This window comes from Paenibacillus sp. AGC31 (assembly GCF_057334655.1).
Window position 1 is genome coordinate 1 of record NZ_JBHFJH010000036.1, and the last position, 115,343, is coordinate 115,343.

Here is a 115,343-nt window from a genome sequence, read left to right on the forward strand (position 1 = left end):
GCCAAAAGTGCAGGCATGCGCTGTATCGGATATCGCAATCCGGGATCAGGCAACCAGGACTTGTCCAAAGCCGATCTTCAGATTTCCAGTTACGATGAGTTATGGACATTGAAGAATACACTGCCCTTTGAAGGCCGATTGCCAAGCTTGTCAAAGCTTCGCTGAGAAGATCGTAATAAAAAGATCGTAATTTCGGAATGAATATTCAGAAAAAAAACGACCCAAACGGCTTCAATTCATTCGAATTGGAGCTGTTTGGGTTTTGCTTGCTGCAATGGGTGTTACATGAGGACACATGCTGTAATTTCAACTAAACCGAAAGATCGAGACTTCCACCCAGATTGGGGTGAGGAGCAGGCACTGACTTCAACATTTCCGCCATCTGCTGGCCTTGCTGCTGTGCCATGTCTTTTGTAATCGACATCACTTGCAAGCTTGCCGACTGCACTACTGAAGCTTGGCTCATCGCCATTGATAATGCTGCAATATCCATGTTCTACACTCCTTTCACTTTCTGGTTACATAGATGTACTTATTATATATCGGTTAGAAGGGAGCAAATGTTAAAAGGTCGATCAAAATGAATAGGGGAATCCATTCCATTCACTCATAACCGCCCTCAGCTTGGGGTAGTTCTTTGTAGACTTCTGCCGTTTCCACGATCTGTTGAATGAACATCCGCAATTTCAATAGCTGATATGCAACGTTGGTGACATCACAATGTTGATCCGACCACGTAGAAAGCTTTTTTCTCCATCTACAGTAATTTTCCAGCTATCATCATTAACGGAGCATAAAAAAGGGATGCCTTAAGTCATTAGCATGACTGAGGACACCCCTTATTAAGGTTTATTTTAATCTAATGAACCTGCACACGTTATTCGCTCTGATTTGCACAGGTCTGTGGTGTAACGAATCACAGAGTCGTTATTTCGTCGATTGGGTCGTTTTTTAGGTTCTGACACCCTGATATGATGAAATAACGTTACTGAGGTTTGTTTAAGTTTGCCATTCACGTCGATCTACCTCTTAAGACGCGTAGATTCGTTAGCGCTTTGAGTGAGGAGGAAACTCACTTCTGGAGCGGCCCCTTACTTGTGCATTAATAACTGTTCGACGTACTCAACGCAAGTTCGTTTATTTTAACTTCCGGGTTACTTACCACCTGTTGAATCATGGAAATAAAGTGTTTTTGAATCTGTTCAACGGTAGATGGGTCATACACATTGGCATTGTACATCAATATGATCTTCATATTTTCATGGGGTTTGACGATCAAAGTAAAATCAAAACTATTGTGTTCTGTACCCCCAACATTCATAATCTCAAGCGGTGTTTCACCTTTCTGACCCAGACTCTCCATTCGGTTCTCTACCGGGAAGTTCTGATACACAACAACATGGTTAATCAGAGATTGTTTTTGCTTGGTCAGATTTTGAATATCATATAACGAATACGTATCATATGCATGTGACTCTACAGCTTGTGCCTGATTCCTTTTCATTAGAGATATAAATGACTCATCAGCCTGAGCCTGGATCCGAACAGGAATTGCATTAATAAATAACCCAATCATGCTTTCGATCCCAGGAATGACAGGTGGTCTGCCCGATACAACACTTCCGAATACAACATCGTTGCTTTCATTGTATTGCTGCAACAATACGCCCCAGACCGTCTGCACTAACGTATGGAGAGTAACATGCTGCTGTTCCGCAATCTGTTTCATTTGCTCGATTAGTACATCATCCAAATAACAGTTTAGCGTTCTGGAATCTTGTCTTTCATGCTTCGATTTGATTTTTTCTCCAGGCAATTTCGTTTGTCCTTCATAACCATCCAAGTAATGAGTCCAATAGGTTATTGCACCTTGATGATCTTGCTGTTCCAGCCATTCAATGAATTGACTATAAGGTGTTAATAGAGTCACTTGAGGCTTTCTATTCTCCCGAATCGCAAAATAATTCTCAAATATCTCTTTGCTTACCAGAGACATACACCAGCCGTCCATCAAAATATGGTGAAAACTCCATATGACGCGGTATTCCTCATGGTTTGTTCGTAAAACAGACATACGTATTAGCGAATCTCGTTGTAAGTCAAATCCTCTTGCCTTGTCCTGCTCGATATACTCGTCAACATACGTTTTACGTTGCAGCTCACTTGTGCCAGCTACAACTTCATAGTTAAATTCAAATTTCTTCTCTTGATACACAATTTGAAGAGGGATGTCCACGAAATCACTGTAAAAATTAGTTCTTAATATCGCATGCCTTTGCATTAATTGATCCAAACTTTGCGCAAAAGAGGTAACATCCAAATCTCCACGCATATCAAACATGATTTGTACAAAGTAAGCGCCAGAAATTGGATTCCGTTCACTTTCGTACAGCATTTCCTTCTGTAATGGTGTAAGTGGGTACACATTTTCGATTCGACCGATGTGCCCCGTTTGTTCCACGATTTGATCCAATTGATCAATGGTTAATGACTTGCATGAAATATCACTTGGCGTCAGCTCGGTTTGTTCCTTCGTTACACAATGTTCAACGACTCTATTAAGACCTTCCTTATAGAGACAAGCCAATTGCTCCATCGTTTCCCGGCGATATTGTTTTGAACTATAGTTGATGGACAGCGACAACCGCCCCTCTGTAACAATGCCATTGATATTCAGCACAAATGGTCTCTTGTTGTTTTCACTTACGGATGGCCCGCTGGAATAAGACGAGAATTTAATGCCATCTTGGCCCGAATCCTGATTCACCTGTCCCATATAGTTGAAACTAATTTCGGGATTTTTCTCTAACTTGAATTCTTCATCTCCATGTGACAAATACCTCGAAATCCCGTAACCAATGCCCTTGGTTGGGATCTGGCGCAGTCCTTCCTTGACGGTCTTAATCTTCCTTGATAAGTCAGCCCCGGACTCCATCGTAATCATAACGGGGTACATGCTCGTAAACCATCCCACTGTACGCGTAATGTCCAGCTCTGACAGGATGTCTTCTCTACCATGCCCTTCCAGATTTACGAGGATTTCTCCCATGCCTGTCCAATCATGAACAGCCATTCCCAATGCCGTTAGCAATATATCATTAATTTCCGTATGGTACGCATGATGTGTTTGCTTTAATAATTGCTCGGTTTCCGCTGCGGTCCAATGAATGGTGATCGTTTCACTATCTTTGCCAATCGTCTCATCACAATCCATATCTTTAGGCAGCGGGCTTAGCTGGGCCCGCTCCACACGACTCCAGTATGGATTCTCTTGCTTCATCGCCGAGCTGTCTACAAACGTCGACAATTGTTCTGCCCATTGTTTAAACGAGGTCGTTTTTTGAGGAAGCCGGATTTCTTCACCTCTTAAGAACTGGTCTTGCCCTGTCTGAATATCTTCATATAAAATACGCCATGAAACCCCGTCTACCAACAAGTGATGGATGGCAATAAGCAGGTGATCCCCTTCAGCACATTGGAACAACCCAAGTTTGATCAAAGGTCCGTGAGACAGATTCATACCACTCTGAATTTCTTTTGCTTTATTTTCAATGAACAATGCAGGATCTGCTTCTGTTTTGAGGTCAACGATTTCAAGGCTGTATAATCCATCTTCGTCTGCCCCTCGATTCCACGCTTCATATCCACCTTCAGGCGCTTGTCGATAAAGGATACGGAGAGCATCATGCTGTTTAACGATCTTATCCATGATGCTGTGAATAAAGCGGATATCAAACCCTTTTTCACGAAAGAACATCATTTCCTGATTGTAATGATGTGCGTCCACCATATTTTGATCAAAGAACCAGCGCTGAACAGGTGTCAGCATCACTTGTCCCGTAACTTCCCCTTGGTCAGAAATAGTGCTCACGGAAGTAACGTGTTCACTCAACTCCGCTACTGTAGGATAGGTGAAGAAATGCTTCATTTCCACTTTATACCCTGCTTGGAGCAGTCGTGAGGAAACTTGAATACATTTAATCGAATCGCCCCCGAGTTCAAAGAAATGATCTGATGTGCTAACCTTTTGCACACCAAGCACAGCTTCCCAGGCAGAGACGATCGCTTGTTCTACAGCGTTTTGCGGCGCCCTATACTCGGTCCCTTTTGGCATATGTTCTTGTGGAGATGGCAATGCCTTACGGTCAACCTTCCCATTGGAAGTTAATGGTATATGCTCTAATTGAACAAAATAAGATGGAATCATGTAATCTGGGATTTCATGAGATAACGCCATTCTGATTTTCTTCGCTGTCAGTGAGCTGTCGCCTTTCCAATACGCACACAACTGCTTCGAACCATCCTCATGCTCACGGGCAATAACGACGGCTTCCTGAATGGAGTCTATTTGCAAAAGCGCAGTTTCCACTTCGCCAAGCTCAATTCGGTAACCGCGAATTTTCACTTGATGATCGATTCGTCCCAGATACTCCATATTTCCATCCGGCAGCCATCTTGCGGCATCTCCTGTGCGATACATTTTCCCTTTTGTAATCCAGGGATGATCAACAAATTTCTCTGCAGTTAAATCAGGCCGGTTCAGATAACCTCTGGCAAGGCCCTCACCTGCTACAACTAATTCTCCCTGAACACCGATCGGTTGAATGCGTTGGTGTTTATCCAGAATATAGGTCTGCAACGTCGGGATTGGTTTTCCAATATTGCTCTTTCCAGCATGTATTTCAATGTCGGTTATTTCCTTATACGTTACATGAACCGTTGTTTCGGTTATCCCATACATATTAATTAACTGGGTAAATGGATATTTCAGCTTCCAATCCTTCAATAACACGGGATTGAGGGCTTCTCCGCCAAAAATCACTTTTCTTAATTTCAGATCTGCTGCATGACCTGCCAGTTCTTCCTGAAGAAGATGATAGAAATACGTTGGCGTTTGATTTAATATCGTCACTTGCTCGTTTTTTAACAATTGTAGAAATTGTTCCGGACTTTTTGCCGTCATTTGAGGTACGATAACCAGTTTTCCGCCATAGAGCAATGCTCCGTACATTTCCCATACCGAAAAATCAAAACAAAAAGAATGGAATAAGGTCCATGTATCTGATGCATTAAAATCAAACAAATTTTTACTGTTGAACAACAATCGCACCACATTTTTATGTTCAATACATGTCCCTTTTGGTTTACCTGTCGTTCCTGAGGTATAAATTACATATGCCAGGCCTTTTGGTGCAGCAGTAATTCCCAAATTGGAATGATCTTCATGATAGGACTCAGGTAGATCCAGGCAAACGACCACTCCTGCAAAAGAGATGCGTTCTTGCAAATGACTTTGCATTAATAATACATGTACACCCGAATCCTCAAGCATGTAGTTTATACGATCCTCCGGATATTCAGGATCAATCGGCACGTATGCGCCACCCGCTTTCAAAATCGCCAGGATTCCTACAACCATGTCTAGCGAACGATCAGCGATGATCCCGATTAACTGATCATTTTGAATGCCTGTAGCCTTCAACGTTCTTGCCAATTGGTTGGCTTTCTTGTTCAGCGCTTGATAGGTCACATGTTGATCCTCAAATACAACCGCAACGTGTTCAGGAGTCCTTGCCGCCTGTTCCTCAAACAGTCCATGAATCGTCTTGTTCATTGGATATTCAGCCATGGAATCATTAAACTGTTCCAAAATTTGTGTTTTCTCCTGTGTTGTCGTCAAGTCAATGTCATGGATAGGGATAAGCGGATTGTTGACCACTTGCTTCAACATCTGAATCAAGTGACCTTGAATGCGTTCTACGCTTGCCCGATCATAGACGTTAGCATTGTAATAGAACATACATTTCATGGATTGGCCTGGTTTAATAATCAGGTTAAAGTCATAGTTCGTTTGTTCATCTGCTTCTACATTCGTAATCCGAAGAGCTGTCTCCTCCTGATCCCCAAACTGTTCCATAATGCCCTGTACAGGATAATTCTCGAATATCAGGATATGATCAATCAAATTTTGCTTTTGCGATGTTTCCGCTTGAATCTCGTATAACGGATACGTGTCATGTGGATGCGAAGCGACAGCATGTTCCTGATTCCGCTTCATAATCGCTGCAAATGTCTCATTACCTTGAGTCTGAATGCGTACAGGAATGGTATTGATGAATAAACCAATGATTCGCTCAACTCCAACAATCGCCGCAGGTCTGCCCGACACCACGCTTCCGAATACAACATCCTCACTGCCGTTATATATCTGTAGCAACATTCCCCAGGCTGTCTGCATGAACGTATTCAGCGTTACCTGATTCTGACTGGCCACATGTGCGATTTGTCCGGTTAATTCCTGACTAAGTGTACAAATCATATGCTCTGAATGATATTCATCACTCTTCGTAATTGAATGTTCTTTTGGCAAAGTGGTCTGCTCATCGTAACCTTGCAAATAGTCACGCCAGTATTTCAGGGACTCTTCATGATCTTGGTTGTCCAGCCATTCAATATAGTGTTTGTATGGAATCGTACTCTTTGCCTCCAGTTTTCGTTGTTCCTGAATAGCAAAGTATCCATCAAACAACTCCTGGATTACAAGCGACAGGCACCAGCCATCCATCAAAATATGATGATAATTCCAAATGAAACGATAGGTTTGGTCATGCGTTTGCAATATCGAAATACGCATTAACACATCCTGAGACAGGTCGAAACCTTTTATTTTATCTGCTCTTGTATATTCTGCCACGTATGCTTCACGATCTTTTTCATTCATCTCACGCAAATCTTCGTATATTAGCCCATTCCGTTTATGACGGTATACCACTTGCAGAGGTCCATTCTTCCATTTGCTATGAAAATTTGTTCTGAGAATCGAATTACGCTGCATCAACTGATCCAGACTTTTCGTAAAAGCTTCCACGTCTAACGAACCATGAAGATCCAGCGTGGTTTGAAGGAAATACGCTTCCGATTTTGAATGAAGCAAATGATGAAAGAACATTCCATTTTGCATCGGGGACAAAGTATATATATCTTCGATTTCACCAATGTGTTCCGATTCTTGAACAAATCCTTCTAATTCTTCAATGGTAATTCCTTTTAACGTTAGATCACTTGGTGTACATTCCGGCTTCTCTTTTGTCACACAATGCATCACGATTTCTTGCAGATGATCTCTAAAATATGTTACCACTCGCTCCATCGTTTCTTTTTGATATTGGGTGCGACTATACCGAAGGGACAACGTCAATTTGCCTTCCACAATTAAGGCATTCATATCGATAAGAACATTTCTTCTGTGATTGTCGCTTGCTGTTGCTCCGCCTGGATAGGGAGAGATCTGCATCCCGCTATTCTGAAGATCCTGATCAAATTGACCCAAATAGTTAAAGCTAATTTCAGGATTCAAGGTAAAGAGCCTTTCTTGCTGATGTGCACTTAAATATCGTAAAATTCCATAACCAATCCCTTTTTTAGGGATTTGACGAATCATTTCTTTGTTTGTTTTGATGAAAAGAGACATATTTGAACTTGCTTCCATATCAAGTACAACCGGATACTGGCTCGTAAACCATCCGATCGTTCGTGTAATATCGAGATCCGGTAAAATTTGTTCTCTTCCATGTCCCTCCAGATTGACCAGCACTTTATCCATGCCCGTCCATTGGTGAATAGACATGCCTAATGCATGGAGCAGCAAATCGCTAATCTCCGTTTTATACGCACGATTCGCTTGTTTTAATAATTGCTCCGTTTCTGCCGCTGACCATTCCATCGTGATTTCTTCACTGTCTTTTTCCAGTGCATGATCCGCTTCGAAATCTGTAGGTAACAGCTTATAGGTTGCTTTTTCAATTTCATTCCAATATGCAATTTCTTTCGTTATCGCATCACTGTTCGCATACAACTGAAGCTGTTCTGCCCATAATTGGAATGAAGCCGTTTTTTGCGGTAGTTGAATCGATTCTCCATCACTTAATTGTTCATATCCCCTTGATAGGTCTTCAATCAAAATTCGCCATGAAACCCCGTCGATGACGAGGTGATGAATAACGATTAATAGATGATCTCCATCTGCACATTGAAATATGCCCAGCTTCATCAAGGGTCCACGTTCCAAAGTGAACGTGCTTTGCATTTCATTTGCCTTCTTCTCGATTTCTTGAGACGGATCTGCTAATGACTTGAAGTCCATCACTTCAAGTGTATATAAGGATTCCCTTGCCAACCCTTCATTCCACGCTTCATAACCCTGTTCTGTAAGGCGATATACTGTACGAAGTGCATCATGATGCTCACTCAATTTATCGAATACACAGCGAAGTGTGACTTCATGAAAACCTTCTTTCCGATACAACATCACGGACTGATTATAATGTTGGGCGTCCACCTTGTATTTCTCAAAAAACCAATGCTGGATTGGAGTCAGCATTACTTTTCCAGTGATGATTCCCTGTTCTGACAGGGTACTTATGGGTTGAACATAGGGAATCAAGCTTGCTATGGTTGGATTTTTAAACAGATGATCCATCTGTACCTGGTAACCTGCTTGATATAATCTTGAAGAGACTTGAATGGATTTAATCGAATCTCCTCCAAGCTCGAAGAAATTATCCAAAACCCCAATGTTCTCTACCCCAAGTACCTCTTCCCAGATCGATACAAGTTGTTGTTCCACCATCGTTCGGGGTGCTTCGTACTCCATGCCCTTCAACATATGTTCTTTGGGAGCAGGCAAAGCTTTGCGATCGATTTTCCCGTTAGACGTGAGTGGCATCTGATCCAGCTGTACAAAATAGGACGGAATCATGTAGTTTGGCAGCTGCTGGGACAGCACCTCCCGCAGTTCCCCGATCGTGATTGCATCCTCTCCTACCAGGTACGCACATAATTGTTTGGTTCCCGTTTCATCTTCTCTGGTTATGACGATGGCCTCTTTTATCTGGGTACTATTTAGAAGAGCCGTCTCCACTTCACCAAGTTCAATCCGGTGTCCACGAATTTTCTCTTGATGATCTACCCTTCCTATATACTCTATGTTCCCATCGGGCAGCCATCTTGCGAAGTCACCTGTCTTGTACATTTTTGCTCCCGAAACAAATGGATCATCCACGAATTTCTCCGCAGTCAGATCTGGACGGTTCAAGTAACCTCTGGATAGCCCTGCTCCGGCTACACATAATTCTCCCTGCACTCCAATAGGCTGCAATTCATTCCGTTCTCCTAAAATGTAGACTCTATTGTTCGCAATAGGCTTCCCGATTGAGATATTTTGATCTGCCGACTTGATCGACAGAACTGTGGATACAACACTATTTTCGGTTGGACCGTATTCATTACACACTTCGATGCGTGGATTGATGCGCTGCAATTTGTGTATTAAGGCAGGAACAATCTTCTCTCCCGCAGCCACCACATTTTTCATGGTTGCCCAATCTTCCGCGCTTACTTGTTCCAATAGGGTCATCAAGAAACTGGGTGGACTTTGGATGTGCGTGATTTGCTGTTTTTTGACCATTGTATTGATGGCTATAGCATCTTTACACTGTTGCTGGTTTAACAAATACACTGTCGAGCCAGATATCATCGGACCAAAGAAATGGGTAATAAACGAATCAAAAACGAATGGATTCAGCATTAATACCCGATCATCTCCGGTAAAATGATAAAAATCCGATTTCCATTGCAGGGAGTTCACAATGCTGGCATGTTCAATCATTACGCCTTTGGGATGACCTGTTGTTCCAGACGTGTAGATCATGTATGCCAAATCACTGGAGATCGCTCCATCTACCCAATTTAAATGATCATCATAGTGATTTATTTCAGAATCCAGAATGACACATGTCCCTGCATAATGTTCAGGTTCCTGTATATGACTTTGATGCAGCAACCAAGCCACTTTTGAATCCTCAAGGATGTAATGAATACGATCTGCCGGATATTCCGGATCGATTGGGACATATGCTCCGCCTGCTTTTAGAATACCGAATAAACCTATGATCATCTCAAGTGAGCGCTCTGCCATAATGCCAACGAACTGACCCGCCTGCACCCCCTTAGCTTGAAGCAATCGGGCCAATTGGTTGGATTTTTGATTTAACTCTCTGTACGTTAACTGTCTATTCTCAAATACGACTGCCGGATGGTCCGGTGTTCGTTCCACCTGTTCTTCAAATAATTGATGCATCGTCTTGTTCTGTGGATACCCCACGCTTGTATCGTTAAAGTCATATAACAGCTTGTTTCGATGAAACTCTGATAACATATCAACTTGACTTAACTCCAAATCAGGTTGGTTCAGCACAACGGATAACAATTGGTCAAGATGCTCTACAATTTGAACCATATAATCGCGATCATAACGATCATCATCATAAACTAATCTTAACTGAATGGAGTCGTTCTCCAGATCAAAGTGGAACATCGTCGCCGCTTTTACGTTATTTTCATCAAGAGCAGGATGAATTTCATTCAACGAAACCAAGGTATGAATCAGAGGTACATGGTTCGAATCATACTGAACATTTAAACGTTCAACCATTTTTCTGAAAGGGATTCGTTGATGCTGAATGGCTTCGGTTAAACAGGTCTTCACTTGATTAAATAAGGATTTGAATGACATCACATGATTGATATTATTTTTTAAGACAAGAACCTTATTCGAGAGTGATAGATCATTATTCTTTTCTTCCATCGTTGGTATGCCAATAATCATCTTGGTTTCATTCGTGTATTTATATAACAGACACTGAACTCCCGTTAATAAGATCGTATATATCGCCATAGGAGCATTTCGTGACATGGACTTGATTTTATATGAAACATCGGCTGACAAAGACTTATATATATCATTCTGGTGCTGCGTATCGTCTGGGTGTTTGGAGGTTGTCTTGCAATAAGGCAAATGAACAAGATGGTCATCATCTTCAAATCGGCTTGCCCAATACGATTCCTGTTTCTTAAAAATAGACATACGGCACCCCGATCACTTTATATTTTTAGGTTAGCTTAGAAGAAATCTACTTCAATTAGATCAGCCAGCGTATCCCCATCTATTAATTCTTCAACCAATTGAATCTTCTTGATTTCAATATGAGGGTCGTTGGCAATGGTTGTTAATATGACCAACAGATTTTGTGACATCGCTTCAATCGTTGTTTTCTCAAATAAAATCGTACTGTATTCAAAGGCCACTTCTAACTTGTGTTGCAATTCGGCAACATACAGCGTTAAATCGAATTTGGATACTCTCGTATTTGGAGCATAAGGCTTGCAGGTTACTCCATCCATCTGAATCTCTGAAGCATCTGTATTCTGCAATACAAACATGGTGTCAAACAACGGATTCCGCCGAGCATCTTTGGTTATATTTACTTTCTCAATCAATTCTTCAAACGGATAATCCTGATTCTCATAAGCGTTCAACATATTTTCTTTCACTTCCAGCAGATACTCCGTGAATGTTTTATCCGCGGCAGGATAATTTCGAATAGCCAGTGTATTCACAAACATCCCCATGACCGGCTCCAGCTCAGCATGTGTCCTGCCTGCAATCGGCGTGCCTACAATGATATCTTCTTGCCCGCTGTATTTAGATAATAGAATCGTATAGGTGGCTAATAGAATCATATATAACGTTGTTCCTGTCCGTGCTTCCATGTTCCTTAAGCCTGGAAGGATGTCTTCCTGCAAAACAATGTCCAATACATCTCCCGCATAGCTTAGCGTTTCAGGTCTTTCGTAGTCTGTTGGCAGATCCAATAGCGGGATACTCTCACCAAACACAGTAAGCCAATACTTCTCCTGCTTTTTCATCCGCTCACTATGAAGCTGCATTTGCTGCCATTCAGCATAGTCCTTATACTGAATTCGAAGAGGAGATAGCTCCTCTCCCTTATAGAACTGGCTAAGTTCAGTCATCAGAAGATGCACGGATAGTCCGTCTGCAATGATATGGTGGAGATCTACCAGCAATACATGACGCTCCTGCTGAAGTTCAATAAGTCCCACCCTCATAAGGGGTGCTTGCCCGAGATCAAATGTGTGAACAAACTGTTCAATTCGATCTTCGATCTCTTCTTCCGTTGAATCGATCAATTCAATTCCAAAGTTCACTTTAGGGTATACGATCTGTTTCGGTTCTCCGTGTATGACTTTGAATCCAGTCCGAAGCGATTCATGACGATGAATCAATTGTTGGAATGCTTCTTCCAATCGGATCCGATCGAGCGATCCTTCCAACATAAACATACCTGACATGTTGTACATGAGTTCCTTGCCGGCTTTGATGCTCATAATGTACATTCTCATTTGCGCCGAAGAAATAGGATAATATTCTTTTTCCTCCACTTGAGGAATGGACACTGATACTTCCTGTTCCATTTGTTCAATAGATTGAGCCATCTGTTCAATGGTCTGCCATTCAAAAACGTTTCTTACCGATATGTGGATATTCAGCTTTTGATTGATTTTGGCGGCCAGCTTGGTCGCACGTAAAGAGTTGCCTCCTACATCAAAAAAACTGTCTTTCACACTGATTTTTTTCACGGCAAGCACATCCTGCCAAATTGGCAGCAACTGTTTTTCCACCCCAGTTTGGGGTTCTATATATTCACTTCCCGTTTGTATGTTTTCTTCTGGACTCGGAAGCGATTTGCGATCGATTTTCCGGTTCGATGTCAGAGGCATGTGATCCAATTGTATAAAGTAGGCTGGAACCATGTAATTCGGCAACACCTTAGAGAGGTTTTGTTTTAACTCTCCCACCGTCAGCGTGGAATCCGCTGTAAAGTATGCACATAACGATTTGTCCCCGTGGTCATCCTTATGTGCAATGACGATAACTTCTTTCACATTCTCTATATCTAACAGTGCTGCTTCGACTTCTCCTACTTCGATCCGGTATCCGCGAATTTTAATCTGGTGATCCATTCTTCCCAAATACTCGATATGGCCATCGGGAAGCCATTTCACCAAATCTCCCGTTTTGTACATTGTCGCTCCCTGGACATACGGATCACGCACAAATTTTTCTGCTGTCAGCTCAGGTAAATTCAAGTATCCCCTACCAACCCCATCGCCAGAGATACATAATTCCCCTACGACGCCTACAGGCTGAACTTTGCCATGTTTGTTTAATACATACAGGCGATTATTTCCTAATGTTCGACCAATCGGTAGGTGAGCTCGTTGATTCGCTGTATCCAGGTGTTCTGGAAGTACACGGTATGTCGCAACATCCACACAACATTCTGTTGGACCGTACACATTAACTATGGCTGGCGGCGTGATCTGATTGAGAGCAAATAATGATGTGATTTCATTTACACTTTGCTGAGAAAGAGCTTCACCGCCAATGAGCATATATTTTAGCGATATGCCTTGAACGTTTTTTGCCTTCGATAGTAATTTCAGGTGTGCAGGCGTACCGTCTGTCAAATCAATTTGGTGGTGCTGATAATAATTCATTAAATCTTGTCCATCCAGTACCGTGTCCTTGTCTACAATAAACAAGGCATGTCCTGACAGCAGTGCGCCAAAAATCTGCTTCACAGATGCATCGAAATAGTAAGGCGCAAGTAAAGCGACATGCAAACCGCTATGCTGATCATCTATAACTTGACTGTACAACGCTTTAACCAAGTGATGAACCTGACGATGTTCGATCATCACACCTTTTGGCATGCCTGTTGTGCCTGAAGTATAGATCACATAAGCCAACTGCTCGGAATTCCCTGCGGGTTCCAGATTCGACAGATTAGCTGCATAGGTTTCTTCATCGTTCAAATCCATCATTTGGCCATTGAATGATATCAACTGCTTGAGATGGGTTTGCGTGACTAATAGTGTTGCCCCCGAATCATGCAGGATGTACCGGATACGCTCTTCAGGAGAATCCGTATCAATCGGTACATACGCCCCACCTGCTTTTAGAATGCCAAAGATGCCAACGATCATATCAATCGAACGATCTGTCAGAATACCTACAAATTGATCCTGCTGCACTCCCTCAGCTCTAAGCGTATATGCCAACTGATTCGCCCGTTCATTCAATTGACGATACGTCCATTGCTCATCTCCAAAAGCGACGGCTAATTGATCGGGTGTCCGTTCCACCTGTGCTTCGAATAACTCCTGAATGGTCTGTTCCCGGGAATATTCTATGTTGGTATCATTAAAGTCATATAAAAGAACGTTCTGCTCATGTTCAGACAGCATTTGAATATCGGACAAGGCAATATCAGGTTCGATCACAATGTCTCTGAGGATGTTGAACAGATGTGATTTCATTCTGTCGATGGTATCCCGTTCAAACAGCTCCGTCTTATAATTAAAGTGCATTTCCAGACACTCATTATCATCCTCAACGATGAACATCAGATCATATAACGATACACCGACATTTAATTCTCTAACTTTAAAGCTGCAATCCTGTTCTTGCCGTTGATTCAACGCGGTATTTAAGAAGATATACATCGTATTAAAAAGTGCTGTCCCGGTTGTATCCCGATGCGTGTTTAAATTCTCTACAAGGTTGTCAAAAAGATAGTCCTGGTTATCCAATGCATCCAGGGATTGTTTTTTAATTTCTTCGAGATAGGATCGAAACGACTTATTCCCCACCGGCTGTGAGCGAATCGCTACCGTCTGGATAAAGACACCTATCATATTCTCGACATCCGGATGGTTTCTTCCTGATGTTGGCGTGCCTACAATCATGTCTTCTTGTTCCGTATATTGATGAAGCAGCACATTATACGCTGCCAATAACACCATAAACATCGTAGTTCCCGTTTGTTTCGCAAGCTTCTCCAGCGACTGCTTCAAGTGTGCGTCCAACACAAATGACAATCTAGAACCTGCCGAAGTCAAATGAGGTGTCCGAACAAAATCAGTAGGCAGATTAAGGTTCGGGAGTTCTCCTTTGAATTGATCCAGCCAATATTTTTCTTGCTGCTTATAAGACTCCCCCGCCAGAAATCCTTTCTGCCAAGCTGCAAAGTCTTTGTATTCAATCTCAATTTCCGGCATGTTTCTTCCGTCATACACATCGATCAGTTCATTCGCAAGAATGCCAACGGAATATCCGTCCGATATAATATGATGCATCTCGATGAGAATCTCTGCATGATCATCGTTTAAACGAATGAATTCGGCACGTATTAATGGCGCTTTGGAGCAATCAAATGGTTTGGCAAACGTCTTAACATGTTGTTCGAATGAAGCAGAGCTTTCCTGAGATCGTTTCACTTCAAAATCAATCGTTGGAGCAATACGCTGGTAAAGCTCTCCATCTATCAGATGGAAACTGGTGTGAAATGCTTCGTGACGGTGCACGATTTGTTCCAATGACGAAATTAGTTTAGCTTCATCGATTTTTCCCGTGACCGTAATATGACCGCACATGTTCTGAAACACACTATTCGGCTCAAATTGATCCAGAAAGTAGATTCGCTGTTGTGCAGATGACGTCTCATAAAATTCCTTGACGTCCAATGCCTTAATCGGAATGAATGTTTCCTCGTTCTCGCCTGTAATCAGACTGGCAAGCTGCTTCATACGTTGGTTTTGGAAGAACTGAACGATTGAAATTTTATGGTTAAGCTGCTCATGTACCTTGGAAAGCATGACTGTCGCCTTGAGCGAGTTTCCTCCGAGATCAAAGAAGTGATCATTTCTCCATACTTGATCGAGGGATAATACGTCCTCCCAGATCAAGGCCAGCTTTTTCTCCACGTCATTGACTGGAGACTCGAATATGGCTGCATGATTAACGTGAGGAAGACGCTCCGTAACATACCGATTGTACATCTCTTGTAATTGATCCTGTTGCTCGGATGAGAACAACGTCAAAGACGAGATTTCAGCCTCTGGATGACTCACCATATGTTGCAGCAAACCTTTAAATCCTTCAGACCACAGTTTCATCATCTCAGGTCCAATGAGATCGGTATTGTAATCAAAATCCAGGTACAATTCATGGCTAACATCCGTAATATTAAGAAACAAATCGTAAGAAATATGTTTGATCGGATACGACATGAATTCAGTCTTGATATTTTCAAATTGAAGATGATGAATCGTTCTGTCCATATTGAATAAAATCCGGGTATCCGGTGCAGTCATATGAGCAAGCTGTTCGGATACGAGGGTCAATGGAACATGCTGATGCTTCATGACAAGAGCCAGCGTTTCCTTGAGCTGAAGAACATGCTCTACAACGGACTGCTTCGTTAACAAGGCATGATGAACAGGTACAATGTTGACACAGTTGCCAATCAGCGCATTTTTTCGCATGTGAGACTGACCCGCTGTAGGCACGCCGATGACAAGGTGACACTGCCCTGTTAGTTGATGCAAATATAAATGAAACGCTGCAAACATCGTTACAAACAAACTGCTCTTATTATTGATGCTTAACGTTCGCAAAGACTCTGTTAATTGATGATCCAGCTTGATGGAATATCTTTCACCGTCATATCCCTTGGGCACATCATCGGACGGTGCCGTTGGAAGTGTAATGTTGGGATAGGATAAGGAAAATTGTTCTTTCCAGAACTGGACTCCTTCGGTAAATGACCCTTTTTCATGTTCAAGTCGTTGCCAGCTTAAATACTCACGGAATGGAGTGGCTTCAGGTAATTGAACCGGAACTCCTCGGACCAGAGCAGAATAGGTATGTTCCAACTCTTGAATGAATACAGCAATCGACCAGCCATCTACAACAATATGATGAAATGTCAGCACCATAAGGTATTGATCAGTTGCCTTTTTAAGCAAGGTGATTCTAAATAGAGGTTCCCCAGACTGTAAATTGAAGGCTTCATTTGCATCGGCAGATAACCAATTGGAAATTTCCCGTTCTTGATCCTCACCCGCATATGCCGAGAAATCCAACCATGTACATTGAAATTCCATTACGGATCTGATTTGTTGTGTTTCACGATCGGCATGAATGACTGTTCTCAGGGCTTCATGACGCTGTGCGATTTGATTCACGGCCTGATCTAGTGCAGAAAGCTTTATGTCGCCTGTCATTTTTAAAATAACACTCTGGTTTAATGCAGCATTCGCATCTTTCCCATGTAATGAAGTTAACAATAATTGTTTTTGCTCTAAAGAGAGCGGATATTCCGACATGGGCGATTCACCAGGGATAAAACCCCACTCGCGAAGTTCATGGATCGTCTCTTTCACAATTCTGATTATCGTATCCATGTCACCCATGGAATGCACCGTTGATATAAAACAGTTACGGCCTTCCCAAATATATAAACCTTTATAGATTAAATGGTAGAAGAATAATTCCATATCTCCAAATGATATAAATCGAAATAAAGATCCATAGTTCACCATTTGCATCGGTACATTCGCTGTTTTGAAAAACGTATTTAATTCTTTTACAAGATAATCTGTTTTTTCATTTAATTCCTTATATAAGGTTTCTGCTTCAGATTGAAGATACTGTAGTACCGTTAACATCACTCTCATCGTAAGAGGGTGTGTACAGAAGGTTCCACCGACAAACGTTTTCTTATCTGCATCGGAAGGGTAAGAATCATCACCAAAGTTCCAGGTTCCACCATCTACCGGATTCATAAATTCAGCTTTACCCGCGACTATGCCAATAGGCAACCCGCCACCGACCACTTTTCCATACGTAACCAAATCTGCTTGAACCCCAAACCAATCCTGTGCTCCACCCAGACCAATTCTAAATCCAGTGATGACTTCATCGAAAATAAGTGCAGTCCCAGTTTGATTTGTTATTTCTCTAAGTTCCCGTAAGAATTGTGTTGGCTGCATATCAGGTCTTCGACTTTGCACCGGCTCTACAAGCACAGCAGCCAATTCATCACCTAGGTTCTGAATCATATCCAGTGATTGCGGATGGTTATAATTAAGAATAATCAAATCATCCATAGCGCTATTTACAATACCAGGAGCCATAGGCAGCGCAGACGATAAAGCATCCCCAGGATTCGCTACACCCAACACCCCATCATGTGTACCATGGTATGATCCAGAAAATAATACAACTTTGGAACGCCCTGTTGCTGCCCTCGCTAAACGAAGTGCAACCATAACAGCTTCTGTTCCTGAATTATAAAATGCGACACGCTCTACACCTGTCAGCTCGGAAATTTTAGCTGCGACATCTCCTGCCAAGTCTGACATAGGGCCCAATGGGGGCATCTGTTCCTGAAGACTTTGTGCCATTACATTTCGAATAAAAGCGGGATTATGTCCAAATAGATTTACACCAAATCCCATCGTCAGATCCAAATACTCATTCCCATCCATATCCCATATCTTAGATCCCTCTGCACGCGTTGAAATAATGGGATACACCATTTCCTTCCAATACGAACGAAATCCGGATACATTGCGATTATTCGCATGAACCAAACGTGTTTGGCCTGTTTTTAATTTGGAGCCTTTGGTTCTTGCGGTATACTTGGCTATAAATTGTTCAACATACTGGTTCTGAAGCGGTGATAATCCGCTCTCTTCATGAATCTTCAACGATTGATACGGTATAAAAGGTTTTTTTTCTTCCTTCGATTCCGAATGGGGTTGGATCTCTTGGGTTGGTTTGGTTTCATGATGTTTCATCTCCAAAAGAGGCGATTGAACAGTATTCATTTGCTCGCCTAACAGCACATTCAAACTTTTTAATTGGGACTCCATAAGCTGAATTGCAGACATCACAATTTGTTCCGACACATTCCCTGAGGATTTTGCCGTGTTTATATTGTTCACAGATGCCAGATTTTGTTGTTCAGCATGCTCCTGAACTGTTTGATTATTTATATTTTCAGATACATCATGATGCTTTATATTCTCTGACACATATTTAACTAAGGAATTAATATTAGTAAGGGTTTCAAAAAACATTTCCATCGGGATATCCAAACGGAACAGCTCTGAGATCTCCTTCTGAATTTGCACAAGAATGATGGAATCCAATCCCATCTGGAGAAAATGAGCTTGATGATCCAGCTCTTCCAACTTCAAACCAGATGCACGACTGATGCTTGTTTTAATCTTTAATTCAATATCGTTTGTATTCATCTCCATTTGAACCTCATTCCTCTCTGAACTATGTCCCGCTGGTATCGTATGTTTGACTTCAATCCAACACCGCTTCTGCTCAAATGGATATAGAGGCAATGGAATTTTCCGAATGACTTCATGATTATAAAATCTTTCCCAATCCATCACTGCCCCCAGTGTGTATAACTGACCGAGTTCATTTAAAGATTCTGCCTTTCCCTGAACATAGAGATGATCGGTATCCAGCGTCTTGTCCTTCTTGGCGTAACCAAAATAGACATTGGGCAGCTTGTCCTTTCCCATTGCAATGTGATGCAATTTATCATGTAATTCTTGTGTACTCGTTATTACAATCGCAAGTCGATAATCCAGATTAGCCCTTCCCGTACTGGCTGTATAACAGATTTGTTGAATGGGAACATCCATGTGATCGGTTAGATATTCATGGTACATTCTGACCAATTCATTCAGCGCCCGTTCCGTAGCAGCAGACAGAACAAATAGATTAGGTTCATGGGACACCCTTTTATCTACTTTTTTGGCAGGAACATATTCTTCGAGAACCACATGCGCATTCGTACCACTGAAACCAAAAGAACTAACCCCGCATCGTAAGGGACTCTCTTTTTCACCAAAAGCCATTAGTTCCTGATTCACATAAAAAGGTGAATCTTCAAACTTAAGCAGGGGATTAGGCTTGTCAAAGTGAACCAATGGTGGAATCTTTCTATGTTGAAACATTAGAATAGATTTAATTAATCCAGCGATCCCCGCCGCTTCAAAACCATGTCCAATGTTAGCTTTGGCAGATCCGATTGCACAAAATTGTTTTCGATCCGTATATTTCTCAAAAGCTTTACGCAAAGCATTGAACTCAACCGGATCCCCTAATTTGGTCCCTGTTCCATGTGCTTCAATAAAGTTAAGCGTGTCAGGAGAAATGCCGGCTTCTTTCCATGCCTGTACGATCACATTGGTCTGTGACTCCGGGTTAGGTGCTGTGATCCCTACCGTCTTGCCATCCTGATTAATCGCACTTCCCTTAATCACACCATAGATATGATTCCCGTCTTTAATCGCTTGCTGCATTGGCTTCAACATGACCGACCCAACACCTTCGCCAAATCCCGTGCCGTTGGCATCTTCGCTAAATGTTCTCGTGAATGCATCTGGAGATTCCATATCCAGTCCGATACTTATCGGTAATAATGCCGTTCGAATGCCTCCTGCGATTGCCATTTCACAGTCTCCAGCGAGCAATCCTTTACATGCCATGTGAACAGCAACAAGTGAGGAGGAACAAGCGGTATCAATTGTTAAGGCCGGGCCTTTTAAATTCAAGAAATATGCAATTCTGCTCGCCAGTACAGATGGTAAATTTCCAATGATATAATTTTTGAGTTCTGCGGGGTAACTCGCCGTCACGAGCCGTTCGTAATCATACCCAACTTTGGAATACCCCACGTACACGCCCACATTTCTTCCATTGATTCCTTCCCCTGCATACCCAGCATCTTCAATCGTATGCCATGCCGTTTGCAAGAACATCCTTTGATTCGGGTCCATAAATTGTGCAGTTTTTGGGGTTATGCCAAAGAAAGAATAGTCGAATTGATCAATCTGATCCAAGTAACCACCTTTGATCCATTGAACTTCGCTCAATTCACTTCGCATGGATTGTATATAATCCGCAGCGTCTTTTATCCGACTTTCAGGGTAGTCCCGAATGTTATGCGTTCCATTTTCCAAAACACGCCAAAAATCGCTTGCATTTGATGCACCAGGGAGATTCAAAGACATACCGATAATAGCAATATCTTTGGATGGCGTATGATCCTCTTGAGTTTTGTTGACTTGCATGGTCTCGCTGTAACCTCTAGCCAGATATGCTGCCAATTCAGTTATCGAGGGATAGGTAAAGAGGTCCGTAACAGCAAGCTCTTCTCCATATTTTTGTTCTATACGTTCAGCAATTTGGGCCAGCTGTAATGAAGTTGCACCCATGTCAAAATAGCTATCCTCAAGTTCAACCTTTTTCCCAACCAGCACTTCAGAAAATAGTGAAGTTAATTCACGTTCTATGACTCGAACCGAAACAGCAGCCTTTTCTTTTGCCTTTTCATTGTCATTCTTGATCCAGTCATGGATGAATGCAGATTCTGTTGAGAATTTGCCTGCTTCATACTGCTTGGCTAACTGATACCGCTGGATTTTCCCACTTGTTGTTTTGGGTAATTTTTTGATGGGCAGTACCTCTTTGACACTCCATCCCCCATGTTTATATAGATGTCTTTTGATTTCTTTAACAAGCGGCAAGAAGTGTTCGATCTTTTTTTTGTACACGACAAACACAATAATTTCTTCACTTTGACTATTCGAATCATACACACCACAAGCAGCAACTCTTCCGAGTTCAATATCATCTAATTGTATGGCGACACGTTCAATGTCATGGGGATATACATTTTTACCATTGATAAAGATAATGTCTTTTTCCCGCCCTGTTACAACCAGTTTTCCGTTCATGATAAAACCCAGATCTCCTGTATTCACCCATCCGTCGTGCGTTAATAACTTCTCCGTTGCTAGTGAATTATTATAATAACCTTGGGTGACGTTATCCCCCTTGATTTGAATTTTTCCAATAACCAAATCGGGAACACTGTTCATTTCCTCATCGCAAATTCTAACATGGCAATAATCAATTGCTTCGCCAACAGCAACAAATGATGCCACATGTTCAGCATGTTTCTCGACTTCGATGACACGCTCCCCTAAGTTCAGATGATCCCGGTGAACGTACACCGCAGTAAATTCTTCTTCTACCTTGGGAAAGGAGACGGCAACAGAGGCCTCTGCTAATCCATATACGGTAAACATGGCTGTTTTCTTTAAGTGATATGCTGACAATACATTTAGGAATTCATCACACACTTCGGGTAATATAGGTTCCGCCCCATTATAAATGACTCGGACAGATGACAGATCCCATCCCTCCGCTTTGTCTTCGCGAAAGAAATTCAGGAAGTATTTATAACCAAAGTTAGGAGAAGACAGTATGGTTGCTTTGTGTTCATTTACTTTTTTCATCCATAGAATCGGTTTGCGAATAAATAATTCCGTTGGGAGCAAGTACTGATGAATTCCTGCCACGAGGGGTACGAGATGAAATCCAATCAAACCCATATCATGGGTAAGGGGCATCCAGGAGAGAAAACTATCGTTTGAACTAATTTGTGTGCCATTAATAGCAGCACAAGTATTATAAATCAGGTTTCGATGGGTGAGCATAACGCCTTTGGGATCACCGGTTGATCCAGAAGAAAATTGAATAAATGCCAAGTCATCAGACTGAGGTTCAACTATATTATTAATAGATTCATAATGATATATGGTGTCTTGGATCAGATCCGTTCTGACTTCTAATTGATGATGGAAATCAAGCATGTCATGTTCCAAAACAAATCTCTTCATTTTATCCAGCACCTTCTCAGATGCAATCATGAAAGGGTTATTTAGCAAATTCCAAATACGGCATACTTTCAAGTTTTGTTCTTCATCTTCACCAATACTTACAGGGATAGGGATCATTCCACCGAGTATACAAGCCCAGAATGCTACTAAAAACCGTTTGTTTTCTTGAATCTGAAAAATAATCTCTTGTTTAGGTTTAATTCCGATGGCTTGTAGATAACCTAAATACCCTTGTGCCTCAGTAAATAATTGATGATAAGATATAAAAGTTTCTCGTTTGTCCGCATCGATAAAACGAATACCTCGGTCCGTTATTTTACCTCTGTCGCGGATAACATCCACTAGTGTTTGAAACTGATTAGTATACATATCTCTCCTCCAAATGAATCATCTCTAACAAGCTTATCTAATTATTTACACATATTTTCAAGCAAAATTTTACCATAGAAATATATGTAAAATCAATCAATTTATTGTTACTATATGGTAAAAAATAGAGATTGATTCGGGAGTTATTGACATATTTAATACCAAACATCTGAAGTTTCAACAAGTTTAGATGCATTAAAGGACAAAAAGACTACCTTATAAAAAGGCAGTCTGTCGCTGTAATATAGATCTTGCAAAAGCACAAATCGGGTACTAGATTGCATCAATCAACGCGGTTCCATCCAATGGAATTTTCTTTGCTATAATAATGGAATGACATACCTGTAGAGCATCATTTATCTCTTCTTCACTGAGTTCGTATCCATTCTTGTGTATTTGTTCCTGTACCCGTTGTAAATGATGAAATAATGGCTCAACCGTTTGGGTGTATGATATCGAATCTGCGTTATAATTCCGTGAGATGAGTGCGGTTACTATTAGTTCTGATAACAATTTTTTACGAATCGTTAACCGTTTATTTTTCCTTTCATGTGTATTTGTAAGCATTATTAAATCGGAAGGCTGACTTAGCGAGTACGGTATAATACGCTTCGTTATTTTACTCATAAGACTAACTAACACATGTTTAGAACCCAACTCTATAACTTCTGTAACCCCATTTGCAACTAGATAGCGCATAGACTCTGACCATCTTACAGGCATCGTCATCTGCATGGTTAAATAATCCACGACAGATCGATCAGCCTCATAGGGTGCTGCTGTAACGTTGGAAATAACCGGGTAATTTGCATGGGCATATTGATATTGATCCAATTCAACTTTGAATTGTTCTGCTGCGGTTTGCATCATGGGAGAATGATAGGGGCCACTTACATTGATATACGAATGTTTCGTTCTTAGGGCTTCTGTCCTTTTAATAATTTCTTGTATAGAGTGCCGATGTCCCGAAATGACAAACTGCTGGTCAGCGTTCATACAAGCCACACAAGCAGGACGCTCGATCGTGGAAACTTGTTCGCATATGTTTTGAAGTGTATCTAAATGAATACCTGAAATGGCGGCCATGATACCTTTCTGATCCGGGTCTGCATTGTGCATAATGATCCCTCGTTGTCTCACAAGTTTAATAGCTTCACGAAAAGATAGAACACCAGCGCATACCAGAGCCGAATATTCTCCCAAACTATGCCCAGCCAAATAAGCGGGTTCCATCCCTATTTCTTGCATATACACCTGATATGCTATGACACTAACAGTCAAAAGTGCAGGCTGAGCATTCATCGTCATTGTCAAATCAGCCATGCTACCTTCAAAACATAACTTTCTCAAATCGAAAGAAATGGCATCACTGGCTTCTTCAAATAACTTCTTAGCCACATCGAAGTTATTCCAAAAGTCTCTCCCCATTCCAACTATCTGAGAACCTTGTCCAGGAAACAACAGAGCTACATTACTCATCCAGCATCCTCCATGTATCAACTTTATATTTTATGCACTTCGATAACTGAAAACCAATAAATTCCTTGTTTTCAAAATTTATAATAAACTTTCATTGGGAGTTATGCAACTAAAGTCAAAAGGAGGGTCACCTATTCCTATGAACGGAAAAAAAATCGTGATTCTTTTTGGGCTCCTTGCTGGCCTCTGTGATGGAACATTTGGTGCTGTCCTTTACTGGATCTTGTCTGTAGTCTGAGTAATAATGCAAATAGACACCTCCATTGAGGAGATGCCTGTTCTATTCTGATCTGATCATTCAAGACTCGCGATTCTCCTTACCTGGAATCCTATACTGCAACGAACGTGAAAAAAAGACCCTGCAATAATATGCAGGATCTAAAATAAGGTTTGGGACAAAGGGTGTACGTATTAACTGTTTTTCAGATTGCCTCATTTCTTTATCAAGTGATCAATCCATACTTCACAAAACTATGATACAATCCATCTTCCTCAACTGTTCCAGTAATATCATCTGCAATGGCTTTGAGACCTGGCTTTGCATTACCCATGGCAATTCCGATGTTACAATATTCCAACATCTCGGCATCATTCATGCCATCGCCGATGGCAAAAGTATCTTCTTGGGACATGCCCAGATGCTTCAGCAGATCGGCAATCGCAATGGCTTTGTGAATACCAGGGATCATCAGTTCACCGCTTCCTTCACCAAAGATCGGCACGGTGCATTGAATGACTTCGAACTTACCTGCAAACTCCTGCTTAATTCGGTCGAACGGGATAACTGAGCTCTCCAAGAAACATACCTTGTTCACATCTTCCTTATACAGGTCGGCCTCTCCATACGTTAATCCGGCAATAAACGGGTGCGGTTTCAGCTCTTTCTTCTCTCTGGCTACAGAGTCATTCTCCACATCGCCATAGATACGGCGTTCCAGGTGAGGTTGAAGATTGTTACTCGCATACAATGCCGAATTGGATTCAAGGTAGAAGTCAATGCCGTTTTCATTGAAAAAATCGACCATATGTCGAACATCTTCCGCTGTTACCCTTTTGTGATATAACACGTCCTTGCCAAACTCCACATAACCCCCACCTGCACCAATCAGACCATCGAATCCGACATCCCAGATGGAATCATAAATTTCTGCTTTGGATCGGCCTGTACATAAATAGAGCAGATGTCCGTTCTCTCTGGCCTGTTTACAAGCCTTCTGTGCTGACAACGGAATGTTTCCATCATCGTCGACCAATGTGCCATCAATATCAATAAAAACAATTTTTCGCTTCGTTTCGTTCATCTGCCTAGCCCCCATCATGTATGTTGTCTATGTCTAACCGAGCGAGTGCCGACAGGCATTTTCCTTATACAAAATTACCTATTCCGTGGTGTTCGCTGAACGATCAACTTCTCCAAAAATTCGGCAAAAGAATCCGCGTATCAAAATAGTAATATTCATCCTCGTCCGGTACAAACAGCTCCAGCTTCCCATTACCATCACAATGTCATTTTCCTTCAATAAATTCCAAAGGTCACTTACAAGCCAACTTGTCCATATGTACAGTTTGCCAGTCATCATCCTGCTCAGCAATAACCGTAAACCCTTGGCGTTTCCAGAAATCTTCGGCACCTGGCAAGAAGCGATGTGTATGCAAATACAGTGTCGTATAGTGCATATCCTTTACCACATTCTCCAGTTCGTTCATCAGCATCGAACCAATGCCAAACCTACGATACGCGGGATCTACATAACATTTTACTATTTCGGCAGCCGATCGAGCTGCATATCGACCTTCCACAGCTTCGATACGTCCATCATATGGTAATATCCCAATAGAACCGACGATCCCCGCATCCCCCATCATTGCAACAAGAAAGATCGAACCATCGGAGTCCAGATAACGTTCTTTGAACTGCTCGAAGTCCACAGGCAATTTCGTATGATCCATCATCGGAAACACTTCTCTGCGCACACGCATGGCAAAATCAATGGCATCATGAATCTGGTGTGCCTGAACTGGTGTGACTGTCGGTATACCCTGAAGTTGTGTCAATAAATCCACATTCCTTATCCTCTGTATTAGGAGCTGCTTCTTGCCCCTTCCTTAAAGCTTGTTCATGCCAGTATCTGCTCTCTTCATCTCATCTTACCGAACTTATCCCTTCCTATCAACCTATCTACACTACTAACCAAATTGCAAGAGTGCCCACGCCGTCTGATAGAGTTCGCATACGATAAGGCGTGTCACAATTCATATTGGAGGGATAAACGCTCATGTGGTTATGGTTAGGTGTTTTTGCTTTCATTTTGCTAGCAATCGTGTTCGTGTATCGTTATCTGGACCAACTTGCTGAGAGCAGGTTTCACCCTCACGCTCCCAAGCAGCTCTTAGTCCAATTCAAGGAGGGTACAACAGATGATGAGATGCACACACTTCACAAAAAAGGGAGATGTAAGGTCGCTGAGACCTATGAAGATTTAGGATGGTACCGTGTGGAATCCCGCAAAAAAATGCACCGGATGCTGAAACATTACAAAGATCATGAGCTTATTGAACATGCAGAGCCGAATTACCTCGTTGAGGCATCCTTCACTCCCAATGACCCTTTCTTTCCTTATCAGTATAACCTGTCCAAAATCAATGCACCCGCTGCATGGGATATTACTCAGAGTAACAGCTCTGTCAAAATCGCCATTATCGATACTGGTGTACAGTTGAACCATCCAGAATTGGCCTCCAAGCTCCTCCCCGGTTATGATTATGTTGATTATGATAACATCCCTGAGGACGGGAACGGCCACGGCACCCATGTAGCCGGGATCGCTGCCTCCGTAACCAACAATGGTGTGGGCATCGCCGGCGCTGCACCACTCGCATCCATCGTTCCGCTCCGGGTACTGGATAACAACGGGCAAGGAACGATAGGTAATGTCGGTAACGGGCTTGTCTTTGCTGCCAACAACGGTGTACAGGTTGTTAACCTGAGCCTTGGTGGGCCAATGGGAAATGCTTTCCTTCAAGCTGCCGTACAGTATGCTTGGGATCGAGGAGCTGTGATTATTGCCGCAGCCGGTAACGATAACACTTCATTCCCAATCGTACCCGCATCGTATCCCAATGTGATTGCTGTCGCTTCAACCAACCCTTCCGATCTCAAATCCAATTTCTCCAACTACGGTTCCTGGGTCGATATGGCTGCACCGGGTGATACCATTCTATCCACATACCTGGGAGGTTCCTATGCCTACCTTAGCGGTACGTCCATGGCTGCCCCTCATGTGGCTGGAGCCGCTGCACTTCTCGCTGCACAAGGGAAAACAAATGCTCAGATTCGGGATGCGCTGTGTTTCGCTTCTGATCCGGTATCAGGCTCCGGGATCTACTGGACATATGGTCGACTGAATGCTCATCAGAGTTTGCAGGTGCCATAACACACCTACTATTGCTCATGATTGCACACAAGGCATTTCCTTTCCATTTTTACACAAATAAAAAAACGAAGGGGCATCTGTAAGTAAGATGCTCCTTCGTTTGGTTAAAAAGTATTTGATGTTACACTTTTGCTGCCCAAAGTTCTATTTCAATTTTTATCTCTGGTAGACCTAACGCCGTAATGTAACCAATCGTCATTGCAGGATAATCCGTACTAAATAATTGTCCCCACTCGGCATATAAGAAATCCCAATCGATTTCCTCGGTTGCCCATACGTTCACTTTGATAATATGTTCAGCATCTAAACGCTCAGATTCGAGCACTGTTTTAATATTATTAAATGTATTAGTGACTTGCTCATTCAAACTCTCTGGAAAGAGTCCATCACGATCTGCTCCAATTTGACCCGAAGTCACAAATAACTCTGCATTTCTCGGGATTCTTGTAATATGCGTGTACTGACCTACAGGAGCTGGCATATTTGCTGGATTTTTTCTAGTAATTTTGTCAATATTCATTTGGATTACCTCGTCATTCTTAAGATTTTCTGCGATATTTTCTAGTTTTCTTCCGATTTTGGGCAGACTTCACCCTTGGAATAGATTCTAGAAAAGACAGCAGTGGAGTATCCATATCCCGAAGATATAAACGCAAGTGATTTTTTCTTCATGAGTGGATGCTCCCCTTTCTTAAGTGACAAGATTCTCTTCATTTCTTTATTATATCGGAAAGCCACATCATGGGTCAAATTCATCCACTTATAAACAAAGAGCAATCCCGTAATAACGAGACTGCTCTTTGTTTATTCTATAGCGTCGGACACCTTGTATCAGAAATATTGTGCGCCATTACTCGCAATGACATCTTGGTACCAGTGAAAACTCTTCTTTTTCACTCTGCGAAGTGTGCCCGTACCATCATTATTTCGGTCTACATAGATATAGCCATAACGTTTCTTCATCTCTCCGGTACCCGCACTGACCAGGTCAATCGGTCCCCAGCTTGTGTAACCTATGAGCTCTACACCGTCTTGAATCGCTTCAGCCATCTCGGCAAAATGACTATTCAAATATTCGATGCGATAGTCATCTTCTACGGAGTCATTGTCTAACAACACATCGGTTGCGCCAAGTCCATTTTCTACGATAAACAAAGGTTTGCCATAGCGGTCATGCAGTTGATTAAGCGTAATTCGAAGCCCCTTAGGATCAATGGTCCACCCCCACTCGGAAGCTTGCAGATAAGGGTTCTTCACCGAACCAAATACATTGCCTTCTGTCGAATCTTTCAAAATCTCAGGGTCTGTACTGGTGCATCGGCTTGCGTAATAGCTAAAACCGATATAATCGACCGTGTTCTGCATCAAGATCTCTGCGTCTTCCGGTTGCATGTCAATCCGAATGTCATTTTCCCTGAAAAATCTTTTTGTATAACCCGGATATGCTCCCTTCGATTGCACGTCGATGAAGAAGAATGATTCGCGATCTTTCTCCATGGCTTTCCATACATCATCTGGATTAGAGCTGTATGGATACACCATTCCAGCGGCTAACATACATCCAATCTGTGCATCCGGAATGATCTCATGACAAGCCTTAACAGCAAGTGCACTCGCTACCAATTCATGATGTGCTGCCTGATACAGAATCTGATCTTTGTTTTCACCATCCTGAAGGACAATGCCCGCTCCAATATACGGAAGATGCAGCAACATGTTGATCTCGTTAAACGTCATCCAGTATTTCACTTTATTCTTATATCGATTGAATAAAGTCGTCGCATATTTCTCAAAGAAACCGATCATCTTACGATTCTTCCAGCCGCCGTAAGTCTCGACCAGATGTACAGGTACATCGAAATGGCAGATCGTCACCACAGGTTCAATGTTGTATTTTAATAACTCATCAAAGACATCATCATAAAATTGCAAGCCTACTTCGTTTGGCTCCGCTTCATCACCTTTAGGGAAAATTCGTGCCCAGGCTATGGAAAGCCTGAGGCACTTAAATCCCATTTCTGCAAATAACGCAATATCTTCCTTATATCGATGATAGAAGTCAATGGCTTCATGTGAAGGATAGAATTCTCCTGTTTTGGGCTCATACGAATCCAGATTACCCAGAGCAATATTCCATCGATTAGCACCAATCGGAATCAGATCTACCGTTGTTAAACCTTTGCCACCTTCCAGATAAGCACCTTCCAATTGATTCGCTGCGGTTGCTCCTCCCCAGAGAAAATTCTCCGGGAAGGCTGTAAACTTTTCATTCATTGAGGAGCCCCTCCTAAACAATCTGTAATTTCAATTAGCTTAATACCGTGATCAATTTATCTTTCTCATGAACGGATGCATCTTTTGTTCCTACAACGTCCAGATAATTTGAAGTATTAGTAACAATGATCGGTGTAACCGTCTCATACCCTGCATCCTTAATGGCTTGCAGATCAAACTCAACAATCAGGTCACCTGCGTTAACACGGTCTCCATCTTTCACATGGGTTGTAAAATGTTGACCTTTCAGCTTGACCGTATCCTGTCCAATATGGATCAGCATCTCTACACCATCATCGCTGACAAGACCAATGGCGTGTTTGGTACGATATACGGTTTGAACAACACCGGTGATTGGAGATACCACTCTACCACTGGTTGGACGAATTGCAATCCCTTTACCCATGTGCTCACCTGCAAACGTTACGTCATTAATTTCGTTCAATGCAACGACTTCACCAGCCATTGGGCTTACAATTTCGTATCTGCTGTTCGGATTTGGATCAAGTACTGGTGCTGGAGCTGGTGTAGCTTCCACTTTGTCTTTGAATCCAACCACGTACGTCAGAATAAAACCAAGGATAAATGCGATACCACATGCAACCAGAGCCATATAGAAACCTGAATCAACGCCTGTTGCTTTATTAATGAAGCTTGGGAAACCGAACACGCCCAGTCCACCAAAGATGTATAATTTCGAACCGGCCAATCCCAAGATACCGCCACCGATACCACCTGCAATACAGCTCATGATAAACGGTTTTTTCAGTGGAAGTGTCAGACCGTAGATGGCTGGCTCAGTCACACCGAAGATACCCGAGATGAATGCAGGAATACCTAATGATTTCAATTTCGTGTTTTTGGTTTTCAACATTACGGCAAGTACAGCACCTGTTTGAGCAAAGGAAGCGGCGAAAGACATCGCAACCACCGGGTCAGCTCCGGATGTGCTCAGGTTGAGAAGCATAACCGGCACGAGTCCCCAGTGAAGACCAAACAGTACAAACACTTGCCACAATCCACCAATAATCAAACCTGTAGCAACTGGACTTAAATCATAAATACCTGTTGCTCCTGCACCAATCAATTGGCCTGCCCAAGTGGATACTGGACCAATCAGAATGAATGTTGCCGGAACGATAACGAGCAAAGTAAAGAATGGAACAAGGAACGTGCTAACGACTTTAGGAATAATGTTTTTAAAGAATCTTTCAATTTTAACAGCGAAGAATGTAGCGATAATGATAGGAATAACCGATGTTGAATAGCTCATCAGAATAACCGGAATACCCAGGAACGTGATGTGAATCGGTGATTCAAACAATGTACCTGTAAACAGGGTGTACAGTGGATCTCCAGCAGTCAGACCGGACAGCGTAGGATAAACTAATGAAGCACCTATCGCCATACCCAGGAACGGTGAACCGCCAAATTTCTTGATTGCAGTGTAACCCAGGAAAATCGGGAAGAAGTAGAACAGACAGTCACCTGTTGCATTCAACAGTTGGTACGTTCCAGAAGTGTCTGTAATCCATCCAAAGGATAAAAACATGGCTGTGAAACCTTTGATCATACCTGTTGCAGCCAGCAAACCGAGTAGTGGTGTGAACACACCGGAGATCATGTCGATAAATCGGCTGAACAACCCTACTTTTTTGCCTGAGTTGTCCGTTTCCTCTTCAACTTGTCCTTCACTTGGGAAATTCCCTACTTTAACAACTGCTTTATATACATCCGGCACTTCATTGCCGATAACGACCTGATATTGTCCACCACTTTGCATGACGGTAATAACACCTGGCAGATTTTTAAGTTCTTCCGTTTTGGCTACGCTTTCATTTTTAAGTTTAAACCGCAGTCTTGTTACGCAATGGAATACACTGTTTACGTTCTCGCGACCACCTACACGTGACAGAATGTCCTTAGCCAATTGATCGTAGTTGCTCATTGTAATTCTCCCTCTCTAAGTAGACTCCCCATGACTTTTGAAACAAATAAAACCTGAACCACTGAACATACACAACATACCGGATCGTCCGGAAATCAGTCGTGTTATTCAGCAATTCAGGTTTTGCCCTTAACGGTTGCAACCCTGTAAGGCTGTACACATTGGTATTTAATTATTTGGATAACGAAAGTAAGTTGCATGTCATCCCCTCTGAACTGAGGATGGTCGGCATTGCCTGATTGAACAGTTACAATCCGATTGATGTATGCGCTTACTTCTTGAACTCATCATAGTACATCTGAACTACGTTTGCAACACTTATTTTTATTAAGTTCGCAAATACATAGGAGTGACCGAAAATGAAAAAAAAGAGACCACTTCGAAAGCACCAAAGTGGTCTCTTTATAGCTAATGTTCACATTAATAAAATACGCACCGAAGCAGAATTAACCAATAACCGTAAGCAATTTATCCTTTTCTTGCACTTCACGATTTGTTGTAGCAACCACGTCCAAATAATCAGCCGTATTCGTTACAATAATCGGTGTTACGGTCTCATAACCCGCCTCAATAATGGCCTGCAGATCAAATTCAACGATCAGATCGCCAACACTCACCCGATCTCCATCTTTCACATGTGCAGTGAAATGTTGACCTTTGAGCTGTACCGTATCCTGACCGATATGGATCAGAATCTCTACACCTTGATCATCTACAAGACCAATTGCATGTTTGGTACGATAAATCGTCTGTACCACACCATTAATCGGGGATACAACTCTCCCACTGGTTGGGCGAATAGCGATCCCTTTACCCATATGTTCACCAGCAAATGTAGCATCGTTAATTTCTTGCAAAGGAACTACCTCACCCGTCATCGGGCTGGCAATTTCGTAGCGATTGTTGGGATTAGGCTCAAGTGCAGCCTTCTCTTCTTTTACTGGCTCTGGAGCCTGTTTGGCAGCCTCTGGATTAGCAGGATCTTTGAATCCTACAAAATAAACGAGAACAAAACCTAGTACAAAAGCAATGATAGTGGCAATCATGGCCATCCAGAATTCATAGTTGATCCCCTCTGTGGGACTAATCAGCGCTGGAACACCAAAGATTCCTGAAGCAAATACAAACATTTTGGAACCTGCAAAGCCAATAATACCACCAGCCGTTGCAGAAGCAATACAACTCATAATAAATGGTTTTTTCAATGGCAACGTAAGGCCATAAATAGCAGGCTCAGTTACACCAAAAATCCCGGACACAAAGGCAGGCACACCCAGTGATTTGAGTTTGGTATTTTTTGTTTTAAGCATAACGCCAAGAACAGCACCAATCTGAGCAAAAGAAGCAGCGAACATCATCGCCAGAATCGGATCTGCTTTCAGTGTGGACAGATTCAGCAGCATGATTGGTACGATACCCCAGTGTAACCCAAAGATCACCAACACTTGCCACAATCCACCCACAACAATACCAGTTACCAACGGACTCAAGTCATAGATGCCCGATACCCCGGCACCAATCAGCTGACTTGCCCATGTCGCGATTGGACCAATCAAGAGAAATGTTACAGGTACAACAATCAGAATTGTAAAGAATGGCGTGAGGAACGTTCTCACAACAGAAGGAATGATTTTTTTGAAGAACGTTTCTACCTTTGCTCCAAAATAAGCAGCAATAATAATCGGAATGACGGATGAGGAATAACTCATCAAGATAACGGGAATACCCAGGAACGTGATATGAATCGGTGATTCAAACAATGTGCCTGCAAACAGCGTATAGAGCGGTTCCCCACCACTAAGACCGGATAAGGTCGGATATACAAGTGATGCTCCAATGGCCATCCCGAGGAATGGAGATCCACCGAATTTTTTCATAGCTGTGTAACCCAGGAAGATTGGGAAGAAGTAGAACAGACAGTCTCCTGCGGCATTCAACAGTTGATATGTTCCTGAAGCCGGGTCCAACCACTCGAGAGAAGTAAACATGGACAGGAAACCTTTGATCATCCCTGTAGCAGCAAGTAAGCCGAGAATGGGTGTAAATACACCCGAGATCAAGTCGATAAACTGACCCAAGAGACTCTCTTTTTTACCGGAAGATTCTGAATCATCAGTTGAGACCGGTTCATCCGCATTCATATTACCCACTTGTAACAAGGCTTTATAGACATCAGACACTTCGTTACCCACAACGACCTGGTATTGCCCCCCACTTTGCATTACCGTTATAACTCCGGGTAAATTTTTGAGTTCGTCTGTTTTGGCATTATTGTCATTTTTTAATTTGAAACGAAGTCTGGTCGCGCAGTGCACCACGCTGTTAATGTTCTGTTTTCCACCAACACCTGACAGAATGTCCTTGGCTAATTGTTCGTGTTTCATGAAGTCTTTTCTTCCTTTCTGGCTAGACACGGATTCGGAGCATATTGGAGAGAATAAAAAAACCTGAACATCTGAATGTATGGAACATCCGGTTAACGGTATGTTCTGTCATTCAAGCGTTCAGGTTTTGCCCTAGTGGTTGCAACCCTGCAAGCTGATCTATGGGATTATTCAGAAGTTGCATTCACAACTCTCTCAATATGAATCGTTAAGTACATTAATTCTTCGTCAGTTAGTTGATACGTGTAGTTGCTTTCAATGAATTTCTTGATTTTCTCCGAGCACTTGTGCGCTGCTGGATACTTTTTCTGAATCATCAGGAACAGTTCATCGTCGTTGTTGCTCTTGTAATGTTTTCCCTTCACCAAACGTTGGGCGAAAAACTTCAAATGTGTCACAAAGCGATAAAATGTCAGTGAGTTCTCATCAAAATCAATCTTGAAATGATACTTGATGATTGTCAGGATTTCCTGCATGACCTGCGTCATACTCTTGATGTTGGGCATTTCCTCGTTCAAAGCTGCATTGACAAAGTGAAGTGCCATAAAACCGGCTTCGTCCTCGGGCAAGATCACACCAAACTGATCACAGATCATATTGAGCGCTTCCATTCCGACTTCATATTCCTCTTTGTATAACTGCTTTGTCTCCCAGATTAAACCGTTGCGTATGGGCAGATTCTTGCGATACCGCTCAATGGCAAAGTGAATATGGTCTGTGAGATGTAAGTAAATGCTCTCATTTAATTTCTTGCCAAGTTTTAATTTGGCGTAAGCGATGATTTCCTCGGATACTTTCATGTATTCCAGAGGAATGCTTGAGATTAATGCCTTGAAGTTTTCCTGAATATCTTCATTCTGTAAAGTAAATATCTTGTCGATATGCTGCTCGGAAACCATATCACCCGCCCGCTTCTGATAAGCAATCCCCCGGCCAATGATAATAACTTCCTGTTCGTCATTCATTGCAACTACAGCATTATTGTTCAGCACCTTCTCGATTTTCACTTTATCACTCCAATATACAGAAAAAGACAAACCAATCCCTTTTCTCAAGGTATACGGCTTTGCCTGATTCAACAGTTACAACCCGATATGTTGTACGCGCTTCCCTCATAATATTACAAACTTCTACACAGTGCAACAAAAAGTTAATATCGAATTAGCATGACTCCCGATCTAGGTAAATATACTCACAGGAGTAAGCAAATCAAGAATTTTTTTACAAGGATTTACGGTTTATTGTTTTTTGCTGTCTTTTTCCAGTTCCGCTTCGATTCTTCGATTAATCATGTTCATTTCTTCTGAACTCAATTGATCAACTTGCGTATATTCTTTATCCAACTCGTACTCTTTTGCCTCATTATTGTTCAGTAGCCCCAGATGATTCTTGATATCCCGGATATCTTCACGCATATGCATCGTCTGACGGTATTGGTCTACAACAAGTGCAAAAATAATGCCCCCGGCCACTATTGGACCAAATGGGATCAGAAAACATAAAACAAGTCCTATGAGCAAAAATATAACAAAGTACATGATGTAGTGCCCCTCTCATAGAAAGCATCTACTTTGCTAAAATAGATGTTTCTCAGATTACAAATTAAATCGTTCCTGAATTAACTTTGCCACCTCGTCCGGGCTCTTGTGTGTGTTATCAATCCTTATGTAGTGTTCATGCGTGATTTCTCCCGCTTCCGAGTTCACTCGGTATTGCTTCATCGTATCAAGTAAATCTCGCTCAGACCACGCGATGTCACGCTTTGTTGGTTTATGCAACAGGCGATGCGGACTTTTATTGCGCTCTAGTCTTTCCGCTGCATCGGCTTCCAGTTCCACATAACAGACCTGACCTCCATTAGATGCAAACAATTCGCTAATCTTACGGATGTACTCTCCATCTTGCTCCTGATCAAACGCCCATACAAAAGTAAAAATCAGACCCGGCAAATCACTCTTTGCCACTTCTTCAAAAATCTCCTGCCGGAACAGACTCACCAGTCTTTTGCCTTGTGCTGTGCCATAGCTGAAGAAAGGAGACACCAATTCAATGGTCATGTGGTTATGAAACAATTTTAAATTCGTTATCTTCTCCAGTTCTTGCCCGACCGACCGTCATTTTGCCCACAGCCTGCGGACCAAAAATAATCACCAATTTCATTTCGATCACTCCTGACGAGGTAGTGTCATTCCATTAATTCAATTTTATGGACATTAAACTCTATGATACCTTCTTTAGCGCAAATAAAAAAGAGGTTTCAAGTGATTCCCTCAAGGCGTGAGGGCTTGAAACTCTTATCTTAACTTTGTATATGTTTAATTTAACTTAACGTCCAATCAGTACCCATCCCCACTTCATCCGGCGCAATCCCATTGCGCAGATCCATGAGAATAGGAGCGCCACAACATAAGATAGAATGATGCCTACGCTAAAGTGCCGAGCCAGGTCATCTGTGAATTCACGTCTCCAGAAGAGCAGTACAAGTGGGTGCATTAAAAATACACCGAACGCGACTGTACCCAAGGAGTCCAGAATACGCGTAGCTTTTCGAACCTCGGTATGTTTTCCTGTGCCGATTCGTTCACTAAAAATCAGCAGGAGCAGGCAGGCTGACAAGGTAAACAGATTTCGGAACAGGAACAGCACGGTATAGGTAATAACCGGGTATGCAGCAAAAGCGGTTTTGATATAAGCATTACCATATATAAAAATGGCACCTCCACCTAACAACGCAGCTATGAGCATATAACGGTGAGTATACAGTTTGTTCAATGCCCACTCAAAGTTCAACCCAACCCATGCGCCAAATCCAATCACGATCAGATAACTGGGTAACAAACTTCCTGTCCGTTCGAAGTGAAACTGCAAATGTAGTGCATAGAAGATCGCTTGGCCCGCAATAAAGAATAATGGCAAATAACGATTAAACAAACGGTGGCGTGTAAGGGACAGAAGCCATGGAAAAACGATATAGAATTGAAGAATAATCAGAAAAAAGTACAAGTGCGTATGAGCAGTTCCCATCACTAATTGTTTGGCAAATTGAACACTATGGGTCAAAGGTTCTTTGCCCGCAAGCAATTGTTTAATGGCAAAGTAAATAAGGGACCACACCACATAAGGTACAAATACATTAAATAAGCGCTTCTTATAAAAAGCGAGCATCCAACCCTTCTCATTCACCTTGGAGCTGTAGTTGTAGAACAAGACCAGGGACGACAGAAATAGAAACGCCGGAACGGCAAATTGCAAAAACGTGTTCCAGAAGTAATACACATCATGATCTAATGTATGCTTGGGGTAATGCGCAACTGCTGTTGAAGTTGCATGAATAGCTACCACTGCCATGATGGCAAAAGCACGATAGAGATCCAGATACTCAATTCGCCGGGGCCGATTAACCGGTTGATTCATAAAGATAACCTCACTTGTGCCTGATATGGGATGATAGTTTCCGGCCGCAATCCAGATTCTATGCTTCATTTTAATCAGCACACGAGGGTAATACAATCATAATCCATATTATTTTCGTTATATTACATCATTATTCTGCATTATTCGACATTTTCTATCCAGAATCGTTCAACAACGTTGCCATTGGACTCCACATAGTCTTCATCCCGAGTGCCACCATTTCGAAGGATAACCCTTCTGGAAGGATCATTAACCGCATCGCATACGACCAATACTTTGGTAATTCCAAGCTCTTTCGTTTTCTCCAAAGAAAGACTGAGAATTTCGGAACCATAGCCATTGTGCCGCTCTCCTGGACGAATACCATATCCAATATGTCCTCCACTGTTAAACAATTTATCGTTAAGCTCATGCCTTATATTCACAGCACCCACGATTTGTTGACTCTCCGTGACCAGCCAATATGTACTGTCTGTGACCCAGCCCTCCGGGATGTCGATCCCTTGTTCATTACGCTGCAAAAATGCCAACATCTCATCGAACGCATAAGGATCTTTGGAAATGACCCAAGGTACCATCAATTCTCCACTTCTGACCCAGTCTTCATAGAATGCCAGATACGCATCCTTATAGGCTTTTGATGGTTTAATTAATCTAACTTGTTCTTTCCCCATGATCATTACATCCTCCCAACAGATATTGATATTGCCACGTTCTCTCTTCCAGGACACGACGTTCTTGCTCTTCCTTCAAAGAGTCATAAAAGATAGCTTTCACTGCATACGTTGCGGCATGTACCGCATGGTCTTTCACATGGGCCGTTGCAGCTGCGTGTCCCGCCGCACGAGATGCAGCAGAGGCAGCGACATGATCGGCTTCCCGTGCAGCAGCATGAGCTGCAAAAGCTGCCTTTCGAGCGTCAACCATGGAAATCTCTCCACGAATCCAACCTCTTCCTGCATCAATGGCATCACGGGCGCGGATATCCTCCGTCTTCTTCTCAGATATATACAAGACACGTGCCGCACACTCCGCAGCCCAACAGGCCAATGTATGGTGATCCTTTTGCTTAGCCAGATCCTCAATCTCACGGCGCAAAGGCGCATCTTTAAATGTAGGTTTTGCCATGGTCATGCTCCTTTCATTATTCAAAAACAACAAATTCACTCTCAAACAAGTTCGAAAAAGGACCTGCGTGTGCAGGTCCTCTTCAATTATACTTCTTACGGCTTATTCTATCATTATACGGACTCTGTCAATGTAGACTTTTGAACATCCCGATCCTTTTTCGCATCCGTGTCTTTGTAAGTGAATTGGTAACTCCCAGATCCAAGTGTGACTTCAACATCGCCTCCAATGTTTTGAATATCCTGAATACCACTTATCTGATCCAATGGTTTCCCTTGTTCCAGAACGATCTGTGCACCTGCTCCAGGAAGACGTACCGTACCCCTCGTGTTGGTGGGAATATGCACCCGTATCTCCATTTCACCCTCCGCCAGCCGGTGCCAGCTTGAAGCAACTTGACCATACATCGTCTCCAGACTCGCTTCCACCCAATCCAGTCCAGGTCCGGGTTGCGGCTCGATATGCACCATTCGGAATCCTGGCTGATGTTCATCGGACCGAATGCCGGCAACGTAACGATACAACCATTCTCCAATCGCTCCGTACGCATAGTGGTTAAATGAGTTCATATCAGCACTCCAGAGACTTCCATCCTCTTTTATCCCATCCCAATGTTCCCAAACGGTCGTTGCGCCTTGAGTCACCTGATATAGCCAGGACGGATAATCCTCTTGAAAAAGTAATGTATAAGCCAGGTCGTGAAGACCTGCATCACTCAATACCGGATTCAGATAAGGTGTGCCCACGAAACCTGTAGTAAGATGATTTCCCGCCTCTTTCACGAGTTTTGCCAATTGTTCAACAGCACGAGATCGGGCAGTCGCTTCCAGCAGGTCAAATTGGAGCGCAAGAACATGTGCTGTTTGCGTAGGAACAGCAATTTTGCCGGCTGGAGTCACGAATTCATTTCGAAACGCATGAACAATGTTTGTTTGCAACTGCTTGTAATATTCAGCATCATCTGTCTTTCCAAGTGCCTCAGCTGCCTTTTGAGTTAACGACACTGAATAGGCATAAAATGCAGTTGCCACATAATCCGTGTCCGTTGCACCGACATAACTATCGGGCTTGGAGTCCAGTCCCAGCCAATCGCCAAAATGGAATCCCGTGTTCCACAGATACGGATTGTCACCCTGCACGTGAATGTATTCAACCCACCGCTTCATACTCTCATATTGCTCGGCCAGTAATCTGGCATCCCCATACATCTCATAGATGGTCCAAGGACAGATGACTGCAGCATCACCCCAAGCGGCGGAAGAATGACTGATGTCTCCCCACCCTTCTGTGGTGGAACTTCTCAGATCCGGAACGAAGAATGGAATACCTCCATCTTCTCCCTGATCCGCTTCCAGATCCCGCAGCCATTTGGTAAAGAAGGGAGCCGTATTCATCAGGTAGGAAGATGTGCGGACAAACATCTGTGCATCGCCAGTCCACCCGAGACGTTCATCCCTCTGTGGACAGTCTGTCGGCACGTCAAGGAAATTCCCCTTTTGCCCCCACAATATATTGTGATGCAGTTGGTTCACCAGTGGACTGGAGCATGAGAACTGACCTGTTGGCTCCATATTCGAGTGCAGCACTATTCCGGTGAATTCATCCAGACGGACGTGTTCCGGAAAGTTAACCAGCTTCACATAGCGAAACCCTTGGAACGTAAAATGCGGTTCAAATGTTTCCACGCCATCCCCCTTGCAGGTGTAGCGAATACACTGCTTGGCGGCGCGAAGATTATCGGTGTAAAAGTTGCCTTCATGATCCAATATCTCAGCATGGTGCAGCTCAACCGTCTGACCCGCCTCACCTTGAATGCTGAATCTCACCCATCCCACCATATTCTGCCCCATGTCTATTACACGATCTCCCTGTGGTGTTGTTAACAAGGCGATTGGCTGTAGTTGTTCTACTTGGGTGACGGGTACGTTCTCCTGCGCAACGATGATATCTTTGGGATGCTCCAGTACGTTCACGGGTGACCAATTCGTCTGAGATGAATCCGACCAATCGGACTCCATTCGTGCATCATACGTCTCCCCCATATAGATGTCCGACATGCGAATGGCACTAGGAGCAGCCGTCCACTCCCCATTGGATAGAATACATTCCTCCGAACCATCTGCATATTTCATATGCAGTTCCAGCAGCAATGCGGACGTTGGACCAAATATCTCCCGTTCTTTGTTCCAGCCGAGATACCCTCGATACCAGCCATCACCCAGATAAGCGCCTAATATGTTCTGCCCATCCTGAAGTAGATGAGTTACATCATAGGTTTGATATTGTAATCGCTTACGATAAGAGGTCCAACCAGGTGTAAAATAATCTTCTCCTACTCTTGTGTTGTTCATATGCAACTCGTATAATCCAAGTGCTGTCACATATATTCTGGCAGACGTAACAGGTTGTTTCACATTAAAATGCTTGCGCATACGTGGGCATGACGTATCTCCATCATCTGATGGTTGAGCTGTGATCCATACTGCTTGCCACTTGTTATGACTATCCATAAGTCCCATCTCGAAATAAGCCGTTTCGGACCAGCCCGAATCACTTCCTGCATCATCCCATGCCTGAATTCGGTAGTTGTATCGCGTTTGCGGAGAAGGCTGAAAATGGTTTAATTCCACATGTATGGATTGATCCTTGCTTATCTTGCCAGAATCCCATGCAATCTCATCAAAATCTTCTGACAGGGACAGCTGGATCTGGTATGCGGATTGCATGCAGTTTCGACGATCAGACTGTAACTGCCAGCTTAATCTCGGTGATTGGACATCAAGGCCTATCGGATTGATTCTATACTCACAGCGAAGGTGACTCACGTTGAACATTAGCAGATCGTCCTTTCCATCTTGGCTTCCCATTCGGCGTTACGATATAATTATATCGATCCTGTTGCCCTAAATACCCGGTAATCAGGACTATTTCATCCGGTGATTCAGCCATCTGTGCGAGGAGGTTGCTTGTGAATTCATCTGTACAACTCATGAAAAGCGAATACTTTCTGCATAATCATCTGCAACTTTTTGTCAATCGTTGCTCTGAAGATTTTGTACTCCCTTTTCACGCACATGATTTTATTGAGTATAGTTATGTTGCCGAAGGAAAGGGCTTTCATCATATCGGTGAAGATGTCATTCCGGTGACAAAGGGGATGCTGTTTGTCATTCCTGTCGGCGTTCCTCATGTCTTTCGTCCTGTCAGCACCAACGTAACCGAGCATCCGTTAATTATATATAATTGCTTATTTAATGCTGAATTGATCCACACGCTGACAGCAATCATTCAGGAAAAAGAAATCATTCAACATCTGATGGATCTGGAACAAAATCAGGTTCCTTATATATCCGTTGTGGATCACAACGACCGGATTGAAGAAGTAATGGTGAAGCTATATCGTGAATCATCCGTTCAGGGAATCGGTTCGTCTACCATGTTATACACCCTGGTGAGCCAGTTGGTATTGATGACCTACAGACAACTTTATCAAAAGGATCATGATGAAGAGAATCATTCCACCGGTCTTGATTACATCCTTCACTATATCAAGGAACACTTAGGCAATCGTATTCGGATGTCTGATCTGGTACGTGTATCGGGCTTTAGCGAAAAACAAATTGGCCGAATGTTTCTGCGACATACCGGTCAGACCTTTAGCAGCTACCTGCAACACCTCCGTATACAAAAAAGCTGCGAACTTCTAAAGAGTTCACAGCACAAAGTCAGTCTGATTGCCGAGCTGGTCGGATATCGGGATATGGATTCATTCTATGCTGCATTCAAAAAAATAACAGGCGAAACACCTCTCGCCTATCGCAAAAAATCCAGAGCACAGCACTCTGGACAATAAGATTTACTTTCAGACACCAACAACCTGTAACACTTCATCTATGTATGCCTTGGCCTCTTTCCATGAAGACATTAACGGAAAGTTGTATTGCTCACGCTCCTGTATATTCCATGGATGCGGGATACAGATGACCTTTTTGCCATCCTCATGCGCTGGAATCAAATTATGTGCCCCATCATCAATAAGCAAATCAAAAGCGAGCAGGTTTTTTCTTTTGCATGTAATAAACTGTTCTGCGGTTATAAAAGGCATGTGCTGCTGAAGCCAGTTCCACTTCTCAACAACTGTTCTTGGTTCCGCTGCCGTTACAACAATAACATCATAGGCATCGTTCAGCTTTCGCATCTCATCTACAACATACTCGTCGTATAACTCCAATTCCTCGAACAAACCCGGCCGACCATAAAATACATCGTGCGTGCTCTCTGGATGACGCAAATGGGATGTATCCCAATGAATCATATCCTCGTAGCGAAGCGGATGGGTCGGGAAGTTGAGGTTGTTGTGATATATAGCCCGCTTGACCAGATGACATATCGTGTCATCCATATCTACAGCAATAATAGGCTTCTTCATGGTTACCCCTCCCCCAATACGATCACAGTATACCATCCAGTATGTTATGTAGTCATCTTTTTTACCTTGAAATGCCAATAGCGTTGATGAGAATACTACACGATCATATAAAAAAGGCGCCCCGGCGCCATAATACCAGCTACGCCCGGGGTGCCTATATAGATTAATCTATTCCAAGTTCTCGCCATTCGAGGCAATGACTTTTTGGTACCAGCCAAAGCTCTTTTTCTTATAACGATTTAATGTGCCTTGTCCGTTGTCATCCTGATCCACGTAGATCACGCCATAACGTTTGGACATTTCCGAAGTGGATGCACTGATGATATCAATCGCTCCCCAGTTGGTATATCCCATCAGGTCTACTCCGTCCATAACGGCTTCTTTCATTTGTGTGATATGTTTTCTCAGGTAATCAATCCGGTAATCATCGTTGATAGAACCGTCTGCTTCAACCGTATCTTTCGCGCCAAGGCCATTCTCCACCACAAACAGTGGCAATTGATAACGGTCATACAGCTCTTTCAGTGCAACGCGCAGACCGATCGGATCAAGCTGCCAGCCCCACTCTGTACGCTCCAGATTCGGGTTCTTGATCGTACTGTACAGGTTACCCCCCGTCACTCCATATTCCTCTGGGTTCACTGCGGACACCAAGGATGTGTAATAACTGAACGAAATGAAATCAACCGTGTGCTCATGCAGGATCTGCTCATCTCCCGGTTCCATGACAATCGTAATCCCGTTCTCTGCCCAGTACTGAGCCATGAACGTTGGGTAACTGCCACGAACTTGTACATCCGTATGCAGCAGGTTCAGCTGATTATCGATCTGTGCTTGCAGCACATCCTCTGGCTTCGATGTCGCCGGGTAGTGAATCATACGCGCAAGCATACATCCGATCTGGAAGTTCGGGTTAATCTGACGTGCTTTCTCTGTTACCAGGCTGCTGGCTACAAATTGATGATGAAGTGCCTGATAAGAAGCCTGCATCGTGTTCTCAACCCGGTCTTCAATAATACCGCCACCTGTGAACGGTTCAATAATGGTTGTGTTAATCTCATTAAACGTCAACCAGTATTTGACCTTGTCCTTGTATCGGTTCATCACGGTTTCGGCATATCTCACAAAGTGTCCAATCACTTCGCGACCAGCCCAGCCGTTGTATTTCAGAACAAGTGCCATAGGCATCTCATAATGCGAGAGGGTTACAAGTGGTTCGATATCGTATTTCCGGAGTTCATCGAACACTTCGTCATAGAAACGCAGTCCCTCTTCATTGGGCTCGGCATCATAACCATTCGGGAAAATACGCGGCCAGTTGATGGACAGTCGGAATGTCTTGAAGCCCAGTTCGGCGAACAATGCAATATCCTCTTTGAAACGGTGATAAAAATCAATCCCGTAACGCTTCGGATAACCTTCTGCACTATGATGTGCCATTGCTTTCTCAACCGTGGCACTGGTAACATGCATCAGTTCTCTAAGGTTGGTGTAGTCCTTTTTCTCAAAATAAGGAACCATGTCGGCTGTCGACCATCCTTTGCCACCAGCGTCGAATCCACCTTCAGCCTGATTAGCGGCAATAGCGCCGCCCCATAGAAAACCTTCCGGGAACCCTTGTCGATTAATCATTCGAATCTCTCCTTCTTTTGTTAATATTGTTAGTCCTAAGACGGACCATTTAGATCTCAGCTTTCAAGACGTCTTCACCCATCGTGATTTCGCCCAATTTCACAGGTAGAACCTGCTTGTAATCAGCCGTATTGGTAACAACCATAGCGGTTGTGATATCGTATTCTTTTGCAATCTCGGCCAGTTCAAACGTGAGTAACTTGTCTCCAGCCTGTACACGTGCTCCAGTAGCAACATGTGCATCAAAATACTGTCCACGCAGCTTCACCGTGTTAATTCCAACATGAATCAACAATTCCATTCCGTTATCACTGCGGACAACGATCGCATGTTTTGTTTTGAACACATTCATGATGGTACCTGTCACTGGAGAAACCAATTCGCCCACCGTTGGAACAAATGCTACACCTTTACCCATCAATTCATCACCAAATGTTGGATCGTTGACTTCTTTGAGCGGGATGGATTTACCTGTCATCGGTGCAACAGCTACTGCATCACTCGTTGGTGTTGGATCGCCCATGTCGTCTACATTTACGGTTGCAGCGTCATTGGAAGTTACTTTCGCTGGTGCAGTAGAAGCACCCGGTGAGAATTGAGCCAACGCCTCTGCGTCTCCTTCTTCTTCCTTGATACCAAATATCGTAGACATGATCGCACCCACGATAAAGGCCAAAATCATACCCCCAAAGGAATACCAGAAGGTCTGTCCGATCAGGGAAGGAAGTCCTGGGAGACCACCGTTACCCGCAAGTACATACGCTTTCGCGCCAAAAGCAAGGGCGAATCCGCCACCCACTGCGCTACCAATCATCGCTGCGGCAAATGGTTTTTTGTATTTCATATTTACGCCGTACATAGCTGGCTCCGTTACACCCATCAGCGCTGTAAAGCTCGTGGACAATGCCACGGTTTTGAGTTTTTTATCTTTTGCCCGGAAGAATACGCCGAGTGTTGCACCCGCCTGACCCATATTGGAGATAAAGGTCAACGGCAAGAATTTATCAAAGCCCAGTGTAGCGATATTACTCAGGATGATCGGCACAAGTGCATAGTGCATTCCTGTCATAATAATGAGCGCCATCGCGCCGCCAAGAACAATACCTGCAATCAATCCGCCTTCATTCAGCAGCCAGTTGATACCACCAGACAATCCGCTACCTACAAATGTACCCAAAGGACCGATCGCAATCAGTGTCACCGGAACCATAACAAGCAAGGTAATCAGCGGCACAAGCAGCAGCTTGAGTGCAGCAGGGATAACGCGGTCAACCCATTTCTCAACATAGGACATCAACCATACTGCAAGAAGAATCGGGATAACCGATGAAGCATAACTTACTGCTGTAACCGGGATTCCCAAAAATCCAACTGATTCACCGCTAGATAACAATGCTGTCATGTCTGGATACATGAGTGCCGTACCTAGGGCAATCGCAACAAACGGGTTACTGCCGAATTTACGAGCAGCGCTGACTGCAATCAGTAAAGGCAGGTAGTGGAATACGCCGTCACCAATGGCTGAAAGAATACGATACGTATCCGTTCCGGCAGACATCCAACCTACGGATACAAATAGTGCAAGTAATCCTTTGAGCATACCTGCCGCAGTAATCGCTGGAAGCATCGGGGCAAAGACACCTGCGATTGTTTCAAAAATTTTCAGCACGACATTTTGTTTTTTATCCGACTTTGGTTCTTTATTTTCTGTAGTTTGCTGGATTGCCGGATTTTCCTTCACCATGGCATCAAATACTTTTGCCACATCATTACCGATAATGACTTGGAATTGGTCGCCGGAAATATTCGTTCCCATGACCTTATCCAGTTTCTTGAGTGAGCCGTTATCAACTTTCTCGTTGTCTTTCAGATCAAAGCGCAAACGTGTGACGCAGTGATAAACGGAGTTAATATTGTTTGTTCCCCCAACGGCTTTAATGATTTCCTGCGCCGTTTCCTGATGTTTCATGATGTTTTCCTCCTCATTTTTCCAATAAAAAATACCCGAACGAATCTAGCGCATATGGATGGCGCCATCTCATTCGGGTATTGCCTGATTGAACAGTAACAAGCCCATAGGATATCCAGTTGTGATTTGATTCTATTGCGTGGACTTCTCGTCCCGCTTGGTTTTCATCAAACGTTCCAGATGGAGCGTTAGATATAACTGCTCAGAGTGAGTCATGTCATACTGATAGTTCTTATGGATAAAAGTCTCGATCTTGCCAATACATTTGAATGTCTCCGGATAGTTTTTCCGAACCACTTCATATAAATACTCCTCAGCATCATCATGTGAAGAATGTGTAATGACACGCTGACAGAAATATTTCAAATGGGTGATGAAGCGGAAATAATTGACGCTATCTTCATCCAATTCAACGTTGAAGTGATATTTGATGATATTCATAATCTCCTGCAACAGCTGCATCAGATGGGTGACATCGTTCATGGAATCATTGACTTCCGCATTGATGAAATGCAAGGCAATATTACAGATTTCATCTTTGGGAAACTCAATATCCAGTCTTTCCTTCAGCAAGGTCAGTGCTTCTCTGGCTACATCATACTCCGCCTTATAGAAGTGCTGAACTTCCCAAGAAAGTGGATTACGAGTAATCATTCCTTTTTCCAAGCGCTGAACAGCAAAGTGAATGTGATCAGACAGCGAGACATAGATCCCGTCACTGATGGTTTTGTTCAATTGCGTTCGTGCCAGTGTCACAATATCATCTGTTGCCTGCAAAATCTCAATCGGCACTTCAGCTACGATGGATTTGAATTTCTCATAGATTGATGCATCCTGAAGACGAAATACCTTCTCAATCCGCTCTTCATCAATCTCATCGCCAGCTTTGAACTTAAATCCGATACCCCGGCCGAGGATCAGTAGTTCCTGATTTTTGTCATCCACGGTACTGACAATATTGTTATTAAATATCTGTTTAATAATCATTATGGACCCACCTGGTTTTTTTTGAGGAATAAAAAAGGGCAAAACCAAAACAGAAATAATAAAATCATTTCCATAGTGGTTTTGCCCGCATTACCGGTAACAAGCCTCGGATCTAATTTATCATAACCTGAAAACGGTGTCAACCAAAAAAATAGTAATGCTCTATTCCGGTTCTTTCCCTTATATGAGTCATTTCCCTACGCTTCCACGTTTAAGGGGTTCATATGTTTTAATATTCACATTTTGATGCAGATTCAAACGAAATATTCCCAACGACTCATCGCTTGAATTGTATGAGATTATAACTAAAGTAAATGTTTTGAAGGATTTTTCACCTTAAATAGAGAAATGATTTAATTGATAGGAAGTAATTTTAGATAAAGGGGATTTATTCGTGAGGGACAAAGTAAAAGGATTACTCATTGGTATCACAATTGGATCAATGCTTACAGGAGTTACAGCTTATGCAGCATCAGGAACGCCAATAAAAGCTTTACTACAGAAAGTAAATATTTATGTAGACGGAACAAAGAAGTTGACAGCTAATTCAATAACCTATAACAACACTACATATGTACCAGTTAGAAGTATAAGTACTGCACTCGGTGAGAACGTAGCTTTAAAGTCAAATAATCTGTACATCGGCAAACAACCATTAATTAAATTAACAGGGAATCAAGCGTTTGAACTGTTATATAAAAAAATAAAAAAAGAAATCGAAATGTATAGTCTAACTGTTGATGAGGAACCAAAAGACGGAGATTATTATGTAATGCGTTCATACTCTGACAGAGAAACACATGAAGTAACTTATGGCCTTTACTACATACACATGTACACAGGGGAAGTTTACGAATGGAACTTCAAATCCAAGAAAATGGTAAAACTATAGTTAGTAAAAGGCCCTTCTTTCGAAGGGCCTTTCATCATTGCTGGAACGTCACATTAATCTGTACAATCTCCGAACGACTGCTTGTGCGAATCGGAGGTCCCCAGAATCCAAATCCTGACGTTACGATGGAGTGCATGGAGCCCTTTTGCAGATAACCCCAATCGTTCTCATAAATGGCCTGTGTGATGAACTGAGCCGGTGCAATCTGACCACGGTGGGTGTGGCCGGATACCACCAGATCTATATTGTTTTGCTCCGCAATATCCAGATCATACGGCTGGTGATCCATCATAAGTACCGGTTGGTTCAAGTCAGTACCTTGCATTAACGTAGATACTTCTGCACGATCCTTCTCTGTTCGGTCTTTCCGTCCAATGAGGGTGATCTTGTCATCCAGAACAATCTTGTTATCGTACAGAACTTGCATGTTGCTCTTCTCCAGCGCAGCAATCAGATCTTCAATCGGACCATCGAACTTGTCGTGATTCCCGAGTGAAGCATAGACGCCGTATGGAGCCTGAATATCACTGATAATATCGGCAATTCCGCTATTGAGGTACATATCCAGATTGTCATCAATAATATCTCCTGGATACAGCACCAGATCCGGCTTCAGTGCATTAATTTCCTCCACCATGCGTTTGGCATGTGCAGGTCCAGACAGAAGTCCAAAGTGCATATCGGCAGCCATGACAATGTTGAGCTTGTCTACACCTTCTACTTTTTTATCAATCTGGATATTATATGTTCTGACTACCGGGCTGTAGGCGTTGAAGATTCCATAACCTAATGTGGACACTAACAGCACCAGCGTAACGACCCCCGCCCATTTCTGGGTGTGATGTCTAGGAATACGAGTTAATCTCAGCAACCACATCGTGAGGTGAACGACGGGCAGGATCAACAATAACAACGAGAAGATCGCTAGCCAGTAAGAACCGATAATACCGAGGAACGAAATGCTTCCAAATAATCGTGCCAATATGAAGGAAATGGCAAGGAATACAAGCCCTATAATATACAACCACCGAAATCTGGCGGACACGACAGGTTTCATCCAACTCCAACCGCTCCAGCCTATGTAGAACACTAATAAACCATATACAAACAAAAACAATATACCCGCTAATACAAACATGCCCGGTCTAACCTCCACGTCAATAAGTTGTATTCTGAATCTTCATCACGGACACAAGTCCGTCTGAACAAGTATAACGTAGTTGAAGGGTCAGATCACCTGTTTGCAAAAGCCAGATAGGTACATTTTATTACAATTTGATGATATTCAAATTCGTACCATAAACCAGAAAAAGCATTCCTGCAGTCGCCCTGAATAGTTAAATTCAAAGACAACCGCAGGAATGCTTTATTTTCGGAATTAAAATTACTCGTTTGTGTCCATCCACTGGAAGTGGAATGAACCTTCTTTGTCCACACGTTTGAATGTGTGAGCACCGAAGTAGTCACGTTGAGCTTGCAGCAAGTTTGCTGGCAAACGCTCTGTACGGTAGCTGTCGTAGTAAGACAGTGCGCTGGAGAAGCCAGGTACTGGAATACCTTGTTTTACAGCAGCCGCTATAACTTCACGCCATGCGCCTTGATAAGATTCAACGATGTTTTGGAAGTAAGGATCCAAGAGCAGGTTTTTGAGTTCTGCATCTTTGTCATATGCTTCTTTAATGTTTTGCAAGAACTGCGAACGGATGATGCAGCCGCCACGGAAGATCATGGCAATGTTACCGTATTTCAGATCCCAGCCGTATTCATCGGAAGCTGCACGCATTTGTGCAAATCCTTGTGCATAGGATACGATTTTACTTGCAAACAATGCTTTACGCACGTTCTCGATGAACGCTTTTTTGTCGCCGGAGAACGCTTCAGTCGCTGGTCCATTCAGGATTTTGCTAGCTGCTACACGCTCGTCCTTCATCGCAGAGAGGAAACGGGAGAATACGGATTCCGTAATCATGGACAATGGAACGCCGAGATCCAGCGCACTTTGGCTTGTCCATTTACCTGTTCCTTTTTGTCCAGCCGCGTCCAGAATAACGTCAACCATTGGTTTGCCTGTTTCTGGATCGTATTTGGAGAAGATATCTGCCGTGATTTCGATCAGGTAGCTGTCCAGCTCCCCTTGATTCCACTCGGTGAAGATCTCATGCAACTCTTCAACGGAAACGTTCAATACGGATTTGAGCAAGTGATAAGCTTCACCAATCAACTGCATATCTCCGTACTCGATACCGTTATGCACCATTTTCACATAGTGTCCGGCACCGTCTGGTCCGATATATGTGCTGCAAGCGTCATCGCCAACTTTGGCAGAGATCGCTGTAAGGATCGGTTCTACCAACTGATAAGCACTTTCCTGACCGCCTGGCATGATTGCCGGGCCTTTCAGTGCGCCTTCTTCCCCACCGGATACACCTGCTCCGATGAAGCGGAAACCTTTTTCTTCCAGCTCTTTACTGCGACGTTGTGTGTCAGGGAAGTAAGCATTACCTCCATCGATAATAATGTCGCCTTGATCCAGATGAGGAAGTAGTTGCTCGATCGTTGCATCTGTTGCTTTACCTGCTTGCACCATGATCAGAATTTTACGCGGAGACTCCAGGGATTCCACGAATTCTTCAATGGTGAACGCACCTGTCAGGTTTTTACCTTCTGCTTCTTTCAGAAGATCGTTCGTTTTCTCCGGGGAACGGTTAAATACCGCTACCGAGAAACCTTTGCTTTCAATATTCAAAGCCAGGTTTTTACCCATTACTGCCAATCCAATAACACCAATCTGTTGTTTACTCATTATGTCCTCCCAATACTCCATTATTTATATAGTAAGTTGAAACGAATGAATGGTTATAGATTATTGTACTGTTTTTTTCCAGTCCGCTGCAAATTTGTCCATACCTTGATCTGTCAGCGGGTGTTTGGAGATTTGTTCAATGACGGAGAATGGAACAGTAGCAATATGTGCTCCAGCCATTGCAACACGTGTAACGTGATCCGGATGTCTTACAGAAGCAGCAATAATCTGTGCATCCAGGTTATGTGTACGGAACAATTCGGCAACTTTGGCAACCAATTGTACGCCATCTTCGGAGATATCATCAAGACGTCCCAGGAATGGGGATACATATGTCGCACCAGCACGAGCAGCCAGAAGCGCCTGGTTCACAGTGAAGATCAATGTTACGTTGGTTTTCACGCCTTTTTTGGTCAAGTAACGGCAAGCTTCCAGTCCCGCAAGTGTCATTGGCAATTTAATCGTAATGTTTTTGTCGCTGTTGTTAATTTTGATCAATTCGTCTGCTTGCGCGATCATTTCTTCAGCAGTAAGGGCATCTGGTGTCACTTCCGCAGAAACGGACTCCACTTCAGGTACCAAACGCAAAATTTCTTCAATACGATCTTCGAATTTCACGCCCTCTTTGGCTACCAAAGATGGGTTTGTTGTTACACCAGACAATACGCCGATTTTGTATGCTTTTTGGATATCTTCCACGTTAGCTGTATCGATAAAAAATTTCATGATTTAATTACCTCCAGATATATTTTTTTTATTTTGGTTTAGAGATTTGCATTAACTGCCAAGGGGATGCTATCTGTAACTACAGACTCCTGATCCGACGACTCATCAAACCACCAGTGGTGACCTTCTTCTTCAAGCATAGTATCTGACTCAGCCGGTCCATAGCTACCCGCAGGATACAGGTGAAGTGGTAACAGATTTTCTTGGAATGCATCCAGAATTGGCTGCACCCACGCCCATGACAATTCTACTTCATCCCAGTGGGCAAAGAAAGTTGGATCACCCAGCAAGGCATCACGAATCAGATTTTCGTAAGCTTCCGCGAGGTCACCTTTATCCGGAGAAAGATCGATATGAACCGGTTTGAATTCACCTTTATTCTCAGGATCACTTGCATTCAGTTGCAATGTCATGCTCTGATCCGGACTCATCTCTATGACGAGCAGGTTTGGCTTGGAACCCTTGTTTTTCAGCACATTTGTCTGTCCTGAAGGTTCTTTGAATTCAATCACGATACGTGTTGATTTCTCCTTCATTCTTTTACCCGTGCGAATGTAAAACGGAACACCGCGCCAGAAGAAATCATCAATTTGCAATTTGGCAGCAATGAATGTGTCATTCATCGTATTCTCGGCTACGCCCGGTTCAGCAGCATACGCATTTACCGGTTTACCTTGAATGTTACCTTCTGCATACTGTCCACGAATGATGTTTGCGCCCACAGTTTGTTTTTGTAACGGCTGAATTGACTCCATAATGTGTTTTTTCTTCAATCCAACTTTTTCGGAAGTACTGTTGTATGGAAGCTGAATCGCCATCATCATGAGCAATTGCAACATATGATTCTGGAACATGTCTCGCACTGCACCAACATGATCGTAATAGGATGCACGTTCTTCAACACCTACAGTCTCATTCGCCGTAATTTGAACATTGGAGATGTAACGGTTGTTCCATAATGCCTTCATGATTGGGTTACTCTGATGCAACGTCTCCAGACGCTGTACCATCGGTTTGCCCAAATAGTGGTCAATCCGATAAATCTCTTCCTCGGTAAAAGATTCGCTTAATTTGCGATTAAGGTCTCTGGCAGACTGCAGGTCGTGACCAAATGGCTTCTCGATGACGAGACGTTTCCAGCCCTCTGTGGAACCCAGTCCACTTTCTTGAATGTTCTCGGCAATCGGTTCGAAAAATTCCGGACCAACCGAGAGATAAAACAAGCGATTGGACGGAATGCCAAGCTCAGCTTCTCTTTGTTCAACTAATCCTAACAGCTTTATATAATCTTCCTTATGGCTTATATTCAATACACTGTAGCGGAAAGCTTTCACAAATGACTTCACAACTTCAGGATCAGCCTGGCGTCTGGAAAATTCATTTAATGATTTTTCCACTTGTGCCTGAAAGAATTCATCAGACCACTCTCTACGCCCCAGACCAATCAATGAGAAGGTTTCAGGAAGCTTCTGCTCAAGATATAAGTTATATAAGGCAGGATATATTTTTCTTTTGGCTAAATCGCCAGTAGCACCAAATAAAACAATGGTAGTTGGTTCCATCTCACCGTTCTCCTTCCAAGTAACTCTGGTTTCTTTGTTGTAGTTACACTATAATACGTTTTATAGCCATACAAGTAATTAATATATTTCACAGGAGCTATAGACCACATCTATGACGACAAATTACGAACTATATAAAGTCTTTTATTGGGCCGCCAAAACGGGAAGTTTGACACAGGCTGCGAAAGCACTGTATATCACTCAACCCAGCGTCAGTCATGCCATTAAGCAATTGGAAGAGAGCTTTGGTCTTACCTTGTTTTATCGAAATTCCAAGGGTGTAGCGCTGACACAGGAAGGTGCCAGTCTATACTCCTATATTGAACAATCCCAGATTCTGATCTCACTTGCGGAAGAAAAAATGGCCGCACTGAAGAATCTCGACAATGGTGAACTCCGGATTGGTGGCAGTGACTCCCTGTTCAAGCATTACATGCTGGCGTATCTAGAGGAATTCCACACCTTGTACCCTAACATCAAGCTGCATCTAAGTCATGGAACCACGCCGGAAGTGATTACCTTTCTGAAAGAAGGCAAGATCGATCTTGGTGTTGTTCGGATGCCCATTGTTGATCCACAGCTAGAAGTCAGGGAAAGTATTCAGTTGAAGGACTGTTTTGTAGCTGGGGAACGTTATGCTCAGTTGAAGGGTAAAGTCATGACACTTGAGATGCTTCTCGAGCATCAACTTATCCTCTTCTCCCGGAACAGCCGGGTTCGGATGGCTATTACCGAGTTGTTTAACAGCTATAATTACACGTTGAAACCTGAGATTGAGGTTGGTAGCGTTGATCTGTTGATTGAGTTTGCGCGTCGAGGACTGGGGATCTCCTATGTCACACGTGAGTTCATCTCCAAAGAGCTGGAGGAAGGTTCTCTCTTCGAAATTCAGCTTGATGTCCCGCTCCCCCCTTCCCATGTGGGGATTATGACCAAACGTAATATGCCAATTTCTCTGGCTGCCAACCGGTTTATGGATCTCATTTTCAAATCCTGAGTGATCACAATGTCAAAAGGTACAACAAAGAGCCCACCATCCAGTTATGGATGATGAGGCTCTTTGGCCTGCATCATGTTTGTTTTTATCTAACAATTAAAGACTCACCAGATAGGACGCGTCCAAGATAAGGGCAACCTTACCATTACCGAGAATCGTTGCGCCAGATAGATGGTTCATCGCTCCCAGATACGTACCTAGCGTCTTAATAACGACTTCCTGATTTCCTATAATCTCATCTACTGCGTAAGCTGCAATTTTATCAACGGAACGCACGATCACCAATGGAATGGTTTTGGATTTACGGTCCGTTCGTGGATAGTTGAGCCTGTCGCATAGTCGGTGAAAAGGTACAATTCGTCCATGATTCAGGATGGCTTGTTGCCCCTGGATCATCTGAATATCTTCAGGTGAAATTCGAACAATCTCAGCAACATTATACATCGGCAAGATCAGAACACGACCCGATACTTTGACTAACAGACCTTTAATAATCGCCAAAGTAAGTGGTAGACGAATCGTAAACGTGGTGCCAACACCAACCTCCGTATCAATATCAATGATACCGTTGAGCCGTCCGATCTGGCTACGCACGATGTCCATTCCAACACCACGCCCCGATACTTCACTGACAGAAGAAGCTGTGGAGAAACCGGGCTCAAATATGAGATGGACAGCTTCCTGTGTTGTTAGACGTGCAGCCTGTTCCTCACTAATGATACCTTTGCCCAAGGCGGAAGCTTTGATCTTCTCACCATCGATACCTTTGCCATCATCCGAATAACGAATGACAACATGATTTTCTTCATGAAACGAAGTTAATGTAATACGTCCTTTGAACGGTTTACCGTTCTCCGCCCGAACCTCTGCACTTTCAATGCCATGATCTGCACTGTTGCGGATGAGATGGATCAGCGGGTCACTCAATTCTTCAATAATCATCCGGTCAAGCTCAGTCTCTCCACCTTGGATAACCAGTTCCAGATCCTTACCCAGCTTCTGAGAAAGGTCACGAACCAATCTCGGGAAGCGACTGAATAGTTGATCAATGGGTAACATCCGTGTCTTCATTACACCTTCTTGAAGTTCCTTGATCACCCTGCCCATATGATCGGATACACCACTAATACTCTGGATGAGTGTAGAAGACTCCTTACGCGCGCCCGATCCACTCAGATCTGCAAGGGATGTTTGATCAATTAACAGTTCACCGACCAAATTCATCAAATGGTCCAGACGCTCAACATTCACACGAACTGTAGGTTGAGCAGCTTTCACTTTCTCATCCGAACCAGTTGTATTCACGGTAGGCAAGCTTGGTTTCGTTTGCTCTGTTTCAGAGATTAATTCAAGTGGTGCAGAAGTCGCTGCAACCTCATTGGATTCCAGCAGATATGGATCGATCTCCAGCCTATGAATATCCGAGTCTGAAGACAGCTCTGTCTTAAGCTGCTGTGGGTCCTTCGATGTTGCTACGATGATGATGAACTGACCATAGTGATCATCTTCATTCTGCGCGCCCGGTTGGCTCTCCATGAGCGAAGTAGCGACAAGCGTACCACAGATGTCCTCAATACGTTGTCGCAAAATATGATATCTGGCCGCTTTCATCATGCACTTCTGCTCCAGCACAATATGAAGGGACAATAACTGCTTGCCTGATACAATAGCCACCTGTGCCATAACCGATTCTGCTGGTTGCAATTGAGGTACTTTAAGTTGCCCGACTACTGCCGGGGTCTGAATTAAATCCTTTATTTCTCGTACTACCGCTCGAAAGTCCGCATAGGCTTCCCCACGGATGTACTGATCACGAAGCACCTTCATGGCGTCCAAAGAGCGGAACAACGTATCAATTAGCTCCGAAGTCATCTCCGGTTTTTTCTCCCGGACCCATTCAAGAGCATACTCCACTTCATGCGTGAGGTCGCTTAATTCACGAAAATCCATTGTGGATGCCGATCCCTTGATGGTATGGGCTGCCCGAAACAGCGTCTGAACCAGCTCTACAGAAGGCGTAAGCTCCAATGCCAATAAAGACTGATCCATACGTTCCAGTTGATCATTCAGTTCTTCGATAAAGATGTCACGGTAGGCAGACAAATCCATCATTCGTATATACCTCCCTAACCGCCCAATATTTCGTCCAGTTTCAAAATGTCCACAAGCTTGTCTTCCTGTTGACCCACACCATGGAATAAATCTTCACGGTTACGACCATATCCGCCAGTTGGCGGATGTATGTCCGAATATGTGGTTACCTTGTTCACGCGATCCACGATCAAGCCAATATATTCTTCCTGATGTCGAACTACGATAATACGTGTGGCTCTGGTGTCCGGTTCATCCGGCATACCCAGCAGGTTCCGCAGACTCATCACACATACAACCTTGCCACGCAGATTAACTACCCCTTTGATCTCTGGGCGGCTGAATGGGATATCTGTAATGCTGAGCATTTTAATAATTTCGTGAATTTCTTCAATTCGAATGGCACAGGTCTCTGCACCTACAGACAGTTCAATATATTGTTCCTTCTGAAGTGAAGACATCAATTCACCCTCAATTCAATTTTATTAATTTGTTTTGAAGGCCGCTGCCGAATTTGCCAGCTCTTCCGCCAGATGTGCCAAAGACTGGCACGTTGCCGCAGTCTCTTCCGATGCAGCCGCGGATTCCTCACTGGAAGCCGAGATGGATTCAACAGAGCTCATCACCTCTGCGGCTTGGGCTGCTTCTTCTTCACATGCAGCAGCAATTTCGTTTACTTTCTGTGAAGAGTTATTGACCATATCAATGATCTGATCAAACGCCTGTCCAGTCATGGAAGACTGCTCAACACTGGCTGCTACGGCTTGCACACTTTGTCTCGTATTTTCCTGCATTGCTTTGATGATGGCTGTAATTTCTTTGGTCGCCTCGCCACTTCGTTCGGCAAGCTTCCGGACTTCATCTGCGACTACGGCGAACCCTCGTCCTTGTTCTCCGGCACGTGCCGCTTCAATTGCAGCATTCAGCGCGAGCAGATTGGTCTGCTCAGCGATATCGTCAATCACTTCAATGATGTCACCGATTTTACGAGAATCATCTTCAAGCTTGGTCATTTTTGTATTAACAGCCTTCATACCTTCCAATGAAGTCTGTACAACAAGTCCACCTTCACGGGCAGTCTTCACCGTATCGTTGGACAGTTCAGCCGCTTCTTCCGCACTTGCAGCGACGGAGTTAATGGCAAGTGAAAGCTCCTTGAACAATTCGGAGATATTTCCCGCCTCACTGGATTGGCTCGTGCTGGTGCTCGCAATTTCCTGTGTGCTGGCTGAGATCTGTTCCGAAGAAGCAGCAACACTTTGGGAGTTCATCACGATATTGTTAATTAACTCTTTCAGATTGTCGACCATACGATTCAGAGCTGCGGCCAGTTGACCCACTTCATCTTTGCTGGAAATGTCTGACTGGAGAGTCAGATTTCCGTTAGCGACTTCCGTTGCCAGACCCAACATGGCCATGAGTGGCTTGGAAATGGAACGAGAGATAATGTAACCGATCAGAATACTGAAGAGTACTGATGCAACAACCATAACAATTGTAACGGTAAAGGCCGTTGTGTAGGCTTCTTCAGACTTCGTGTTAGCCTGATCTGCCAACGTTACATTAAGATTCACCAGGTCCGCGAGTGTTTTTACAATCTCATCACCAGGTGATTTCAATGTCGATTTCAGGAATTCAATAAAAGCTGCATCATCCTCTGATAGCGCCATAGTGACGCCTTGATCATAAAGTTTCATATAGCTACTGTATTGGGTATCTAACTTACGAAGCAATTCCGTTTCTTCCGGGGTAGTCGCAAGAGGACGGTACGTAGCAAGTCGCTCCTCCATGGATTGACGAATCGTGGCAATATTTTCTGTAATTCTGGTCTGTTCTGCTGCTACAGTTTCGAAATTCAAATCACGTACGTTAACTCGTAATCTCTGATAATCAACCTGAGCTGAAGAGAGCTCACGAACTGAGATTAGATTGTTGTTATACATCTCTTGCATTCGTTCATTCGTACTTCTCAATGTTACTACAGAGTAGACGCCAAGCGCCGCAAGGATTATCGACACAATTAAAAACGCTGAGATAATCTTTGTTGCTGTTTTCAAATTCCCAAACCACTTCATGTAATCTCCTCCTAGGCATCGTAGTGTCCAGTTATGTATATAACGCTTGGTAAACCCTTCTCTAGGTCGCGCTCCAGACAACTTACGATCTATTTCGACATAAATATATTAAAACTGAATAGGAGATTTTTATTTCTATAAATTTGCACTATTATGAATTTTTATTTCAGATATAAAGAATCTTCTTTTTAATATAAATTATACTTTTTACCTATTAAATCTCATTTTTTATTTACATATATACGTATAATCCAAATTCTGCATCGACTTACACTTACATCTCCATACAAAATTTCATGTGACATGATCTTCTTATATTTACATAAGAAGTTATATAGTTCATACGTATAACAAATATCATTTTCCATGCAAAAAAATGATGTATTTCTCTGTACACACTCAATACTTCAAGACTTAAGTCTAATAATAGCTCACCCATTCTGAGTCTATTTTCCCATAAAAAAAACCAAACCCGAATCAACAAAGTTTGGTTTTGAAGCGAAAAAAATATACTTTAAATTAATATAAAACCCGTTTAAAATTAATTACTTATGTGTTATATAACTGCTCCAGTTCAATTAAGCGGTCCTTGATCCTGTGCGGAATAATACCAAACAGATTATCCCACGTCATAAACATCTCCGGTTTTAGTAGATATTCTTCAAACTCCATGGTAGGTACAAATGCTTTGGTCGACAGATAACGCTCTACCTGAGCATTGATCTGTTCATTCGTTTCAAAATAATCTTGAAACAACTCATTCACAAGCAGCCCATCACATCCAGCTTCGGCACCTGCTGCACTATACAGGTTTGGCAGTAACTCAAATACAACCGGAAGTGGCGAGAAAGCATGTTTGCCAGGCTGCGAGTACAGACATACATGACGTCCAATCACATTGACCCGTTCCTTCAACAATCCGCGCAGCACCTTCCCATGAAAGCTGGCTTCACAGTCTACTACCTCTCCGTCATGACCCACATAAACCCATACATGTTCCATTTCATACAGATGTCCAATCTCATAATCCCACCAGATTGCATATTCAATTACATATTGTACTGCCTCGGTCGGAAACTTAATGTCTCTTCTGAACGATGGTGAAGGCCCAGATTGATGCAACACAGAAATGCCAACAAAATCAGGATAAAAGGGTTCGGCTCTGTCAAACATCAAAATCGGTGCATAACTCATTGCAGTTTCAAGCGTATTCAGTTCTGATATGTTCATTCATGAGTCCTCCGTTTTGTTGGATGTTCATACTATATTAACAGAGAACGTAACACACTGACTCAGGCTTTTAAATTATTTTCTAATATAATGTCAATCCCCTGGACTTCATACAATTATTACATCGACACATCAAAAAGCCTGCAACTGTTATTCTCCAGTTACAGGCTTTGTACTTTGATCATGAATAAGGAAGCTTGAATTAAGACTCCTGTTTATTGGATGGTGACACGGACGTCTTGGAGGGTGAAGTCGATTGATCAGAAACCTGCGTATCACACCCTATTGGAGGGCCCAGAATCGCATCATTTTTAATAGAAGCAACAGCTCTCGCATATGCCTCCTCATCCAAACAGTACGCACGGTGAGCCACCTCCGGCGGTGTAGCTGCCAAGAAATCCGCTCCAAACACAATATCAGGCGTTGGTTGATCGAAGATTGTTAATACATATACATCATCTGTCTCAGCGACAAACCAGTGAAACCAGCCTTTCGGAAATACCACAACCTGCCCTGGTTTCAGACGATATGTCAATCGTTCACGCGTAAACGGATTAAAGACTGATGCTGTAACTTCACCGGTGATGACCACAACTATCTCCGTGACATTGGTGTGCCAGTGCGGCTGCACGATGATTCCTTTGCTTAAGTACACGTTGAAGAACCCATTCGCAATGGTCGGCAGCTGTTCTCCAAACAACTGGGTTACATAGTTGCGTGAATCCCTCTGATAATTGACAACCGCATTGGAATCGGCTGCCAGCGGAACATTCGGGGCTTGCAAAATCGGATTTATCATACGATCATTTCTCCTCCTTGGGCATACATCTCATTGTTGTACTGTATGCCGGAGAATAGAAAGATAATACCGTTGACACATGTTATATAGTGTTTTAATCCTGAACTTTAGGTTGCTTGGCATCATGTATAAACAAACTAGACTTGACCAGGGAATCTGCCTCCAGCTGCAATGCCTTGAGGTGATATGTGATCGATCTGGTTCATCTCATCATCCGTAAGCGAAACCTGCAGCGCTCCTAAGTTCTCATGAACTCTATCCAGGTTGCGAGTCCCCGGGATCGGAACGATATGTTCTCCCTTTCCAAGCAACCAGGCCAGAGCAAGTTGAGAGACTGTACATCCTTTTTGCTTAGCCATCTCTTGAATCAAGCCAACTACCTCCAGGTTTTTCTGAAAGTTCTCACCTTGGAAACGCGGATAGTGACGACGATAATCATCTTCCGGCAGATCTTCTATTGAACGGATCTGACCTGTCAGGAAGCCACGTCCCAATGGGCTGTATGGAACCAAGCCAATGTTCAATTCATGCAGGATAGGCATAATCTCATCCTCAAGCTCTCGACTCCATAATGAATATTCGGTCTGCAACGCTGTAATCGGATGAACAGCATGTGCACGCCGAATGATCTCTACTGGCGCTTCGGACAAACCAATATATCGAATCTTCCCCTGTTGAACCAGATCGGAAAGTGTGCCTACCGTCTCTTCAATGGGTGTATTCGGATCAGGACGATGTTGATAATACAGATCGATATAATCCATTCCCAGATTGTAGAGACTCGCATCTACTGATTTTTTGATGTAGGCTGGATCTCCCTTGGGGCCCTGCGTGTGTGTTATACCAAATTTGGTGGCAACGATTGCCTTGGATCTTCGACCTTGAAGCGCGCGCCCAAGCAGTTTTTCATTCCCTCCAAATTGCTGTTTTTCATACGCTCCGTACAGATCCGCCGTATCAAACATGGTAACTCCTGCATCTAGCGCGCCCTGAATGGTATGTACCGATTCGTCATTATCTGGCATCATCATCACACCCAGGCCGAGCGCAGATATTTGTAATTTATCATTTCCCAGTGTTCTTGTTTTGAGCATGTGGCTCCCTCTTTTCATCTTGAAATAGAAACGTCAACTAGATACGTATGAACTTGAGTTCATTCTATTTCACTCCCGAGATCCCAACCACACTCTGTTTATGCTAGTAAAGAAATTACCAGTTTGATCAATTTTCTATATGGCAACAGGAACGTAAATACAACAATGAATGCCTGATTGACTGTTCAGATTATTCATGGAAAAGATATCGTATGCATGCACAACGCCATCTGCCCGATCTGTCGTTTCAAGCAGCACACGATTGACTTGTTTGAACTCAACTTGGTGCAGGTTCCAGATCGTTCGGAAGTCCACGCTTTCTTCACTTAATTGTTTCACGATTCTGCTAAATTCGGGGTCGCTCGTATACTTGTCATAATAAGTACGGAATACCGCTACCGAGTGCCGCGCGAATTCCTCCCAGTTGTGCATACGCTCCCTGAGCGCTGTATCCAGAAATAAAATCCGCATCATTAAACGCTCATTCACATTCATCGACGAGAAGTTGAAGAGGTTCGTATCTGCAGCTTCATTCCAGGCAAGTACCTCAGAACGTTCATTGGTAATAAAGGAAGGATGGGTCAACTGACCAATAATACTCTGCCAACCTGGCTCCAGTTGCGAATACGAAGCAAGGAATTCATGTTCCGTATTAGGGTCCCATAAGTCAAACAGATGACTCTTCTCTTCCGGGGTTAAACGGAGCGCATCCGCTATACTCTGCATCACTTCACGTGAAGCAGCCAACTCCCTGCCCTGTTCGAGCCATGTGTAATACGTTGCACTGACACCAGCCAACACCGCTACTTCTTCCCGCCGTAGACCGGGTGTTCTCCGCTGTCCATAAGATCCTGACAATCCAACTTGTTCCGGTTGAATGCGGCTTCTCCGTGATTTCAAAAACTCACCCAGTTTTTTGTTACGGCTCATACCTGTATCCATAGACATCGTTCCTTTTTTATAAAAGTATTCAAGCCTTTTCGACTCTATCCCAAAATGGCAGTCTCTGAATGACTTTGATATAATTCATCTATTATTACTTCTGCAGAGTACTTGGTTTACAAGTAGCTTAGCATCGAATGGTGCAGAACAAAAGGAACATCCATGATCCCCGAAGTTGGTGATGTGTACTGTGTGGACGGTCACGGAGCAGGAATGCGAACATTTGCTGTTTATTTACCTCTCCAATCCGTATTGTCTTCAAGTTTTGATGACTATTTCATCAAGTGAACGGCAAGCCATTGCGCTATGATTGTCCAATTAACTTAAAAAAGGCCCGATGGTCGACAAATGCAAATGGAACGAAGCAGAAAACACGCTGCTTCGTTCCATTTGAACAATCGGTATAACAAGTTCTCCTCTCCTTCATTGGATGGAAAACACTTCTTTTTTCAATAATTCTTCTGGCGTCTGCCCTATCACATCACTGTGAAAATAATCGCGTATAACTCCATCTTGAAGATAGTTGGCAATCGACACCATAATCATCCCTTGATCCAGTGCCAGATAAGCTTTTGCAAGTTCTCCCGTTTCAACATTGACTGAGTCATAGAACCCATGTTTGCCAAACATTTTGAAGCTCTTTAAAGCTTTAATGTTCTTTCGAACAGCTTCTGGGGCATAATCCAGAGCAAGGAATGTTGCGTGTGCTGTTACCGTTGCTCCATCTTTGTAACCTGAGGTACCTAACGGCGTTGCTGCAAACTCACTGTAACCTGTCGGAGTGGCAGAAGGTGAGAAGCCCCATGCGGCATACCCTTTTTCTTTGGCGTATTCGATCTGCAATTCGACATGACGCTGATTGTTCAATCCCAAAGCTTGAGTACCCAGGTCTTTTTCCTTTATGACCATACCGGGCATAAGAGCTTCAAACATGCTGCCTCCCCAGCTTGGTACGAACTTTTTATCCTTGTATACATAACTTCCTTCAAACACATCCACTCCATCGTACTTAACGGATTTGCCTTGAGGAATCTGAGCTTGCCAATCCCATTCTTGAGGTAATGTGCGATACATCTTCCACCAATGATCTTGAGGAACGTCACCTTTCCCAATAGCAATATAGCTGCCTACACGTGGTTCCGTATAAAACATCCCATAATGGTGGTCCGTCAGCGCTCCTTTAGCCACATCATAACCGCCGCGGAATTGGCCGACTTCAGGATCATATAGCGGAGTATAATTCATATTTGTAACCAACTTGCTTGTTTCCCCATGAAGTTCTTCATAGGCTTGCCCAACAACAATTAAACCAGCGGATAACCAGCCATTATCGACTTGGGAAATAAATTGGCCCCAATCTTTCTTCACCGAACCGTCATCTGTGTTATACCAGTTATAAAATAGACCGTTCCACTTTTCTAACTTCTCGAGGGAATTTATAGTCGTTTGCAGGCGATGTACAGCTTCTTTCTTCGAAATAATGCCCAATTGTTGCGCTGAAACGGTACTCATCATATACATTGCGATGTTTGTGGGCGAGGTACGTTTAGCTTCTTCTGTCTCGTTTTCAGTGTGCCGTACTTCATCGTAAGTCAAGCCAGTGTTCTGATCCGTATAGTCCTCAAAAAACGTATAGGTCTTATATGCAATCGCTTTCAATTCTGCTCGAAATCCAATTAAATGGTTTGAGTTACCTGCTGAAGCCATAGGAGTTAAAGCTAGATTAGCTAATAGACAAAAAGTTAAAATGAAGCTGAATTGTTTTACTTTTTTCATGATTTTCTCCCTTCAAATGGATTCGAAACGTTTCGTGTATATGTTATCATAATTTTCCCATTTCCGTAAACAAGAAAATAGAACGCTTACAAGCGCTGAATATAATATGGATTATTAATAAATGTGAATTCGAAACGTTTCATTAAAGGGACCACATTAAGGCAACTCACGTGGAATTATATGACGATTTGATCGTTTGAGAGTCTTTTAGAGATTCTAAATTGAAGAGATAAAAAGCCTGACTCCATAGGAATCAGGCTTAATCCTTCTCGTATCCATTCTGAACCGTTCTAAGTTGCTACAACTGTTGTTCCACAATACTCGCAATCCGTTGATTGCTTAGGAAGCACTTTTGCCTTCGCCCCACACCCCGGGCAACTCACTGAAACAGGCCTTTGTGGCTCTTCAACTTTTTCATCGGCTTTCTCTTCAGTGTTTTCCTTATCTGAAAAATTGATCTCTGTATAGTTAATTGTATTATGACTACTGTAACTCACGGTGTTGCTATTGTAACTTGAATAAGTATGCGGATTCACATTTTCGCGATCAAGATGACCTCCATAGTCTCCTCCATAAAACTTTCGTTCCGGGACACGTTTTTTCCTAAGCAATTTAATACCAAAATATAAAAACAAAAATTCAACGATCATAAATCCAGCCATAGCAATGAGATTTTTAGTACCTCTGAAATTATTTGCATTAAACATGGCAATCGGGATCGCAATGGCATAAAACATAAAAAAGAGTCCAAATAACTTCCTTAACAACACGATTCCTCCTTAAAACATCACACTACACCTAGCTGTGTATATTACAAGTATCCGTAAAAGAAGTCATTGAGTCAGCTATGCAGTTTAAGAGATCCTCATTGTCGTTCCACAATACTCACAATCCGCAGACAAAGTAGGATATACCTTTACCTTGGCCCCACACCCTGAACAATTCACGGCTACAGATTCTTGAAGTTCATCTTTCTCTTCATATTTCTCATTATGCTGATCTTCGTAATATTGATTATCATTAGAATTGTGATGGTATTGATCAGTGTTAGAACGAGATTTAGGTCGACCACACATTTTAATTCCCGTAACAAGTACGATAACCCCTGGTATAAAAAACACAATTGTACTAAAAATGGCCATCTCCGTTCCTTCAGACAGCATGATTAAAGAGAACAGGATCGTCAGACACGAAATGATAATTAATATAATTCCAAAAAATCTTTTCACGGCATTTCCTCCTGCAATTTATGATTTGCTTGTCATAATCTGTTGATTGCGCTCTTTCAAACGGAACCTTAACTGGGATAGTTGCGAAGCAAAACGTTCACTATTTACCAATTCCCCTGCTTCGTACTGATTTGCAAGCTCACTGTTCATCAACTCAATGTCCAGCAAGATCTGGCGGTCATTTTTCTCAAGGGAATCCGGAGTGATTGGGTCACTATACTTTACAAGTTCAATTAATGACTGAACGGTTTTGCGCTCCTCTTCCACAGTTAGGACGGAATGTTGCACCATGGTATGAAGCAATTGCTGTAAGGCTTTTTCGATTAATTGTAAGTTTGCGATTTTTGTATGTTCATCTGTTTCATGACGGCGCGCACTCTGAATATAGATCATAATGATTCCGCACAAAATAATTGCGATCGCAATCGTTACCGTGTGTAACAATACGAACCAACGAAGCGCATGATCTGCTGAACCTGTTAACAACGTGTAGATCATCACACAAATCAGATAAATAACCAATACTACACCTAACGCTGTGTAACCTGGAACAAACCGTTTAAACCGATCCATATTTTGCATGATGAACCGTGCGTAGATCCAAATTGCCGTAATCGCTACATAAGAAGCAACAAGATTCATCCAAAAAGAAAACGATAGAAGCGCATGATTAAACACCGTAAAAGAAACGATTGACGATACTAACATGCATATCAAATAGACGACATCCAAAATCAAGAGATTGCTCCGTTTTACCATCACTATGCCTGTCCTCCTTCTTGCAGATTGTTTCCGCAATCGAGACAGAACTTCTGGCCGGGTTTTACTTCATGTTGGCACCGACTACATTTCAAGCTTAAACTTGTGCCACAGTTGCCACAGAATTTTGTATGACCGGAATTCATATGGTTACAGTTAGGGCATGGGCTAGGCATCGGTTGATGACATTGGATACATTCCAATGCGTTCTCCGCATTATCCGCCCCACATGATGGACATGCATGGTATTTGTCACCACAGTTAGGACAGAATTTGGTTCCCTGTGGCAAGGCATGTCCACAATTGTTACAATCAGTTGTCGCTGCGGATTTTTCAGCTAATGAATTGCCACATTTGCTGCAAAAAGCGCTGTTCTCCTGGTTCGGATGATGACACTGCTTACATATACTTACTGCAGGCGTTTCCTTCGTAGACATCACTTTAGACATCTGGGACATCTCGCCACTGAAAGAACCCCCTAGACCAACTCCCATCCCCATACCAAGCCCTGCGCCCATGATGTCTGACTGCATGCTTCCTTCATTCTTCGCTGCACCTTCAAGCGTATCAAACGAACGTTCTTGCTGATATGTGTACCCAATAATATCCATCTCAGCTTTGCGTGCCAACGCTTCTCTTAATCGAATGACGGAAGGGTCTTCTTCAGGCAGATTAACATTGTGAATATACAGGTTGATTAACTCAATACCAAATTCTTCAAAAGTAGAAGCTACCGTATCTGCAAAATGTCGTGATATCTCGGCGATATATGCATTGATCTCCAAAACACTTACTTTTCTATGTATTAGATATGATGACAACATGGAGTTAATATTCATGATAATCAACCCACGGAAGTAATTAATCATATTAGCTTGGTTAAATTCAGGCAGTGTTCCCACAAGCTTGACCAAAAATTTTCGTGAATCCGAGATTTTAATTCCCATTTGTCCAAATGTTCTTACGGGAACAATAATATTATACTTGGGATCCTGGATCTGAATCGGATTCGCCGTTCCCCATTTAACGTCCAATGCGCTTACTTGATTGACATACCATACTTCTGCTGCAAAAGGTGACTTTCCTCCGAACGGAAGGTTAACGAGACGGTTCAAGATTGGGATATTCGCAGTACTCAGCGTATGCCTTCCGGGTCCAAACATATCAAGCGCTCTTCCATCCTTGAAAAGAATTGCTTGTTGAGATTGATTCACAATTAACTGAGTCCATGTTCCCAGTTCAGTCTCGGGATGTTTCCAAGCAAATACATCAGGTGAGCCATCATACTTAATTACGTCAATAATCGCCATGTTTAATTCCTCAATTCAGTATTAGATTACTATAATTTACTATAAAGTTTTTTTGCTAAAACACTGATTCTACACTATTTCCTATATTTAATTATCTTTCATCTACTTGTTCCATGTTTAGGCATTGATATTTTACCATTTCTAACCTTAATACGCACTAACATAGTTCATTTTTCATATGATATTTTTCCTATATTGGCTGTTCATAATGGTAAAAACCTCTTCCATATGTTCATAGGAAAGAGGTTAATAGAAAGTTCGTATACAATCCACCTAATTCAAGAAATGCTCTACAGTTGAAACAGGATCTGCCAAGAACTCTTCAAATACTGCCATCAGGATAGACGGTTTATTTTTGGCATTCAGATTAACTCCATGCTCCACCAACAACTTAACCACTTCTGGTTGATTGCAGATTAAGGCAAGATCGAGTGGCGTCAATGCTATGTATTTACTGAGCGTAATCTCTTCTTCGAGATCCATTTCTTTTACTGCACCGGCTATCTCCCTCATATATTGCCCTAGAATAATCAGGAAACGTCTCAAACGATCCTTCATTTCCGATATTGAACAAGATAGTTCCCCCCCTACATGCAAAATAACAATATGATTTTATTATTATCTTACTTGAGGCACATGACTGTAATTTACTTCTTTAATTTTGACTACTGAAACCTCTGTGCATTCTAACAATTCTTGATTAAATATTGCCATATTTCTCCCTCCTTCGTGCAACGTACTTGTATATTCAATCCCTTGAAAACCTCTGCTTTTAATAAAATCACTTATATACTGTGTAGGAAGATAATCCAATGCACTATCCTGTCTTCTAAGAGGTTTAGCTATTTCTCTACCTATCTTTTCTAAATGCTTTCTGTTAACCGCATGCTGAGAAAAATCAATAATATCAATTGTTTTAAAGGGACTTATTTGATGTAAATTCATCAAATCAACTATAGTAATATCCTCCAATAACTTAAACTTTCCTATAGTAACGTAATCATGAGCTCCCGCCCTGATTTCTCGTATAGTTGTTTCTCTATCATCAGATACGTACAAACAACTAATACCTGATGCATTGACCCTCCCATCTGAAGCAAGATGCATAGGAGGAGCGCCCATTTTATCTAAAGTTAATCCATCTGAGTTAGAAATTCTTGCTCTGAAAAAAGTTTCATTTTTTGAATATGATTTTTGAGAGAATTTTAGAAAAAGTTCAAAAACATCCAGATTAAAGTAGTCAGTGTGAAATCTATTATGATGTTTTATTCCTTTAACAAAATCCTCCCACGTATTATTTTTTAATATTGAGTTTTTTATGTAGTCGTCCTTGTGCAGTGAAATAATTCCAACAGGTTCATCAAAGAGATCTGGATCTTCAAGATATTTCTGAAAACATATACTTTTCATTAATGGGCCTATCTTTTCTTTATCAATATTGAAAATATTCCATCTTTCATACAAATCATTGCGCAGAAAATCACGCTCTTCTTTAGGAAAACCTTCTGGAAGCAGGCTCGTAGACCTATAAACTTCAAGAAGCCCTTCAAATAATTGAATTAAATCCTTATTGGGCTCTGTAGTGTCATAGACAAAAGTATTTCGTCTATCACAAACTTCGCAATCACCTGTATTATGCAATGACTTAATGACATCTTTTATCTCAGGGTCTTTGAAGCAAAATGAACAACAAATCATTGTTTCACCTCATCCAAATAACGACTAATTAATTCAAAATGATGCATTACAGAAAGTTTTTTCACTGTTCCTAATCCCGGATAAGTCCCGTTATCATAATGATATCGAAATTGGTTAAGTCCGTAAGTGTTAATGGAGGAAAGTTCGTAACACTCTACTAATTTTTTTAGCGCTTCTCCAAATTTTCCAGCTGGATCTCTGGTATCTTTGTTCGAGTCCGATACAAAATGCTTGATTCTTAAATTCTTATTGACGTCAAAATAAACAATATGAATTGCTACAGCATAAGGAGCAAATCCAGCTTCGCTATATTCTGCTCCAATAATTGAATAATCAGCAAATCCCTCATAACCTTCATCCATAAAGTACAAATGATCATCTGAATAAAATTCGTCTTCTATTTTAGTATAATCCGTGTTTCTTGATTGCTTGATAAACTTATCTCTAAACAGTATCCTATTTTTTTTAACCGTTCTTCTATAAATACTTTCATCAGGGACAAGATTATACTTAGGATGAAGTATTGAAAAATCTAAGGAAAAGTCATTTAAATATTCTCTTGAATCATGAATAAGAATAATTTCATCGTTATTAAGATTTTCTAATGATAACTGCTGATTTAATTCTGTTTTGAAATTTTCGTTTGTTACATAACAATTAACAAGATATGGACTACGCATAATTTCTTTGTATGCTTCAGAAAATCTATTCTCATTTCCCTCATCGAAATTATCTAAAAAATTTCCGACTTTTGGATTTTGTACAATCCCTAGTAGTCGATTTTCTCTAGTGTAATGCTCCATCGTTTTTATCAATGTTGGAGAGAGTTTCAAAGGTTCTATAATAGGAAAGATATTCTCTCCAATTAATTTGTTCTCCAATAACTCTCTTAATGCTATTAATTCAAATTGCTTGGCTCTTAGGTATGGAAAATACATATTTTTACCCCCTATATTCACTATCTAAAAATGCACTAAGTTCAACATAATCTTTCTTTTTGTAATCTGAGAAATAAACTAGACTTTTAAGAGGTAATGGGACACTCTTAAACCACTCCACCTCCTTAACATTCCGTAACTTTAGCTCTTCTAATACGAATTTATAAGCAAGATGGATATCAATGCTCATAAATAGATTATAGCAGTTTTTGTAATGATCAAATTGGTTAGATTGGGGAATTCCACCAAATATTTTTTTTATAATTCTTTCATATTCGCTTTTCCTTAATAACTTAAAAATAGCCTGATGACTAAGCATTGTGTTGTTTTCAATAGGTTTTTTTCGAATACTAAGTGTATCTTTTTTTGTTAACACATAAATTCCTACGGGAGTATAATTCAATAAATTATTTAGTTTATTATAGTTTGATTCACACGTTACAACACATACATGATTAAATGCACTATAGTAATCATTAACCTGACTTTTCAATCTATCAAAAGAATCCAGTTCTGTTTTAATTTCATAAACTACTGCTTTACCATTTATCAGAATAAAATCCGCTTTAGATTTCTCAATAGGAATTTCGCTTAATGCTACAGTAGTTTTCAAACTATGTTTACCAAGTAATAACTTATTAAGAAGTGTGTTTTTATAATAATATTCATTACGATATCTCGTTTTCAAAAAATTATAAAGCTCTTCAACAACAAAAATGTTATTAATACTTCCAATATTATTTAAGTACTTATTCATACAAGCAGTGTAGTTCTCATTTTCTCTTCCATTTAACAAATCCTTAAAAGTCCTCTGTGTAAAAACTTTACCTAAAATTGTGTTATTCAATTAAATTCACCTTACCTTTGAAATCAATATAACTCATTACAAAATCAATTCGTATACCTTTTGTTTCTCAAGCATAATGCATAGAATTTATCGTTTCCACTACTTATCTAAAAAACATCTCAATACTTACACAAATTATCTATTTTTTTGTTGAACGCATTAGCTTGTGAGACCACTCTCGATCATAATCAACGTCCCAATTTTGAATCCACTCGCAAAAGCCTCTTTTGAATGCATAGAGTGAACTTGATCCGTCATATCTAATAGTTCCTCCAACTGTTTAAAGTCATCCTCCGAGAGCTTTTTCTGAAATTTTTCGATATTAACTGTAATCTCCTTGTTAATAGATCGATACTCCGAATCTTTAGGGACAATATTCTCTTCTGGTCTCAAATTACCATAATAGATCTCTTCTAATATACTTTTCATTTCAATCCCTCCCTAATAATCTTTTCACAGTAAAAGCTCATTAATTAGCTTGGTTTAATTTTATGCGAAAACCGCATAAATATCAATATGCAGTTTCCGCATAGAGTAAGCTGATCAAGGGTGATATTTATGTATATAAGAATTCGTGATCTAAGAGAAGATAAAGATCTGACTCAACAACAAATGGCTAAAATGCTGAAAATTTCTCAAACAACATATTCTCGTTATGAAACTGGCGCTTTAGATATTCCAAGCCTTGTACTTATCAAGTTGTCTGAATTCCATAATGTGAGTGTAGACTATATACTGGGACAAACTAACAATCCAAAACGATGTTAAGTCTACATCCTTCAAATGCTCTAGAGCGATAACAGGCTATCACAAAAAAACTTGTACAAATCAACCGCACAGAAAGGACACTATGAATCCTTCATCACTGTCATCCAAGTTACAACAGATCATTCCTCCGCTGGATCTGCGAAGCTGCCTCGTCAGCGTGCGCGGTGAGATTATGTACGAACACTACCGCAACCACGAGGCTGCGACCGATATTGCAAAAGTCAATTCATGTACCAAGAGTGTGCTATCCGCGCTCATCTGTATAGCGATGGATAAAGGTTTGTTGCCAGAGGCATCAACCCCAATCTCCACCTTTTTTCCACAGTTGACATCCGATCCTGATCCGCGTAAACCTTCGATCACACTGGAACAACTGCTTACCATGACAGCTGGATTCAACTGGGACGAGTTCGGCGGGCAGAATTCATTCCCTCGCATGACCCGCACCGATCATTGGGTGGATTTTGCATTGGAACAACGCTTAAGTCATGAACCAGGTACATATATGGAATACAATTCAGGAGTATCACAGATTCTATCCGCCATCCTGATGCAAAATGCAGGTATGGACGTAGCCGAGTTCGCAGAACATTATCTTTTTGGCCCGCTGGGAATTAAGGATTATGAATGGGAACATGACCCTCAAGGTTTGCATACAGGTGGGTTCGGTCTTAAGTTGTTACCCGTAGATCTGCTGAAATTCGGTCAGCTGTTTCTACAACAAGGGATGTGGGAGGGTGAGTCTCTCATTTCAAGTGATCTCGTTTCCCGTTCGACACAACCTTTCATTACAGTCACTCCACCGAATCGCGGCAGTTATGCTTGGCATTGGTGGGTGGATGTCTATCCGAACGAAAGGTCTGACTCCGAAAATATTGCTGCTGAAGACGACAAACCCAATCTCCATTATTATTACGCGCGAGGATTTGGTGGTCAGTATGTATATATTGTCCCAGAGCTCGAACTTGTTACGGTGTTAACCAATGACAAACGAAAGAAAGAGAAACCTCCGCTGGATGTTTTTCCTCGATTAATCGCCCCTGAGCTATGGAAAATGTTATAAACGGAGAACAATCCTTCTATCCTGTTTGACAATGAACCCCCAACCTTGTGGCCATAACCAGCCCATAGGTTGAGGGTTTATTCGTCATGCCAAAGCTTCTTCTATAGCAATTGTTATTGGATAAGGACCAGACTCTTGATTAGAGAGCACAACCAGTTGTAGATCATAGTCCGGATACACGGAAGACATGAACGACACACCTGGATCGAACCCCATAACATGAAATTTGAAAATGTCTTCCCCCTTGCGGTCAATCCAGATACCCTGCCCATAGTACTCTTCATCCTCTTGATGAGCATGTGGAGTTAATAACTGCTGTGTCGTCTCTTCATTTAACAATTGGTGACCCAGTAAAGCATCCCAGAATCGAATCATATCCGGTGCCGTAACATAGGCTCCACCATCTGATCCACCTTTGACAGGAATGGAGAACATATTAGTGTTCCAAGAGCCATCTTCATGATCGATATACCCTAAAGCTGTGTTACGCGGAAGCTGATCTGTTAAGAAATAACCGGAGTCCTTCATGCCACACCTTTTGAAAATGTGCTCCTCCACATAATCTGTAAACGACAGTCCTGAATGTTGCTCCACGATAAGCCCCAACACAATGAAACCCGCATTATTGTAATGAAAACGTTCACCCGGCTCAGACTTCATTGGCAAATGTTGAAACATGGGCAGAAAGTCACTTAATCGCCGCATCGCGTAAACGGGTCTGTCTTTCCATAATTCTGAAAAGTCTTCCATCACTTCTTCATCGAAATAATCCGGAATGCCTGACGTGTGTGTTAACAACTGTTGAATGGTAATTCCTTCGTTCCATAGTGGAAACTCCACATCCAATACATCCGTAAGCTTGGAATCAGCAGACAATTTACCCGCTTCAATTAGTTGGCATATACTCACTGCCGTGAAAATCTTACATCCTGATGCAATTCCAAAGCGTGTGTCCACCTGATTGGCAAGCTCTTCACTGCGATTCGCATAACCACGTTTCATATTCAAAAGGGTTTTCCCGGCTTGCTGGAGTAATACAACACCCGAAAAATTCACGCGTTCCATGACTTCTTCCACTTTTGTTGTCAGCTCTACTGCATTCAACATTTTGTTGTTCACCTGCTTGTCTATGTATTTATTACTTTCTCATTCTTAATTCTTCGTCATATCCTGCATACCTGCCAAATTTTCATAAAAAGAAGGATTACTCCTTATAAAAGGAAATAACCCTTCTTCAGACAACGTAAGATTAAGTTTGACATAGCATGCTCAAATGCTGATCAATCACTTGTTCCACTCGTTTTACCGTAAGTCTATCTGGCTGCATTAACATATGAATGGCGAGTCCATCCACAAGAGCATATAACTTCTCTATCTCCATCTCAGCATCCAGTTCAGGATGTGTCATCCCCTGCTTCTGCAACTCCTCTATCACCCATTGAACCGATCGATACATCCCCTGATGCATCTGATCACTTAACTTTTTTAATTCGGGGTACACCAATAATTTGGCTGTAAACGAAAACCAGACCTCCATTTCCATCATTCTGTCTTCGTCCAACGGGAGAAATTGCAAGAGCAGATTCTTCATATCCAGCAGTACAGATCCACTCATCTGTAATGCCTCCACCCTTTTCTGTACCCGTTCTGCAAAAAGATTCATGCAAAAGGTGAACAATTCGGCCTGTGTGGCAAAATAATGACGCATGGAACCTACAGATAGTCCCGCTTCCTTTGCTATATTCCGAACGGTAGCATGCTCAAGTCCATGCTCTTGAATGACCCGGATTGCTGCATCAGCAACGATTTTCCTTTGAGCTTCATGATCTACGATTTTTGGCATGACAACATTATACAACAAACTTCTCTTTTTGTAATACACTGTGCTATAATCTTTTTAATACATTGTACTAAAATATAAAAACAGCTGTAGGAGAGGAATTCATAAGATCATGCATACAACTACCCCAGCCTCAAAAAGCAAGAAATTCAGGTTTTCCATCTTCATAATAAGGTTATTCTGCACAATGCTACTACTGATCGGTGCCGCATTCCTCTATGAGTGGTTTGCTTCGTCGCAGGCCAAAAAGGACTTTCCACCTCCAGGTACGTTAGTTCAAGTCGGCGGTTACCAACTACACATTCATAAACAAGGCAATGGTTCACCGACCATACTTATGGAGGCTGGAAGTGGTGAGACCAGTTTGTCGTGGAGGGACATTCCTGCGGAACTAGCCCAACATGCAACGGTGGTCACGTATGATCGCGCAGGATATGCCTGGAGTGAATCTGCACCTACAGAACGTACAGGTGCAAATATCGTCAAAGATTTACATGCAGCTCTGGAGAAGGAGAACATACGCGGCCCTTACGTTATGGTAGGTCATTCACTTGGGGGGATGTATGCCAGACTCTTTGCACAGACCTATTCAAATGAGGTTCAGAGCCTTGTCCTCATTGATGCGAGACCTGAGGATGATGAACAGAATACAAAGGCTCTGTTGGAACAGGCTCAGTTTCAGGGAAACCCGCCTGCCTCCTTGTTATCTTTACTGAAGGTATCTGGAGCTTTCAGATTATTTCCAGACTTTATGCTTGATGGTCTGGTTGCCAAGCAAGATCGGGATACCTTTGTTAATGTGATTGCTACCCCTTCCTATTTTCACGCCAAAGAAGAAGAAGCCCTCCTCGCCCATTCAACAGAAGATGCCATTCGTGGCCAAAGTCTTGGATCAATCCCTGTACGTATCATTGCACGAGGACGTCCTCAAGACTATGCTAGTGCAGGGATTTCGATTGAAATTGGGCAGAAGCTCGAATCCATATGGCAATCGGGACAACGGAACATGTTGAATATATCGAAGGATAGTCAGCTCATTGTGGCCACCCGCAGTGGGCATATGATTATTCACGATGAACCTGAACTGGTTGTGAAAACAATCCTTGAGCTAATCTCTGATAAGTAGAGGTATTTTTCTTCAGAACATCCTCCGCTCGATCCAATGTTAAAGGGCTGTTCCAATAGCCATGTGTATGACTTGGAACAGCCCTTCAAGCAATGTACATTAAGATTAGATCTAATAAGTTCGGCTTTTTTAAAAAATATGTTAGCGTAACGCTTGCAGGTCCGACTCTGGACTCCCTGCACTATTCTTCATTTCACGGGGAGACCTCGTATTGATCAGATAATACAATGTGACATAGATTGTAGTGATAAACGTGCCAAAAAACAGGCAAAACGCCAGAGACGGGCGGCTTACACTCTCGTGCATCAGTTCAATCAGCGTCTCGCGATTCGTCAGTGCATCCCAGCTATTCAGTCGATATACACGTCCAAGCAATACCCCGTAACTTCCCAAAGCACAGCCTGCCAGTACAAAGATCCAGGATGCCCAGCGCCCAATTCGGTGAAAGATCACTTCCTGAAGCTGATACATCGACAGGAATCCAAGCAGAAGTCCAGTCCAGACAAACATTAATACAACACTCAAGTCGTACCAATACGTGTAGTCCACTCCGTTCCCACCATAATACCGGGAACTCCTCGCTGTCAGATGAACCAGATCCGTAACAATATAAGAGGAGTTCGGGAAAAACAACAACCACAGCAGACCACTTGCGACTGCAAGCCATGCGGCACCTTTCCATTTCACATTACTTAGAAGATAGGCTGCATAAGAGAACACAAAAGGAATCCAGCCCAAGAACAGATTCCAGATCAGGAAGCGGAAATAACGCTGATCCAGCCAATCTGCGGCTACATAGTACAACCCAAGCGTTACTATTGTGACCACACTAAGGAAAATAAATATGCGAATATAATTCAGTTTTCTCAATGATTCTGACCTCACTTGGTAAAATTCAATTAGTTTCGAAAATAGCGGATGATTTCTTCCTTATTCTTTTCAACACGCAAATTCAATCCACGCTTATCCTTTAATCCATACTGTTGTAATTCATGGCCTGGATCAATCACCAACGGTTTAGTTGCCACATCGACCAGCAAGTCCATCGTCAATTGATAGGTTTCCCGTAACTTGTCCATCGACAGAGAGGATTCATACCGTTTAATCAGCTCAATCAGACGTTCAGCATACACGAGACGAACCATACTGTCCGCACTCTTCAATTGTCTTGAAGCAAATGCAGTAATTGCCGTAACAATTGTCGGTTCTGTCCGATGTTTGGCAATCAAAGCAAGTTCATCCACCGCATCCCAATTCATGATAGACAGCTCGGAACTTAATTGTTGAATTCGCTCCCCTATCCATTGTTCCTCTAACTCTTGGGGTACGTCCCATCGCTTATAGTCTGCATACACGCCTTCTCGATGCATCTGTATAGCGCTCCCGTAATGTTTGACGAACAAATCCTTTGCTACACTCCAATGGGTCTCTTCCATCTTTCTTTAACCACCACCATACCTGTTCCTATTTGTGCTTACGCTTTTATCCATACACAATACATAAATTTACTACTCTCCAAGCATACTAGAATCATACCATTTACCAAAGGAGAATCAAATTTACAATGAATCCAAATTCCATGAACCCTCAGAATTTAGTACAACCCACATTAAATGCTAATCCAAATGTCACCCCTAACATGAATCATGGCGGCCATGAGATGTTCGATGTGCATGAGATTCTGTCCTCCACCATTAACGTGCTGGATCAATACATGATCTTTCGTACATTTGTGCAGAGCCAGGAACTGATTGGCATTCTGGACCGGCAGTACAATTTCATCTTATCCCAGTACAATCTGACAGCAGAGTGTTTTGCATCCGGACAGAAGCCTCATGAAGAGACGGCAACCTACATGATCCCCAACATCGTACCACCGGTATATGGCCTTAAGCCATCAGCACCGAAAAAGCCAAATCAGAGCTTGGCTGATGTAAAGGATGCCGGCATTAGCGGTCATATGCTGGGACTGATCAAATCACATGCCAGTCTGCTCGGCATGACCTGCAACGAGATCACAAATGGAACGGTTCGCCGAGTCGTCGCTTCGCAGATCCAGCATTTTATCGAGATGGCCTATGAAATTTTCATGTTCCAGAATAAAAACGCCTATTATCAAGTACCTCAACTCACTCCAAGTGATACACAACAGATGCTTCAGGCATACATTCCAGCAACCGGAGCACCTCAGATGCCTATTAACAATAAACCACTTCATTAATTAGAAAATAAAATCCGCTTCCCCAGAACAGTCTCTTCAACCCATGCGGGTTTTAGGGGCTGTTCTTTAATGATTTGTACTCATTTTCCTACTGAAGACACTTGATTCGCTTACCAGAAACTGGTTTAATCAAAGACAAAACCGTACATATTCAACATACGGATCATACATATAAAATACGGTGAAATGCGGTTATACGAGAATTCAAATGGCTTTTTCTTCATTATGGGGAGGTATACAAATGAGATGGAATCAACCTGCTAAACTGGGTTTACTGGCTATGGCTCTCGGCTGTACTGCCATTGGCGCAATAATCACACCTTCAACAACACTAGCTGCACCTGTTCCCGCTTCCAAAGCGGTGTATCATCAATTCCAAGCCTATCGAACAGAAGCAGTAAAGTCCACAGAAAGTCTGGTTAAAGCGCGTAAATACTTGATGAATCATATCGATAAAGTCGACCCTTGGCAGGCCACACTAATGACACTGCAATTGGAGAACATGCAGAACGTGAAATTGGCTGATATGGATCACCAAATGTATACGGAACAATTTCAGCAGGCCATATCTCAAGCCCATGAACAACTTGGTTACGAACAGAAGCTTACATATAGTCGTCTGCTCAAAGAAATTAAAGATCCGACCGTGAAGAAACTTTTGCAGGAAGCTTCAGATCTCGGGTTCAAACTGGAAACCAGTGAAGGCTTGTATTACCCCATCATCAATTATGAGATATATCAAAAGTTCAAACCTTTTGTTAAGGCTGATATTGCTGCATACATTGATATTATGGCTACCGAGTCCAACCAAATGACAACTTCAGATGGGGGCATTATCATCTCTTGGAACGAATTAATCCAGCGTGCATTGGAGAAAGAAGCCTTTTTGAACAACTATCCGAATTCCAATCGCACATCAGCAGTGAAGCAAGGGTTATTTGTGGATTATCTCTTTTACGGAAGTGACAACACGCCTGCTTATGATTGGTACACGGATGAAGAAATCCGCACCATGGACCCTGAGGTGAAACAGGCTTACGAGAAAACTTTGGCTTACCGGGAGCACAATACGCAGAGTCTTCTTCTGGACACTATGGAAAAGATTTTACTGGTCCTCAATCAGAACAATGATGAGCTTACACCTGAAGTCAGAGCAATCATTGAACCTGTTCAACAACAATTTGCCCGTGAATGATCGGATGCTGAATCGCAAAATGTGAATGCCAAAAAAGCGGCAGTCCTCGAGACAGAGGTTGCCGCTTTTAAGTTTACATATCAAGTCCCTACGTTTGGATCAAAGAGTTGAAGTGTCTATTGATGTAAGTTTGTTCGGATTTACAACGAGATACACGCCCTCAATCCGCTCTCCGGAAGCGTCCAACTCCAAACAGAGTACCTCGGACAACTGCCCTTCTTTCATCAATGCGAGTTGAAGCTCGCCATTGATCCACATGGGTACCCATTCTCTTTCACGCAATCGCGTAAGGACACGCCGTGAGGTCAGGAGTGCAAGCACACCTTTGTGCACGTTCATTGTTCTCATAACCGTATGCACAACGCCACCTCCATCTGCTGTAAATACAGGCTGATCCGCCAGTAACTCGAGCATGGCAGAGATGTCATAACGAAGGAATGCCGTTGTAAAACGGCTCAGCAATTCACCTTTGGCTATCATATCCGCATCACTCTGCTCGATCGGTGGTAGTCTTTCGGGCAGATTTCGTCTGGCACGGCTAAAGATTTGACGGCAGTTACTCTCCGTTTTGCCCAGCCAATCCGCTATTTCGGCATAATCATATCGGAACGCTTCACGAAGGACAAAAACAGCCCTCTCCATGGGCGATAGACGCTCCAACATGACCAGATAGGCGTAGGAAATCAGTTCTTTTTTCTCCATCGTTTCCTCTGGCATGTTCGCCTCTACACTGTCACCTATCGGCTCTGGCAGCCACTCACCAACATAACTTTCCCGCTGATTACGCGCGGAATTTAGCAGATTTAAGCTTCGGTTCACGACCAATCTGGCGATGTAGGACTTGGGATTTCGAATATCCTGAGCAGACGTGCTCTGAATCCCCGCAAAACAATCCTGCACAATATCTTCAGCTTCTACCACACTACCCAACATGCGGTAAGCTATTGAAAATGCATATTCTTTATAACGAATATACAACTCACCAACATCCAGAGAAGACACTTCTGGCTCATTGGCGTGGAGATTGGAATTCATAAGAAGCCTCCTCTGGCGTGGTACGTGTATTTTTAGTTAAAGCAACCCGGATACATCCCAGTTGTAATCGCAATTCGGTTCCAGTTATTAATCGTGTTAATGGCCAGGATCAGATCCACCAGTTCGGATTCACTGAAATGTTCACGAACCTTATCGTACAACGCAAGGGGTACGCCCTGTTCCGAGATTAGAGTCACAGCTTCAGCCAGCTCCAGCATAACACGTTCTTGATCCGTGAAGAAAGGCACTTCACGCCACACACTCAGCAAAAGAATATGATCCGCATAATCTCCCAGTTTCATCAGATCTTTGGCATGCATATCGAGACAAAAGGCGCAGCCATTAATCTGGGACACTCGGATTTTTAACAACTCATACAATACTTTATTTTCAAATTGCCCGGAAATATATTGCTCCATTGCCATCATCGCTTTAAATGCGCCTGGACTCACTGCTCTGTAATTCGTTCTTAAATTCATTTCTCATTCGCCTCCGTTATTTGGTTTACATACTGTAGACAAATGACAGCCGGGATCTGTGACATTTTTTGCGAAAATCTTTTTATGCCCACAAGGATTTCAGCTCAACTAACAAATATTCACACTGAGATTCTGATGCCAGGACAACCTCCATGGAGTCAATAATCAGTAATGGAAAAACATACTAAAAGGTTGTTCTCTTTTTTACAATTAACATCTGACGTAATGTAAATCCGAAAATTTCCGTATTCATGTACTGTTTTAGCTGTACCGTTTGTGATTTCAACCAAAAGTAGGTTGGATATATTGATACTTTGACCAAAAGAGTAGTAACATACGGCTAATCAAGTTAACTTTTCTGACATAAAAAAGCGAATCGTTTATCCATATCAGCAAGGAGTGTTTCCTATGATAACTTCCAACGCAAACCATACGATGACTTCCGAATTACCTAGAGGGTGTACGTTCACTGCTGAAGACTGGCATGTATTATCCCAATATTGGTACCCGGTAGCACAGGTAACCGAAGTAACAGACAAACCCCTGGCTGCTCAATTACTGGATGTGAAGCTGGTTCTCTATCGCAGTAATGATCAGATTGTGGTAGCCAAGGATCTTTGTTTTCACCGCGGGGCTCCACTTAGCAAAGGCTGGGTAGAAAATGGTGAGATTGTCTGCCCTTATCACGGTTTCCGTTATAATTGTGAAGGAAAATGTACTGCAGTACCTGCACACCCAAGCTCCAAGATCTCGCCCAAGCTCAAACTCATTGTGTACCCGGCAGTCGAACGTTATGGCTTAATATGGACCACACTGGCCGGAACAGAAGAACAGATCCCCTCCTTCCCTGGATGGGATGATCCAGATTATATCAATATTTTGCCACCCAACTTTGACATTGCTGGTTCCTCTGGACGTCAAATGGAGGGTTTCCTGGATGTATCCCATTTTGCCTATGTGCATACCGAAACGTTTGGTGACCGAAACAACACAGAAGTCCCCCAATATAAAGTGAAACGCGAAGGTAATGAGTTACTGGCCGAGTATTGGAGTACGGTAAGTAACTATGGCAAAGGGCAAGATCTTGTTGCACCTGAAGGTTTCCAATGGCTGCGCGAGTTTAGAGTGTTCCCACCTTTTGCGGCTTCTCTTACGGTACATTTCCCAGGAGACGACAAGCTGAATATTCTGAATTGTGCTTCGCCGATCTCTGCTCGTTATACACGTTTATTCTGTCCAATCACACGCAACTTTGACAAAGACGCTCCAATTGAAGACACAATCAAGTTCAACTTGCAGGTATTTGAAGAAGACCGCGAGATGGTCGAGTCACAGAAACCGGAGGATCTGCCCCTTGATCTGCATGCCGAGGCCCATATTCCCGCAGACCGTACTTCGATTGCTTATCGTCAATTATTAACGGAGCTTGGCTTGGGACGAAATTACACATCATAAATTATATAGGTGTTCTTCTTTAACCTCAGGCAAGTTATCGATGATGCATGTCAGCGCCTAAAAGTCTTGAAGTACCATCCTGCGGACTCTGGGGGAATGTGTTGAAAATTTTCTTAGGAACTCAGGACATCTAATTTGGCCTCTAGGTTCTCTTTTTAAATTGTAAGGAATCTCAGACTCGTTATTTCCCAAAATTCCCCGATAAAACACTTCATACGGCTGTTTATTCTGATATAACGTGTCTCAGATTCTTTAGATTTCTGGGCACGCTTCAAATCAATGATTAAGACGCCTACGATTCGTTAGCACTCCATGCTCCCGGACACGTTCAGGTATGCATCGGCTTTCAACAGATTTGAAGACACCTTTAATCAAAAAAAAAGAAGCGTTCCTTCGCGGACGCTTCTTTTGCTTTACCTAATTTAATTGAAGTACCTATGTGTATTAAATAAACCTTGCCTCATTAACGTCATCTTTCCTCTTGATTATTCGTATTCATAGGAAGCTCTCTATAATACGGACAGCCCGGCTCATGAATAATACGTGGATCAACCCAAGTGCCCCAATACGGAAGACGGTTCACGTAAGGTTGCATGTTTGGTTGGTTGTTTGGCTGTGTGTTGGGCTGCATGTTTGGTTGTACATTGGGTTGTGTGTTTGGTTGTGTGTTTGGTTGTGTGTTTGGTTGTGTGTTTGGTTGTGTGTTTGGTTGTGTGTTTGGTTGTGTGTTTGGTTGTGTGTTTGGTTGCATGTTTGGCTGTACATTCGGCATTACGTAAGGCTGATGATTCACATTTGGAGCACTGTTAGAGACAGGGGCAGTTGAAGCCTGGCAATCTGCCGGTGGGCCAATAATCACTGTTTTTTGGATGGGGGCGAGCGCTTCTTGAACTTTTGTCTCGTCCAGACAGTACGTATGAGCCAGAACATTCGCAGGGGTAAGACGCAAGATGTCTGAGCCAAATATCGCTTCAGGCACAGGTGCATCGAAGATCGCCAGTAAGTGTGTATGATCTACAGTAGCCATTTCATAGTGCCACCAACCTTGAGGTACATTAGCCACCTGCCCTGGAGTAATCGGGAAATGAAGCAATTCATTGGTAAACGGATTAATGAGGGACACGACGGCCGAACCGCTGATGCAGTATACCAGTTCAGTTGCATTCTGATGAATGTGTGGTTCAACCACATTGCCAGTGCTGAGGAAAATATCCAGTAAAGAAGCATTGCCCAATGTGTTCAACTGTTTGATGGAAAGTGCGTTAATATAGTTGTTCTCGTCCTTTTTGAATAACGGATTTTTGCTCAAATCGTAAGTAAATTCGGTGGTTGGTAAAGTAAAATCCATATATGAGGTTGCCAAAATAAAACGCCTGCCCTTCGCTCTCGGTTTAGGTCATAACCTATATCCCAGCTTATGCCCAGCGCCCAGATTCGTGAGCCCATTTCCGCCAAGTTATCGTCGCATAACAAATATCCCTGACTCGGACATCCCGAGCAGGGCTCTATTTGTTACTAAGATTCTGCTCAGTCGGGGAAGTCCTCGCAACTAATCCCTAATGGAGTACTATTCAAATTTACACTCTGAAGCCAACTCATTCGCTTGACCATGTCTGGCATTCCCTCGATCAAACCATTAGTTACACTCAAATAACGTAGTTTTTTTAGTTTCTCCAGTTCAGGCGGAAGCTCACGTATGCCCGAGTAGCCAATATCCAGATTTACGAGTTCGCTCAATTCACCAATCTCGGATGGAATATGTTTCAGACCAAGATCCGACTTTTCCTTTGGCTTCCACCCGGTAGGAACATGATAAGAACTACCGCAATAAATTCTAAGCTCTCGAAGTTGTTTCAATTTTCCAATGTCTTGGTGAATACCTTCCAAATCCGCAGTCATGATCTCCAATTCTTCCAATGAAGTCAGTTCAAAAAGGGCTGGAGGAAGCGTATAAACATCCTGCTCAAAAATCGTCAAACGTTTCAAGTGCTTTAATTCCCGAATACGTTCCGGAATCTCTTTCAAGTAATGTGAACTAATATTCAGCACATCCGTCTGATGTCTAATCGCATCGTCCAGTAAGCAATGAATGTCCTGATGCCGATCTAATCTAAAAAACAACCCAGTGATTCGCTCCATTAGCTCAATCGCTTCTTCTTGTGTAATATGCATGCCATACATATTCTCATGAGCAACAGTGTAGAAGTAGTCACTTCCATCCTCGTTCAGAAAACAAAGATCATCTGGCATTGAGGGATATAACCAGTCATGAAAGCGGTTGGCTTCCTCCTTAAGGATCTGCCCTGATTCCGGCGTGCAACGATATATGTAATAAATCCCCTCTGAATAAATGGCGCCACTTTTCATCATCATTTCTTCCATATTACTGCTTTCAATTAGATAGGGCTCCAGTCTCTGTAACACTTTGGCAACTCTTTTAGGTGTAGCTTCTTTAGCATATTTTCTGTCTACCAGCATGAAACGATCTGCCTTCTCGATCAATTCGTCAATCAACAGTTCATAGGCAGTCCCTCTTGGATCAGTGTGAAAAGCTACGGCTACCATATGTTCCCCCTCATTACTCTATAATTCATTAATATTCAATCTGCTGTATCATCTGAAACCACTGTGGCATAGGCTGATATCATCAATCCAGTCATTGGAGGCTTATTACATGGCATACGGCCCTGGTTCAGTTTCATCCCCGCAACCTGCGGGTTATCCTTACCCTTATTATCCACCACCTCCGCCACCCTCACCGTATCCTTACCCTTATCCGTATCCATACCCGCCCATCGTTCCTGTTCCACTACCATATCCGATCGGTGGTCCTTGGTGGCATGGTGGATATCCAGGTGGTGGTTACCCCGGTGGTGGCTATCCCGGTGGACACCCTGGTCATTTCCCAGGAAGTGGTTATCCAGGCGGACCTCACGGCGGTGGACCTGGTGGTCCCGGTGGACACGGAGGACCTATAGGCGGAGGATTTCACGGACATCGTTTCTTTCAGTGGTAATCGTAGTCATTAGACTTATACAAGGTCAGTTACAAATTAGATGAAGGAGCTGCTTCGGCAGCTTCTTTATTATTGAAGGAATTGTCTAATCGTGCAGGACTTTTAATACGTAATCTCATCCATCGTCTTCAAATTACGGTTCGACATAACGAGCAGATCAGTGAAAGTAGGCGTTAGGAAATAAACAAAGTCCGGATCGTGTACGTACATAATAATCTGTCCATACGTCCCTTCCTCCGTCGGATCAAAATCGAGCATCAGATACAGTGAACCTCCGGCGATCGTTGCAAAAGGAATCCATGGTTTATGGAACAGGTATGGCTCGATCTCCGGGTCCAACTGGCTGATCTCCTCCTCAGAATAGTACTCTTCAAGCTTCTCATCCACTTCACAGAAGTATTGTTTGGTCTCTCGAATCTCTTCCAATGACATCAGATAAAAGGGTGTACATCGACCCTCCTCGGCATCCCCTGGGTATAGCACATGCAACCCGTAACCACTGCCATCTTTCCTTTGATAAAAGGTACGAAAATCGCCAGGTAGCCTGACGCCATACTCCTTTTCGAATAGATCCAGACTTTCCTCGGATGCACCTTCCCGATGTTGATATTCTTCGAACAATTGCCGAATCTCTTGATCCTGTATTCTCTCATTTAACAAGTGATTCAGCTCATCCATTAACACATTTAATGATACATTCGGCTCCAATCTCACCACACCTCCCCTATCTCAGTTCTTCTCTTCTTGTAGATACTGATGATATCCCCAAAACGCTTCTTCCTCTCCGCCGCCTTCAATCAGAATCATGACTGCATAAGATAACAAATTAAGCCATTCTTCCATCAACGCCACCTGTTCGTCCAAAATGAGGTTGTTGCTACGAAGCATACCCTCAGGTTCAACGGCCCAGGCACGTGCCATATGAGTAATTCCCCATAGACATGCCATGACTTCCCGATCCAGTGAAAGCTGTGCAAGTTCTGGTGCCAGAACCCGCAGTATCTCCATCAACTCATGAAAATTCTCCTCAATTAATTGTCCACGGAAGGGCCGCAGACTGCCAATAAAACCGTTCTCCATCTTGGGATGACTCAGATCATCATAGGAAAAGGAATGACATTTTAATAACGTTACAGCCTCTTCACGTTCCATTCGTTCACCCCTTTGCAGGTTGTCATGCTGCCTCACCAGCGCAGAGGTTCTTCTCCACGCCACAACACATACCGCTCCAACTCACGAAGAGTGCCTGTACCGATCCCGTACTCGTCCATTTCTTTGGAACGAAGATCGAGCATGTGCAGCATGCCACCATATGTGCCAACTGCAAGTTTGGATCGCTCTGGTGATACGGCGAAAGAATAGATCGTACTACCTACAAAATGGCGCCATACTTCCTCTCCCTTGTTATTCACACAATACAGATAACCGTATGCATCTCCAAGCACCATGCCCGCCTCTATTTCAGCTGCTGCATACACACGTGCATTCTCATCCATCACTGGCCAATTTTCCTTTGTTTCGTTGCCTGCAATTGATTCCAGCGGAACCTGTATCGTGACCCCGTTATAGAAATGACATGCGTTAAACCAGACGGTCTGGTTATCACTGGTGAATGCTGCATAATGAGGGTAGCTCGATTCTGGATAGAGAGAGTATGTCTTGTTCAGCTGGCGATCCATCACCATATGATTGCTCCCTTGGCTACCATATGCAATCCATCGACCATCCCGAGATACCGCTGCATGCCCCATATCTATCTGTGTATCCTCTAGCTCATATTCTTCGATCTCTGCCAGATCGGGATGAAGTAAGGTCAATCGATCTTGCGTTACAAGATATATCCCGTATCTTGAATGTATGAGTAGTGCTTTGCCTTCATCCATAGGTATAAGTCCTTCAAGTGTCCGTTCGGGATGCTCACAGTCCGCAAGTGATTCAATCCGAGGTAATGCCGACTGTATCCGGGCTTGAATATCTTCCCATCGATATGTCGCTATCTCCTGTCCTTCCAACTTGCGATCTGGCTGACGAATGATACGAATCCCATCCGGTCCTGCAAGCGCATAGTCAAGTCCATCCGATGAGCAACCTGCAAAAGTATATGGAGTGATCAACTGCCATCCGTGCTGATCCATCGTATATATCTGACTATTCTCTGTGAAAATCCCCGTATGACATACAATCATTTCCTCGTTCAGATAACCTATAACTTTGACCGCTTGCATGGAACCCTGAAACGCCTCGTTCAATGGCCACGTCGCTGCGGGTAGCTCACGTCGAAGCACCTCCACATCACCGTGGAGATTGGCCTGTCTCACCATCTGGAATACTTCAGTACTCATTCCGCTTCTGGAGTCTTCCTCCAGCTCGGATTCATCCGGTTGCTCTCCCTGCATACTTCTCTGGACAAATGCATTGACATCCCTTGCATAACGCTTGCCTTCATTACGCCATTGTTCTGCAATGTCTTCCTTTAACCAACTCATCTATTCCCCTCCACTCTGCCCCTATTCATATGCCGTACAATGATGTGCCTGCAAGAACATACTGATTTCGTTATCCGTCGCCTCCTCTGCACCATTCTTTTCTTCATAGAACAGGGCAACCTCTCTCCCCGTTGCATAGTTAAATCGTAAATATCCTCCCATCGATACCATGAACATCTTGCACATGTACTCATTCTCCAACACGGCATCCCACTTAAATTCTGTTTTGCATGTATCGGCGAGTTCCTTCATGGAGCTTCCTTGTTCCGTCCCTGAAAAATGGTAAAACGTATGTTTCCGCAGCTCATTCCACGGTTCAAAGTATAGTAGCGTTATCGGTTTATCCTGATGGTAATACCCACAATAGATCCGGTCCAGCGTTTCACCAAATTCAGTCTCCGAGCATGTCCATAAGGTAATATTCTCATCATGACGCGGTAGCCACAACAGCCCCTCAACTTCCGGATGAACAGCAAGGAAATCTCCATCTACAGAACTGCCGATGGAGATGCACTGCTCAAGTTGATGCTGACTTATAGGCGAATCATCCGTATGTATCCAAAAATCATATTCCACAAAAGGCTTCAACACTTCCGGGTCCGGCCTCTGCACATTCATCCATCCCGTGTATGTACCCTCTCCGTATTGTTCAATCCAGGTCCGGTACGACAAAGGTAGCGAGATGGCGTGCTGTTGCTCGAAGTGATCCAGTTCCTCTGTTGGAACCGGCTTAAGTACACGGGATACAATATACATTAGTTGACATCTCCCATCTCAGTTTGGTTCATTCGTTTACAGAATCTAAGCCAGTTCTTCCTGTACAATTTCAGTCCATACCCCTTTACGATTCAGAATGCGAATGGCAAAGGCATCATATCCATCACGCTTGACCTGATCAAACCCCATGCGCTCTCCCGTAATTAGTTCATATACACCATTTTCATCTACATCTTCGCCAAACTCTTCATCCCAAGGCACATTGTAGTAGGCCGTCAACTCTACTTCAAAGATGTCCTCTCCTTCAACATCCAGGTAAGGACGAAGGGGTCTGTCATGTAGTGCTTTTTCCGAATAGGTCTCACATAACATGGCATCATATCCGTGCTTGGCGGTATCAATGAGCAGATAGCGTTCACCCGTGACCGTATGCTCCGCATATACAAGAAGAGGTGTCGAATCATGCCAGGTAATCAGATCATCTTCGGTTAAGTCACCATAATAAAAAATATGGAATTTATCATGACCATCACTCGTTTGAAGTTTGCCTGTCCACTCCACTTCAGCGGACTTTATGTTTTCTTTCTTCCTAATTAATCCTTCCAGATAAGCAGGTCCGTGTTGTACACCATACTCATTCATCATCTCGCCTCCGATTGGCTCATTAGAATGGTAACCACTTTGTGTTCCTCATCCACCGTCAGTTTCACATCGATGTTTAACTTGTCGCGAAATAACGCCGTAATATTGATATAAGGGTCGCGAACAGCTTCACCGCCGCCACCATTCGTAGAACGGCTCATTCCCTGATGAATAATGGATTCTACGAGCTGTTTATCTCCCTTGCCGGTGTTATTGTAGGTGTAGATCACCTGCCCATCCTGATCATACAGATTCAAAACCGTTGTGAAATCATTGGCGTTCTCATACTGTCTCTCGGCCTGTACATAGTTGTGATCTGTGCGTTGATAGTTTACCGTACCAGCCAGATACGGATTGTCCCCGCCGGGCTTCACATCATACTCTTGATAGGCCAGATTAAATAGGTATTGGATATGACTCATATCGATCCGGTAATAAAACTGACGGTTATCCTCTTGTTTATCCATCGCTGCAAAACTGTTAATCAGCGGCCAGGCTTCATAGGACTTCCCTTTAACATCAACCGCGAGAGCATAGTCAGATAAGACTGTCTGTTTTTGAAATATGCCATAAGTCTGTAAAATAAAATAAGCAGGAATCATCAACATACCCAGAATGATTGCAAAAATAGTTAATTTAAATCGTAGTTTCATGTCTTCTCTCCTTGCGGCTTTAACTCTTCAATTTCATTCTCATCCAGTCTTGTGCTGAAGCTTTGACAGTGTACGCACAACCACATCCCTGTTCTTCGCATCCTTGATATAAGCCGGAATACTATGTGAAGCCGTTCTTATAGGCAGATTTCCGTATTTTACACGCAGATCTGCGGAAACATAAGCGATGAGGTAACTCAAGTGCTCCCGGTTCACAGCCCATATTATTTTCCCTCTGAAATCATCCATGAAGTATAATTCCAGCCCGAATACAGGATCTTTCCCTGCACGAATCTCGGCAAAATACCTTTCATATGTCGGCTTGGCATGTAATTCAACCTGATTAACAGAACCACAATGCGGACATTCCACATGCGTCGATCGGTGAGACGTCTTCTTCTCGTCCGTGACTTCCACGTTAAACCAACGTTCACATACAGCACAATTACCCTTGGCGTTATACTGATACACTGGTTCTTCAAGAGCTTGAGCGTAACATTCGTAACACTTCCAACCCAGTTGATCATTCCGTTGTTCAATCGAAGCGTGCCCACCGCATTTGGGACATTTCACATCAATCCGCTCTCCCCGTCGAAGAACCGAATAGAAACTGTACTTATATGCACCTTCATCTTCGAAACGTTTCATTCCGTATCCACCCTTCTCCTGAAACTACGACACACACCGCGTCAGAATACTCAACATTTACCAATCCATCTCTCCAAAATTATATGAAACTCCGTTCCTCAGCACAAGGAACGAAGGTAAGACGATTGGGAATCACTCTAATACGACTTACCCAAGTGTGTGCCTCATCACACCCATTCCTGCTCTAATAACGTAATCTATTACTACATAACGAATGGAGTGAAAGAACGCCTGTTTTTTAGTTTGTGAAAAACACCACTTGAGTAAAGGTTGTGCAGCTATGTTTTCATTACTGAACCTGAATGTATATAAATGGTCACTCGTATTCACCATTTTCACAGCCACTCTGTCTCATTGTAGTTCAACCGATACAGTTCCACCTGTTCACCAGAATGAAATCTCACCTACGGCCATCAGCCAAGCCCCGGTGGACCCGATCATCCGCAAAGAAGGCACCACAGTATATATTGAAATGACTGCCCAGGTTACAGATATCGAAATCTCCAAAGGCGTGATCTACAACGCTTGGACATTTAATGGTACCGTCCCTGGACCCGTTCTACGAGTGACCGAGGGAGACACACTGGTGTTCACGTTGAAAAATAAAGATTCCAGCTTGCCTCACTCCATGGATTTTCACGCTGTACATGCTGCCCCCAGCAGCAAATTTATTGATGTTATGCCAGGCGAGGAAGGCACGTTCACCTACCCAACCTCCTCACCCGGTGTATTCATGTATCACTGTGGAACCAAACCTGTCCTTGCCCATATCGCGAACGGTATGTACGGCATGATTATTGTTGAACCCAAGGCTGGATACCCTTCTGATCACTTGGTTGATCGTGAATATACCCTTGTTCAGAGTGAATGGTATAAAGAACATGATTACGAAGCCTTTTTGAACGGGGAACCGGAATATGTCGTATTTAACGGCAATGATTATGGATTGACCAAGCACCCGCTGCTAGCCAAAGTAGGAGATACAGTGCGGATCTATGTCAGTAATGCCGGACCCAATGAAGTCTCATCCTTCCACATTGTCGGGACAATAATGGACCGTGTGTATACCGATGGTAACCCACGTAACATCCAGTATGGAATACAGACGGTTATGCTTCCCGCAAGTGGTGGAGCCGTCGTAGAGTTCACCGTAACTGAAGAAGGCGATTATGCGATTGTAACCCATCAGTTCAATCATGTAGCCAAAGGAGCTTCCGCTGTTCTCCGTGTAACCAAGGACGGTATTGATCATGGCGGACCCGCAATGTCTCACTGAAACATGACAATGGCTATGACTATCCTGAACCATTCGAGGTGATTAAACGATGATCTGTGCACACGAAGCGAAGGATGCCTGTTTCTCCAAAGTATCTCTGTTCCAACATCTTGATCCATCCGAAGCAGCATTGCTGACCTCCCTTCTGCATACCCGTACTTATAACAAAGGTGAAGTTATCGTCCAGGAGGGTGAACGTTCAGATACGCTTTATGTGGTTCATCAGGGATGTGTGAAGTTATCCAAATACAACGAAAATGGCAAGGAACATATTATCCGGTTTCTGTTTCCCGGAGATTTTTTCGGACAAGATTCCCTTTTACATCAAAAAGCACATGCGGCAAACGCCGAAGTTCTGGAGCCTTCGGCCATCTGCTCCATTAGCAAGCATGACTTTGGCCAGTTACTTGAACATGATCCGAAGCTTGCTTACCATTTCCTGCTTGCCATTTCCAATCTTCTCCGCGAAACAGATGAATGGAACAGTTCGCTCAGTGCGATGACAACGGAACAGAAGATTGCCAAGCTGCTTTTGTATTTCCATACCCGAAATCATGCAAGGCATGAGATCCGCTTGCCTGTTTTCAAAAAAGATATGGCTCTGTTACTCGGTATCACACCCGAAACACTAAGTCGCAAACTTACCATGATGCAAACTCAGGGGCTGCTTCAGGTTACAGGAAACTGCATCCTTATTCTTCAACTGGAGCAGCTTAGGGAAAAGGTTACTCACTGAACTAAAGATTTGACAATAACACTGAGATGACAGAATAACAGCGTATTTGGACAAGTATTATATTTCACATCAGATGTGAGTATCGTCACAGTGCGGGCTTACGTTAGCGTATACAGTTAAGAAAAGATCTACAGGAGGGTTTTGCGATGAATACGGTTGTTAAATTGGACAAACAGATCATTATGCACAAAATGCAGGAGTTATGTTCACTACTGTTACAAGATGAAGGATACAAAGAGATGCGGGACATGATTGATCAGTTTGCAGCAGATGAACAGGCCACAGCCCAGTATGAGCGTTTTATGGAGAAACATCAGGCACTGGAGGAGAAAGAACGGCAAAATATTGAGTTGCTTGCCTCTGAAATTCAGGTATATGAAGAGGAAGAACGCGCTCTTTATGATCATCCCCTCATTCGACGGTTCATCTATGCACAGCGCGAGTTCAGCCAGCTGCATCAGCAGATCAGTCACTATTTCACGAAATCCGTGGAAATGAACCGTCTACCCGAAGCGAATGAACTGGGTAAAGAGGCTTGCGGGTGTGGAGGAAGTTGTTCCAGCAACCACTAAGATTATCTTTTGTCTGAATAATAAAAAGAGTATCCGATCAGAAACCACTCTGTTCGGATACTCTTTTTATATAGATTTAACTAATATTTACACGACTATGTAGTGGACAGCGATCGGAAGCTTATTCTGTCATCTACAGATCCAACAATAGTGATACGAGCAATCCCATGGATGCAATCAAACCCACGACAGGTCCGCCTTCCTCAAAGGCTTCTGGCATCATCGTCGAGCAGATCATCGCAATGATTCCACCACCTGCAAATGCACCAATTGCTGCCCCCATCTCCTCAGGAAGCTGCTCGAGAAACAGATATCCACCCAGAGCTGCAAACGCGGAGATCAGCAATACACTTAACCACATCAACATAATTTTCGCACGACTGTACTTGCTGCCCTGCAATCCAACCGTACTCGACAGACCTTCAGGGATGTTGCTGACAAAAATGGATACCACCAGCACCACACTGACACCGTTGCCGGCCAGCAAGCTGGCTCCAAGCATGATGGATTCCGGGATAGCGTCCATTACTGTGCCTGCAAAGATCCCCAAGCCGCTTTGATTCGAGTCTCCTGACCTTCCCGAGCGTTTACGCCCTGCCCCACCCTTTGCCGAGATGAGCAGGTCAAACAAGGTATACACGACGGCACCTGCCGTAAAACCAATGGCTGTAGGGATAATCCCCCCATCATTCAGCGCATCTCCGAGTAGTTCAAAGGTAGCTGCCCCGATTAATGTACCTGTCCCAAAAGCCATGATCCATCCAATGACTCGTTTAGGAATCTTTAGAAACAGGGCTGCGAGTGCACCAATGACAACCGCTGAGGCAGAGATGCCGCCCCACATGAATGCAGTCCACATCCGGGTCGCCCCCTCTCTTGTTCAATAATCTTCTATCATTCCATTAACCCTTGCCGACGAATCAAAAACAATCCTGTGACGTTGTGACCTATATCACCTGCTGTGTTCAAAAATCACGCTATGATGAAATGATACGGTTTACAACAGAACAGACCAGATCAGGAACTGTACGGCTCCAATAATTTCAATGATACCGACCTTCATAGGACGCAGTGTTCTGCCTGCATATATGAAGGTGCGTACAGCGGAATAGATATACGCCAAAGACATCCATGGATATCCGATCACCATCGGTATGATAATTAGAAGGATATGTACCATGCGAGTTAGCATCAGCCATCGCTTATTCGTTCGCTCTCGAAAGACTGATTTCACAAAGAACGTACTTCCTGTAAAATGTAAGAAAGAGAACAAAACGACGATTGCCATTCCATAGTCCCAGTGCCCGCCTCCTATGAGATAAGCAGCTGCTCCCCCCAGAGAGAATACGAGCATGGCACACAGGTCATTGGTAAGCGAGCGTTCTACTTTGTGTCTCACATGCCAGATGTTCACCAGCAACAAGCCAGCCAGTACCGGGCCAAAGAATAATAGTGAGATCTGACCCAGAACGGGTGGGATCAGACAGATTAGAGCCACTGTACCGTAGATTACCGCCCACTTGTAGAGACGATGTCGATTGGCATTCTTTTTCAAAGACTGTAGTAAGGGATACGCGGTTAGATATAATCCAAGCCAAGCTACAAATAAGGGCGCATGCAGCCAGTGCGGACCACTTGCAATCACACCTACCAGAAAAGGCACACTAACCATGGCCCAGCCGCCATGTTCATGAGGGATAACGATTGAATGCGTATTGGTTTTCACTTCACAGTTAACCTCCTAGGATTGAATGATATCGAAGTTAGAAATATGAACACAGAGAGGAAAGATTCTCATGAGCAGGGTAAACAAAGATTCAGCAGCGGAGTTTCTACAACAGTTCCCCATCTTTCAGGACCTTAGTCCAGAAGAATTAATGCAGGTCGAAGATATCGCCATTTCCAGAAGCATTCATAAGAAAACGGTCATTTTTAGCGAAGGTAGCGAAAAAGAAGCTGTTTTTTTCATTCGTACCGGCATCGTAAAAGCATATAAAACGGATGAGAACGGACATGAACAGATTGTCTCTTTTCTCAAAACAGGAGATATGTTCCCGCACACCGGCTTTTTTAACGCACACCCCTATCCGGCTACCGCTGAAGCGATTACACCTACCGAATTACTGGCCATACCCGTCAGACTGTTCGAACGTTTAATGCTGAGCACTCCATCGATTGCGATCAAAATCATGCGTGTACTCGGAGACAAAATACGAGAATTACAGGATAAATTGCAGGTACTCTCTGGTCAGGACGTGCGCAACCGCGTGCTTTCCTTCCTTCTCATGCTCGCAGAACAACACGGACAGACGCATGGAGACCAAATTATCATCAATCTGCCCATGACACACCAGGAGTTTGCCAATTCCATTGGTACAACAAGGGAAACAGCGAATCGGCTTCTGAATCAGCTTACAAAAGAGCATTTGATCGAAGTGGATCGCAGCCGAATTATCATTCTTGATTTACAAGCATTGAAGCAACAAAGGGATGCCTGACCGCCCAGCTCTACTGGGGTTATTCCAAGTTCTTACACCAATCTCTGTGTGCAAAAAGAGACCTTAACGCCTGCAATCGATGTTAAGGTCTCTTGCTGTATGCACAATTACCGATACATGTATCAGGCGATTGTGAGCTCTGGCCTGCCCATGTCACTGAACATGCCCGCATAATATTTGACATCGCCTGCCTCATTACGGATTGCCGTAATACTTAGCCATTCCTGATAGATCTCTCCGTTTTTCTTCCGATTCCAGATCTCGCCTTGCCAATATCCTTTTTCACGTAATTCCATCCATAATTGGTCATAGAAACGTTTGTCCTGTTTACCGGATTTCAGCAGACTTGGCTTCTGTCCAACCGCCTCTTCAGCACTGTAACCAGTGACCGCAGTAAAGGCCGGGTTCACGGATGTAATAACACTGTTCGTATCTGTGATCAGAATGGCTTCAATGGTACTCTCCAGAATGCTCGCAGATAACTGAAGCTTCTCCTGGTAGAACATCCAGATCACAAGTACAAGACTGACCAACGCGATCTGAGACAAAGCCATGAAACCAATGGCATAATGACCGGTCATGCTGTACAACAAAGTCAACATCAACGGAGGGAAGAATCCACCCAGTCCCCCCATAGCGGAGATCATTCCATTCGCTACACCTGGTTGTTTGACGAAATACATTGGCACTAATTTGAAAATGGTTCCGTTACCTGTCCCTGCGCATAATGCCACAGTCAGACATCCAATCGTGTAGATATAGAATGATGGCGCGAAGGATAATACAATCGCTGCGATTGTTAATCCGCCGAACACAAACATTAATATTTTGAATGGATTAAATCGATCTCCAAGCCAACCTCCCACGGGCCTCATAATGGTTGCAACGAGAATGAATCCCGCTGTACGAATACCTGCATCGACTTTATCCATCTGAAAGTGACTAACTAGGAAATTCGGCAAGTACACCGTAAATGCCACGAACGAGCCAAATGTCAGAAAATAAAACAAGCAGAGCAACCATAGTTTATTGTTGCGTGATATGGCCTTCAGTTGCTGCATTAAAGGAGCGTTAACTCGTACTTCCTGTTTGTCACCCAGAACGAAATTCAGCGCCGCCATCCCTAATAGCAAAATACTGTAGAGCAGAACCGTCGTAGACCATCCCATACGATCAGCGATCAGCGGGGCTCCGAATGCAGACAGTGCTGTACCCAGGTTACCAATTCCGTAGATCCCGTTAACAAATCCATGTCGCTCTTTCGGATAATATTTGGGCAGTGAAGTTACACCGACGGAGAAGACAGCTCCCCCAATACCGAGGAACAATCCACCAATCACCAGATCACTGAACGACGTCGCACGGCTAATCCACCATACCGGGGCCAGCAGCAGGACAAAGCTGATCATGAAAATATTGCGTGCTCCATATCGATTCGTCCAATAACCAATCGGAATACGGGCGATGGATCCGATCAATACGGGAATCGCTGTCGCCCACGCAAGCTGGGAAGACGTAAGCGTAATATCCTCTTTAATAAATGGCATCAGAGATGACAGGATAACCCATACCATGAAACCCAGAACCAGACTTGCGGTTTGCAAGGGCAGTTGAACCTTTCCTTTATGTTGCATTTACATCGCCCTTTCCTTTTTTTGTTCCTGATTCGGATACACTGCTCCATCTCTTCTGCGATACAGCACATAACTGCGTTTCAAATACCCCAGTGGCATACTCAGCATGTGAACCAGACGTGTAAATGGAAACACGCAGTACAGTACAAAGGTAAGCAGAATGTGTACTTTGAAGTTCATCGGTACTGTCTGCATCAGAACGGGATCAGGCTGGAATACGATCAGACCGCGCAACCACGGATTAATCGTTGTTCGATAGTCAAAACCTGTGTGATTCACCGCATTAGCCGAGGTCGCCAGTATTCCGGTGACAATGACAATGATCAACATGGCAAGTGCCATCCAATCCCCGATGCTGCTTGTCGCCCGCACTCTGCGAGCAACATAACGGCGAACCAGCAAAATGACAGCACCTGCAAATGCAATGATCCCCGCAGGAAGTCCTCCTGCAATAGCCATCAAGTGATATCCTTCATCACTCAGGCCAATCCAGCGATAGAACTCCACTGGAACAAGCAAACCGGCAATATGTCCACAGATTACAGCGAATATCCCGATATGAAAGAGTAAACTGCCCCATTTTAGCATGCGTTTCTCCAGCATCTCACTGGACTTGGACGTCCAACTGAAAGGATTCGTCACATAACGCCAGATCGTCGCCGTAATGCAGAAAACAATGACCATATAGGGAAGAGCGCCCCATAACAACAGTTCCAGTGTACTCAACGATTCCCCCTCCTCATCTGGGCAGCGATCTGCATAAGATCTGCTGGTTGTTGGTTAACTGTTTTTTCTTGTTCTGGCACATCAGGGGCAGGAGGCTCAGGAATGACCTGTAACATCAGACTGAGCAATGGTCCATATGGGCTGTTCTGTCCCGTAATGCTTTCGCTCATTGTGACCAACGCCTTATGGCAACTGGAGAGCACCCCTAAGGCATCTTCCTCGGGAGCCTCAGCTACAAATTCAAGCACCATAGGCAAATAGTCCGGCAACTCACTCACTTCCATATAAAATCCCGCAGCTTCATATCTGCGTTTCAATTCAATCAGAGCCGGGCCCCGATCCCGTTCATCTCCATGAAGAGCATACGTGAGATAGAGGTTACACTTTTTATCAAAATCGAATGTACGAACATAGGCATCCTGCCACTCAATCGAGCTTACCGACTGTGCTTCATCTACAAATGTCAGCAAGATCTGGTTCACCATCTCATCGGAAATGGACTGTATAGCTTCCTTCACTCCTTGCAGTCCTTCTCTCCACGCTGTATCCGGATATTGCAACAGGTAGGAGATCAGTTTACAGACCATTCTTCTCGTATTCGTATCGTAAACCAGAGCCTGACCTGTTCCCTCATTGGGTTCGATCGTCATCGTTGTCATTGTCTCCTTTCCCATCAAAATACCCCACAAGAACCAGGACCACCTGCAAAATCAAGTCCGCAGCTGCCCTGTTCGCTGAAGAGATCTTCCACTTCCTCACGGTGGGCTGGCGGGATGACAAAACGATCATTATACTTCGCAATCGCGAGCAGTCGGTACATGTCCTCCACTTCCTGCGCATCCATGCCTACTCTTTCCAACAATGCCGATTCACTGGTCTTACCCGTCTGCTGATTACGCATGTGAATGCGCATAACGGCCATCTTCCGCAGGACCTCACGAATTCGATCCGTATCTCCTGCTGTAAGCAGATTGGCAAGATACTCCACCGGAATACGCATGTTATCAATCGCAGGGAAAATATCATTAGCCTCCAGTGAACTTCCCTGTCCCTCTACCCGATTGGTAATCGGGCTAAGCGGTGGAATGTACCATACCATTGGCATGGTACGGTATTCAGGGTGAAGCGGGAGCGCAATTTTCCAGTCGATAACCATTTTATAAATAGGGGACTGCTGCGCTGCAATAATCCAATCCTCGGGAATTCCTGCCTCACGCGCTTCGCGAATCACCTCAGGGTCATTCGGATCAAGGAAAATATCCATCTGGGATTCATAGAGATCCTGGTCATTTTCAACGGAAGCAGCAGCTTCAACACGGTCTGCATCATACAGCATCAGGCCGATATAGCGGATACGTCCCACACAGGTTTCGGAACAGATCGTTGGCAGACCTGCTTCAATCCGCGGGAAACATAGCGTACATTTCTCGGCTTTGTTTGTCTGCCAATTGAAATAGACCTTTTTGTACGGACAGCTCGATACACAGAATCTCCATGCGCGGCATGCATTTTGGTCAACCAGTACAATCCCGTCTTCTTCCCGTTTGTACATCGCTCCGGAAGGACAGGAGGACACACAGGCTGGGTTAAGGCAATGTTCACAGATCCGTGGCAGATACATCATAAATACCTGTTCAAAATCCATCTTGATCGAATCCTCGACACCCTTCATGTTGGGGTCTTCCATCCCGGTTACATGGGCACCTGCCAGATCATCCTCCCAGTTAGGTCCCCACTCCAGATTCATATATTCACCGGTAATCTGGGATTTCGGTCTTGCTACAGGCTGATGTTTTTTCTCCGGGCTGTTCGTCAGTTTCTCATACTCGTAGGTCCATGGCTCGTAATAATCATCAATGGTAGGCTGATCCGGGTTATGGAAAATGTTAAGCAAGCGTCTTGCCCGTGTGCCGGACTTCAATTCCAGTTTGCCATTCTTCATCTCCCAGCCACCGCGATAACGCTTCTGGTCCTCCCATTGTTTCGGATAACCCACCCCTGGCTTGGTCTCTACATTGTTCCAGTACATATATTCTGCACCTGGACGATTGGTCCAGGTGTTTTTGCACGTAACACTACATGTATGGCACCCTATGCATTTGTCCAGATTCATGACCATACTGACTTGTGCTTTAATCTTCAAGCCAATCCACCTCCTGCAGTTTTCTTATGATGACATTGAGGTCACGCTGATTGCCTGTCGGGCCATAGTAGTTGAAGCCATAACTTAACTGGGCATAACCACCGATCATATGGGTGGGCTTCACATGAATACGTGTCGGACTGTTATGCGTCCCCCCACGTGTCTGTGATATTTTGGTGCCCGGAACGTTAATATGACGGTCCTGAGCGTGATACATGAATGCCATGCCGCGAGGAATACGGTGGGTCACTACGGCTCGGGCAACGACTACTCCGTTACGGTTGAAACATTCGATCCAGTCGTTGTCAACCAGTCCGGCTTCTTCTGCATCTTCGTAGTTCATCCAGATTGTCGGGCCACCTCGGAACAACGTCAGCATCGGCAGCGCATCATAGTACATACTGTGGATCGACCACTTATTATGCGGTGTCAGGTAGTTCAGGACAATCTCCTTTCCCCCTTCGATCGGACGTTTGCTGTTTGGATGGAACGGCGTATGCTTCAGCACAGGTTTAAATGTCGCTAATGTCTCTCCGAACTCGCGGAGCATCGCATGATCAATATAGAACTGCTGTCTGCCCGTCAATGTACGCCATGGAATCAGGCGCTCCACATTGGTGGTGAATGGCGAATATCTTCGTCCGCCTTTTTCCGATCCGCTGAATGCAGGCGAGGTAATGACCGTTTTCGGTTTGGAAGTGATCTCGTCAAACGTAAAACATTCCTCAGACCGTTCCTCAGCCAAATCTTTCAGATGCAATGCTGTTTTCTGTTCAAGCGCTTCCCACGCACGCACAGCCATTTTGCCGTTCGTTGTACTGGACAAGGTCAGAATGGCCTCAGCAACATTACGGTCTGTGCTCAGATCCGGACATCCTTGTCCAACGCCATCTTTACGATGCACGCCCAGGATGCCCTTGAGTTTTTCATACTCTTCACTGGCAGACCAGGATATGCCTTTGGTACCGATTGGTTTATCCTTCACCACAGGTCCAAGGCTGATCATTTTGTTATATACGGCAGCATAGTCACGTTCCACGACCTGAATATGCGGCATCGTTTTACCCGGGATTGCTTCACATTCTCCCGCACTCCAGTCTTTGATCTCTCCGTACGGTTGAGCAAGCTCATCTGGTGAATCATGCAACAGCGGTGTAGCTATGATCTCTTTCTGTGGACCATCAAATTGCTGCGCAGCCATCTCGGAGAATACACGTGCAATTTCCTTGAAGGTATCCCAGTCCGAACGGGATTCCCACTGCGTGGCTACAGCCGGATTAAATGGATGAACGAACGGATGCATATCCGTACTGCTCAGATCGCTTTTTTCATACCAGGTCGCTGCTGGCAGAACAATATCGGAATACATCGCCGTACCTGCCATCCGGAAATCCATATTGATCATCAGGTCGAGTTTGCCTTCCGGTGCTTCATCCACCCATTCCACATGCTCTGGGCGCAGTCCATGATCGTCATCATTCAGCAATCCGTTCGTTGCACCGAGCAGATGCTTGAGGAAATACTCATGTCCTTTGCCGGAACTTGAGATCAGATTCGCTCTCCAGACAAATAGTACACGCGGAAAGTTCGCTGGATCATCCGGTTGCTCGATTGAGAACTTCAGATTTTTGTTCTGCAATTCTGAGGCTACATAAGCACCGATCTCTTCCTTCGTCGTTGCTCCAGCCTGCAGCGCATCCTGATGCAGATCAATCGAGTTACGATTGAATTGTGGATAAGATGGAAGCCAGCCCATACGCGCAGCCATCACATTATAATCAGCCACATGCTGGAACCGCGGTTCACCCTCAAGCGCCGAAGTCAACTCTCCTACTTGGGTCTCCTCGTATCTCCATTGATCTGTTGCAAAGTAAAAGAAGGATGTTCCGTTCTGCAGACGTGCAGGTCCGGTCCAGTCACGAGCAAAGGCAATCGTCTGCCAGCCTTCAGCCGGACGCAGTTTTTCTTGACCAACATAGTGCGCCCAACCTCCACCGTTCACACCCTGACAGCCTGTCATCAGTATTAAGTTAATGATGGCGCGATAGATGACGTCGGAGTTGTACCAGTGATTAATACCGGCTCCCATGATGATCATGGAACGCCCTTTGGTATCGATCGCATTTTGTGCAAACTCACGTGCAATCTGTACGACAGTCTCTTCGTCCACACCAGTGATTTTCTCTTGCCACGCTGGGGTGAATGGTTTTACCTGTGGTGCATTCAAGATGTCGTCTCCACGGTGAACACGTACACTCAACTGCTCCGCACCAGTGACTACTTCTGCTGAATCCGAAGAACGTGTCATTTCACGTTCAATTCCGTATTTGGCAAGTACCAGATCGTATACGGCTGTTACCGTAATCCATCTGTCCCCCAGCCAGATCTGGCGTACAGGAATCTGCCGCTTCATGACATGTTTTCCCTCATCATCAAAGTACGGCAGATGAATGGTTACGAGATCATGATGGACTCCGAGCATGGATAGTCTAGGATCAATCGGCTCACCGTTCTCCACCTGTTCCATTTTGAGATTCCATGTGCCTTCTTCACCCCAACGGAAGCCCAAACTTCCTTTTGGCATCGCATAGGTTCCACTGTTCTCATCGTATACAAGCGTTTTCCATGCCATATTGTTGCCCGTAATACCCAGGTCTTCCCCAACGAGAAATCTGCCTGCTGTGTGTATCCCGTCCTTTTCTTCCACAATCAGCAGATTTGGAAAGTCCGTATACTGTTTGGCATATTGCATGAAATAGTCCGTGGGCTTTTCAATATAAAACTCTTTCAGGATGACATGGCCCATTGCCATCGCCAGAGCGCCGTCCGTTCCTTGTTTTACCGACATCCATGTATCTGCAAATTTCACATATTCCGCATAGTCCGGGCTGATCGACACCACTTTCGTTCCCCGATAACGTGCTTCAGCCAGGAAGTGGGCATCCGGTGTCCGCGTCATTGGCAGATTCGAGCCCCATACCAGAATGTATCCCGAGTTGTACCAGTCACTGCTCTCCGGCACATCCGTTTGATCGCCCCAGATCTGAGGTGAAGCCGGCGGCAGATCCGCATACCAGTCATAGAAGCTGAGCAATGGTGATCCCATCAGGGACAAGAAGCGCGACCCTGCTGCATAACTGACCATCGACATAGCAGGAATTGGAGAGAAACCAATAATCCGATCCGGTCCGTATTCTTTGATCGTATGAATCAGCGAAGCGGCAATAATCTGTGTCACTTCACCCCATGAAGCGCGAATTAATCCACCTTTACCACGTACCGATTTGTATCTTTTCACTTGGGCCGGATCATCCGCAATGCTGGACCACGCTTGAACCGGGTCACCATGTGTCTGAAGCGCATCACGCCACATGTCCAGCAGCGCACCACGTACATAAGGATGTTTGACACGCAGCGGGCTGTACAGATACCAGGAGAAGCTCGCTCCACGCGGACAACCTCGTGGTTCAAATTCCGGCATATCCGGTCCGGTTGAAGGATAGTCGGTAGCCTGCGTTTCCCAAGTGACAATGCCGTCTTTCACATAGATCTGCCAGCTGCATGATCCGGTACAATTGACGCCGTGTGTGGAACGCACCACTTTGTCATGCTGCCAGCGGCGGCGGTAGACATCTTCCCAATCCCGGTTAACTGGGGACATCTCACTCCAGCCCTCCGCACTTTTTTCACGTTTGGCAAAATATTTGAGTTTGCCCATCCAGGGCATGCTTTTGTTACTCATTGTTGTCCTCCCACATATATGACCTGTTGATGCAAGTTGAATCCTGAACTGCTGTTGCTAACCTCCGATTTGCGACATATGTCGCAGCGTTGGCGTGCCGTCAATCTGTTGCCCGTTTAAGGCTTTTAACATGTCATGTGTTTCGGGTTTGGCTCCGAGTGCCTTGTAAAATAAATCCTGCACCGCCTTGTCATCACCTACGAGTGGACGAACATTGAACTCATCTGACCAGTAGAGACAAGGTTTGATATTTCCGTCTGCTGTCAGCCTGAGCCGATTGCAATTTCCGCAGAAATGGCTGCTCACCGGATGAATCAGACCAAAGGTTCCGGCAGCTCCCACAATGCGATAACTATCTGCAGGTCCATTCCCATAAATCTCTCCACAGCTTTCGTACTCCCATTGTGCTCCGCATGTTTCCAGCACATGTTCGAGGGGCATATACCCAGATCTCCAACCTTCTCCACTTTCACCAATAGGCATGTACTCGATAAAACGAATATGAATGGGTTCATCCCGGGTCATCCTCAGAAAGTCTTCCACTTCATCGTCGTTCACGCCTTTCATCAGCACCACATTCAGCTTGATCGGATGAAATCCGGCTTTTTGGCTGGCCTTAATGCCGTCCAGCACACGCTGCACCTTGCCGCCTCGGGTAATGCTTGCGAATCGTTCTGGCTTCAAAGAATCCAGGCTTATGTTCACCCGTGTTAGCCCCGCAGCCTTCAGCAGATCCGCATAAGCTGCCAAATAGATGCCATTGGTGGTCAATGCGATATCTTCAATTCCTGGAATAGCGGACAACATCGCAATCAGTTGATCCAGCCCCTTACGAACAAGAGGCTCCCCTCCAGTTAAACGCAATTTCCGAATGCCCAATGGAGCAAGCGCCTTAACGATGGACGTGATTTCTTCATAGGACAGGATTCGTTCTGTCGGTTCAAACTGCATTCCTTCCTCTGGCATGCAATACACACAGCGGAGATTACAACGATCCGTAACCGAAATTCTTAAGTAATCATGTTTTCTTCCAAACGGGTCCATTAATTTTGATTCCATACACATACCTCCCTTCTCTAGGGTGCTGTATTCACATCAGCCGAAGGAGAAACCTGTTTTCTCTCATCCAGTGTCATCTTGACGCTAAATATAAGGATGTCTCACTCGCTGAACTGTGCAAAATATCACAAGAAGTGAAACATAGCGCACAGTTGCACATCTATATATGCTCACCAGCCCTTTTCCAAACAGGATTCTGGTCTAAATAAGTCTAAATTATGGCAAAAAGAAATGTGTGAGCCTGCTCACACAGACCCCTCTTCACGTTTTCTATAATCAAATTGCAGCACCACACTATCCCTATTTGGAGGAATGACACATGAACACATACGCAGCAACCATTAATGCCACGGAGTATCCACCGCATTTGAAACATAAAGTTATTTTCGAAACGTTTGATCAGTTGCAACCACAGGAATCCATGCTGCTCATCAATGATCACGATCCAAAGCCACTTCGATTCCAGTTCCAGTCCACACATCCTGATGGCTTCAACTGGGAGTATATTGAGCAGGGCCCTACAACCTTCCAGGTCAAGATCAGCAAACTATAGAATTGGAGCTGAACCGCTATGGCCCACGTTGAAATCATTGACAATACTACACTTCGCATCACGCTGAGGTTGGAAGATGCCACAACCATGGTGCAGATAGCACAGCGTGAACAGGCCGAATATGCGCAAGAGATTGTTACCATTTACGAAAAAATGCCTGTGTTCGAATATACTCACTTCTGTTTTTACGCCTATGACAGTGCAAGACTTTTTGAGCGTGTGCTCGGCATGGACCCCAAAGCCTATCTGTCCTTCTCCCTCGATGCGCCGGAGTCATTCTTCTACGCGCTGTACGGTGGAATGGCCGCCCTGTATGAATCATCTCTGCAGTTGGTACAACAGGCGGATGTAGCTAGTGCAGGATTGGATGTGAACGCACATGTCTCCATCTGATATCCGTATGGTTGAATTGGATGTGCGCCCTCATCTGAGTAAAAAGCTGGAGCCGTTTCAGCTGATTATGGACACGGTCAAGGGCCTTCAGCATGACGATGTGTTTGTCCTACATGCTCCATTCAAACCAACGCCTCTGCTCGGTATTCTCAAGCTGAAAGGATATTCCAGCACATCGGAACGAAAAGGTTCAGATCACTGGGTTACCACATTTGTGCACAAAAAAAATAAAACCGGTGCAAAAGCATTATCTGCAATGGTTTTACCTGGATCAGAAGTTAATTCGGAGCCCGGTTCAGACGAAGAATCAGCTTCATGCAAAGGACATCCGGAGGAGCAAGCTGTTGCGATTGCAAACATTGAAACTCCACAGGCACCCAAAGTTATACTGGACAATCGCGGATTGGAACCGCCACAGCCCATGATGCGAACACTTGCCGCTCTGGAGCGTTGCAAACCTGGGGAAATCGTACTGATTCACAATGACCGTGTACCTGTATTCCTGATTGAAGAGTTAAACAATCTAGGTTGCACCTACACGGTTGAAGATCAAGCCGATGGCACAGCCAAAGTGAGAATTGAAAAAGGGTAAGGAGGAGAAAGCCATGTCCAGGTTGCCGTTTCTTTTCATCATCACGGGCATCTTTGGATTTGTAATGTATCACGCCTTCTCCCTGCTCTCGCTGACAGGCTGGCTTGGTGATGAACTCAGAGGACCCGAAGGCTGGTTTCATGCTCATCTGTTTGTGCTCGGGTGGGCAACCATGCTCGCAATGGGTGCCGTTTATCAGTTGATACATGTTATTTTGCAATCCAATATCTACAGTCTGGTTCTCGGTTATTGTCATTATGTCTTGTTCAGTATCGGAATCGTAGGCATGTTATACGGCTTCATTTGTGCAGATGTCATCTGGATTTCCGGTTCTGCGACACTCGCGCTCTCTGGCATCCTGTTGTTCGGATGGAATATGGCTGTTACCCTCTTACGTGCCTCACAATGGAATCCGGTAACGATTAGTGCAGCATGTTCGTGTCTTTATCTGGTTCTTACCGGGCTATCCGGTATGCTGATGGGTCTGAATTTTGCCTTTGGTGATTGGAATGGTATGCATGAACGCTTGTTCGGCGCACATATCTGGATGGGAACACTCGGCTGGTTTGGCATGTTAATTACCGGATTCAGTTACAAAATGCTGCCCATGTTCTACCTGTCCCACGATTACTCCCTTCGATTACAGAAAGTGGTCCTGGTTCTGTGGAATGCAGCTGTAATTACAGGCGTTGTCGCATTTCTGACTGGGCTTAAGGGAGGTTTGCTCTGGTTCGCGCTCTTGCTCCTAACCGCAGCCCTACTCTTCTATGTGTATCACTTGGAGCAAATTCAGGAGAAACGTCACAAAAGCAACCCCGGGCCGGGTATTCGCTGGTCTGTGTATGTAAGCCGTGCCTTTGCCGCATATGCTGTCGCCCTACTGATCTATTCGGCGCAAGGAACCGAACTGCTGCTCCATCCAAGGGTTGTTCTTCTGTCTGGATGGGTATATCTCGGGGGCTGGGTGTCCCTCACCATACTCGGATATGCCTCCAAAATCGTGCCTTTTCTCTGGTGGACCCACAAATACGGCAAGCAGGCAGGCAGACCCGGAACACCGCTAATGGCTGGTATGCTGAGTGAACGGAACGTCAATTGGGGGATGATCGCCATGGTGGCTGGAAGCCTTCTGCTAGTCAGTGGAATTCTGATTAATCTGGCAGAGGTTATGATGGTTGGAGGAACAGCCTTATCTCTGGTTTCCATCGTTTATATAGCGAATATTGCTTTGGTATTCAGACGTTAATGTTAAAAAGGTAGATTGGAGGGTGAACATGATGGAACAAACAACGCATTTACTGGAATGTCTCAAGGAAGTATATGACCCTGAATTAGGTGTCAATATCGTTGACCTTGGTCTGGTGTATGAAGTAAAGGAAGAAGCTGAACGAGTACATGTACGGATGACGCTAACTACACCAGGTTGTCCGCTGCACGATACCATCGTTGGTGCGGTGAAATGGGTTTTACAGGAAAATACGAATAAGACTGATATTGACGTTCAAGTGGTGTGGGAGCCACAATGGTCTCCACAGATGATGTCGAATGAAGCCAAGGAATTGCTGGGATACTTCTAGGCAGAATGACTATAGACCGGATAATGAACAAGTTGCTGGCGGAATACGAAGAAGCGTACTTAAATCTGATGTTCTCAGACTCAAGTATGCTTTTTGTTTTGCGATGGGAAACACTTGATTAAGATATTCTTGAATAAAAATAAATAAGGAAACTCCAGAATAGAGTTCCCCTTATATTAGTTCCGATCAGTGAATCGTTGTATCGCTTCCTTGATATTCGATGTTAGATGTCCTTTGCATAGGATGCTGCTGGCACTTTGTTTAACACCACGAACAAACGAACCTCCTGAGCTCCTGTATTATGGAATGCAAACTCCACTTCACCGCCGCAATGAATTACATCCTCTTGTTTCACTTCTTGTTCTTTTCCATCCAGCATAAGTGTGCCTGTGCCTTCGACCACCAGCAAAATAACGTCTGTGCCTGGATGTTTATGAACGGGAAGCTGCTGACCTGGCAGAAAATGAAGTACAAAGGTCACTCCACCACCCTGTTGGAATAAAACTCGTTTAGTAAAACGCTCCTCACTGAATGCTTTGACTTCTTGCAATGACGTGATACTCATCCTAATCGTCCTCCTCGATAATGTAATCTGTGAATACATTCATCTTATCGCAAGAAAGCCCGCATTTCCTTGATCTGAATCAAGAAATACGGGCAAATGAACAAATCATAGTCGGTCCCTTATGATCGTTTGTTTTTAAGATAGTTACACCATCATTTTGCGCAGAGAAGCGATATATCTGGAACGTATGACGATGAAATAAAACGTCTGTGCAAGTACAAAGGCACCAAAAACAGTCAACACCGGCATCGTATAATTGGTAATACCAAACTCAGTCAGGAATGGTTTAACCACTACCAACGTTTCAATGATAGCTACCCCAATCGGTAAAAAGAACAGAATGGCAATCTGAACGGTGGATGATCGTTTCATCTCCTGGAAACTGAGGCCCATTTTCGAAAGAGAATGCACCATCCTTCCATCTGCTTCAAGATCGGTATGCAGTCTGAAATACAGAAAGCTTGCGGAAGATATCGAGAAGATTAATCCGATAAATATACCCAGAAAGGTAAAGAGTGCTGTACCCTGTCTGTATCTCTCAAAATCTCCATATCGTGTAGTCAGATATCCAGAGTTGTTATCCGTTGAAGCGTTGCTGCTTCCAATGGAATTTACGGAGAATAGAAGCTGATCGCTAACCATGGCTTCCGAGGAGTGGCGGTCAGGTACAGCATGGCCCCATGCAGGGATCTGATACAGATATTTTCCTGATATCATATTCTCTTTGATCTGTTGGGCAATCTCTTCATACTTCTCATCCGGGAGAACAACTACACCTGTAGCATAGAGTAGGGTTCCAAACCGTGGATCGATATCTGTATCCGTAACCCGGGCTTCCAGAGGGCTATCGTTCAGATTCAACGTCAACTTGTCTCCCTTCGCATAATTACGAAATCTGTTGCGCTCGATCTGACCCTGATCCTTCTCATTGCGGGTATCCACAAATAAAACGGATCCGGTATCCAATTGGAACATCTTTCTCCCTTGTGTCCGATTGTATTGGTTGTAGTGACTAAGCGGCATAACCGAGACAGCACTCTGATCTGCAGAGGACCACAGATATTCCAGATATATCTGTTGATAATCCAAGCCTGCGGCTTCAAGTTTCGAATCAATAGCGCTCATATCCAATTGCTCCGCTGGTCTGAAGACGTTGTATTGAATTGGAAAATCGTTGTTCGTAAACTGTTCCCGGTTCTCCTGATCCAGTGACAAAATTACAACTGCACTCATTGAAGCAATCGCAATCACCACGGTCACCATAAAGAGCATGCGTGCATTATCCTTCATTTTATAACTCATCTCTGAGATCCATAACAGACGTGTACCCTGCCATACGGTTTTACGATTACGTTTCAATAAGCGAATGATCATGACAGACAGTTGAGAGTAGAAAAAATACGTTCCCGCTATCCCTGTTACAGCTGCAATCATGATTGTTCCGCCATTTAACTCGCTGCGGAGTACCACAAAACCTACTGTTAGTAATGCAAAACCCAGAAGTGAGAAGAACCATGAAGCTTTGGGCTCTTTTTTAGGCTTGCTGGTTCCCGTCAAAAGTTCTAACGTTCGTTTGTTCCCGATAAAAACCAATGTGAAGAGTGATATGCAGAAAAATAATAACAGAAAGGCCCCGATCGTAATCAGAATCGCTTTCACCGGAAAATAAAAGGGCAGATCATCCATCCCGATAAAACGAGTAGTTAACATCAGGAACAGCTTGGACAACAACATACCTCCGCCGATCCCGGCAATAATGGACAGGCAGCCGATCAACATGTTCTCCAGAATGACCAATCTCCGAATCTGCCTAGGCTCCGCACCAAGTATGGTCAGAATGCCAAACTCTTTGTTCCGTGATTTGAGAAAAGCACTGATGGAATACATAACAAAGAAAAATGCAAACACATACACAATAACCGAAGCGATCTGCATCCCCGTAGCGGTTGTGTCACCCATTGGCAACTCTGCCACATATGGATGATAGATAAATACCGCATACGCGAAGAAAATCATGACCATAAACACACTACTAAGAAAAAAAGCAATATACGCTCGCCCATTCCGGCGAATGTTATTAAACGCGAACTGAGGAAAGCTCATGTGAATTCCCTCCCCAGAAGGATAAAGTATCAATGATCCGCTGGAAGAACGTCTGTCGATTATCTCCGCGGTGTACCTCGGCTGCCAGTTTTCCATCCTTGATAAACACGATGCGGTTGCAATAACTTGCAGCAAGCGGGTCATGTGTAACCAACATAATGGTTGTTTTCTCCTGCTGGTTAATCTGTTCAAGTGACTCCATGACCGCTTGGGATGACGTAGAATCCAGGGCACCGGTGGGTTCATCCGCCAAAACAATCGAAGGCATATTGATCATGGATCTCGCAATGGCTGTCCGTTGTCGCTGTCCGCCCGAAATTTCGTAGACTCGTTTATCCAGAATATGATCAATCCCGAGCTTCGCTGTAATGCGATGAAGTCTGCTCTCCATCTCCTTCAGTTTGACCTTGTCCAGTGTCAATGGAAGCACAATATTCTCAGCAACAGTCAGCGTGTCCAGCAGATTGAAATCCTGAAAGACAAATCCGAGTTCCCGACGTCGGAACATGGCAAGTTCTTTCTTTTTCATATCAAACGGGTTCATGCCATTAATCAGCACCTTGCCTGAGCTGGGTTCATCAATGGTGGAGACCATGTTTAACAATGTGGTTTTGCCACTACCCGACGGGCCCATAATACCCACAAACTCACCTTGCTTGATTGTCAGATGAATATCACTAAGGGCCCGAGTCTGCACTTTGCCCTGATATACTTTGTTCAGTCCCGATACCTGTAACATTTCCATTCGTAATTCCCTCCTGATCCATCATTCTTTATACGTTAATTCTATTCTTATCCTAACCGACCTCCCCTAACGGTGCTATCGAATTACCTTAAACTTATCTTACAGCCCGTTTAAGGTTTTGTTCCCCTACCTCCTCTATCACAATTCTGTGCATTAAAAAAAGCACCTCGCCCATGGGCAAAGCACTTTTCACTTCGGATATTTCGAATGAATCCAGCTGAATCTAACCAACGTTCCCTCATTTGGCTCCGAAAACAACTCGACACGGTTATCCAGGCGGGCACTGATCTCACGAACCAGATATAATCCCATTCCCGTAGATTCATGGTATTGTCTGCCCCGTTCGCCTGTAAAATAGGGATTGAACACGCGATGAATATCTTCGGACGAGATGCCAATTCCCTCATCCTGAATGTCCAGGATTGTACGTTCTTCCTGCTTATAGCCTGTAATGATCACTTTTTTGCCAGATTTGCTATCGGAATAGTTCACGGCATTGGTCAGAATCTGGGTGAACATGAACCGCAGCCACTTGGAGTCACTATATATCTGAAGGTCGTCCTCCATACGAATATCCGGCGTAATGCCTCTGCGAATAAACAAACGTCGGTTCTCAGCAATGCTACTCCGAAGCACTTCTTGCAAAGACAACAGCTCCACACGAAAATCCCCTTCAAACTGTTCAAGCCTTGATGAATGCAAGACCATTTCAAGTCCTTTGCGCAGCTTATCCAGCTCATCCTGAATACTGCCAGCCGTCTCATCGTCCACATCTTCCAAGGTCAGTTGGATGATGGACAACGGGGTCTTCATCTGATGAACCCAGCGATTCATGAATACCACCTGCTGTTCCTTGCTAGTACGTAACTGACCCATCTCGTTCTGCCGATTACGCTCCAGTTCATGTAACAATTCCTGGATGGCCTCCGCCACGACCGAATTTCCAAGCGTTTGAAAAGGCTCGTTTACCAGTTTGCGTGGTTGTTGAAGTAGACGGTAATATGCTCGCAACTGGAAGTAACGAGTGACCAGATAAACCATCAATACCACGATACTGATCAGCATGCCATAAAGGACAATCTTCATCGGACGGCCCTCACCAGAGAGCCAGTAGACACACGGAACCAGCAGCATCTGTAACACATAAAATCCGACTAACATCAGGTGGTCTTTCAGGAAAAGTCTCATTTTCCTTTCCCCTGTGCGGATGAATCCAGTTCCAACACACGATAACCCGCTCCGCGAACCGTCTCCAAAATCTCTTCTGCACCCAGCTCCTTCAACTTCCGGCGAACACGTGTAATATAGACATTCAACGTATTATCATCAATAAAATGCTGATCTTCCCACATTTGTTCTAACAATTTTTCTCGGCTGACAACTCGCCCTGCCTTCGCCATCAGCGCTTCCACCAGTATCGCTTCCTTCTGTGTTAGCTCGGTAGAACGCTCATCATATTCCAATACAAATCGCTCAGGATAAAAGATCATGGGACCGTTCTTCACCTTCACTTCCTGTTGAACAGCAGCGTAAGAACCATAGGCTCGGCGCAACTGACTTCGTACTTTGGCAAGAACGACTTCATATTGAAAAGGTTTTGTAATATAATCATCCGCTCCATGTTCCAACGCCATAATCTGATCCATACCGCTATCACGAGCCGATATGAATAAAATGGGACATATGGAATGTGTGCGTATCTGCCTGCACCAGTAGTATCCATCATATTGAGGCAAGTTCACATCCATCAGCACTAGATCCGGTTCCATCTTCACGAATTCATCCAGTACATGACGAAAATCATCTGTGACCTGTACCTGGAATCCATTTCGGGTCAGATAAGCCGCCAGCAATCCTGCTAACTTGGCATCATCTTCAACCAACAATATCGACTGCATCGTTAACCCTCTTTCCGTTTCCTGACGTCAGTGTATCACATCTAGTTACCCATTCTAGTCGGAAACGGCTTGAAAATAAAGGGTCAGACCACGAGACGTCCCCTCTTCTCTGCCAACCCGATGATGGCTTCCACTCCTGAATTAAACTCAAGAAAATCCTGCTCGACCCCATCGCTGAAAATAACACCGTCCTCCGGCATCTGGGATACAATGTGCAATGGTTGCTCCGAATGAATCTGTCCAAACACCAGATTGGCCGCAGTCGTCCGGCTCGGGAACGGTTCACGTACTGAAAAATATAAATAAGGCGCATCCCAGTTAAAATGATTCATATCTTGCCTGCTTCCATGAATGGATTCCGATGCTGTAGCGACCTCCGCTTCGGAATTCATGTTCTGCCATGCCGCCGATCCAACAATTCCCGTGGCTCCCGCCAGCACACTTTTGAACCAGCCTGTCGATCCCATGCCTGTGGATACAATGATGCCACTGGAGGATTGTTGTTCTGTCGATGTACCCAAACGCACTTCATAACGTGCCGACACATGTGTCTTCCGACCAATGAACAGATCATTGACACCATATAGATACTGTCCATCATTGAGTTCCACTTTGGCGAGAGTGACTTCTTTTAATGTTCGTTGCTTTCGAATGACATCAGGAACAATGAAGCTCAGATCTTCCACGGTAAAAGGTAATAACACGCCATCCCACCGCATCGGGTCCGGATTCACACCGATGAGCGGCTGCTCGGTTACGTATTTGAGGGTGTTGGCTACAAGCCCATCCTGTCCAACCACGACCACGATATCCTGCTCTCCAAAGATAAAATTGGGCACATGTTCCCGATCAATCGTCTGAACGCGCCCCAATTGACCCAGTTGCTGCTGTGCCTGCTGCACAGATAGCCGATAACGACGGTCTTCCTCCATATAATCACTGAAATCTGCGCCCAGACGTTCAATATAGAACTGAGCTTGCTGCACCGTGTTGTATCGAACCACCAGTTCCTCCAGTCGGGTCCGGCGCTTCACCAGAATCAGCTTGTGTTCGGTCATTCGATCGTCCGCTGCAGCCTGCTGACGTACTGATTTTTCTGCCTGTTCAGCTTGTTCTCTTCTTCCTAATCTCATCTCGCTCGACCTCCCTGATCTCTGCCCTGCGCAGGAGACATCAATCCCTGCAACAGATCCGGCGAGATATTAAGCTGTCCGATCTTGCCTGCATTTTCAGCCAGTTCCTGGAACGCGAGTGCGATCAGCTTATCAGAATTCATGCCCATATTCGCCATTGCTTGCAGTACATTCGGCTGTACATTTTGCAATGAATTCATTACCGCAGCAATCTCATAGGCTTTGGCATCCGCTTCGGCATTGTGATTGGCAATGGTTAACTCAATCAGTTGCTGCTTGCGTTCCTCCATCGCTGTATTGAACTGAAGCTGCTCCTGCTCCATCTCATTTTGTTTCTGTTTCACCGAGCGTTCTGCC

The 115,343-nt window shown here is 43.7% G+C and carries 91 protein-coding genes and 2 pseudogenes (1 of these 93 running past the window's edge); 21 read left to right on the top strand and 72 right to left on the bottom strand.

The window, feature by feature from the left end; translation table 11 throughout:
* A pseudogene (locus tag ACE04G_RS22690) lies at positions 1 to 165 on the top strand (phosphatase); the annotation flags it as partial.
* A 145-nt stretch (positions 166 to 310) separates the two neighbouring features.
* On the opposite strand, the gene ACE04G_RS22695 reads toward ACE04G_RS22690, so the two are convergent.
* From ACE04G_RS22695 to ACE04G_RS22720, 6 genes are all read right to left on the bottom strand, one after another.
* A complete protein-coding gene (locus ACE04G_RS22695) occupies positions 311 to 493 on the bottom strand; it encodes a YjfB family protein (protein ID WP_017687882.1) in 183 nt (60 codons plus the stop codon).
* A gap of 609 nt (positions 494 to 1,102) precedes the next feature.
* On the bottom strand, positions 1,103 to 10,924 hold the full coding sequence (locus ACE04G_RS22700; RefSeq protein ID WP_221820550.1) for a non-ribosomal peptide synthetase: 9,822 nt from the start codon (positions 10,922 to 10,924) through the stop codon (positions 1,103 to 1,105).
* A gap of 35 nt (positions 10,925 to 10,959) precedes the next feature.
* Complete coding sequence (locus tag ACE04G_RS22705; protein ID WP_449004859.1) at positions 10,960 to 22,851, bottom strand: amino acid adenylation domain-containing protein; 11,892 nt, start codon at positions 22,849 to 22,851, stop codon at positions 10,960 to 10,962.
* 273 nt (positions 22,852 to 23,124) lie between these two features.
* On the bottom strand, positions 23,125 to 24,330 hold the full coding sequence (gene fabD / locus ACE04G_RS22710; protein WP_449004858.1) for an ACP S-malonyltransferase: 1,206 nt from the start codon (positions 24,328 to 24,330) through the stop codon (positions 23,125 to 23,127).
* A 443-nt stretch (positions 24,331 to 24,773) separates the two neighbouring features.
* Positions 24,774 to 25,631, bottom strand: a complete 858-nt coding sequence (locus ACE04G_RS22715) for a Cof-type HAD-IIB family hydrolase (RefSeq protein ID WP_449004857.1) — start codon at positions 25,629 to 25,631, stop codon at positions 24,774 to 24,776.
* Between the two features lie 232 nt (positions 25,632 to 25,863).
* Positions 25,864 to 26,394 carry a GNAT family N-acetyltransferase gene (locus ACE04G_RS22720; RefSeq protein ID WP_486094847.1) on the bottom strand — a complete coding sequence of 177 codons (531 nt, stop codon included), beginning with the start codon at positions 26,392 to 26,394 and terminating at the stop codon, positions 25,864 to 25,866.
* A gap of 212 nt (positions 26,395 to 26,606) precedes the next feature.
* Here ACE04G_RS22720 and ACE04G_RS22725 point away from each other — a divergent pair, with 212 nt between their 5' ends.
* A complete protein-coding gene (locus tag ACE04G_RS22725; RefSeq protein WP_221820542.1) occupies positions 26,607 to 27,764 on the top strand; it encodes a S8 family peptidase in 1,158 nt (385 codons plus the stop codon).
* Between the two features lie 121 nt (positions 27,765 to 27,885).
* On the opposite strand, the gene ACE04G_RS22730 is transcribed toward ACE04G_RS22725, so the two are convergent.
* The 11 genes and pseudogenes from ACE04G_RS22730 to ACE04G_RS22780 form a co-directional block, all read right to left on the bottom strand.
* A complete protein-coding gene (locus ACE04G_RS22730; RefSeq protein ID WP_339304692.1) occupies positions 27,886 to 28,284 on the bottom strand; it encodes a RidA family protein in 399 nt (132 codons plus the stop codon).
* Between the two features lie 311 nt (positions 28,285 to 28,595).
* The gene (locus ACE04G_RS22735; RefSeq protein ID WP_339304694.1) at positions 28,596 to 30,038 is read right to left on the bottom strand and encodes a 6-phospho-beta-glucosidase; all 1,443 of its coding nucleotides are present in this window, start codon (positions 30,036 to 30,038) and stop codon (positions 28,596 to 28,598) included.
* 34 nt (positions 30,039 to 30,072) lie between these two features.
* The gene (locus tag ACE04G_RS22740) at positions 30,073 to 31,986 is read right to left on the bottom strand and encodes a beta-glucoside-specific PTS transporter subunit IIABC (RefSeq protein ID WP_449004855.1); all 1,914 of its coding nucleotides are present in this window, start codon (positions 31,984 to 31,986) and stop codon (positions 30,073 to 30,075) included.
* Between the two features lie 446 nt (positions 31,987 to 32,432).
* Positions 32,433 to 34,370 carry a beta-glucoside-specific PTS transporter subunit IIABC gene (locus ACE04G_RS22745; RefSeq protein WP_449004854.1) on the bottom strand — a complete coding sequence of 646 codons (1,938 nt, stop codon included), beginning with the start codon at positions 34,368 to 34,370 and terminating at the stop codon, positions 32,433 to 32,435.
* 167 nt (positions 34,371 to 34,537) lie between these two features.
* On the bottom strand, positions 34,538 to 35,377 hold the full coding sequence (gene licT / locus ACE04G_RS22750; RefSeq protein ID WP_036613486.1) for a BglG family transcription antiterminator LicT: 840 nt from the start codon (positions 35,375 to 35,377) through the stop codon (positions 34,538 to 34,540).
* Between the two features lie 231 nt (positions 35,378 to 35,608).
* Positions 35,609 to 35,908, bottom strand: coding sequence for a hypothetical protein (locus tag ACE04G_RS22755; RefSeq protein WP_449004853.1), 300 nt, complete (start codon positions 35,906 to 35,908; stop codon positions 35,609 to 35,611).
* A 57-nt stretch (positions 35,909 to 35,965) separates the two neighbouring features.
* Positions 35,966 to 36,530, bottom strand: a pseudogene (locus tag ACE04G_RS22760) (DEAD/DEAH box helicase family protein).
* Positions 36,531 to 36,695: 165 nt separating this feature from the next.
* Positions 36,696 to 37,784 carry an acyltransferase gene (locus ACE04G_RS22765; protein ID WP_486094852.1) on the bottom strand — a complete coding sequence of 363 codons (1,089 nt, stop codon included), beginning with the start codon at positions 37,782 to 37,784 and terminating at the stop codon, positions 36,696 to 36,698.
* Positions 37,785 to 37,924: 140 nt separating this feature from the next.
* Complete coding sequence (locus ACE04G_RS22770; RefSeq protein ID WP_449004851.1) at positions 37,925 to 38,464, bottom strand: GNAT family N-acetyltransferase; 540 nt, start codon at positions 38,462 to 38,464, stop codon at positions 37,925 to 37,927.
* On the bottom strand, positions 38,439 to 38,912 hold the full coding sequence (locus ACE04G_RS22775; protein WP_449004850.1) for a putative immunity protein: 474 nt from the start codon (positions 38,910 to 38,912) through the stop codon (positions 38,439 to 38,441). Before ACE04G_RS22775 ends, ACE04G_RS22770 begins: the two co-directional genes overlap by 26 nt.
* Before the next feature lie 113 nt (positions 38,913 to 39,025).
* A complete protein-coding gene (locus ACE04G_RS22780) occupies positions 39,026 to 41,746 on the bottom strand; it encodes a family 78 glycoside hydrolase catalytic domain (RefSeq protein WP_449004849.1) in 2,721 nt (906 codons plus the stop codon).
* Positions 41,747 to 41,880: 134 nt separating this feature from the next.
* Between ACE04G_RS22780 and ACE04G_RS22785 the strand changes: the two genes are divergently transcribed.
* Positions 41,881 to 42,765 (top strand): helix-turn-helix domain-containing protein, encoded by an 885-nt coding sequence (locus ACE04G_RS22785; RefSeq protein WP_339304711.1) that lies wholly within the window; start codon positions 41,881 to 41,883, stop codon positions 42,763 to 42,765.
* 9 nt (positions 42,766 to 42,774) lie between these two features.
* Here ACE04G_RS22785 and ACE04G_RS22790 read toward each other — a convergent pair whose 3' ends face one another.
* The 4 genes from ACE04G_RS22790 to licT (ACE04G_RS22805) all read right to left on the bottom strand — a co-directional run bounded on the left by ACE04G_RS22790 (position 42,775) and on the right by licT (ACE04G_RS22805) (position 47,929).
* On the bottom strand, positions 42,775 to 43,341 hold the full coding sequence (locus ACE04G_RS22790; protein WP_221820522.1) for a 5' nucleotidase, NT5C type: 567 nt from the start codon (positions 43,339 to 43,341) through the stop codon (positions 42,775 to 42,777).
* Between the two features lie 168 nt (positions 43,342 to 43,509).
* Positions 43,510 to 44,973, bottom strand: coding sequence for a glycoside hydrolase family 1 protein (locus ACE04G_RS22795; RefSeq protein WP_449004846.1), 1,464 nt, complete (start codon positions 44,971 to 44,973; stop codon positions 43,510 to 43,512).
* A gap of 49 nt (positions 44,974 to 45,022) precedes the next feature.
* Complete coding sequence (locus ACE04G_RS22800) at positions 45,023 to 46,942, bottom strand: beta-glucoside-specific PTS transporter subunit IIABC (protein WP_339186843.1); 1,920 nt, start codon at positions 46,940 to 46,942, stop codon at positions 45,023 to 45,025.
* A gap of 132 nt (positions 46,943 to 47,074) precedes the next feature.
* Positions 47,075 to 47,929 (bottom strand): BglG family transcription antiterminator LicT, encoded by an 855-nt coding sequence (licT, locus tag ACE04G_RS22805; protein WP_036613466.1) that lies wholly within the window; start codon positions 47,927 to 47,929, stop codon positions 47,075 to 47,077.
* Between the two features lie 394 nt (positions 47,930 to 48,323).
* Between licT (ACE04G_RS22805) and ACE04G_RS22810 the strand changes: the two genes are divergently transcribed.
* Positions 48,324 to 48,821: a stalk domain-containing protein gene (locus ACE04G_RS22810; protein WP_339304719.1), complete on the top strand. Its 498-nt coding sequence runs from the start codon at positions 48,324 to 48,326 to the stop codon at positions 48,819 to 48,821.
* 34 nt (positions 48,822 to 48,855) lie between these two features.
* Here ACE04G_RS22810 and ACE04G_RS22815 read toward each other — a convergent pair whose 3' ends face one another.
* From ACE04G_RS22815 to zwf, 4 genes are all read right to left on the bottom strand, one after another.
* Positions 48,856 to 49,959 carry a metallophosphoesterase gene (locus ACE04G_RS22815; protein WP_339304721.1) on the bottom strand — a complete coding sequence of 368 codons (1,104 nt, stop codon included), beginning with the start codon at positions 49,957 to 49,959 and terminating at the stop codon, positions 48,856 to 48,858.
* 246 nt (positions 49,960 to 50,205) lie between these two features.
* A complete protein-coding gene (gene gndA, locus ACE04G_RS22820; protein WP_036613463.1) occupies positions 50,206 to 51,624 on the bottom strand; it encodes an NADP-dependent phosphogluconate dehydrogenase in 1,419 nt (472 codons plus the stop codon).
* Positions 51,625 to 51,684: 60 nt separating this feature from the next.
* Positions 51,685 to 52,350 (bottom strand): fructose-6-phosphate aldolase, encoded by a 666-nt coding sequence (fsa, locus tag ACE04G_RS22825; protein ID WP_076210039.1) that lies wholly within the window; start codon positions 52,348 to 52,350, stop codon positions 51,685 to 51,687.
* Positions 52,351 to 52,388: 38 nt separating this feature from the next.
* Positions 52,389 to 53,912, bottom strand: a complete 1,524-nt coding sequence (gene zwf / locus ACE04G_RS22830; RefSeq protein ID WP_339304723.1) for a glucose-6-phosphate dehydrogenase — start codon at positions 53,910 to 53,912, stop codon at positions 52,389 to 52,391.
* 112 nt (positions 53,913 to 54,024) lie between these two features.
* Here zwf and ACE04G_RS22835 point away from each other — a divergent pair, with 112 nt between their 5' ends.
* Positions 54,025 to 54,909: a LysR family transcriptional regulator gene (locus ACE04G_RS22835; protein ID WP_036672843.1), complete on the top strand. Its 885-nt coding sequence runs from the start codon at positions 54,025 to 54,027 to the stop codon at positions 54,907 to 54,909.
* A gap of 96 nt (positions 54,910 to 55,005) precedes the next feature.
* On the opposite strand, the gene ACE04G_RS22840 is transcribed toward ACE04G_RS22835, so the two are convergent.
* The 17 genes from ACE04G_RS22840 to ACE04G_RS22920 all read right to left on the bottom strand — a co-directional run bounded on the left by ACE04G_RS22840 (position 55,006) and on the right by ACE04G_RS22920 (position 72,126).
* Complete coding sequence (locus tag ACE04G_RS22840; protein ID WP_449004845.1) at positions 55,006 to 57,021, bottom strand: chemotaxis protein CheW; 2,016 nt, start codon at positions 57,019 to 57,021, stop codon at positions 55,006 to 55,008.
* Between the two features lie 14 nt (positions 57,022 to 57,035).
* A complete protein-coding gene (locus ACE04G_RS22845; RefSeq protein WP_449004844.1) occupies positions 57,036 to 57,461 on the bottom strand; it encodes a chemotaxis protein CheW in 426 nt (141 codons plus the stop codon).
* A gap of 24 nt (positions 57,462 to 57,485) precedes the next feature.
* Positions 57,486 to 59,075: a methyl-accepting chemotaxis protein gene (locus ACE04G_RS22850; protein ID WP_221820507.1), complete on the bottom strand. Its 1,590-nt coding sequence runs from the start codon at positions 59,073 to 59,075 to the stop codon at positions 57,486 to 57,488.
* A gap of 549 nt (positions 59,076 to 59,624) precedes the next feature.
* Positions 59,625 to 60,305, bottom strand: coding sequence for a hypothetical protein (locus ACE04G_RS22855; protein ID WP_339177272.1), 681 nt, complete (start codon positions 60,303 to 60,305; stop codon positions 59,625 to 59,627).
* Positions 60,306 to 60,507: 202 nt separating this feature from the next.
* The gene (locus ACE04G_RS22860) at positions 60,508 to 61,104 is read right to left on the bottom strand and encodes a cupin domain-containing protein (protein ID WP_449004843.1); all 597 of its coding nucleotides are present in this window, start codon (positions 61,102 to 61,104) and stop codon (positions 60,508 to 60,510) included.
* A gap of 137 nt (positions 61,105 to 61,241) precedes the next feature.
* Positions 61,242 to 62,198, bottom strand: coding sequence for an aldo/keto reductase (locus ACE04G_RS22865; RefSeq protein WP_449004842.1), 957 nt, complete (start codon positions 62,196 to 62,198; stop codon positions 61,242 to 61,244).
* Between the two features lie 135 nt (positions 62,199 to 62,333).
* Complete coding sequence (locus tag ACE04G_RS22870; protein WP_486094861.1) at positions 62,334 to 63,140, bottom strand: helix-turn-helix transcriptional regulator; 807 nt, start codon at positions 63,138 to 63,140, stop codon at positions 62,334 to 62,336.
* Positions 63,141 to 63,563: 423 nt separating this feature from the next.
* Positions 63,564 to 64,916: a glucoamylase family protein gene (locus ACE04G_RS22875; RefSeq protein ID WP_221820497.1), complete on the bottom strand. Its 1,353-nt coding sequence runs from the start codon at positions 64,914 to 64,916 to the stop codon at positions 63,564 to 63,566.
* 290 nt (positions 64,917 to 65,206) lie between these two features.
* On the bottom strand, positions 65,207 to 65,683 hold the full coding sequence (locus tag ACE04G_RS22880) for a hypothetical protein (protein ID WP_221820495.1): 477 nt from the start codon (positions 65,681 to 65,683) through the stop codon (positions 65,207 to 65,209).
* An 87-nt stretch (positions 65,684 to 65,770) separates the two neighbouring features.
* Entirely contained in the window at positions 65,771 to 66,145 is a 375-nt protein-coding gene (locus tag ACE04G_RS22885; protein WP_221820493.1) for a hypothetical protein, read from the bottom strand.
* A gap of 18 nt (positions 66,146 to 66,163) precedes the next feature.
* Positions 66,164 to 66,907, bottom strand: a complete 744-nt coding sequence (locus tag ACE04G_RS22890) for a hypothetical protein (protein WP_449004841.1) — start codon at positions 66,905 to 66,907, stop codon at positions 66,164 to 66,166.
* Positions 66,907 to 68,214 (bottom strand): SPFH domain-containing protein, encoded by a 1,308-nt coding sequence (locus tag ACE04G_RS22895; protein WP_221820489.1) that lies wholly within the window; start codon positions 68,212 to 68,214, stop codon positions 66,907 to 66,909. The genes ACE04G_RS22890 and ACE04G_RS22895 overlap by 1 nt, the downstream gene beginning before the upstream one ends.
* 273 nt (positions 68,215 to 68,487) lie before the next feature.
* Complete coding sequence (locus ACE04G_RS22900; RefSeq protein ID WP_486094864.1) at positions 68,488 to 68,727, bottom strand: ankyrin repeat domain-containing protein; 240 nt, start codon at positions 68,725 to 68,727, stop codon at positions 68,488 to 68,490.
* Positions 68,728 to 68,832: 105 nt separating this feature from the next.
* Positions 68,833 to 69,912 (bottom strand): RES family NAD+ phosphorylase, encoded by a 1,080-nt coding sequence (locus tag ACE04G_RS22905; protein WP_449004839.1) that lies wholly within the window; start codon positions 69,910 to 69,912, stop codon positions 68,833 to 68,835.
* On the bottom strand, positions 69,909 to 70,850 hold the full coding sequence (locus ACE04G_RS22910; RefSeq protein ID WP_449004838.1) for a sce7725 family protein: 942 nt from the start codon (positions 70,848 to 70,850) through the stop codon (positions 69,909 to 69,911). The genes ACE04G_RS22905 and ACE04G_RS22910 overlap by 4 nt, the downstream gene beginning before the upstream one ends.
* 4 nt (positions 70,851 to 70,854) lie before the next feature.
* Positions 70,855 to 71,697 carry a sce7726 family protein gene (locus ACE04G_RS22915; RefSeq protein WP_449004837.1) on the bottom strand — a complete coding sequence of 281 codons (843 nt, stop codon included), beginning with the start codon at positions 71,695 to 71,697 and terminating at the stop codon, positions 70,855 to 70,857.
* Between the two features lie 159 nt (positions 71,698 to 71,856).
* Positions 71,857 to 72,126, bottom strand: a complete 270-nt coding sequence (locus ACE04G_RS22920; RefSeq protein WP_449004836.1) for a DUF6809 family protein — start codon at positions 72,124 to 72,126, stop codon at positions 71,857 to 71,859.
* A 129-nt stretch (positions 72,127 to 72,255) separates the two neighbouring features.
* Between ACE04G_RS22920 and ACE04G_RS22925 the strand changes: the two genes are divergently transcribed.
* Together ACE04G_RS22925 and ACE04G_RS22930 are read left to right on the top strand one after the other, a co-directional pair.
* Positions 72,256 to 72,465, top strand: coding sequence for a helix-turn-helix domain-containing protein (locus ACE04G_RS22925; RefSeq protein ID WP_449004835.1), 210 nt, complete (start codon positions 72,256 to 72,258; stop codon positions 72,463 to 72,465).
* Between the two features lie 82 nt (positions 72,466 to 72,547).
* The gene (locus ACE04G_RS22930; RefSeq protein WP_449004834.1) at positions 72,548 to 73,528 is read left to right on the top strand and encodes a serine hydrolase domain-containing protein; all 981 of its coding nucleotides are present in this window, start codon (positions 72,548 to 72,550) and stop codon (positions 73,526 to 73,528) included.
* A gap of 84 nt (positions 73,529 to 73,612) precedes the next feature.
* Here ACE04G_RS22930 and ACE04G_RS22935 read toward each other — a convergent pair whose 3' ends face one another.
* Positions 73,613 to 74,635, bottom strand: coding sequence for a serine hydrolase domain-containing protein (locus ACE04G_RS22935; protein ID WP_221820484.1), 1,023 nt, complete (start codon positions 74,633 to 74,635; stop codon positions 73,613 to 73,615).
* A gap of 142 nt (positions 74,636 to 74,777) precedes the next feature.
* Positions 74,778 to 75,386, bottom strand: coding sequence for a TetR/AcrR family transcriptional regulator (locus tag ACE04G_RS22940; protein WP_486094869.1), 609 nt, complete (start codon positions 75,384 to 75,386; stop codon positions 74,778 to 74,780).
* A gap of 169 nt (positions 75,387 to 75,555) precedes the next feature.
* Between ACE04G_RS22940 and ACE04G_RS22945 the strand changes: the two genes are divergently transcribed.
* Entirely contained in the window at positions 75,556 to 76,494 is a 939-nt protein-coding gene (locus ACE04G_RS22945; RefSeq protein WP_449004833.1) for an alpha/beta fold hydrolase, read from the top strand.
* Between the two features lie 141 nt (positions 76,495 to 76,635).
* On the opposite strand, the gene ACE04G_RS22950 is transcribed toward ACE04G_RS22945, so the two are convergent.
* Positions 76,636 to 77,364, bottom strand: coding sequence for a DUF1361 domain-containing protein (locus tag ACE04G_RS22950; RefSeq protein WP_221820478.1), 729 nt, complete (start codon positions 77,362 to 77,364; stop codon positions 76,636 to 76,638).
* A 29-nt stretch (positions 77,365 to 77,393) separates the two neighbouring features.
* Positions 77,394 to 77,930 carry a hypothetical protein gene (locus ACE04G_RS22955; RefSeq protein ID WP_339304738.1) on the bottom strand — a complete coding sequence of 179 codons (537 nt, stop codon included), beginning with the start codon at positions 77,928 to 77,930 and terminating at the stop codon, positions 77,394 to 77,396.
* A 143-nt stretch (positions 77,931 to 78,073) separates the two neighbouring features.
* Between ACE04G_RS22955 and ACE04G_RS22960 the strand changes: the two genes are divergently transcribed.
* Together ACE04G_RS22960 and ACE04G_RS22965 are read left to right on the top strand one after the other, a co-directional pair.
* Positions 78,074 to 78,715 carry a spore coat protein gene (locus ACE04G_RS22960; protein ID WP_397376252.1) on the top strand — a complete coding sequence of 214 codons (642 nt, stop codon included), beginning with the start codon at positions 78,074 to 78,076 and terminating at the stop codon, positions 78,713 to 78,715.
* A 241-nt stretch (positions 78,716 to 78,956) separates the two neighbouring features.
* Positions 78,957 to 79,910, top strand: a complete 954-nt coding sequence (locus ACE04G_RS22965; protein WP_221820472.1) for a hypothetical protein — start codon at positions 78,957 to 78,959, stop codon at positions 79,908 to 79,910.
* A gap of 99 nt (positions 79,911 to 80,009) precedes the next feature.
* Here the strand turns inward: ACE04G_RS22965 and ACE04G_RS22970 are convergent, their stop codons facing one another.
* Together ACE04G_RS22970 and ACE04G_RS22975 are read right to left on the bottom strand one after the other, a co-directional pair.
* A complete protein-coding gene (locus tag ACE04G_RS22970; RefSeq protein WP_221820471.1) occupies positions 80,010 to 80,945 on the bottom strand; it encodes a sigma-70 family RNA polymerase sigma factor in 936 nt (311 codons plus the stop codon).
* Between the two features lie 32 nt (positions 80,946 to 80,977).
* A complete protein-coding gene (locus ACE04G_RS22975; protein WP_221820469.1) occupies positions 80,978 to 81,424 on the bottom strand; it encodes a carboxymuconolactone decarboxylase family protein in 447 nt (148 codons plus the stop codon).
* Positions 81,425 to 81,832: 408 nt separating this feature from the next.
* On the opposite strand from ACE04G_RS22975, the gene ACE04G_RS22980 reads away from it, so the two are divergent.
* Positions 81,833 to 82,879, top strand: a complete 1,047-nt coding sequence (locus ACE04G_RS22980) for an aromatic ring-hydroxylating oxygenase subunit alpha (RefSeq protein WP_221820467.1) — start codon at positions 81,833 to 81,835, stop codon at positions 82,877 to 82,879.
* A gap of 469 nt (positions 82,880 to 83,348) precedes the next feature.
* On the opposite strand, the gene ACE04G_RS22985 is transcribed toward ACE04G_RS22980, so the two are convergent.
* Together ACE04G_RS22985 and ACE04G_RS22990 are read right to left on the bottom strand one after the other, a co-directional pair.
* On the bottom strand, positions 83,349 to 84,242 hold the full coding sequence (locus tag ACE04G_RS22985; protein WP_486094873.1) for a cupin domain-containing protein: 894 nt from the start codon (positions 84,240 to 84,242) through the stop codon (positions 83,349 to 83,351).
* 164 nt (positions 84,243 to 84,406) lie between these two features.
* Positions 84,407 to 85,444 (bottom strand): leucine-rich repeat domain-containing protein, encoded by a 1,038-nt coding sequence (locus ACE04G_RS22990; protein ID WP_221820463.1) that lies wholly within the window; start codon positions 85,442 to 85,444, stop codon positions 84,407 to 84,409.
* Positions 85,445 to 85,553: 109 nt separating this feature from the next.
* On the opposite strand from ACE04G_RS22990, the gene ACE04G_RS22995 reads away from it, so the two are divergent.
* On the top strand, positions 85,554 to 85,895 hold the full coding sequence (locus tag ACE04G_RS22995) for a hypothetical protein (protein ID WP_339304742.1): 342 nt from the start codon (positions 85,554 to 85,556) through the stop codon (positions 85,893 to 85,895).
* Positions 85,896 to 85,997: 102 nt separating this feature from the next.
* On the opposite strand, the gene ACE04G_RS23000 is transcribed toward ACE04G_RS22995, so the two are convergent.
* The 7 genes from ACE04G_RS23000 to ACE04G_RS23030 are packed head-to-tail and all read right to left on the bottom strand — an operon-like array spanning position 85,998 to position 91,041.
* On the bottom strand, positions 85,998 to 86,603 hold the full coding sequence (locus ACE04G_RS23000) for an SMI1/KNR4 family protein (protein ID WP_260632695.1): 606 nt from the start codon (positions 86,601 to 86,603) through the stop codon (positions 85,998 to 86,000).
* Between the two features lie 21 nt (positions 86,604 to 86,624).
* A complete protein-coding gene (locus ACE04G_RS23005) occupies positions 86,625 to 87,047 on the bottom strand; it encodes a hypothetical protein (protein ID WP_221820568.1) in 423 nt (140 codons plus the stop codon).
* A 32-nt stretch (positions 87,048 to 87,079) separates the two neighbouring features.
* On the bottom strand, positions 87,080 to 88,381 hold the full coding sequence (locus tag ACE04G_RS23010) for a hypothetical protein (RefSeq protein ID WP_221820459.1): 1,302 nt from the start codon (positions 88,379 to 88,381) through the stop codon (positions 87,080 to 87,082).
* Positions 88,382 to 88,402: 21 nt separating this feature from the next.
* Entirely contained in the window at positions 88,403 to 89,137 is a 735-nt protein-coding gene (locus ACE04G_RS23015; RefSeq protein ID WP_221820457.1) for an SMI1/KNR4 family protein, read from the bottom strand.
* Between the two features lie 45 nt (positions 89,138 to 89,182).
* Positions 89,183 to 89,743, bottom strand: coding sequence for a hypothetical protein (locus tag ACE04G_RS23020; protein ID WP_221820454.1), 561 nt, complete (start codon positions 89,741 to 89,743; stop codon positions 89,183 to 89,185).
* Positions 89,740 to 90,393, bottom strand: coding sequence for a hypothetical protein (locus ACE04G_RS23025; protein WP_221820452.1), 654 nt, complete (start codon positions 90,391 to 90,393; stop codon positions 89,740 to 89,742). Before ACE04G_RS23025 ends, ACE04G_RS23020 begins: the two co-directional genes overlap by 4 nt.
* A gap of 39 nt (positions 90,394 to 90,432) precedes the next feature.
* Entirely contained in the window at positions 90,433 to 91,041 is a 609-nt protein-coding gene (locus tag ACE04G_RS23030) for a hypothetical protein (protein ID WP_221820450.1), read from the bottom strand.
* Positions 91,042 to 91,321: 280 nt separating this feature from the next.
* On the opposite strand from ACE04G_RS23030, the gene ACE04G_RS23035 reads away from it, so the two are divergent.
* The 3 genes from ACE04G_RS23035 (at position 91,322) to ACE04G_RS23045 (ending at position 93,625) form a co-directional block, all read left to right on the top strand.
* Positions 91,322 to 92,317, top strand: coding sequence for a multicopper oxidase domain-containing protein (locus tag ACE04G_RS23035; protein WP_221820448.1), 996 nt, complete (start codon positions 91,322 to 91,324; stop codon positions 92,315 to 92,317).
* 49 nt (positions 92,318 to 92,366) lie between these two features.
* Entirely contained in the window at positions 92,367 to 93,053 is a 687-nt protein-coding gene (locus ACE04G_RS23040; protein ID WP_221820446.1) for a Crp/Fnr family transcriptional regulator, read from the top strand.
* A gap of 146 nt (positions 93,054 to 93,199) precedes the next feature.
* Positions 93,200 to 93,625, top strand: coding sequence for a YlbF/YmcA family competence regulator (locus tag ACE04G_RS23045; protein ID WP_076210007.1), 426 nt, complete (start codon positions 93,200 to 93,202; stop codon positions 93,623 to 93,625).
* A gap of 133 nt (positions 93,626 to 93,758) precedes the next feature.
* On the opposite strand, the gene ACE04G_RS23050 is transcribed toward ACE04G_RS23045, so the two are convergent.
* Both ACE04G_RS23050 and ACE04G_RS23055 read right to left on the bottom strand, forming a co-directional pair.
* Entirely contained in the window at positions 93,759 to 94,484 is a 726-nt protein-coding gene (locus tag ACE04G_RS23050; protein ID WP_076210006.1) for a ZIP family metal transporter, read from the bottom strand.
* A gap of 138 nt (positions 94,485 to 94,622) precedes the next feature.
* Entirely contained in the window at positions 94,623 to 95,351 is a 729-nt protein-coding gene (locus ACE04G_RS23055) for a YwiC-like family protein (RefSeq protein WP_313771435.1), read from the bottom strand.
* 70 nt (positions 95,352 to 95,421) lie between these two features.
* Here ACE04G_RS23055 and ACE04G_RS23060 point away from each other — a divergent pair, with 70 nt between their 5' ends.
* Positions 95,422 to 96,123 carry a Crp/Fnr family transcriptional regulator gene (locus ACE04G_RS23060; protein WP_076210005.1) on the top strand — a complete coding sequence of 234 codons (702 nt, stop codon included), beginning with the start codon at positions 95,422 to 95,424 and terminating at the stop codon, positions 96,121 to 96,123.
* 122 nt (positions 96,124 to 96,245) lie between these two features.
* Here the strand turns inward: ACE04G_RS23060 and ACE04G_RS23065 are convergent, their stop codons facing one another.
* Genes ACE04G_RS23065 through moaA form a run of 6 tightly spaced genes read right to left on the bottom strand, consistent with a single transcriptional unit; the run spans position 96,246 to position 105,427 of the window.
* The gene (locus tag ACE04G_RS23065; protein ID WP_221820443.1) at positions 96,246 to 97,757 is read right to left on the bottom strand and encodes a nitrate/nitrite transporter; all 1,512 of its coding nucleotides are present in this window, start codon (positions 97,755 to 97,757) and stop codon (positions 96,246 to 96,248) included.
* Positions 97,758 to 98,483, bottom strand: coding sequence for a respiratory nitrate reductase subunit gamma (narI, locus tag ACE04G_RS23070; protein WP_221820441.1), 726 nt, complete (start codon positions 98,481 to 98,483; stop codon positions 97,758 to 97,760).
* Positions 98,480 to 99,157, bottom strand: a complete 678-nt coding sequence (gene narJ / locus ACE04G_RS23075; protein ID WP_221820439.1) for a nitrate reductase molybdenum cofactor assembly chaperone — start codon at positions 99,155 to 99,157, stop codon at positions 98,480 to 98,482. Before narJ ends, narI begins: the two co-directional genes overlap by 4 nt.
* The gene (gene narH / locus ACE04G_RS23080; RefSeq protein WP_221820437.1) at positions 99,157 to 100,626 is read right to left on the bottom strand and encodes a nitrate reductase subunit beta; all 1,470 of its coding nucleotides are present in this window, start codon (positions 100,624 to 100,626) and stop codon (positions 99,157 to 99,159) included. The genes narJ and narH overlap by 1 nt, the downstream gene beginning before the upstream one ends.
* Positions 100,616 to 104,368, bottom strand: a complete 3,753-nt coding sequence (locus tag ACE04G_RS23085) for a nitrate reductase subunit alpha (RefSeq protein WP_313771434.1) — start codon at positions 104,366 to 104,368, stop codon at positions 100,616 to 100,618. The genes narH and ACE04G_RS23085 overlap by 11 nt, the downstream gene beginning before the upstream one ends.
* Positions 104,369 to 104,425: 57 nt before the next feature.
* Positions 104,426 to 105,427 carry a GTP 3',8-cyclase MoaA gene (gene moaA, locus ACE04G_RS23090; RefSeq protein WP_221820435.1) on the bottom strand — a complete coding sequence of 334 codons (1,002 nt, stop codon included), beginning with the start codon at positions 105,425 to 105,427 and terminating at the stop codon, positions 104,426 to 104,428.
* A 319-nt stretch (positions 105,428 to 105,746) separates the two neighbouring features.
* Here moaA and ACE04G_RS23095 point away from each other — a divergent pair, with 319 nt between their 5' ends.
* The 5 genes from ACE04G_RS23095 to ACE04G_RS23115 are packed head-to-tail and all read left to right on the top strand — an operon-like array spanning position 105,747 to position 108,542.
* Positions 105,747 to 105,980 (top strand): DUF2249 domain-containing protein, encoded by a 234-nt coding sequence (locus tag ACE04G_RS23095; protein ID WP_036613358.1) that lies wholly within the window; start codon positions 105,747 to 105,749, stop codon positions 105,978 to 105,980.
* A gap of 18 nt (positions 105,981 to 105,998) precedes the next feature.
* A complete protein-coding gene (locus ACE04G_RS23100) occupies positions 105,999 to 106,373 on the top strand; it encodes a hypothetical protein (RefSeq protein ID WP_221820433.1) in 375 nt (124 codons plus the stop codon).
* Positions 106,360 to 106,965 carry a DUF2249 domain-containing protein gene (locus tag ACE04G_RS23105; protein ID WP_221820432.1) on the top strand — a complete coding sequence of 202 codons (606 nt, stop codon included), beginning with the start codon at positions 106,360 to 106,362 and terminating at the stop codon, positions 106,963 to 106,965. The genes ACE04G_RS23100 and ACE04G_RS23105 overlap by 14 nt, the downstream gene beginning before the upstream one ends.
* Before the next feature lie 13 nt (positions 106,966 to 106,978).
* Positions 106,979 to 108,211, top strand: a complete 1,233-nt coding sequence (locus ACE04G_RS23110; RefSeq protein ID WP_221820431.1) for a YceK/YidQ family lipoprotein — start codon at positions 106,979 to 106,981, stop codon at positions 108,209 to 108,211.
* Between the two features lie 31 nt (positions 108,212 to 108,242).
* Positions 108,243 to 108,542 carry a metal-sulfur cluster assembly factor gene (locus tag ACE04G_RS23115; protein WP_221820562.1) on the top strand — a complete coding sequence of 100 codons (300 nt, stop codon included), beginning with the start codon at positions 108,243 to 108,245 and terminating at the stop codon, positions 108,540 to 108,542.
* A gap of 223 nt (positions 108,543 to 108,765) precedes the next feature.
* On the opposite strand, the gene ACE04G_RS23120 is transcribed toward ACE04G_RS23115, so the two are convergent.
* The 7 genes from ACE04G_RS23120 to ACE04G_RS23150 form a co-directional block, all read right to left on the bottom strand.
* Positions 108,766 to 109,107, bottom strand: coding sequence for a cupin domain-containing protein (locus ACE04G_RS23120; RefSeq protein ID WP_221820430.1), 342 nt, complete (start codon positions 109,105 to 109,107; stop codon positions 108,766 to 108,768).
* A 144-nt stretch (positions 109,108 to 109,251) separates the two neighbouring features.
* Positions 109,252 to 111,210 carry an ABC transporter permease gene (locus tag ACE04G_RS23125; protein WP_221820429.1) on the bottom strand — a complete coding sequence of 653 codons (1,959 nt, stop codon included), beginning with the start codon at positions 111,208 to 111,210 and terminating at the stop codon, positions 109,252 to 109,254.
* Positions 111,185 to 111,955, bottom strand: coding sequence for an ABC transporter ATP-binding protein (locus ACE04G_RS23130; RefSeq protein ID WP_221820427.1), 771 nt, complete (start codon positions 111,953 to 111,955; stop codon positions 111,185 to 111,187). The genes ACE04G_RS23125 and ACE04G_RS23130 overlap by 26 nt, the downstream gene beginning before the upstream one ends.
* A gap of 189 nt (positions 111,956 to 112,144) precedes the next feature.
* Positions 112,145 to 113,143, bottom strand: a complete 999-nt coding sequence (locus ACE04G_RS23135) for a sensor histidine kinase (RefSeq protein WP_221820425.1) — start codon at positions 113,141 to 113,143, stop codon at positions 112,145 to 112,147.
* On the bottom strand, positions 113,140 to 113,853 hold the full coding sequence (locus ACE04G_RS23140; protein WP_221820423.1) for a response regulator transcription factor: 714 nt from the start codon (positions 113,851 to 113,853) through the stop codon (positions 113,140 to 113,142). The genes ACE04G_RS23135 and ACE04G_RS23140 overlap by 4 nt, the downstream gene beginning before the upstream one ends.
* Before the next feature lie 83 nt (positions 113,854 to 113,936).
* Positions 113,937 to 114,911 carry a diacylglycerol kinase catalytic domain-containing protein gene (locus ACE04G_RS23145; RefSeq protein WP_449004860.1) on the bottom strand — a complete coding sequence of 325 codons (975 nt, stop codon included), beginning with the start codon at positions 114,909 to 114,911 and terminating at the stop codon, positions 113,937 to 113,939.
* A 71-nt stretch (positions 114,912 to 114,982) separates the two neighbouring features.
* Positions 114,983 to 115,343, bottom strand: the 3' end of a protein-coding gene (locus tag ACE04G_RS23150; RefSeq protein ID WP_449004831.1) for an SPFH domain-containing protein. It continues 683 nt past the right edge of the window; only the last 361 of its 1,044 coding nucleotides appear in the window; its start codon lies beyond the right edge, outside the window — the gene reads right to left on this strand; its stop codon occupies positions 114,983 to 114,985.

What these genes read in the sequence shown, in the direction of transcription:
- ACE04G_RS22695 (WP_017687882.1), bottom strand. Translation starts at nt 493, where the DNA reads ATGGATATTGCAGCATTATCAATGGCGATGAGCCAAGCTTCAGTAGTG.
- ACE04G_RS22700 (WP_221820550.1), bottom strand. Translation starts at nt 10,924, where the DNA reads ATGTCTATTTTTAAGAAACAGGAATCGTATTGGGCAAGCCGATTTGAA.
- ACE04G_RS22705 (WP_449004859.1), bottom strand. Translation starts at nt 22,851, where the DNA reads ATGTATACTAATCAGTTTCAAACACTAGTGGATGTTATCCGCGACAGA.
- fabD (WP_449004858.1), bottom strand. Translation starts at nt 24,330, where the DNA reads ATGAGTAATGTAGCTCTGTTGTTTCCTGGACAAGGTTCTCAGATAGTT.
- ACE04G_RS22715 (WP_449004857.1), bottom strand. Translation starts at nt 25,631, where the DNA reads ATGAACGAAACGAAGCGAAAAATTGTTTTTATTGATATTGATGGCACA.
- ACE04G_RS22725 (WP_221820542.1), top strand. Translation starts at nt 26,607, where the DNA reads ATGTGGTTATGGTTAGGTGTTTTTGCTTTCATTTTGCTAGCAATCGTG.
- ACE04G_RS22730 (WP_339304692.1), bottom strand. Translation starts at nt 28,284, where the DNA reads ATGAATATTGACAAAATTACTAGAAAAAATCCAGCAAATATGCCAGCT.
- ACE04G_RS22735 (WP_339304694.1), bottom strand. Translation starts at nt 30,038, where the DNA reads ATGAATGAAAAGTTTACAGCCTTCCCGGAGAATTTTCTCTGGGGAGGA.
- ACE04G_RS22740 (WP_449004855.1), bottom strand. Translation starts at nt 31,986, where the DNA reads ATGAGCAACTACGATCAATTGGCTAAGGACATTCTGTCACGTGTAGGT.
- ACE04G_RS22745 (WP_449004854.1), bottom strand. Translation starts at nt 34,370, where the DNA reads ATGAAACACGAACAATTAGCCAAGGACATTCTGTCAGGTGTTGGTGGA.
- ACE04G_RS22755 (WP_449004853.1), bottom strand. Translation starts at nt 35,908, where the DNA reads ATGTACTTTGTTATATTTTTGCTCATAGGACTTGTTTTATGTTTTCTG.
- ACE04G_RS22765 (WP_486094852.1), bottom strand. Translation starts at nt 37,784, where the DNA reads ATGAATCAACCGGTTAATCGGCCCCGGCGAATTGAGTATCTGGATCTC.
- ACE04G_RS22770 (WP_449004851.1), bottom strand. Translation starts at nt 38,464, where the DNA reads ATGATCATGGGGAAAGAACAAGTTAGATTAATTAAACCATCAAAAGCC.
- ACE04G_RS22775 (WP_449004850.1), bottom strand. Translation starts at nt 38,912, where the DNA reads ATGGCAAAACCTACATTTAAAGATGCGCCTTTGCGCCGTGAGATTGAG.
- ACE04G_RS22780 (WP_449004849.1), bottom strand. Translation starts at nt 41,746, where the DNA reads ATGTTCAACGTGAGTCACCTTCGCTGTGAGTATAGAATCAATCCGATA.
- ACE04G_RS22790 (WP_221820522.1), bottom strand. Translation starts at nt 43,341, where the DNA reads ATGAAGAAGCCTATTATTGCTGTAGATATGGATGACACGATATGTCAT.
- ACE04G_RS22795 (WP_449004846.1), bottom strand. Translation starts at nt 44,973, where the DNA reads ATGATTAATCGACAAGGGTTCCCGGAAGGTTTTCTATGGGGCGGCGCT.
- ACE04G_RS22800 (WP_339186843.1), bottom strand. Translation starts at nt 46,942, where the DNA reads ATGAAACATCAGGAAACGGCGCAGGAAATCATTAAAGCCGTTGGGGGA.
- licT (WP_036613466.1), bottom strand. Translation starts at nt 47,929, where the DNA reads ATGATTATTAAACAGATATTTAATAACAATATTGTCAGTACCGTGGAT.
- ACE04G_RS22815 (WP_339304721.1), bottom strand. Translation starts at nt 49,959, where the DNA reads ATGTTTGTATTAGCGGGTATATTGTTTTTGTTTGTATATGGTTTATTA.
- gndA (WP_036613463.1), bottom strand. Translation starts at nt 51,624, where the DNA reads ATGAGTAAACAACAGATTGGTGTTATTGGATTGGCAGTAATGGGTAAA.
- fsa (WP_076210039.1), bottom strand. Translation starts at nt 52,350, where the DNA reads ATGAAATTTTTTATCGATACAGCTAACGTGGAAGATATCCAAAAAGCA.
- zwf (WP_339304723.1), bottom strand. Translation starts at nt 53,912, where the DNA reads ATGGAACCAACTACCATTGTTTTATTTGGTGCTACTGGCGATTTAGCC.
- ACE04G_RS22835 (WP_036672843.1), top strand. Translation starts at nt 54,025, where the DNA reads ATGACGACAAATTACGAACTATATAAAGTCTTTTATTGGGCCGCCAAA.
- ACE04G_RS22840 (WP_449004845.1), bottom strand. Translation starts at nt 57,021, where the DNA reads ATGATGGATTTGTCTGCCTACCGTGACATCTTTATCGAAGAACTGAAT.
- ACE04G_RS22845 (WP_449004844.1), bottom strand. Translation starts at nt 57,461, where the DNA reads ATGTCTTCACTTCAGAAGGAACAATATATTGAACTGTCTGTAGGTGCA.
- ACE04G_RS22850 (WP_221820507.1), bottom strand. Translation starts at nt 59,075, where the DNA reads ATGAAGTGGTTTGGGAATTTGAAAACAGCAACAAAGATTATCTCAGCG.
- ACE04G_RS22855 (WP_339177272.1), bottom strand. Translation starts at nt 60,305, where the DNA reads ATGAACATATCAGAACTGAATACGCTTGAAACTGCAATGAGTTATGCA.
- ACE04G_RS22860 (WP_449004843.1), bottom strand. Translation starts at nt 61,104, where the DNA reads ATGATAAATCCGATTTTGCAAGCCCCGAATGTTCCGCTGGCAGCCGAT.
- ACE04G_RS22865 (WP_449004842.1), bottom strand. Translation starts at nt 62,198, where the DNA reads ATGCTCAAAACAAGAACACTGGGAAATGATAAATTACAAATATCTGCG.
- ACE04G_RS22870 (WP_486094861.1), bottom strand. Translation starts at nt 63,140, where the DNA reads ATGGATACAGGTATGAGCCGTAACAAAAAACTGGGTGAGTTTTTGAAA.
- ACE04G_RS22875 (WP_221820497.1), bottom strand. Translation starts at nt 64,916, where the DNA reads ATGAAAAAAGTAAAACAATTCAGCTTCATTTTAACTTTTTGTCTATTA.
- ACE04G_RS22895 (WP_221820489.1), bottom strand. Translation starts at nt 68,214, where the DNA reads ATGGCGATTATTGACGTAATTAAGTATGATGGCTCACCTGATGTATTT.
- ACE04G_RS22900 (WP_486094864.1), bottom strand. Translation starts at nt 68,727, where the DNA reads ATGAGGGAGATAGCCGGTGCAGTAAAAGAAATGGATCTCGAAGAAGAG.
- ACE04G_RS22905 (WP_449004839.1), bottom strand. Translation starts at nt 69,912, where the DNA reads ATGATTTGTTGTTCATTTTGCTTCAAAGACCCTGAGATAAAAGATGTC.
- ACE04G_RS22910 (WP_449004838.1), bottom strand. Translation starts at nt 70,850, where the DNA reads ATGTATTTTCCATACCTAAGAGCCAAGCAATTTGAATTAATAGCATTA.
- ACE04G_RS22920 (WP_449004836.1), bottom strand. Translation starts at nt 72,126, where the DNA reads ATGAAAAGTATATTAGAAGAGATCTATTATGGTAATTTGAGACCAGAA.
- ACE04G_RS22925 (WP_449004835.1), top strand. Translation starts at nt 72,256, where the DNA reads ATGTATATAAGAATTCGTGATCTAAGAGAAGATAAAGATCTGACTCAA.
- ACE04G_RS22930 (WP_449004834.1), top strand. Translation starts at nt 72,548, where the DNA reads ATGAATCCTTCATCACTGTCATCCAAGTTACAACAGATCATTCCTCCG.
- ACE04G_RS22935 (WP_221820484.1), bottom strand. Translation starts at nt 74,635, where the DNA reads ATGTTGAATGCAGTAGAGCTGACAACAAAAGTGGAAGAAGTCATGGAA.
- ACE04G_RS22945 (WP_449004833.1), top strand. Translation starts at nt 75,556, where the DNA reads ATGCTACTACTGATCGGTGCCGCATTCCTCTATGAGTGGTTTGCTTCG.
- ACE04G_RS22955 (WP_339304738.1), bottom strand. Translation starts at nt 77,930, where the DNA reads ATGGAAGAGACCCATTGGAGTGTAGCAAAGGATTTGTTCGTCAAACAT.
- ACE04G_RS22960 (WP_397376252.1), top strand. Translation starts at nt 78,074, where the DNA reads ATGAACCCTCAGAATTTAGTACAACCCACATTAAATGCTAATCCAAAT.
- ACE04G_RS22965 (WP_221820472.1), top strand. Translation starts at nt 78,957, where the DNA reads ATGAGATGGAATCAACCTGCTAAACTGGGTTTACTGGCTATGGCTCTC.
- ACE04G_RS22970 (WP_221820471.1), bottom strand. Translation starts at nt 80,945, where the DNA reads ATGAATTCCAATCTCCACGCCAATGAGCCAGAAGTGTCTTCTCTGGAT.
- ACE04G_RS22975 (WP_221820469.1), bottom strand. Translation starts at nt 81,424, where the DNA reads ATGAATTTAAGAACGAATTACAGAGCAGTGAGTCCAGGCGCATTTAAA.
- ACE04G_RS22980 (WP_221820467.1), top strand. Translation starts at nt 81,833, where the DNA reads ATGATAACTTCCAACGCAAACCATACGATGACTTCCGAATTACCTAGA.
- ACE04G_RS22990 (WP_221820463.1), bottom strand. Translation starts at nt 85,444, where the DNA reads ATGGTAGCCGTAGCTTTTCACACTGATCCAAGAGGGACTGCCTATGAA.
- ACE04G_RS22995 (WP_339304742.1), top strand. Translation starts at nt 85,554, where the DNA reads ATGGCATACGGCCCTGGTTCAGTTTCATCCCCGCAACCTGCGGGTTAT.
- ACE04G_RS23005 (WP_221820568.1), bottom strand. Translation starts at nt 87,047, where the DNA reads ATGGAACGTGAAGAGGCTGTAACGTTATTAAAATGTCATTCCTTTTCC.
- ACE04G_RS23010 (WP_221820459.1), bottom strand. Translation starts at nt 88,381, where the DNA reads ATGAGTTGGTTAAAGGAAGACATTGCAGAACAATGGCGTAATGAAGGC.
- ACE04G_RS23015 (WP_221820457.1), bottom strand. Translation starts at nt 89,137, where the DNA reads ATGTATATTGTATCCCGTGTACTTAAGCCGGTTCCAACAGAGGAACTG.
- ACE04G_RS23020 (WP_221820454.1), bottom strand. Translation starts at nt 89,743, where the DNA reads ATGATGAATGAGTATGGTGTACAACACGGACCTGCTTATCTGGAAGGA.
- ACE04G_RS23025 (WP_221820452.1), bottom strand. Translation starts at nt 90,393, where the DNA reads ATGAAACTACGATTTAAATTAACTATTTTTGCAATCATTCTGGGTATG.
- ACE04G_RS23030 (WP_221820450.1), bottom strand. Translation starts at nt 91,041, where the DNA reads ATGAAACGTTTCGAAGATGAAGGTGCATATAAGTACAGTTTCTATTCG.
- ACE04G_RS23035 (WP_221820448.1), top strand. Translation starts at nt 91,322, where the DNA reads ATGTTTTCATTACTGAACCTGAATGTATATAAATGGTCACTCGTATTC.
- ACE04G_RS23040 (WP_221820446.1), top strand. Translation starts at nt 92,367, where the DNA reads ATGATCTGTGCACACGAAGCGAAGGATGCCTGTTTCTCCAAAGTATCT.
- ACE04G_RS23045 (WP_076210007.1), top strand. Translation starts at nt 93,200, where the DNA reads ATGAATACGGTTGTTAAATTGGACAAACAGATCATTATGCACAAAATG.
- ACE04G_RS23050 (WP_076210006.1), bottom strand. Translation starts at nt 94,484, where the DNA reads ATGTGGACTGCATTCATGTGGGGCGGCATCTCTGCCTCAGCGGTTGTC.
- ACE04G_RS23060 (WP_076210005.1), top strand. Translation starts at nt 95,422, where the DNA reads ATGAGCAGGGTAAACAAAGATTCAGCAGCGGAGTTTCTACAACAGTTC.
- ACE04G_RS23065 (WP_221820443.1), bottom strand. Translation starts at nt 97,757, where the DNA reads ATGCAACATAAAGGAAAGGTTCAACTGCCCTTGCAAACCGCAAGTCTG.
- narJ (WP_221820439.1), bottom strand. Translation starts at nt 99,157, where the DNA reads ATGGGAAAGGAGACAATGACAACGATGACGATCGAACCCAATGAGGGA.
- ACE04G_RS23085 (WP_313771434.1), bottom strand. Translation starts at nt 104,368, where the DNA reads ATGAGTAACAAAAGCATGCCCTGGATGGGCAAACTCAAATATTTTGCC.
- moaA (WP_221820435.1), bottom strand. Translation starts at nt 105,427, where the DNA reads ATGGAATCAAAATTAATGGACCCGTTTGGAAGAAAACATGATTACTTA.
- ACE04G_RS23095 (WP_036613358.1), top strand. Translation starts at nt 105,747, where the DNA reads ATGAACACATACGCAGCAACCATTAATGCCACGGAGTATCCACCGCAT.
- ACE04G_RS23100 (WP_221820433.1), top strand. Translation starts at nt 105,999, where the DNA reads ATGGCCCACGTTGAAATCATTGACAATACTACACTTCGCATCACGCTG.
- ACE04G_RS23105 (WP_221820432.1), top strand. Translation starts at nt 106,360, where the DNA reads ATGTCTCCATCTGATATCCGTATGGTTGAATTGGATGTGCGCCCTCAT.
- ACE04G_RS23110 (WP_221820431.1), top strand. Translation starts at nt 106,979, where the DNA reads ATGTCCAGGTTGCCGTTTCTTTTCATCATCACGGGCATCTTTGGATTT.
- ACE04G_RS23115 (WP_221820562.1), top strand. Translation starts at nt 108,243, where the DNA reads ATGGAACAAACAACGCATTTACTGGAATGTCTCAAGGAAGTATATGAC.
- ACE04G_RS23120 (WP_221820430.1), bottom strand. Translation starts at nt 109,107, where the DNA reads ATGAGTATCACGTCATTGCAAGAAGTCAAAGCATTCAGTGAGGAGCGT.
- ACE04G_RS23125 (WP_221820429.1), bottom strand. Translation starts at nt 111,210, where the DNA reads ATGAGCTTTCCTCAGTTCGCGTTTAATAACATTCGCCGGAATGGGCGA.
- ACE04G_RS23130 (WP_221820427.1), bottom strand. Translation starts at nt 111,955, where the DNA reads ATGGAAATGTTACAGGTATCGGGACTGAACAAAGTATATCAGGGCAAA.
- ACE04G_RS23135 (WP_221820425.1), bottom strand. Translation starts at nt 113,143, where the DNA reads ATGAGACTTTTCCTGAAAGACCACCTGATGTTAGTCGGATTTTATGTG.
- ACE04G_RS23140 (WP_221820423.1), bottom strand. Translation starts at nt 113,853, where the DNA reads ATGCAGTCGATATTGTTGGTTGAAGATGATGCCAAGTTAGCAGGATTG.
- ACE04G_RS23145 (WP_449004860.1), bottom strand. Translation starts at nt 114,911, where the DNA reads ATGACCGAACACAAGCTGATTCTGGTGAAGCGCCGGACCCGACTGGAG.